This window comes from Methylopila sp. Yamaguchi (assembly GCF_002897035.1).
Lineage (GTDB): Bacteria > Pseudomonadota > Alphaproteobacteria > Rhizobiales > Methylopilaceae > Methylopila.
In genome coordinates this window covers 113,465-196,454 of record NZ_BAUX01000009.1, presented here as the reverse complement: position 1 = coordinate 196,454, position 82,990 = coordinate 113,465, and the positions used below count along the sequence as shown (strand labels likewise).

Below are 82,990 nucleotides of genomic sequence, written 5' to 3'. Positions count from 1 at the left end.
CCGCTACTCGGCGGCGACCGCGTCCGGCGCGTCGAGGTACTCCCGCCACATCGGCGATCCGCCCCCGAGGGTTGCGATGAACGCGGCGTGGGCGGCGAGATCGTCGGCCGTCAGACGCGACGGCAGCGGCGTGGGACGGGGAGCGACGGCGCGGCCGCCGCGGAGGTTGCGATCGGTGAGGTGCGAAAGGCCGAGCGTCGCCTGACGACCGCCCAGCAACTCGAGATAGACCTCCGCGAGGATCTCGCTGTCGAGCAGCGCGCCGTGCTTGGTGCGGCGGGAGTTGTCGATGCCATAGCGCTGGCAAAGCGCGTCGAGCGACGCGGAGCCGCCGGGATTGCGCCGACGCGCGAGCTGAAGCGTGTCGACGATGCGGTGCTGGGCGAGCTCCGGCTGCCCGATCTTCCGGAGCTCCATGTTCAGGAAGCCGACGTCGAAGGCCGCGTTGTGGATCACCAGCGCGTCGTCGCCGATGAAATCCAAAAACTCCTGGGCCACCGCGGCGAAGACGGGCTTCGTGCTCAGGAACTCCGCCGACAGCCCGTGAACGCGGAACGCCTCCTCCGGCATGTCGCGCTCGGGGTTAACATAAAGATGACAATGTGCGCCCGTCGGGATGCGGTTGAGCAACTCGACGCACCCGATCTCGACGATCCGATCGCCTTTCAGGGGATCGAGGCCGGTGGTCTCGGTGTCGAGGACGATCTCACGCATCGGTCCGCGCTCCGTCGCGCGCCCGGAGACGGGCGAGCAGCGCCCGCACCTGCGCGCGCGCCGGCTCGATCCCCTGCGCGGTGTCGATCACCACGTCGGCGCGGGCGCGCTTGTCGGCGTCGGGAATCTGGCGGGCGAGCACGGCGCGAAAGGTCTCCTCGGTCATTCCGGGCCGCTGCATCACCCGACGGCGCTGCTCCTCGGAGCCAGCGCTGACGACGACGACGCAATCGACGGCGCCCTCTCGGCCGCTCTCGAACAGAAGCGGGATGTCGAGCACGACGACGTCGGCGCCCTCGGCGCGGCGGGCGGTGAGAAAAGCGGCCTCGGCCTCACGCACGAGAGGATGGACGATCGCCTCCAGCTTCGCCAGAGCGGCGGGGTCGCCGATCACCCTCGTCCCCAGCTCCTTCCGGTCCACCGCGCCGTCGTGCGTGACGCCGGGGAACGCCGCCTCCACCAGCGGGGCTCCCCGGCCGGCGTAGAGCCCGTGCACCACGGCGTCGGCGTCGTGCACGGGAACGCCCTCCTCCGCGAACAGCTTCGCGGTGGTGGACTTGCCCATGCCGATGGAGCCGGTGAGGCCGATGACGATCATCGCGGATGCTCGACGCTGTCAGTCACGGCCCAGGATATCGTCGATCACGAGAGCGCGCAGTTCCGGCGTCACGTCGGGGCGGACGCCGAACCAGCGCTCGAAGCCGGGGACCGCCTGGTGCAGCAGCATCCCCAGGCCGTCGACCGTGCGATGTCCCTGAGCCTTGGCCGCGGCGAGGAATGGCGTCTCCAGCGGCACGTAGACGAGATCGGTCACCACCGCCTCGTCCCGCATCTCGCCGAGATGAACGTCGAGCGCGCCTTTCCCCGCCATGCCGAGCGACGTCGCATTGACGACCACGTCGGCAAGGGCCAGCCAGCGCCAGAGCTCGTCGTAGCCGCAGGCGACGCCCGGCCGACCGGCGAGCGCGGCGACCGCCTCGGCCCGCTCCACCGTGCGGTTCACGACGGCGACCCGCTCGAAGCCGCGCCCGGCCAGAGCATGCACCACAGCCCGGGACGCGCCTCCGGCGCCCAGCACGAGCGCGACCTTGCGGCCGCCCTCCCAGCCCGGCGCGCGATCGTCGAGATTGGCGAGGAAGCCGAAGCCGTCGGTGTTAGCGCCATGAAGCCGACCGTCCGCAAGCCACAGCGTGTTGGCGGCTCCAAGCGCGGCCGCGCTCGGCTCCGCATGGTCGAGCAGCGCGTAGGCGGCCTCCTTGTGAGGAGCCGTCACGTTGCCGCCCACGAAGCCGTTCTCCGCGAAGGCGCGGACGAAGGCGTCGAAGCCCTCCGGCGGGACTTCGGCGTGCTCGTACGAGCCCAGAAGACCGTAGGTCTTCAGCCAGTGGCCATGGATCATGGGCGAGCGTGACTGACGGACGGGCCATCCGAGCACGCAGGCGCGCGGGGCAGCGCTCACGCGGCGATCGCTTTCGCGCGGCGCAGAGCCCCGAGCAGCGGCAGAAGCGGCAGCCCGAGGATGGTGAAGAAGTCGCCGTCCACCGCCTCAAACAGATGCGCGCCGACGCCTTCGAACTGGTAGCCGCCGACGCTGAGGCGCGCGCCCTCCCCGGCCGCGTCGAGGTAGGATTCGATGAAGGCGTCGGAGAGCGCCCGCATGGTGAGATGCGCCTCGGCGACGTCGGTCCAGAGCGCGACGCCGTCAAGCGCGAGTGCGACGCCCGACGAGAGCGTGTGCCTGCGCCCCGACAGCCGCCGGAGCTGGAGGCGCCCCGCATCCCGGTCGGCGGGCTTGGTGAAGCGCTCGCCGTCGAGCGCAAGCGTCTGGTCGGCTCCGACCACGAGGCGCCCCGGCAGTCGCAGCGACACGTCGACCGCCTTCGCCGCCGCGAGCGCGCCCGCCACGTTCGCCGGCGTCGCGCCGTCGCCCGTCAGGCCGGCCTCGACCTCGCGCTCTTCGATCTCCGCCGGCAGCGCCTCCACTGGCAGGCCCGCATCCGTGAGGACCTTGGCCCGGATCGCGCTCTTCGAGGCGAGAGCCAAGGGGGCGGACGGGAGCCAGAGCGGGTGGGTCATGCGGACATCCCGGGAGTGAGGTCGGTCTGGACGACGAAGAGAGTCACGGAACAGCCGAGGGTTCGGCTCGCGCCCAGAGGGGAGCCATAAGCTTTACGTCGTCGCGATCACGGCGGCCAAGCGCTTGGCCCGGTGCTCGTTCAGCATGGCGATCACGCCCGCGGCCGTCTCTTCGATCGAGCGGCGCGTCACGTCGATCGTCGGCCAGCCGTGGCGGGCGCAAAACCGACGCGAGGCCGTGATCTCCGCAGCCACCGAGTCCGGATCCACATAGGCGCCGTCCTGCAGGCGGCCGGGCATGGCGCCTTCGAGGCCGAGCACGCGATTGTGCCGGATCGCGACGATGCGCTCCGGCGACGCCACCAGGCCGACGATCAAGGGGCCTTTCAGCTTCTCGAGCCCGTGGGGCGGGGGAAGGTCGGGGATGAGCGGAATGTTGGCGGTCTTCACCCCGCGGTTCGCCAGATAGATGGATGTCGGCGTCTTGGAGGTGCGGCTGACCCCCAGCAACACCACGTCGGCCGCGGCAAGATCGTCGGCGTACTGCCCGTCGTCGTGGGCCATGGTGTAGTTGAGGGCGTCGATGCGCTTGAAGTAGTCCGCATTCAGGACGTGCTGGGCGCCCGGCTGCTTGTTCTGCTCAGTCCCGAGGTAGGAGCGCAGCAGGGTGAACACCGGCTCCAGCACCGACAGGCAGGGACAACCGAGGTCGCGGCAGCGGCTCTCAAGCTTCCCGATCAGCTCCTCGTCCACCAGCGTGTAGAGCACGATGCCGGGCTCGTCGGCGATCTCATCGAGCACCCGTTCGAGCTGCCGGGCCGACCGCACGAGCGGATAGACGTGCTCGATCGATGACGCCGCGGCGTACTGCGAGGCGGCGGCGCGGGCGACCGCGACAAGCGTCTCGCCGGTGGCGTCGGAGACCAGGTGGACGTGGAAGGAATGGCGGTCCGGCGACATGAAAAGCTGAGAGCCTCTAGCGGTGGAACCGCAACCGGATGGCGGCGTTTAACGAGGTTGAGTCGGGCGGCGGGCACGGGACGACCTGTCGACGGCCCAGTGGACGACTGTGGACGAAATCGCCTTCCCCGGCCCTTGCGTCCGACACTGTCGCCGAGGCCCCGAAAATCATCAACACTGGCGCGCGACGGGACAACGATCGGCGGGTTCGTCTCCGAAAAGGTGAAGAACCCGTTAACGCCTTGAGACTCATGGTTTCGCCACAGGTCTTAAAAAATGGTTAACGCCGGCCAAGGTGTGGACGCCTTGTGGAGGGCGAGGAACGGCTGTAATCCGCCCCCCTAGAAAAAGAAACAGAAGTCTCAATTCCAGATTCTAAGAGAGGGCCCTCGCCTTTGGTAAGTCCTGCGAACAACCTCGCGATTTCGATCCCTGAGGCGAGCGGCTCGCGCTTCCTGAAGGCGCTCTCCGGAGAGACGCAGACGGTCCCTCCGGTCTGGCTGATGCGCCAAGCGGGGCGCTACCTGCCCGAGTACCGCGCGCTGCGAGCCCAGGCCGGCGGCTTCCTCGACCTGTGCTACACGCCGGATCTTGCGACCGAGGTGACGCTGCAGCCGATCCGACGTTTTGATCTCGACGCCGCCATCCTGTTCTCCGACATCCTCGTCGTGCCGCATGCGCTCGGCCAGGATGTGCGGTTCGTCGAAGGCGAAGGTCCGCGGCTCGATCCGCTGGCGAGCCGGGCGGAGTTTGCGACGCTGAAACCCGAGATCGATCTCGGGACGCTTGCGCCGGTCTACGAGACCGTGGCGCGCGTGCGCGCCGCGCTCGATCCGTCCAAGGCGCTGATCGGGTTCTGCGGGGCGCCCTACACTGTGGCGACCTACATGGTCGGCGGCCGCGGCGGCGAGGAGCAGGCGCCGGCCCGCAAGCTCGCCTACCGCGATCCCCCGACCTTTCAGGCGTTGATCGACCTGCTGGTCGAGGCCTCGGCCGCGCATCTCCTGGCGCAGCTCGAGGCCGGCGCGGACGCCGTGCAGATCTTCGACAGCTGGAGCGGCGACTTGCCGCCGGCCGAGTTCATGACTTGGTCCGCGGCGCCGATCGCGGCGATCTGCGCCCGCGTGCGCGCGAAGCGGCCGGGCGCTAAGATCCTCGCGTTCCCACGCGGCGCCGGCGCGAAGCTGAAGGCCTTCGCGGAAGCGGTGCCCGCCGACGCGATCGGACTCGCCACCGCCGAAGATCGCCGCGCCGCCCGCGAGGCCGTGCCTGCGCACGTGGCGCTGCAGGGTAACGTCGATCCGATCGCGCTGACGGCCGGCGGCTCCGCGCTGGACGCGGCCGTCGACGGCGTGCTGGCCGATCTCGGCGATCGGCCGCTGATTGTGAACCTCGGGCATGGCGTCCGCCAGGAGACGCCGCCAGAGCACGTCGCCCAAATGGTCGCGAGGGTGCGGCGGAGATCCTAGCGCGGCTCCTTGTCCCAGCCTCGAGCCGGGACCCATACTCGCGGCGGCGTCGGCGCCTGACATAGCCGCCCGCGAGGAGCGCTCGACCCCTCACGTTCGGCGGTTATGGGTCCCGGCTCAAAGCCGGGACAGGGGCGATCCTAGCCAAGACCTTGAAGGACAAGCCGATGGATCTCTATGCGTGGATCAAGGCGCTGCATGTGGTCGCCATCATTTCGTGGATGGCGGCGCTGCTCTACCTGCCGCGGCTGTTCGTCTACCATGCCGCCGCGACCGTCGGCTCCGAGACGTCCGAGACCTTCAAAGTCATGGAGCGGCGGCTGCTGAACGCGATCGCCAAGCCCGCCATGACCGTCGCCTGGATCGCGGGCCTGATCCTCGTATGGCAGGGCGGCTGGGGCGCGTCGGGCTGGCTCCACGCCAAGCTCTTGTTTGTGGTCGCGCTGTCGGGCTTCACCGGCGTTCTCGGCCGCTGGACGAAGGATTTCGCGGCGGACCGGAACACTCGGTCGCAGCGCTTCTACCGGATCGCCAACGAAGCGCCGACGGTGCTGATGCTCGTGATTGTCGCGCTCGTGATCGTAAAGCCGTTCTAGAGGCGGCCGATCGTCAAAAAACCGAGCCGCGGAGACTTGCAGGGCCTCGCGCGAATAAGCTATGAAGGACCATTCCCTTCGTAGCGCCCTCGCGTTCGGCCTGGACACGGCTGAATCGACACTGGCACGCGGATCGCCCGATCCGCTTTGCGACGTAAGGCGCCTTCAACAGGACCAAGCCGCGGTCGCGCGCCTGTCCTGAGCGCCAGCCTCATCACCTCCCTTCGCCCGGTCGCTTCCCGCACAGTTCCCCAAGCGGACTCCATCTCCCCAAAGGCTCACGATGCCCGAAGTCAGGCTTTCCGATCTCAAGGCCAAGTCGCCGACCGAAATTCTCGTCCAGGCGGAGGAGCTCGAGGTCGAGAACGCCAGCACGCTGCGCAAGCAAGAGCTGCTGTTCGCCATCCTGAAGCAGCTAGCGGCGCGCGAGACCGACATCATCGGCGTCGGCGTGGTTGAGGTGCTGCAGGACGGCTTCGGCTTCCTGCGCTCGCCGGACGCCAACTACCTGCCCGGCCCGGACGACATCTACATCTCGCCCTCCCAGATCCGCCGCTTCTCGCTTCGCACCGGCGACACGGTCGAGGGGCAGATCCGGTCGCCGAAGGAGGGCGAACGCTATTTCGCGCTGCTCAAGGTCAACACGATCAACTTCGACGATCCGGAGAAGGTCCGGCACAAGGTCCATTTCGACAATCTGACGCCGCTCTACCCCGACGAGCGCCTCCGGATGGAGATCGAAAACCCGACCAAGAAGGACATGTCGACCCGCGTGATCGACATCGTCGCGCCGCTCGGCAAGGGCCAGCGCGCGCTGATCGTGGCCCCGCCGCGCACCGGCAAGACGGTCATGATGCAGAACATCGCGACCGCGATCGCCGCGAACCATCCCGAGTGCTACCTCATCGTGCTGCTGATCGACGAGCGGCCGGAAGAGGTCACCGACATGCAGCGCTCGGTGAAGGGCGAGGTCATCTCTTCCACCTTCGACGAGCCGGCCCAGCGCCACGTGCAGGTCGCGGAGATGGTGATCGAGAAGGCCAAGCGCCTCGTCGAGCATGGCCGCGACGTCGTGATCCTGCTGGATTCGATCACCCGCCTCGGTCGGGCCTACAACACCGTGGTGCCTTCGTCCGGCAAGGTGCTGACCGGCGGCGTGGACGCCAACGCGCTGCAGCGCCCGAAGCGCTTCTTCGGCGCGGCGCGCAACATCGAGGAAGGCGGCTCGCTGACCATCATCGCGTCCGCCCTGATCGACACGGGCAGCCGCATGGACGAGGTGATCTTCGAAGAGTTCAAGGGCACCGGCAACTCCGAGATCATCCTGGACCGCAAGGTCTCGGACAAGCGCACCTTCCCGGCGATGGACATCACCCGCTCCGGCACCCGCAAGGAAGAGCTCATCGTTCCGGCCGACACCCTCAAGAAGATGTATGTGCTCCGCCGCATCCTGAACCCGATGGGCACCGTCGACGCGATGGAGTTCCTGCTGGACAAGCTGCGCTCGACCAAGACGAACGCGGACTTCTTCGACTCGATGAACACCTGAGCGACGGCGCCTTGCGGCCGTCGTTCCGGACGGCCGCAAGGCAGAGCCGGGATGACGAGCATCGTTCCCGCGGCCCTTGTCCGGAGCCGGGAGCCATGCTCCAGATGCTGCCCATGGCGGCGACGCGTTCCTTCGATCTGCTTATCGCGGCGGTTCTCACCGTCGGCTTGCTGCTGTTCCCCCGAGGCGCCGCCCGGGCCGAGCTCAGCTTTCCCCCTTTCACAAATTACGTCGTCGATCAGGCGGGGGTGATCCCTGCGACCGACGAGAGCGCGCTCGTCGCGAAGCTGAAGAGTTTTCAGGAGCGCACCGGCCGCCAGCTTGCGGTCGCCACGGTGCCCTCGCTGCAGGGAACCTCGGTCGAGGACTTCGGCAACCGTCTGTTCCGCGCCTGGAAGCTCGGCGACGCGACCCGCAACGACGGCGCGCTGCTTCTGGTTGCGCCGACCGAGCGCAAGGTGCGCATCGAGGTCGGCTACGGGCTGGAAGGCGAGCTGACCGACGCTGTGTCCCGGCTGATCATCGAGAACGCCATCCTGCCGCGGTTCCGCGCGGGCGACATTCCCGGCGGGATCGCGCGCGGCGCCGACGACGTCATGGCCGTGTTTTCGGGACAGGCGGACGAGTACAAGGCGCGGGCAGCCGCCCAACAGGACGACGAGCCGCCGGTGATCGTGCTGATCGTCATGGGGCTGTTCCTGCTGCTGTTCCTCTACAGCTTCGTCCGGGGCCTCCGCTCCAGCGGCGTGTCGCGCCGGAGGTCGAGCCCCTGGATCATCGGCGGCCCCGGCTTCGGAGGTGGCGGCGGAGGTTGGTCGGGCGGCGGAGGCGGCTTTTCGGGCGGTGGCGGCGGGTCCTCCGGTGGCGGCGGGGCCTCGGGCGGATGGTGACGGCTGCGGACTGCCCGAGCTTGACCGCCGACGATCGCGCCCGCATCGCGGCGGCCGTCGCGGCGGCCGAGGCTAGAACCTCGGCGGAGATCGTCGTGGTGGTGGAGACCGACCCCTGCGAAGAGGGCGACGCCACCGTGGCGCTTGTCGCGGCGGGCTTCATCGCGATCGCCGCCGGCGGGCTGCTGTCCTGGACGGGGCTTCGGCTCGAAGGGGTGGTGATCGCGCAGGCCGCCCTGTTCGCGGGGTTGGCGGCGCTCGCCGCCTCATCGCGGGTGCGGCGGGCGCTCGGCGTGGGCCGGCTGCCGTCGCACGCCGCCCATCAGGCGGCCCTGCGCGCATTTGAGGACCTCGGTCTCGCGCGGACCAAGGAGCGGACGGGCGTAATGATCCACGTCGCGGTCGCGGACCGTCGCGTCGAGATCGTGGCGGACGAGGGCGTCCACGCGGCGATCGCGCCGGAGACCTGGGCGGAGGAGGTGGAGATGGTCGTCTCCGCCGCCCGGGCGGGCCGCCTGGTTGACGGGCTCGTGCAGGCGGTGGAGACCTGCGGCGCTGCCCTGGCGCAAGCCTTGCCGCCGGAGCCCGGCCTCGGGAACGAGCTCCCCAACGCTCCGATCGTGCGCTGACGCCTCAGACGATCCCGAGCACCCAGAGCCAGCCCGAGACCGTGACGACCGACAGCGCGGTCGAGACCGCGATGGCGGCGGACGACGTCGTTTCGCCGGTCTTGTAGCGGGCCGCGACGAGGTAGGCGTTGATGCCGCTCGGCATGGCGGCGAACAGCACGGCCACGCCGCCCCACACGGGCGGCACCGGCAGCACGTAGAACGCGAGGACCCACACCAGGAGGGGATGCACGATCAGCTTGAGCGCGGTGATGGTCAGCACCGGGACGCGGTCGCTCAGGATCCCGTAGCGCTTCAGCGCGAGGCCCATGGAGACGAGCGCGCAGGGGCTCGCGGTCGCCGCGAGCTGGTCGACGATCGATTGCGCAGCCCCGGTCGGTACCACGCCAGCGTTCTTCGCGGCGACGCCGACGGCCAGCGCGAGGATGATCGGATGCGTGACGATGGTCTTCGCCAGCCGCCACGCGACCTCGAGCGGGCGGCCCGCCGCGCCGGAGGATTCGATCAGCAGGGCCGCGACCGACATCATGATCGGAAGGTGGATCGCCAGCAGCAGGAACAGCGGCACGGCCCCCGCGTCGCCATAGGCCTGCAGGATCAGCGGCACGCCGACGAGCACCGTGTTCGACTGGCCGCAGGCGAAGCCGTGGATCGCGGCCTCGCGGCGGTCGCGCTTGAACACCCGGATCGCCAGCCACATGCCCACGGTCCAGACGACGGCGACGCCGCCGAAATAGGCCACCCAATAGCCCCAAGGGTTGGCGTCGGCGTCCGCGCCGGTCGCAAGCGTCCGGAAAATCAACGCCGGCACTGCGATCAGAAAAACGTAGTCCGACAGACCGTCGCCCGCGCGGTCCCCGAGAAGCTTCAGCTTGCCCGCGAAAAAGCCGAGTCCGATCAAGCCGAAGGTCGGCAGGACGATGGCGATGAGGTTGGACATGGCGGCTCAGGATGGGGGACGCGGAAGGTGGGGATAGCGCGCCGGAAGCGCAGGTTTCCGCAATCGGTTTAGCCCATCTTTAAGCTCGAGGGCGCCACGGTCCAGCGAAGACCCGCCCTCGGACAGACGCACACCGGAGCCGCCCGCCGCATGATCGCGACCGCGAGCCACGTCGACGACCAGGCGCCCAGCGCCGACCGCCGCATCGCCGTGGCCGCCCACGAGATCCGCACGCCGCTCGGCGGCATCCTGGCCCTCGCGGACCTGCTGCTGGCCGAGGATCTGTCGGAGGCGGCTCGCGGCCACGCCGCGGCTTTGAAGACGGCGGCGGAGCATCTGTTCGGGGTGGCCAGCACGCTGTTGGGCGCGAGCGCGCCGCAGCCTCGGCGGGAGCTCGACTTCGCGGTGTTTCTCGCCCGCGTCGCGCCGGCGCTCGGCGCCCGCGCGGCCCTGAAGGGCCTCGCCTTCGCGGCGACGCTCGACCCGCGCCTGCCCGAGAGCGCCCTCGCCGACGAAGGCGCGCTGAGGCAGATCGTCGAAAACCTCGCCGACAACGCGCTGCGTGTGACGGAAAGCGGACGCATCGAGCTCGCGCTGGAATGGGCGGCGGGCGACGAGGCCTCAGTGACTCTCCGCATCGTCGTGCGCGACACGGGCCCCGGCCTAGGCCAGCGCCCGGATCGGCTGTTCGAACCCTTCGTCCAGGGCGAAGGGGCGCCGGGCGGCGCGGGCCTCGGTCTGTCTCTGGTGGCGACGCTGGCGCGCGACATGGGCGGCGGGGCTGCAGCGGCGAACCGGGCCGAGGGCGGCGCCGAGGTAAGCGCCACCGCTCGCCTCGATCGCCCGGCTCCGGCGCCGAGGCCGACCGGCGGGCTCCAGCGCGTGCTTGTGGCTGAGGACAACGCGGTGAACCAGCGCGTGCTGGGCACTCTGCTCGAGCATTTCGGCCTCGTCTTCGACATCGCGCCGGATGGGGAGGCCGCGGTCGCGGCGGTGGCGACCGGCCGCTACGATCTCGTGCTGATGGACGCGACCATGCCGAAGATGGACGGGCTCGACGCCACGCGCGCGATCCGCGCCCTGCCTTCGCCGCTCGGCGAGGTTCGCATCGTCGGCGTCACCGCCCGCGCCTTCGCGGAGGAGATCGCGGCGTTTCGGGCGGCGGGGGTGGACGAGGTCGTCACCAAGCCGATCTCGGTCGGGGATCTCTGGAGCGCCATCGGAGCCCGGGCGGAGCAGGCGGCGCGCTGAGGGCGAGGCGGGTCGCGCTTCCGGCTTCAGGGCGATCTTCGATCCACAGGGAAGCGCGGGGATCCCTCCTCGCGCCGAAGGCGTGGGAAGGGTGGCCTCGGCGGAGCCGAGGTCGGGTGGGGACCTGGGCGTCAAGCGCCACATCAAGGGCTGAGACTCATCCGGGGCCCACCCAACCCGGCCGGGCTTCGCCCGTCCACCCTGCCCTCTATCGAGAGAGGGACGCCCGCGCTCTATCCTCAAGCCGTCCTGAAGCCTCAAGCCATCCTCAAGCCGCCCGACGGTCGTCGCTGGATTAACCTGATGTCCCTACTCCGCCGCGTCCCGGCGCAGCGGGTTCGGGAGGGCTTCGGGCTCCGCCATGGGTCCAAGCTCCATCTGCTCGATGCGGGCGCCGCGGCGGCCGATCTTCTCGGCCGAGATCGTGATCTGGTCGAGATCGGCGGTCGCCTGGCCGAAATGGCTCTTCAGCTTCTCGACCCGCTCGCCGATGCGGCGCACGTCCTCCATCAGCCGGCCGACCTCGGCCTGCAGCACATGCGCCTGCTCGCGCATCGCGGCGTCGCGGGTGAGGCCCTGCACCACCTGCACCGCGAGCATCAGCAAAGAGGGCGAGACGATCAGCACCCGCGCCCGGTAGGCGCGCGCGGTCACGTCCTCGAACCGCTCGGCGAGTTCGGCGTGGATCTGCTCGGAAGGCACGAACAGCAGCGCCACGTCCTGGGTCTCGCCGGCGAGCAGGTACTTGTCGCCGACGTCCGAAATGTGCCGCCCGACGTCGGCGCGCACCCGGGCCTCGGCCGCCTTCACGGCCTCGGGGGTCGCCGCCGCGCGCAGCCGCTCGAAGCCCTCCAGCGGGAACTTGGCGTCCACCGCGAGGCCGCGCGGGTCCCCGGGCAGGCGGATCAGCGCGTCGGGGCGCACGCCGGTGGAGAGCCGCGCCTGGAACGCGTAGGCCGTGGGCGGCAGCGCGTCCTTCAGGATCGCCTCCATGCGGCCTTGGCCGAAGGCGCCGCGCGCGGGCTTGTTCGACAGGATGGCCTTCAGGTCCGTCACCTGCCCCGCGAGCGCCCCGATCTGGGCGCCTGCGGCGTCGATCACCGCGAGCCGGGCCTCGAGCCGCGACAGCTGCTCGGCGGTGGCCTGCCCGCTCGCGGCCAGCCCGTCGCCGACGCGGGCCCCGACCGCGTCGAGCCGCTCCGCCACGCCGCGCGCCAGATCCGCCTGTCGTGCGCCGAGCGCGGACGCAAAGGCTTGCAGCCGGCCGCTCGCTTCGGACTGCTGCCGCTCCAACCCGGCAAGGCGGGCTTCCGCCTCCCGGGCCCGCCAAGCGGCCTCGGCGCTCGCTTCGCGCTGGACGGAGGCTGAACGGAACAGCGCGACGATGACGATGAGCAGCGCGCCCAGCAGAGCCGCGCCGAGCCCCGCCAGCGTTTCGCCAAGGCTGAGGGCGTGACCGCCGACCACAAGGAGAGTTTCGGACATCGGGACCGTCGCCTCGAACGCGCAAGATACGACACAGTAAAGCGAACAAATAAAGAACATGTTGACGCCCCCGCGGCAAGGGCTTATCGCCGGAGCATCCTCTGGGTCCTTAAGAGCTGTTGAAACTGCGCCATGGCCGCCTCGCCTCTCGTCTATCTGCCCGATTCCAAGCTCCGCCTCGTCAGCGCGCCGGTCGAACGCGTCGACGACGAGGTCAAGGCCCTGGTCGCGACCATGTACGAGACGATGTACGACGCCGCCGGCATCGGGCTCGCCGCCATCCAGATCGGCGTCGCGAAGCGCGTGGTGACGATCGACCTCGCCGGCAAGGACGAGGCCCCGCAGCCGTTGACGCTGATCAACCCCGAGATCGTCAAGGCCTCGGACGAGCGGCAAGTCTATGACGAGGGCTGCCTTTCGATCCCCGACTACTACGAGGAGGTCGAGCGGCCCGCGCGGGTGACCGTGCGCTACCTCGACGAGACCGGCGCCCAGAAGGAGATCGAGGCCGACGGCCTGCTCGCGGTCTGCATCCAGCACGAGATCGACCATCTCAACGGCGTGCTGTTCATCGACCACATCTCGCGGCTGAAGCGGGATCGGGTGGTGAAGAAGTTCGAGAAGGCGCGCGCTGTGGGCGAACTGCCGTCGTTCCCCCGCCGCGACAAGCGCGATCGCGCCGCGCCGGAGACGGTCGAGGCCTGAGCGGCCTCGTCCGCGCCCCATCCATGACGCTTCGCCTCGTCTTCATGGGCACTCCGGACTTCGCGGCGCCCGTGCTTTCCGAGCTCGTCGGTCAGGGCCATGAGGTCGCCGCGGTCTACACCCGCGCGCCGAAGCCGGCGGGCCGGGGCATGGAGCTGACCAAGAGTCCCGTGCACCGCCTGGCGGACAGTTTTGGGCTACCCGTCGAGACTCCCCGCAGCTTCCGCGACGAAGAGACGATCGCGCGCTTTGCGGAGCACGGCGCGGACCTCGCCGTCGTCGTAGCCTACGGGCTGATCCTGCCGAGGGCCGCGCTCGAGGCTCCCGAACTCGGCTGCCTCAACTGCCATGCCTCGCTGCTGCCACGCTGGCGCGGCGCCGCCCCGATCCAGCGCGCGATCATGGCCGGCGACGCCGAGACCGGCGTGATGGCCATGCGGATGGAGGAGGGCCTCGACACCGGGCCGGTCGGCATGGCGGAGCGGCTCGCGATCGGCGCTGACGAGACCGCGGGCGAGCTGCACGACCTGCTGTCGCGCCTCGGGGCGGACCTCATGGGCCGCGCGGTCGCCGCGATGGGCCGGGGCGGGCTCCAGTTCCGTGCGCAGGCCGCGGAGGGCGTGACCTACGCCGCCAAGATTGAAAAGGCCGAGTCGCGGATCGACTGGGCGAGGCCCGCGCAGGTGGTCCACGATCACATCCGAGGACTGTCGCCGTTTCCCGGCGCCTGGTTCGAGATCGCGGCCGCGCGCGGCCCCGAACGGGTCAAGGCGCTGCGCTCCACCCGCGTTGACGGCGCCGGCGCGCCTGGCGAACTGCTGGACGACCGGCTGACGGTCGGCTGCGGCGACGGCGCGGTCCGTCTGCTGACGCTGCAGCGGGCCGGCAAGGGTCCGGTAGACGCCTCCGCTTTCCTCAACGGCGCGCGGCTCACGCCGGGCGAGCGCCTGCTCTGACATGCCGCGCTTCCGGCTTTTGATCGAGTACGACGGCGCGCCTTTCGCCGGTTGGCAGCGGCAGGCCAACGGCGCCTCCGTGCAGGGCGCGCTCGAGGACGCCTTCCGGGCCTTCGCGAGCGAGGCCGTGGTGGTGAAGGGAGCCGGGCGCACCGACGCCGGCGTGCACGCCAGCGGCCAGGTCGCCCATGTGGACCTCGCCCGCGACTGGCGGACCGACACGGTGCGCGACGCGGTCAACGCCCATCTCCGCCCGCTGCCCGTCGCCGTGCTTGAGGCGGAGCGGGTGTCCGACGCCTTCGACGCGCGGTTCTCCGCCGTCCGCCGGCACTACGTCTACCGGGTCGTCGACCGCCGGCCGCCGCTGGCGCTGGACGCCGGCCGGGCCTGGCGCGTGCCGAAGCCGCTCGACGCGGGGGCGATGGACCAGGCCGCCAAGCGCTTGCTCGGCCGGCACGATTTCACCACCTTCCGCTCCGCGCACTGCCAGGCGACCAGCCCCTTGCGCACGCTCGACCGGCTCGACGTGGCGCGCGAGGGACAGGCGGTGCTGATCCGCACCGACGCGCGCTCCTTCCTGCACAATCAGGTGCGCTCCATGGCGGGCTCGCTGGTGGAGGTCGGGATCGGCCGCTGGAGCGCGGACGATCTCGCGGAGGCGCTCGCGCGCGCCGACCGCGCGGCCTGCGGCCCGGTGGCGCCGGCGGAAGGGCTCACGCTGACGCAGGTCGACTACCCCGAGACGGCGCGCTAGACCTGCCCGACGTGTCCGCTTCCAAGGAGCCGCCGATGTTCGTCGCCATGAACCGCTTCAAGGTGTTCGCCGCCGAGGCTGAGGCCTTCGAGACCGTCTGGCGCGAGCGCGACCGTCATCTGGCCGAGGTCCCCGGTTTCGTCGAGTTCAGCCTGCTGAAGGGCCCGGCGGACGAAGAGACCGTCCTCTACGCCTCGCATACGATCTGGAGCTCCCGCGCCGCCTTTGAGGCCTGGACGAAGTCGGAGGCGTTCCGCGCCGCCCACCGCAACGCCGGCCAGAACAAGCCGATGTACGCCGGTCACCCGCAGTTCGAGGGCTTCGAGGCCGTCCTGCTGGAGAAGGCGCCGGCCGCAGCCGCCTGAGGGCTAAGAAAACCCGCCATGCGGCGCCGGAGGCCGTGACGTCCGACGCCGCATGGGCTAACGCTGCGCTCCGACCGCGGCCCGCGGAATGGCCGCGCCGTTGGAGACAGCCATGACCGAGATCGCCCCCGCCCTCTCCTCCCGCGACGCCGTGGGCCGCCGCGTGGCGCGCATGATGCTCGAGGTGGGCGCGATCCACATTCGCCCGGAAGAGCCGTTCATCTTCACCTCGGGCTGGGCGAGCCCGGTCTACACCGACTGCCGCAAGCTGATTTCCTACCCGCGCCTGCGCGCCCAGCTGATGGACGACGCCGCGGCGACGATCTTGCGCGAGGTCGGCTACGAGAGCCTCGACGCGGTGGCGGGCGGCGAGACGGCGGGCATCCCCTTCGCGGCCTGGATCGCGGAGCGGCTGATGCTGCCGATGCTCTATGTGCGCAAGAAGCCGAAGGGCTTCGGCCGCAACGCCCGGATCGAGGGCGCGGTCACGGAAGGCCACCGCACCATCCTGATCGAGGACCTGACCACCGACGGCGGCTCAAAGGTCGCCTTCTGCGAGGCGCTGCGCGAGGCGGGGCAGGTGGTGGAGCACGCCTTCGTGCTGTTCCACTACGGCATCTTCCCGCAGAGCCGCGAGACCATGGACCGCATCGGCGTCAAGCTGCACGAGCTCGCGACGTTCTGGGACGTGCTGGCGGTGGCGAAGGAGGACGGAAAGCTCGACGCCGGCAAACTCGCGGACGTCGAGGCCTTCCTCAACGCGCCCGCGGCGTGGTCCGCCGCCCACGGCGGCAAGGCGAGCTTCGGGGACTGACCCCGAGCGCGCGTCTGTCGACGTCCTCCGTCATCCCCGGACAAGCCGGGGCATGACGGAGCGCTTCTGAGGCGAGTCGCTGCGGAGTCTACCGCCCCGTCGCGAAATAGCCCTGCAGGCGATTGCGCAGCTTGCCCGCGATCTGAACGGCAGCCCGGTTCTGGGCGTCGCGCTCGGCGCGGATGTCGGCGAAGCGCTGCAGCGTGTAGGAGTAGGACGCCGAGGCGAACTCCTGGCCCGAGATCACCGGATCGATCTGGCCCGCAGGCTTCAGCGCGTAGTCGACGCTCAGCGAGACCGTGCGGGTCTCGGGCTGGCCGGTGAACGGGTCCACGATTGGGGACTGCGCCCGGTTCGCGATCGAGATGTCGAGCCGGTAGGCGGTCGCCTCCGCGGCCTCGCCGCCGCGCAGCTGGAAGATGAGCTCGTTGCGGAGCGTGTTGCCGATGCGGCCCTCGATCGGGCGCACGTCGATGCGGCGCAGGTTCGTGAGCACCGGGGCCTCGCCCTTGGCGGAGGGCCCGGTCGCATAGCTCTGCTCGCTGTAGAGCGGGCGGAAGCAGCCCGCCAGCGTCAGCGACAGGCCCGCCGCAAGGCCGACGCGGATGACGGCGCGGCGCGCGGGCCGGAACTCGATGTCAGACGACGACATTCACGATCCTCTGCGGCACGACGATGATCTTCCGGATCGGCTTGTCGCCAATCGCCTTCTGAACGACGTCCAACTCGCGCACGAGCGCTTCGATTGCCTTGGCGTCGGCGTCGCGGGCGACCGTGATCTCGTCCCGCTTCTTGCCGTTCACCTGCACCGGCAGGGTCACGACGTCGGAGGCGAGCAGCGCAGGGTCCGCCTTCGGCCAGGGCGTCTCGGCGACGAGAGTGGCATGTCCGAGCGCCGACCACGACTCCTCAGCGAGATGCGGCATGAAGGGCGCGACGATCTGCACAAGGATTTCGGCCGCCTCGCGCAGCGCGAAGGCCATGTCGTCCGCAGGCGCCGACTCCGCCTGCAGCGCTTGTCCCAGCGCGTTGGCGAGCTCGTAGGAGGCCGCGACGCAGCGGTTGAAGCGCAGGCGCTCGATGTCGTCCTCGACCCGGGCCAGGGCGCCGTGGGCTGCGCGGCGCAGGCTTTCCGCGGCCGGGCCGACGCTCGCCGGCGCAGCGGCGCCGGCCGGCGCGCCCTTTACGGCCGCGTCGTTCACCAGCCGCCACACGCGCTGCACGAAGCGGCTCGCGCCCTCGACCCCGGACTCGGTCCAGATCACGTCGCGCTCGGGGGGGCTGTCGGACAGCATGAACCAGCGGGCGGTGTCCGCGCCGTAGGTTCCGAGGATGTCGTTGGGGTCGACGACGTTCTTCTTCGACTTCGACATCTTCTCGATCGATCCGATTTCGATCGGAGCGCCGTCGTCGAGCCGGGTGGCGCGGCGTGCGCCGCCTTCCTCCGCGATCCGGATGTCGGCCGGCGCGACCCATTGGCCGGCCGCGTCCTTGTAGGTCTCGTGGACCACCATGCCTTGCGTGAACAGGCCTGCGAAGGGCTCGTCGAGGCCCACATGACCCGTGGCCTTCATCGCGCGGGTGAAGAACCGCGAGTACAGCAGGTGCAGGATCGCGTGCTCCACGCCGCCGATGTACTGGTCGACCGGCAGCCAGCGGTCGGCCGTCGCCTTCACAGTAGGCGAGGCGGCGCGGGGGGACGTGAAGCGGGCGTAGTACCAGGACGAGTCCACGAAGGTGTCCATGGTGTCGGTCTCGCGCCGCGCCGGACCGTCGCACTGCGGGCAGGCCACGTTGCGCCAGGCGTCGTGCCGGTCCAGCGGGTTGCCCGGCTGGTCGAAGGTCACGTCGTCGGGCAGGCGCACCGGCAGCTGGTCGTCCGGCACCGGCACGACGCCGCAGGCCTCGCAATGGATCACCGGAATCGGGCAGCCCCAGTAGCGCTGGCGGGAGATCCCCCAGTCGCGCAGACGCCAATTGACCTTGCGGGCGGCGACCGGACGGCCGTCCAGCTCTTCCGTCTCCAGCCGCCGCGCGACCTCCTGAAACGCGTCGGCCGGGCGCAGGCCGTCGAGGAAGCGGGAATTGATCATCACGCCGTCGCCGTCATAGGCGACGTCGTCGATCGTGACCGAGGCAGGGTCCGCGCCTTCCGGCGCGACGACCGGCGTCACCGGCAGTCCGTAGGCGCGCGCGAAGTCGAGGTCCCGCTGGTCGTGCGCCGGGCAGCCGAAGATCGCGCCCGTGCCGTAGTCCATCAGCACGAAGTTCGCGACGTAAACCGGCAGCTCCCACGATGGGTCGAACGGGTGCTTCGCCTTGAGGCCCGTGTCGAAGCCCTTCTTCTCGGCGGTCTCGAGCGCCGCGACGCTGGTGCCCGCGCGGCGGCAGTCGTCGAGGAAGGCGGACAGCGCCGGGTTTCCCTCGGCCATTGCCTTGGCGATGGGGTGGTCCGCCGAGAGCGCTAGGAAGCTCGCGCCGAACAGCGTGTCGGGCCGCGTCGTGTAGACCTCGACCTCGCCGGCCGGCGCGTTGGCGCCGGGCGCGTCCGCGAGCGGCCAGCGCACCAGCAGCCCTTCCGAGCGGCCGATCCAGTTCTTCTGCATGGTCCGGACCTTCTCCGGCCAGCGCGTCAGCCCGTCGAGCGCCGACAGCAGGTCCTCGGAGAAGTCGGTGATCTTCAGGAACCACTGGGTCAGCTCGCGCTGCTCCACCAGCGCGCCCGAGCGCCAGCCGCGGCCGTCGATCACCTGCTCGTTGGCGAGCACGGTGTTGTCCACCGGGTCCCAGTTCACCTTGGACTGGCGGCGGTAGGCGAGGCCGGCCTTCAGGAAGTCCCGGAACAGCTTCTGCTGCTGCGCGTAGTATTCGGGATCGCAGGTCGCGATCTCGCGGCTCCAGTCCAGCGAGAGGCCGATCGCCTTCAGCTGGTCGCGCATGGTGGCGATGTTGTCGTAGGTCCAGGCCTTGGGATGGACCTTCTTCTCGATGGCGGCGTTCTCGGCGGGCAGGCCGAAGGCGTCCCAGCCCATCGGGTGCATCACCGCGAAACCCTTGGCGCGCTTGTAGCGCGCGACGACGTCGCCCATCGCGTAGTTGCGCACATGGCCCATGTGGATGCGCCCCGACGGATAGGGGAACATCTCCAGCACGTAGTAGTTGGGGCGCGCATCCCCGGCGTCGGTCTCGAACAGCTTGCGCTCGTTCCAGCTCTTCTGCCAGCGGGGCTCGGCCTCTCGCGCGTTGTAGCGCTCGGTCGTCATCGGATGGGTACGCCAGACTTCAGGTCAAAGGGGATGCGGCGCGCGGCGCCGAAGCGCGCGGACATTCGCCCGAACGCCGACAAGGGTCAACCGAAGCAGAGGCTTGGTGGGAGAGCGACGTCCCCCGAACGGCCGCGTGGACACGGACCGTGGTTTTCCCGGCCATGAGCGGGACGCGATGAGGCCGCTTTATCCGCTATCGGGCGCGGCGGCCGTCGCGCCCTCCGGTCGTCGACTGAGGTCCGTCCCCCCGCTCGGCGCCGGGGCACGAACCTCGGCGAACAGGCCTTAGTTCGGCGCGCCGGTCGCCTGCTGGGCGAGCGCCTCTTCGGCGCGGGCGCGGTAGAGCGCCGCGAAATCGACGGGGTCGATCATCAGCGGCGGGAAGCCGCCGTTGCGCACCGCTTCGGCGACGATCTGGCGCGCGAAGGGGAACAGCAGGCGCGGGCACTCGATCATGACGACCGGGTGGAGCTGCTCTTCCGGAATGTTCACGACGCGGAACACGCCGCCGTAGGACAGGTCGACGCGGAACAGCAGCGAGTCGCCGTCCTTGGCCTGGCCCTCGATCGCCAGCTCGACCTCGAAGTCCGTCTCGCCGACCTTGCGGGCGTTGACGTTGACCTTGATCTCGATGTTCGGCGAGGTCTGGCGCGGGGCGAGCGAGCGCGGCGCGTTGGGGTTTTCGAACGAGAGGTCCTTCGCGTACTGGGCGAGGACGTTGATCGCGGGCGCGGCGGACTCGGAAGCGCCGTGGGTGTTTGCCATTTTATCGACTTTCGGCGTCGGAGGACGGATCGGCCGCGCGCGCGACGAAGCCGCGATCGGCGGCCCGCGGGTTACCACGCCGCCGCGCGCGCCCGCAAGCCGACCTTGGCGAAGCTCAGGCGAGGACCGTCAGCGCTCGGGACGGCGCGCCGGCTCGACCTCGCGCCACTCGGCCTGATCGAGGTCGAGCATCTCCTTCCGGGCCGGACGCGCGGTCTGGGGGCGGACCGTCGCCGGGGCGACCTCGGCCCAGCCGAGAAAGCGCCGGATGCGCGTCCGAACCTCCGGCACGAGCGCCAGAACGCCGATCACGTCGGTGATGAAGCCCGGGATCGCGAACAGAAGACCCGCGAGGCCACGCAGGCCCTTGGAGCCGTCCATCGCGAAGGACACCAGCCCGCCGCGGCGGCGCGCCTCCGTCTTGGCCTCGGACACCAGCGAGCCGAGCATGGCGATGCCGATGGCCGAGATCGCCACCTGCAGCAAGATGGCCTTGCCGACGCCGATGGCCGCCGCGACGAGCGCGAAGGCGACGATCTCGAGGATCGGCAGGGCCAGGAAGAGAGTGAGCAGCCGTGGCATGACGTGTCCGTGAAGGTCCTTGCGCCGAGAAGCCGGCGCGCCTCATGTGGGAACGACACGCCGTTCCGCCAAGTTCCGCAAGGGGTACGGCGCATGGCCCCGCCGGTCACGACGCCGGGAGCCGGCCCGCGACGACGGGTAACGGCGCCGCGACTGGATCGACGGGGCCGAACGGCACATATACATCGGAGCGTGCGCGGCCCTGTGCGGCGTGGGGCGCGCTCCGGCCACACGATTGCGAGACCCGATGAGCGACGGCTTCGACATCTACACGATCATCATCCTCGTGCTGGCCGTGTTCATCTTCATCCGGCTGCGGTCGGTGCTGGGCACGCGCACGGGCAACGAGCGGCGTCCGAACGACGCGTTCCGTACGCCGCCCGCCGGGCCGGAGCCGACGCCAGCGAACGACAAAGTCGTTCCCCTGCCGACGCGCGCCTCCGACGGCGCGCGCCCGGATCACGGCCCGCTGGACGACGAACCTGCCGGCGAGCGCTGGAAAGGGATCGCCGCGCCCGGCACGCCGGTCGCGCTCGGCCTCGACGAGATCGCCGCGGCCGAGAACGGCTTCGACGCCCGCGGCTTCATCGGCGGCGCCCGCGCGGCCTATGAGATGATCGTCGGCGCCTTCGCCGCCGGCGACCGCAAGACGCTGAAGCCCCTCCTCGCGAAAGAGGTGTTCGAAGGCTTCAGCGCTGCGATCGCCGAACGCGAAAGCCGGGGCGAGACGGTGGAGTCGCGGTTCGTCGCGATTGAAAAAGCCGAGATCACGGAGGTCGAGATCGTGGGCAAGTCCGCGCAGCTGACGGTGCGCTTCGTCTCGCAGATCATCACCGCCACCCGCGACAAGAACGGCGTCGTGATCGACGGCAGCCCGACCGAGATCGCGGACCTCGTCGACGTCTGGACCTTCGCGCGCGAGCTTAACGCCCGCGACCCGAACTGGCGCCTGATCTCGACCGAAGCGGTCTGACGCCGAAGGACCCTGACGATGGCTGCGCGCGCCGCGGCGGCGCTCGCCGCAGGCCTTCTCGGAGCGACCCTTCTTTCTGGCGCGGGCCGGGCCGCCGACGCGCCCCTCACGCCTGTCGCCTACGCCGCGCTGGACGGCTGGGCCGCCGACGACCACCTCGCCGCGTTCGACGCCTTTCTTCTCTCGTGCCGCGCGATCATCGATCGTCTGCCGCCGTTGCGCCCGGCGCTGCCGCCGTCGCAGGCGTTGCAGGCCACCTGCCGCGCGGCGCTCGACGCGCCTGTCGAGGACGACGCGGCCGCCCGCCGCTTCTTCGAGGAGCGCTTCACGCCGATGCGGGCGGGGCGCGGGATCCTTACCGGCTATTACGAGCCCGAGGTCGATGGCCGGGCGGCGCCCGACGCGATCTACGACACGCCGCTGCTCGCGCGCCCCGACGACCTGGTCGACCTCGCGGACGGGGCGGCGCGCCCCGAGGGCGTGCCGGACGCGCTGACGGCGGCGCGCAAGACAGCCGAGGGCCACGCGCCCTACCCGACGCGCGCCGAGATCGAGGACGGCGCGCTGGGCGCGCGGGCGAAGCCGCTGGTCTGGCTGACGCGGATCGACGCCTTCTTCGTGCACGTGCAAGGCTCGACCCGCGTCCGCCTGGCCGACGGACGGATCGTCCGCATCGCCTATGATGGCCGCAACGGGCGTCCGTTCACGCCGATCGGGCGCCTGCTGGTCCAGCGCGGCGAGATGGCGAAGGACGTCGCCTCGATGCAGGCCCTGCGGGCCTGGCTCGGCGCGCGTCCTGCGGAGGGACGTGCGATCATGCGCGAGAACGCGTCCTACATCTTCTTCCGCATCGACGAGAGCCTGACGCCCGATGACGGTCCACGGGGGGCGCAGGCCGTCCCGCTCAAGGCTGGGCGAAGCCTTGCGGTGGACCGGACGCGCTGGTCCTACGGCCTGCCCGTCTGGATCGAGGGGCGGTTGCCGAGCACGGTGGGCGGCGCCGCGCTCAAGCGTCTCGTCATAGCGCAGGACACCGGCTCCGCCATTCTGGGACAAGCGCGCGGCGATTATTTCGCCGGCTCAGGAGACGAAGCCGGGAAGGTCGCGGGCGGCATGCGCGAGCAGACGGACTTCGTGGTGCTGCTGCCGAAGGCCGACGCCGCCGCGCTACGGGAAGCAGGATCGCGGCCGTGACCGGTCGCCGCAAACGAACGCTCTCATCGACGGAACGCGAACTCTGGAGCAAGGTCGTCGAAAGCGTGACGCCGCTCGGCCCCCGCAAGCCGGAGGAGCCCCAGGCCGCGCCTCCGCCCGTCGAGCCGCCGCCTCCGGGACCGCCGCCGCCGCCGGGCAAGATGCCGAAGCGCGCGAAGGCGCCGCCGCCGGCTCCCCTTCCCAAGCCCCAGATCCCGGCCCCGCCGCCGCTGGCGCCGCTCGAGCCGAAGCTGCGTCGGCGGATCTCGCGGGGGGTCGTCGCGGTCGACGCCCGCATCGATCTTCACGGCCTCCGGCAGGAGGAGGCCCACCGACGGCTGGGCGCGTTCCTCGCAGCCGCCCAGGCCTCGGGCTTTAAGGTCGTTCTTGTTATCACCGGAAAAGGTCGGCCGGGCCCGGCCGAAGGCGACCTGTTCGGGCCCGAGCGCGGGGTGCTACGTCGGTCCGTGCCGATCTGGCTGTCCTCGCCCGCCGCGCGCGGGCTGGTGGTGGGCTTCGAGACTGCGCAGATCCATCATGGCGGCTCGGGCGCGCTCTATGTGCGCATCCGGCGCGGCGGCGTCTGGCGCTGAAACTTGTCGTCGTGCCGGCTGTGATGCTGTAATTCGACGAAAGTCTCATACGACCAGCGGGGCGGCGATGGACTCCGAGAGATTGCCGAATACGGATCCCGTCATCCGCACGATCGCCATGCCGGCGGACACCAACCCCGCCGGCGACATCTTCGGAGGCTGGCTGATGGCGCAGATGGACCTCGCCGCCGGCAACGTCGCCGCCCGCATCGCGCGCGGACGATGCGCGACGATCGCCGTCGACCAGATGACCTTCCTCAGCCCGGTGCTCGTGGGCGACGAGGTCAGCTTCTACGGGACGGTGGTGAAGCGCGGCCGGACGTCGATCCGCATTCGCATCGAAGCCTGGCGCCGCAAACGCGACGAGGACGAGATGCGCCGCGTGACGGAGGCGACCTTCACCTTCGTGGCGATCGACGAGGACCGCAAGCCGCGACCGCTCCCCGAGTGAGTTGAGGTAAAGGTCTTGACGCTCTGAGCGTGCTTCGAGACGGGCCTTCGGCCCTCCTCAGCATGAGGAGGTCTGCGGCGCGCACCTCATGCTGAGGAGCCTCGACGAAGTCGAGGCGTCTCGAAGCACGCGGGCGGGTTCAGTTCGCTTACGCCGCTTCCTTATGGGCGATTTCGGCGATGCGGACGATGTCGGCCATGATCTTGGTGAGGTCGAAGTTCTTCGGGGTGTAGACCTCGGCCACGCCCATCGCCTTGAGCTGAAGCTCGTCCTCGGGCGGAATGATGCCGCCGACGATCAGCGGCACGTCGTCGAGGCCCACCTTCCGCATGCGCTCGATCACGTCGCGCACCAGGGGCACGTGGGAGCCGGAGAGGATCGACAGCCCGACCACGTGGACGCCCTCTTCGAGCGCGGCGTTGACGATTTCGGACGGCGTCAGTCGGATGCCCTCGTAGACGACCTCGAAGCCGCAGTCGCGGGCGCGGACGGCGATCTGCTCCGCCCCATTCGAGTGCCCATCGAGGCCGGGCTTGCCCACGAGCAGCTTCAGCCGGCGGCCCAGGCGGCCCGAGGCGGCCTCGACCTGGGCGCGCACCTCTTCGATCTCGGCGCCGCCGGCATCCGCGCGCACGGCGCGGCCGACGCCCGTCGGAGCCCGGAACTCGCCGAAGATGTCGCGCAGGGTCTGGCCCCACTCGCCGGTGGTGACGCCCGCTTTCGCGGCGGCGATCGACGGCTCCATGATGTTGCGGTCCTCCTTCGCGGCGGCGGCGACCTCGGCGAGCGCCGCCTCGACGGCCTTGGCGTCGCGCTGCGCGCGCCAGGCCTCGAGGCGCTCGATCGCCTCCTGGCCGACGCTTTCGGGCACCACCTGGATCGAGCCGGCGCCGGTCGACAGCGGCGAAGGCTCCGTCTCCTTCCAGCGGTTCACGCCGACGACCACCTGCTCGCCGCTCTCGATCGCCGCGAGGCGACGGGCGTTCGACTCCACCAGCCGGCCCTTCATGTAGCCCGACTGCACGGCGGCGATCGCCCCGCCCATCTCGTCGATGCGCGCAAGCTCGGCGCGGGCTTCGTCCTTCAGGGCCTCGACCTTGGCGTTCATCACCTCGGAGCCGTTGAAAATGTCGGCGTATTCGAGGATGTCGGTCTCATAGGCCAGGATCTGCTGGGCGCGCAGCGACCACTGCTGGTCCCACGGCCGCGGCAGGCCCAGCGCCTCGTTCCAAGCCGGTAACTGGACGGCGCGGGCGCGGGCGTCCTTCGACAGCGTGACGGCCAGCGTCTGGATCAGGATGCGGTAGACGTTGTTCTCGGGTTGCGGCTCGGTCAGACCGAGCGAGTTGACCTGCACGCCGTAGCGGAAGCGGCGGCTCTTGGCGTCGGTGACGCCGTAGCGGTCGCGGGTGATCTCGTCCCACAGGTCGACGAAGGCGCGCATCTTCGCGATCTCGGTGATGAACTTCATCCCGGCGTTCACGAAGAACGAGATGCGCTGCACGGTCTGGGCGAACACCTCCTCGCTCGGGTTGGTCGCCTTGACCTCGTCGAGCACCGCGATCCCGGTCGCGAGCGCGTAGGCGAGCTCCTGCACCGGCGTCGCGCCGGCTTCCTGCAGGTGGTAGGAGCAGACGTTCATCGGGTTCCACTTCGGCATCGCCGCCGTGGTGAAGGTGATGACGTCGCGGATCAGCCGAAGCGAGGGCGCCGGCGGAAACACGTAGGTCCCGCGCGACAGGTACTCCTTGATGATGTCGTTCTGCGTCGTGCCGTTCAGGGCGGCGCGGTCGGCGCCCTGCTCCTCGGCCTGCGCGACGTAGAGCGCGAGCAGCCAGGCCGCCGTCGCGTTGATCGTCATCGAGGTGTTCATCTGGGCGAGCGGGATGCCGTCGAACAGCGCCCGCATGTCGCCGAGATGGGAGACCGGAACGCCGACCTTGCCGACCTCGCCGCGCGAGAGGATGTGGTCGGGGTCGTAGCCGGTCTGGGTCGGCAGGTCGAAGGCGACGGAGAGGCCGGTCTGGCCCTTGGCGAGGTTGGACTTGTAGAGCCGATTGGACTCTGCGGGCGTGGAATGGCCCGCGTAGGTCCGGATCAGCCAGGGTTTGTCCGCCATGAATATCGCTCCGCCGACCGCTCGCCGCAGACATGCGCCGCGGGGCTCAGGTTTAGCGTCCGCGTGCTGCGCCGCAATGAGGCGTTGGTTGGAGAGGCGGGGACCGCGTCATGTCATCCCGCCGGAACGGAGAGCCTGGATTGTCGCGGGGTCTCGATGAGACGGCCGGCGATCCCGGATCGGCGCGCGGCGCCGTCCGGGATGACTGCCCTGAACGCCGTCAGACTTACGCCCTCCGGAACAGTCCGATGATCAGCAGCAGCACGATCGCGCCGATGGTCGAGCCGATGATCGCGCCCAGCACGCCGCCGCCGGTGGAGACGCCGAGCTGGCCGAGGAGCCAGGTGCCGATGACGGCGCCGATGATGCCGACGATGATGTTGCCGATGATGCCGAAGCCGTAGCCACGGACGATCTGGCCGGCGAGCCAGCCCGCGATCGCGCCGATCAACAGCACGGCGAGAATTCCAAATCCTGCGAACGGTTCCATAGCGTCTACGTCCTTCGACTTAGAAGGCGGGACCGTTCCCGCCGATTGCGTCTTTAGACATGGAGCGCAGTCGGCGAACGACCATATCGCATCGCAACATGAGGCCAACGTCGCATTGCGCGCTTTCGACCCGACGTCATATTGCCGCTCGGACCCGGATACTGACGAAAGCTTTCGCCATGGCCGCAACGACCGAGCGTAAAGATCTCTACGAGTTGGGCGAGATGCCTCCGCTCGGCCATGTGCCGGCGAACATGCACGCCTGGGTCGTCCGTAAGGAGCGGCACGGGCCGCCCGAGAGCGCGATGCAGCTCGAGGTGGTGCCCACCTGGGACATCGGCGACGACGAGGTGCTCGTCTACGTCATGGCCGCGGGCGTGAACTACAATCAGGTCTGGGCCTCGCTGGGCGAGCCGATCTCGCCGATCGACGTGCACAAGAACCCGATCCACATCGGCGGCTCCGACGCCTCCGGCATTGTGTGGGCCGTCGGCCGCAAGGTGAAGCGCTGGCAGGTCGGCGACGAGGTCATCGTCCACTGCAACAGGGACGACGGCGACGACGAGGAGTGCAACGGCGGCGATCCGATGTTCTCGCCCTCGCAGCGCATCTGGGGCTACGAGACGCCGGACGGCTCGTTCGCGCAGTTCTGCCGCGTTCAGTCGCGTCAGCTGATGCAGCGGCCGAAGCATCTGACCTGGGAGGAGGCGTCCTGCTACACGCTGACGCTCGCCACCGCCTACCGCATGCTGTTCGGCCATCCTCCGCACGCGCTGAAGCCCTCGGACAATGTCCTGGTGTGGGGCGCCTCGGGCGGCCTCGGCGTGTTCGCGGTCCAGCTGATCGCGGCGTCGGGCGGCAACGCGATCGGCGTGATCTCGGACGAGTCGAAGCGCGACTACGTCATGAGCCTCGGCGCGAAGGGCGTGATCAACCGCAAGGACTTCGATTGCTGGGGCCAGATGCCCAAGGTCAACAGCCCCGAATACAATACGTGGGTGAAGTCGGCCCGTGCGTTCGGCAAGGCGATCTGGGAGATCACCGGCAAGGGCGTCGACGTCGACATGGTGTTCGAGCACCCTGGCGAGGCGACCTTCCCCGTCTCCTGCCTCGTGGTGAAGCGCGGCGGCATGGTGGTGTTCTGCGCCGGCACGTCCGGCTTCAACATCACCTTCGACGCCCGTTACGTCTGGATGCGGCAGAAGCGCATCCAGGGCTCGCACTTCGCCCACCTGAAGCAAGCGTCGGCCGCGAACAAGTTCGTCATCGACCGTCGCGTCGACCCCTGCATGTCGGAGGTGTTCACCTTCGCCGACATCCCGAAGGCCCACACCAAGATGTGGAAGAACCAGCATGCGCCCGGCAACATGGCCGTGCTGGTCAATGCGCCTCGCGCCGGCCTGCGCACGGTCGAGGACGTGGCCGAGGCGGACGCGATCCCGGCTGTCTCCGCCGACGCTGCGGCCGCCGCATGAGCGCTTGATCGGCGGTCCGATCAAAGGCAGTCGAAGAGCGCCGGGGGTCACCCGGCGCTCTTGTCATGTTCCGACCCCCGCTCATAGAAGGAAAGCGGCCGCCATGCAGCAGTACGTCCGGGCCAAGCTCCACGGCATTCGCGTGACGGGCGCGGACCTGAACTATCACGGCTCCATCACCATCGACGCCGAGCTGTGCCGCGAGGCGGGGCTGGAGCCGCTCGAGTTCGTCGAGATCTGGAACAAGATGTCCGGCGCGCGGATCTCGACCTATGTGCTCTACGGCGTTCCTGGCTCGCGGTGCTGCATCCTGAACGGCGCGGCCGCGCGTACCTGCCAGGTGGGCGATGAAGTCATCGTCGCCTCGTCCGAGTGGGGCTCGGCCGACGACGTGATGGCCCGCCGGCCGAAAGTGCTGACCTTCAAGTCCGGCAACCAGATCGACGAGCGCATCGTGTATCGCGTCTTTCGGAACCCGGCGGGCGAGCTCGACATGGCGATCGAGACCGACGCGGGCGCGCCGCTGGACGTGCGCGACTTGGTAGGGTGAGCGGCGCGTCGGCGCGCGACCCTCACCCCAGCCGCGTCATCTCCACGATCGTCCGCCTGAGAGCCGCTAGCTCCGTAACCGGCAGCGAGCAGCGCTGGCCAGCGCAGACGAAGGCGGCGGCGCCGTCGACACGGCCCACTCGAGCGGGGTGATCGGCCGGCAAAGCCTCGAGCGTCGCCACCCGGCGGACGACGCGTTCCCAGGCCGGCGCCGAAAGCGCCTCAACGTGAAGCGCGTCCGCCGCCGCGCCGCCTCCGACGACGACGACCGAGGCCAGCCGCATCCGGCCGTCGAGCACGTTCAACAGTCCGCCATGGCCGATGACGTTCGAGGCCATCAGACCCATCAAAGCGGCGAGTTCGCCATCGAGCCGCGTCAGCCGCCGATCGTCCGCGTCGAAGGCGGCGAGCCTGAGCTCCGCAGCGAGGATCAATGCGGTGCCGCTCGGAAGCGCCTCGTCGGTCAGCGCCTCGGGGCGCACCACCAGCCGGTGGGCATCGTCGGCGTCCAGGGCGAAGCCGGGACCGTGCGGATTGCGGTGGTGCGCGTCCGCCGCCCCGAGCCAGCTCGCCGCATGGTCACGGTAGGCCTGCTCGCCTGTCGCGCCAGCGAGCGCGAGAGCGGCGAGCGCCATCGCGCCGTAGTCCGTGGCGAATCCCGGATAAATCAGCCGGCCGCCGCGGAAGGCATGGCCCAGGCGATCGCCTCTCGTCATCTCGCGGGCGATGAAGGCGAAGGCCCGCTCAGCCAGCGCCAGGGCGTCGGGTCGGCCGAGCAGAGCGGCCGTGTCGGCCAGCGCCGCGATCATGAGCCCGTTCCAATCCGCGAGAACCTTGTCGTCGCGACCGGGCCGGACCCGCGCGTCTCGCGCCGCGCGCAACCGCGCGCTGACTTCAGTCAGCCGGGTCTCATCGATCGCGGCCCGCTCGTCGAGACGGTTCGGGATCGAAACCCCCTCCCAGTTTCCGCCGTCCGCAATATCGAACGCGTCGGCCGCAAAGGCCGCCTCGTCCGGGCCAAGGATGCCTTCGAGTTCCGAGCGCCGCCAGACGTAGAACCGCCCCTCGACGCCCTCTGTGTCGGCGTCGAGGCTCGCGGCGAAGGCGCCTTCTTCCGTGATCATCTCGTGCGCCAACCAGTCGATGATCCCATGCGCCGCGGCGGTGAGCCGCTCGTCCCCGGTCTCCCGCCCAACACTCGCAAGAAGGGGCAGCAGCTGGGCGTTGTCGTAAAGCATCTTCTCGAAGTGCGGTGCGAGCCAGCGGGCGTCGGTCGAATAGCGCGCGAAACCGCCCCCGAGATGATCGTGGATCCCGCCCTTCGTCATCTGCCGCAACGTCAGCTCGGCGGGCGCCGCCAAAGCGGCGTCGCCCGTGCGACGGGCGCTGCGGAGCAGGCCTTCGAGCACTCCAGTCTGGGGAAACTTCGGCGCGCCGTGGAAACCCCCGTTAACGGGATCGTAGATCCGCACTACGCGCTGGGCGACCTCGTCGAGTTGCGCCGGGCCGAAATCGCCCGCAGGGGCCGCCGCCGGCTTCAGCTTCGCCGCGATGCCGGCGACGTTCTGCGACACCCGGTCCGGGTCCTCGCGGTAGACCGTCGCAATCGTCCGCACGACGTCGGGAAAGCCGGGCCGGCCATAGGCCGCCTGTTTGGGGAAGTAGGTGCCGCCCCAGAACGGGTCGCCATCCGGCGTCAGGAACATGGTCAGCGGCCAACCGCCCTGCTGACCAAGCGCGTGCAGGGCGGACATGTAGATCTGATCCACGTCCGGCCGCTCCTCGCGGTCGACCTTGATCGCGACCACATGCTCGTTCATCACCGCGGCCACCGCTTCGTCCTCGAAGCTCTCGTGCGCCATCACGTGGCACCAATGGCAGGCGGCGTAGCCGATCGACAGCAGCACCGGCCGGTTGGACCGCTTTGCTTCCGCGAACGCCTCGGGGCCCCACTCCCACCAGTGGACGGGATTGTCCGCGTGCTGGAGAAGATAGGGGCTCGCTGAGGCGGAGAGGCGATTTGTCATCAGGTTTCCAGGCGTCGGGAAGGCGCTCGTCGAGTCATCAACCTAGGGCTCTTGCCGAGCGCGACACCATCGCGGCTGTCTCCACCGCGCCGGGACGCGCGGCGATCGCCGTGCTCCGGATGTCCGGACCTGCGGCGGGGCTTGCGCTGGACCGCATCGCGGGCGGGCGGCCGGCGCCGCGCGTCGCCGCGTTCCGGGCCTTGCGCCATCCCGGAACCGGCGAGCTGCTCGATCGCGGGCTGGCGCTGTGGTTTCCCGGCCCCGCCAGCGCCACCGGCGAGGACGCCGCGGAGCTGCACCTGCACGGCGGCCGCGCGGTGGTCGCGGCCGTGCTGGAGGCGACGCTGGCGGTGGACGGCGTACGTATTGCGGAGCCGGGCGAGTTCACGCGCCGCGCGTTTCTCGCCGGCAAGCTCGACCTCGCCGAGACCGAGGGTCTCGCGGACCTGATCGACGCTGAGACCCAGGGCCAGCGCCGGCAGGCCATCCGCCAGAGCGAGGGCGCGCTTTCCGCGATCGTCGACGGCTGGCGCGACCGGCTGATTGCGGCCATGGCGCTGGTGGAGGCCGGTATCGATTTCTCGGACGAGGACGACGTGCCGGCGGCTGCGCGCGTGCAGGCACGGGGCGAGATCGCGGCCCTTGCGCACGACCTCGACGCCGCGCTGGCCGACACCCGCGCCGAACGGCTGCGCGAGGGCTTCAGGATCGCCATCGTCGGCGCGCCCAACGCCGGCAAGTCATCGTTGCTCAACGCGCTCGCGCGGCGCGAGGCCGCGATCGTGACCGACATTCCCGGTACGACGCGGGACGTTGTCGAGGTCCATCTCGATCTCGACGGATACCCCGTAATCCTCGCCGACACCGCCGGTCTGCGCGCCACGGACGACCTGGTGGAGCGGGAGGGCGTGCGCCGCGCGACCGCGCGGGCCGCGGACGCGGAGCTCGTTCTGTGGATGCGGGAGTCCGCCTCCCCCGACGAGATGCTCGCCCCATCGACAGGGGGCGCGCTGTGGACGATCGCCAGTAAGGCCGACCTGACGTCCGCCGCGCCTGAATGGGCGGATTGGTCGATCTCGACCCACACCGGCGCCGGCCTCGACGATCTGGTCGCGGCCTTAGGCGCCGCCGCGCGGGACGGTCTTGGCGGCGACCACGTGGGGCTCACCCGCGCACGCCATCGCGACGCCATCCAGGCGGCGGGGGTCGAGATGCGCGTGGCGCTCGATCATTGGGAGACGCTGCCCGACGAGTTTCTTGCGGAGCGCCTGCGCCGCGCGGCGACGGAGCTTGGGCGTGTCGCAGGCCGGGTCGGCGTCGAGGACGTGCTCGACCGCCTGTTCGCGAGCTTCTGCATCGGCAAATAAGCCTTGGGCGTGGGCCAATGTTTCACGTGAAACATTGGCCGTCGTTGCCGCCGCGGCCCCGGGGGGCTATGGGTCAGGCTTATCAGTCTCAAGCTCAGGATTGCGGGACATGCGGACGTCCTTCGACGTCATCGTGGTAGGCGGCGGTCATGCGGGCTGCGAAGCGGCGGCGGCGTCCGCGCGCACGGGCGCGGCGACCGCGCTGGTGACCCATCGCGCCGATACGATCGGCGCCATGTCGTGCAACCCGGCCATCGGCGGCCTCGGCAAGGGCCATCTCGTCCGCGAGATCGACGCGCTCGACGGGTTGATGGGCCTCGTGGCCGACGCCGGCGGCATCCAGTTCCGGGTGCTGAACCGGCGCAAGGGACCCGCCGTCCGCGGCCCGCGCGCGCAGGCTGACCGCAAGCTCTACGCCGCCGCCATGCAGGCCGCGCTCACGGCGCAGCCGAACCTCACTCTCTTCGAGGCCGAAGTCGACGACCTGATTATCGAGAATGGTCGCGTCGCGGGCGTCGTTACGGGCGACGGCCGGCGGATCGCCGCCGGCGCGGTGGTGCTGACGACGGGCACTTTTCTCCGTGGCTTGATCCACATAGGCGAACGCACGATCCCCGCAGGCCGCGTCGGCGAGGCGCCGGCGCTTGGGCTGTCGAAGCGGCTCGCCGCAGCCGGGCTCGCGCTGGGCCGGCTGAAGACGGGCACCCCTCCCCGGCTGGATGGCCGGACCATCGATTTCGCGGCGCTCGAGGAGCAGCCGGGCGACGCCCCGCCCGAGCCGTTCTCTACGCTGACGGCGGCGATCACCACGCCGCAGACCGTCTGCCACATCACCCGCACCACGGCCGAGACCCACGCGATCATCCGGGCCAACATCGCGCGCTCGCCGATGTACTCCGGCCAGATCGAGAGCCGCGGCCCGCGCTATTGCCCCTCGATCGAGGACAAGGTGGTGCGCTTCGGCGATCGCGAGAGCCACCAGATCTTCCTGGAGCCCGAGGGGCTCGACGATCCGACGGTTTACCCCAACGGCATTTCCACCTCGCTGCCCGAGGACGTACAGCTGGCGCTGGTGCGTTCGATCCCGGGGCTGGAGCGCGTCGAGATCCTGCGGCCGGGCTATGCGATCGAGTACGACCATGTCGATCCGCGCGAGCTCGATCCGACGCTGGAGGCGAAGCGGCTTCCGGGCCTCTATCTCGCGGGTCAGATCAACGGCACGACGGGCTACGAGGAAGCGGCGGCCCAAGGGCTGCTCGCAGGGCTCAACGCGGCGCGGGTCGTCGGGGGATCGGCTGGCGCGACCTTCGACAGGTCCGAGGCCTATCTCGGGGTGATGGTCGACGACCTCGTCACCCGCGGCGTGACCGAGCCCTACCGGATGTTCACCTCGCGCGCTGAGTACCGCCTGAGCCTGCGGGCTGACAACGCCGACCTGCGGCTGACCCGGCGCGGCGAGGCGCTGGGCTGCGTGAGCCCCGCGCGCTCCCGCGCGTTCGCCGCGAAGGCGGACGCCCTCGCAGCCGCGGAGGCGCTAGCCCGCGGGCTCACCGTCACCCCGACGGAGGCCGCCCGTCATGGCGTGCATGTAAACCACGACGGCCGCCGCCGCTCCGCCTTCGAGCTGCTGTCGCTTCCCGATGTCGGACGGGAGGAGCTGGTTCGGCTCTGGCCGGAGATAGCGGGCGTGGACGTTGCGACCTTCGCCCAGCTTGAGATCGAGGCGTCCTACGCCGTCTACCTCGACCGGCAGGAGGTCGACATCCGGCGCTTCCGCGCCGAGGAGCAAGCGGCCATACCGGTCGATATCGACTATGCCGCTCTCCCCGGCCTGTCGGCGGAGCTGCGCGACAAGCTCCTGGCGGTCGCTCCCAGAACGCTGGGCCAGGCGGGACGCATCGAGGGCATGACGCCGGCGGCCCTGACGTTGATCGCGGCGCGCGCCCGCCGGGCGGCATGACGGCGCAGTTGCAGAGACTTTCCCCGCCCGCCGCGGACGCTTTCCGACCGGAGTCTCTCCATGCCCCCCGTTGACGCCCACATTCGCGCCGCGGACCGGGCGAAGGCCCAAACGCTTGTCGATGTTTCACGTGAAACATGGGCTCGGCTGGGGCAGCTCGTTTCGATGCTCGACCGGTGGCAGGGCACGATGAACCTGGTCGCGCCCACCACCCTCGCGGAGGCGTGGACGCGGCATGTGGCGGACAGCGCGCAGCTCGTCGCGCTAGCGCCAAAGGACGCCAGACTATGGGTCGATCTCGGCTCCGGCGCAGGGTTTCCCGGCCTCGTTGCGGCCGCCCTTCTGGCGGGTAAGGCTCATGTCCATCTCGTCGAAAGCAATCTGAAGAAGGCGGCGTTCCTGCGCGAAACGGCGCGCGCCATGGGCGTCTCTGTCACGGTTCATGCGGTTCGGGCGGAGGCGGTGCTCGGGTCCGTGGTCTCACGGGCCGATGTCGTCAGCGCCCGGGCGCTGGCCCCGCTGAGCGACCTTCTCACGCTGGCGGCGCCGCTGTTGAAAAGCGGCGCGATCGGACTGTTTCCCAAGGGAGAGAAGGCGGAGCTTGAATTGACCCAGGCCTCGGAATCCTGGAAAGTTAAGGCATCGTTTCACCCGAGCCGAACCGACCCCGCCGCGCGCATCGTGCGCGTCGAGGGTCTTCAGGAGCTCCGGTCGAACGCCTAGAGCCACGCGCGTTCGACGCCGGAGCCGCCAGATGTTGTCCTCGCATTTCCCTGCCGGCGCGCCTCGCGTGCTGACGCTCGCCAATCAGAAGGGCGGGGTCGGCAAGACGACGACGGCGATCAACCTCGGCACCGCGCTCGCCGCCATCGGCGAAAGCGTTCTGATCGTCGATCTCGATCCGCAGGGCAACGCCTCCACCGGGCTCGGGATCGATCACCGCGCACGGCGGCTGTCGACCTATGACGTGCTCGTCGGCGAAGCGACGCTGGCGGAAACCATCCACGAGACCGCCGTCCCGCGGCTGCACCTGGCGCCCTCCACGATGGACCTGCTGGGCGTCGAGTTGGAGATCGCTTCCGAGCGCGACCGCGCCTTCCGGCTGCGCGACGCGGTGCGTGCGCTGCACGACGGCGCGACGGCGGACCGGCGCTACACCTATGTGCTGGTCGACTGCCCGCCCTCGCTGAACCTGCTCACGATCAACGCCATGACCGCGGCCAACGCGATCGTGGTGCCGCTGCAGTGCGAGTTCTTCGCGCTCGAGGGCCTCAGCCAGCTGCTGAAGACCGTGGAGCAGGTGCGCGGCTCACTGAACCCGAACCTGTCGATCCACGGCGTGGTGCTGACCATGTTCGACCCGCGCAACAACCTCTCCGGCCAGGTGGTGGCGGACGTGCGCCAGTTCATGGGCGACAAGGTCTACGAGACGATGATCCCGCGGAACGTACGCGTCTCCGAGGCGCCGTCCCACGGCAAGCCGGTGCTGCTGTACGACCTGAAGTGCAATGGCTCGCAGGCCTATCTGCGCCTCGCCTCCGAGGTGATCCAGCGCGAACGCACGCTGCGCGCGGCCTGACGGGACCTTTGAAAGGATGAGCATGGCGGACGAGCCCTCCCGGTCGCGCTTGGGGCGCGGCCTCGCGGCGCTGATCGGCGACGTCGCCGACGAAGGCGCGGTGGTCGAGCGGTCCCGCGGCCAGCGCCGCGCGCCCATCGCGCATCTCAGGCCGAACCCCGCGAACCCGCGCCGTCATTTCAACGAGGCCGAACTCGACGATCTCGCGGCTTCGGTGCGCGAGAAAGGCGTGCTGCAGCCGATCCTCGTGCGGCGCGCTGCGGGCGGAACGGAGCAGTTCGAGATCATCGCGGGCGAACGGCGCTGGCGCGCGGCGCAGCGGGCCGGCGTTCATGATGCGCCCATCGTCATCCTCGACGTCACCGAACGCGAGGCGCTTGAGATCGCGATCGTCGAGAACGTCCAGCGCGCGGACCTCAACGCGATCGACGAGGCCGTCGGCTACGAGCAGCTGATGACGCAGTTCTCCTACCGGCAGGAGGATCTCGCTCGCGTTATCGGCAAGAGCCGAAGCCACATCGCGAACACGCTGCGGCTGACGAAGCTGCCCGACAGCGTGAAGGCCCATGTGCTGAACGGCGCGCTCACCGCCGGCCACGCCCGCGCCCTGCTCGCGCTCGACGACCCCTCTTCCGCCGCAGAAAAGGCCGTGGCGAAAGGCTTGTCGGTGCGCGAGGTCGAGGCTATGGCCCGCGCGCCAGAGACCAAGTCGGTCGACGGCGCCCGCCGTGCAAAGCCTGAGAAGGACGCCGACGTGCGCGCGCTTGAGGAGGCTCTCTCCGAGGCGCTGGGCCTCGCGGTGACGCTGAAGCCGAAAGGCCAGGGCGGCGAGCTCGTCATCCGCTACGCCGACCTCGAGCAGCTCGACATGGTGGCTGCGCGGCTGAAGGGGTGAAAACGGGCGGCGCCCACGCCGTCAGTGTCCGGCTTGACCGCACCATCCACACCTCGCGTCCGGCTGGATGGTTGCGGTCGGTCTTCCGGTCAGCCCAGAGGACGACGGATCGTTGGGCCCTAGGATGAACCCCCGGAGGGGCTAAAAATCGGACGCAGGCCCCCGCAGCCTAATAGAAGCCCGCTGGCGGCCGGCGCGCTCCGGACGTCCAATCACTCCGGCCGCATCCGAAAACGCCGCCAGTGACTCTCCTATTAGGTCGAGCATGCCGCAATCTTTTGCAACCCAAGCGCGAAATGATGCTCAGCGGGCGCGGCGAGCCGCTTCGATCGCGATGGCGAGCAGCGCGCGTTCGGCGACCGCCTCCCCAACGCCGCCCGCCTTGCGCCCGGTCGCGACCGCTTCGGCGAGCTTCGCCACGATTTCGGTAAGCCGTACCCCGCTCCAGGCGCCGAGCGCGCGCTCGACAGAATCCTTGCGGCGGAAGTGGAAGAGGAAGCCGTTCGCCTCCATCACGGCGCGCGCGCTGCGGCCGACGTCGACGTCGCCGCGAAGGCGATGCAGCGTGATGGCGTGGCGCAGCGCCGCGCCGACGACGACGGACGCCGGCGTTCCGCTGGAACGCAAGGATCGGAGGGCTGCGGCCGCCTCCCCGGCTTTGCCGGCAAACGCCGCATCGACCGCGACGTCCATGCCGACGTCGCCGGCGTCGGCGATCACGGCCGTGACGTCGTCGACGTCGATGCGGCCGCGGCCATGGGCGTAGAGGCAGAGCTTCTGCACCTCGCCGCGGGCGGCGAGCCGGTCCGGCCCGAGCGACGCGCTCAGCAGCGCCCGGGCGTCCGGCGTGATCGAAAGGCCGGACAGGCGGGTCTCCTCGTCGATCAGGCGATCGCGCGCGCCGGCCTCGTCGGGGTAGCAGGGCAACGCGGCAGCGCGGGGGCTCTTCTCGCACAGCGTCCGCAAGGGGGCGTTCTTCTTGAGGTCGCCCGCCTCGATGACGGTGAGCGACTCCGGCGCCGGCCCGCCGAGCAAAGCCTCAACCGCGGTCACGATCGCCCTCCCCCCGACCTTCACGCGGATCGCGCGCTGGCCGCCGAACAGCGCGATCGTGCGCGCCTCGTCCGCAAGCCGGCCCGGATCGGACGCGAGCTCGTCGCCGTCGAGGCGGACCAAGCCGAACGGGTCATCGGAGCCTTCGAGCACGCGAGCGGCCAGACGCTCGGCACGCTCGGCCACAAGCCCGGAATCGGGGCCGTAGATGAGCACGGCGAACACGTCCGCAGGAGGCTTTGCGAGGAAGGCGTCGACGCCCGAGGCTTTTATGGCGACCATCCCGGAGTTGTCGCGGGACGCGCGTGCCGGGTCAACGTCGATCGGGCGGACGCGGGCCTTCTTGTCCGGCTCAAGTCCGGACAAGAGCCGCGCTTAGTACGGCACGGTCCGCGCGGGCGCGCTCCCGGTCGTCAGCGGCTCGGTCTCCGCCGTCTGGGCCGGCGCCATCTCCGGCTCGCGGAAGTCCACGACCACGCCGGGCGCGACCAGGTGCGCCAGTTCGTCGGCGTCCCAGTTGGTCAGGCGCACGCAGCCGTGGCTGTTGGTTTTGTCGATGCGCGAGGGCTCGGGCGTGCCGTGCAGGCCGTAGGTGGGCTTGTCCAAGCCGATCCAGACCGCGCCGACGGGCGCGTTCGGCCCGGGCGGCAAACGCAGAGCCTTGGTGTTGTTGCCCTGCTGGAAGTTGACCTTGGGCCGATACCAGTACTCGGGATTGATCGCGATCGCCTTCACGGCATGGATGCCGGTTGGCGACGGCAGATCGGCGCTGCCGATGGTGGCGGGATAGGCCACGACGATCTTGCCGGAGGCGTCGAAGCCGAAAAGCTGCTTGCGGCCTTTGTCGGCGACGATGCTCGCGACCTTCACGGTCTGCTTGCGGCCGGGGTTCGCCACCATGATCTCCGTGCCAGCCGCGAAGAAGTCGACGTCGGGGTTTAGCCGGCGAAGAAAGTTCTCGTCCATGTGGAAACGCTCAGCGAGCATCTCGACCGGGTCGCGATAGAACGAGCCCGGCAGAAGGGCCTGCTCGGCGTAGTCGTCCGGCATCACCGGCACGAAGGGCCCGGCGATGTCCTTGTCGGTGATGACGTAGGGGACCAGCACGGGTTCGGCCGAGGTCGCCTCGAGCTTCGCCCAGAGCTCGGCGTCCATCACCCCGTCGATGGGATGGCCGACCATCATCTCAAAGGCCGCGATCGCCTTGGCGACGTTGCCGCCGTTGATGCCGTCGATGACGCCCGGGGAGGCGTGCGCGCGGTCGAGCAGCACTTGCAGCTTGATCATCCGCGGATCGGAGTGCTGGCCCCTCGGGTAGGGATCGCTGGTGAACACGGCGTCGTTCGCCAGCGCGATCAGGAGATCGACGGGGTAGCCGTCGATCGGCGTCGCGGCGGAGCGGGGAGCGGCCGGGCGGGACGCACGAGGCGCTGGCGGGACCGTGGGAGCGGACGGCTCCGCGACGGGAGCATGAGCCGTAAGCGGCGGCTCGGACGCAGAGTTTTGCGCGATCATGCCGGCGATCGCATCGCGCTCCGTCGCCTGCGCGGCGGTCGCCGCGAGCGCGAGGGCGAGAACGGTCGCCGCCTTGAGCGAGGTGTGAGCCACGGGGCCCTCTCTTCGTAAGTCGCCGGACATGCCGACGCCTCGTCACGATCCTCGGTTAGGGTAAACAAACCGTCGCCTTTTATGGCCGGAGCATAACGATCATGCGATCGAAGCGACGTAACTAAACCTTCTGTTAGGCATAAGGGAGCGGCTGACAGATCTGTATCCCGAAGAACGAATCAAGACGCGCCGGTAAATCGCGATTCGTTCACCGAGAACGAATCGGCGACTTCAGAGATCTTCCTGATTCGTTCGACCCTGTGCGGGAGCACTGTGCTGATGGAAAGGTTTGATTAACCATAAAAGCCAAAACCGGGGGCGAGGCCGCTTGGCCTTCAGTCTCGGGCGATCGTCTGCGGCGACACTGCGGAGTGGAACAGTCCGCGCCGAGGGCGCGGGGGCCGTCGACGAAGGGGGCCGCGTCATGGATTGGATCGGCAACGCCGTCGGCCGGCGGCTGGTGAGCTATCTCACTGAGGAGATCCGGGATCGGCCCGAGATCGCCTACGATCCGGCCCGCCTGCGCGAGACGCTGGAGGTCGGCGACGTGATCCTGATCGCCGGCCGCAGCCGCGTCGCAGGCGTGATCCGCCGCATGACCTCCTCGGTGTGGTCGCACGCCGTGCTCTACGTCGGCGACATGCTCGACGTCTACGCGCCGGACGGCGAGCGTCACACTCTGGTGGAGATGGAGCTCGGGATCGGGTGCGCCTCGGCGCCGCTGTCGAAATACGCGACGGAGCATATCCGCATCTGCCGCCCTTTCGATCTCGACCTATGTGAACGCGAGCAGGTCGCGCGGTTCTGCATCCTGCGGCTCGGCTACGAGTATGACGTCAAGAACGTGCTCGACCTGCTGCGCTACTGCACGCCGATCCCGCTGGTGTCGGCGCGCCTGCGCCGGCGGATGCTCTCGCTGGGTTCGGGCCTGCCGACGCGCGCGATCTGTTCGTCCCTGATCGCCCGCGCCTTCGAGCGGGTGCGCTACCCCATCCTGCCGCGGGTTGAGACCATCGCCGACCACGGGGAACGGCGTGAGATCCTGCACATCCGCCATGACTCGCTCTACATGCCGCGCGACTTCGACATCTCGCCCTACTTCGAGATCGTGAAGCCGGCTCTGGTCCGCGGCTTCGACTACCGCAAGGTGGAGTGGGCCGAACGGCGCGTCCGCGCGCGGGACGCCCGCTCGCAGCCGGCGGAGTGAGGCGTCAGCCTTCCCACACCTCACCGGGACGCAACGCCCGGAAGCGCTCCGCGGGAATGCTCCGCTCCGCGAGCGCCACAGCCAAGGCCTCGGCGGGGGCTTCGATCGCCTCGGAGGTCAGCTGGAACGTCCCCCAGTGGCAGCCGACGGCGTTTTCGGCGCCGACGAGGCCCATAATCTCGACCGCTTCTGCCGCGTCGGCGTGCTGGTCCTTCATGAACCACCGCGGCTCATAGGCGCCGATCGGCAGGATCGCGAGCTTGAACGGCCCATGGGCGGCGCGAATCGCCGAGAAGATGTTGCGCGGCCCGAGCGCGGTGTCGCCCGCGGCGTAGAGCTTGCCGGCTCCGCCCGCATCGATCGCGAAGCCGCACCACAGGGCCTTGCGTCGGTCGAACACGCCTCGCGCCGACCAGTGGTAGGCCGGCACGAGGTTGACGACCACCGTCTCTGAGAGCGGGACCCGGGCGCCCCAGTCGTAGGCCTCGCGGCGGATCGCCGGGTCATGCCCCTTGAGGATCGCGTCGTTGCCGAGAGGCACGATCACCCGCGGCCGGTCGCGCGCGGCGAGCCGCGAGAGCGTGTCGAGGTCGAGATGGTCATAATGGTTGTGGGTGATCAGCACCGCGTCGATCTTGGGCAGCGCGTCGAAGGCGATCCCCGGTGGGTTCACCCGCTTCGGCCCGGCGAAGGAGACCGGCGAGCACCGCTCCGACCAGACCGGATCGATCAGGATGTTCAACCCCTGCGTCTGGATCAGGTGCGAGGCGTGTCCGACGAGGGTGACGCGGAGCCGGTCGCCGTCGACCTTGGCCGGCGGTCGCTCATCGAACGGGCTCGGGAAGCTCTCAGGCCATTTCGCCTTGTCCGCGAACCAGACGCCGCGCAGCGCCTCGCCGAACGACTTCGACCACTGGTGATCGGGGTTGAAGAAGCGGACGCCGTCGAAATGGTCGGTCGGCGCGCCCGCGTAGTAGGGGTTCTTGTCCCGCACGGACGCCAGCCAGGACCAGCCGCCGGCCGCGGCGCTCGCCGCAAGCAGAGCGCCGAGCCTGATCACGCCGCGGCGCGTCACGGACGGGCCGCCTCGGCGAGCGCGCGTTTTGAACGCGTCACGGCGAGCTCCAGCGCCTGAAGGAAGTTGGAACGGTCCCGCGCAGCGAAGGGGCGGGGGCCGCCGGTGATCTGGCCGATCTCGCGGAGGTGGCTCATCAACTCGCGGGTCGCGAGCGCCGAGCCGATCGAGCTCTCGGTGAAGGGCTTCCCGGTCGTGCCGATCGCGGCTGCGCCCTTGGCGAGGCAGCGGGCGGCGAGCGGAATGTCCGCCGTCACCACAATGTCGTGCGCGACGCAGTGCTCCGCGATCCAATCGTCGGCGACGTCCGGGCCTTCGGGAACGACCTGGAGCCGGACGAAAGCCTCCCGCGGCGTGACCATGAAGCGGTTCGCGACCACGGTGACGTCCAGCCCGTGCCGGGCGGCGACCTTATAGATTTCGTCTTTGACCGGGCAGGCGTCGGCGTCGATGAAAATGGCGGGACGCGGGTGGCTCTCTGGCGACGTCATCGCCGTTGAGGTACCACGGCGCGAGCCCGCGCGGGAGAGCCGCGCCTTCTCCCTCGCGCAAGGCTGAACCGCTCCCGTGCATCCCCTCGCCGGCCGGACCGTGCTGCAGATCCTGCCCGCGCTGGAGGCCGGCGGCGTCGAGCGCACGGCCGTCGACGTCGCGCGGGCCCTCGTCGCCGTCGGCGCCCGAGCGGTGGTCGCGAGCGAAGGCGGCCGGGGGGTCGCGGCGCTCGAGGCGGACGGCGCGCGCCACGTGGTCTTTCCCGCGGCCAGCAAGAACCCGCTGACGATGGCGGCGAACGTCGGACGACTCGCGCGGCTCGTACGCGCCGAGGGGGCCGACATCCTCCACGCCCGTTCCCGCGCCCCGGCCTGGAGCGCGCTCGGCGCGGCGCGGCTGGCCGGCGTTCCCTTCGTCACGACCGCGGCCGGCATCCACTCCGGAAAATCCGCCCCGAAGCGGTTCTACAATTCGGTGATGGCGCGCGGCGACCTGGTGATTGCGAACTCCGGCTTCACCGCGTCGCACATTGCCCGCCAGCATGGCGCGCCGAGGGGGCGGCTGGTGGTCATCCCGCGCGGCGTCGATCTCGCAGCCTTCGACCCGGCGGCGGTCGACCCCGCCCGCGTCGCCGCCCTACGCGCCGCCTGGGCGGTCCCCGAAGCGGCGAAAGTGGTTCTGCTCGCCGCCCGGCTCACGTCGTGGAAGGGGCAGTCGGTTCTGCTCGACGCCGCAGCAAGGCTCGGACGCGCGGACGTCGTGCTTGTTCTCGCCGGCGATGCGCAAGGGCGTGAGCGGTACCGCGATGGGCTTATCGCGCAGGCTGAGGCGCTCGGCCTCGCCGACCGCCTGCGTCTGCCCGGCCACGTCGCGGACGTGCCCGCTGCGCTCCTTGCGGCGGACGTCGCGGCCGTCCCTTCGACTGAGCCCGAGGCCTTCGGACGCGGCGCGACGGAGGCGCAGGCGATGGGCGTCCCGGTGGTCGCGTCCGCGCATGGCGCCGTGGCGGAGACTGTGCTCGCACCGCCGGCGGTTGCGGCCGACGCCCGCACGGGATGGCTGGTGGCGCCGGGAGACCCCGACGCGCTGGCTGCAGGTCTTACGGCGGCGCTCGGGCTCGCTCCGGACGATCGCGCGGCCCTCGCCTCCCGCGCCCGGGCGCACGTGGCGGCGCTTTATGGGCTTGAGGCGATGACGCGCGCGACGCTCGAGGCCTACGTTCGGCTGCTCCACGACGCCGGGCGTTGACTTCCCGGCCCTTTGTCACGATCTTTGGCCAGCCGTCGGCGACGCTCGCCGCTTTGGCGCGCGCCTCGTGTCAGAACACGGGGCTTTCCGCGTTGGAGCAGATGACGGCGCACCGCAATGTTTAGAGGAGATTGCAGCCATTCGTCGTCCCATGAGGCCAGTCGCGCCGGTTCAAAAAGACGGACCCCGCGTCAACAAGGAGATCCGCGTCCTCGAGGTTCAGCTCATCGACGCGAGCGGGCAGAATCTCGGCCCTACGAAGATCAATGACGCGCTCCAGGCCGCGGAGGACGCGGGGCTCGATCTCGTCGAGATCGCGCCGAACTCTGTTCCGCCTGTCTGCAAGCTGCTCGACTACGGCAAGTACAAGTACCAGTCGCAGAAGAAGGCCGCCGAGGCTCGCAAGAATCAGAAGATTGTCGAAGTCAAAGAGATCAAGATGCGCCCGAACATCGATGATCATGACTACGACGTGAAGATGAAGGCGATGCGCCGGTTCTTCGAGGAAGGCGACAAGGTCAAGGTGACGCTGCGGTTCCGCGGCCGTGAAATGGCGCATCAGGACCTCGGCCTGAAGCTGCTGGTCAAGGTGCGCGAGGAGGTTTCGCCGATCGCCAAGGTCGAGAGCGACCCTTCGCTCGAAGGCCGACAGATGACCATGGTGCTCGCGCCGCGCTGATCCCGCGCGGCGCCCCACCCGCGCCCAAGTCTTTCTGTGTCAGACGTTCAGCAAAGATGAACGGGCGCCGCTTCATGTGAACGGTGGTTGCGGAGCCGTGTCATCGGCTATAGTGCTTCGATCGGTCGCGGCAGAGGTCGCGGCGATGTGAGCAAGTCTGGAATGTCGATGCAGATGACAGCCGAAGCCGCGAGCGGAGCGGACGCTCGCGTGGGAGCTGCGTCCGAGATGACGCTGCTCATCGTGGATGACGACAAGTCCTTCGTGCAGCGGCTTGGCCGCGCCATGGAAGCCCGCGGCTACGCCGTCACGGTGGCGGAGAGCGTGCGCGAAGGTCTTGACGCCGTCGAACGCGCGCCCCCGGCTTTCGCGGTGGTCGACATGCGGCTCGGCGACGGGTCCGGCCTCGACGTCATCTCGGCGCTGAAGTCGCGACGGGCGGACGCGCGCGGCGTGGTGCTCACCGGCTACGGCAACATCGCGACGGCGGTCACCGCCGTGAAGATGGGCGCGGTCGACTATCTCGCGAAGCCCGCCGACGCCGACGAGATCCACAGCGCCCTGAGCGCCGGCGACCATAAGCCGGAACCGCCCGAGAACCCGATGTCGGCGGACCGGGTGCGTTGGGAGCACATCCAGCGGGTCTACGAGCTCTGCGGCCGGAACGTCTCCGAGACCGCGCGTCGCCTCAACATGCACCGCCGCACGCTCCAGCGGATCCTGGCCAAGCGCGCCCCGCGCTGAGGCGCGGCGGAACTAAATACGGCGTTTCGACACACCCCGTCATGGTCCGGCTTGACCGGACCATCCATATCGGACGGCGCGTTCGGGGCGGGCGATGGTCCTCCGGTCAAGCCGGAGGACGACGACGGGACTGCTTGCGCCTGACAAGCAGCCCTAGGCGCGCCCTTAGAGAATGAACTGGCTCAAGTCCGCGTTCTTCGCGAGGTCGCCGACGTACTTGCGCACGTAGTCGCCGTCGACGGTCACCGTCTCGCCGGTGCGGTCGGCGGCGGTGAAGCTGATCTCGTCAAGCACCCGCTCCATCACCGTCTGCAGCCGTCGCGCGCCGATGTTCTCGACGCTGGAGTTGACCTCGACGGCGATGTCCGCCAGCGCGTCGACGCCGTCCGCGGTGATGTCCAAGGTCACGTTCTCGGTCGCAAGCAGCGCCACGTACTGCTTCACGAGGCTAGCCTCGGTGTCGGTGAGGATGCGCACGAAGTCCTCGCGATCGAGCGCCGACAGCTCCACGCGGATCGGGAGGCGCCCCTGCAGCTCCGGCAGCAAATCCGAGGGCTTCGCCACATGGAACGCGCCCGAGGCGATGAACAGGATGTGGTCGGTCTTCACCGGCCCGTGCTTGGTGGCGACGGTGGTCCCCTCGATCAGCGGCAGCAGATCGCGCTGCACGCCTTCGCGCGAGACGTCCCCGGCGCGGCCCTCGCGGGCGCAGATCTTGTCGATCTCATCCAGGAACACGATGCCCGCGTTCTCGACCGCCTTGATGGCCTCGGCGACAAGCTGCTCCTGGTCGAGCAGCTTGTCGGACTCTTCGGCGATCAGCGCCTCGTGGCTGTCCTTCACCAGCACGCGGCGAGTCTTCTTCTGGCCGGGCATGCCCTTCCCGAAGAGGTCGCCGAGCGAGATCATGCCGACCTGGCCCGGCATGCCCGGTATCTCCATCATGGGAGCGCCCGACGAGGCCACCTCGATCTCGATCTCCTTCTCGTCCATCTCGCCGTCGCGCAGCTTCTTGCGGAAGCTTTCGCGCGTCGCGGGGCTTGCGGTGGCGCCGACCAGCGCGGTCACCACCCGCTCCTCCGCCGCCATGTGGGCCTTGGCGGCGACGTCCTTGCGCTTGGTCTCGCGCGTCAGCCCGATCGCGACCTCGACGAGGTCGCGGATGATCTGCTCCACGTCGCGGCCGACATAGCCGACCTCGGTGAACTTGGTGGCCTCGACCTTCAAAAACGGCGCGTTGGCGAGCCGCGCCAACCGGCGCGAGATCTCGGTCTTTCCGACGCCAGTGGGCCCGATCATCAGGATGTTCTTCGGCTGCACCTCCTCGCGCAGATGGCCGGTGAGCTGCAGGCGGCGCCAACGGTTCCGAAGCGCGATCGCGACCGCGCGCTTGGCGTCGCGCTGACCGACGATGTGCCGGTCGAGCTCGGAAACGATTTCGCGGGGGGAAAGGTCGGTCATGACTGGCCTTGGAAACCTGGACGAACGGGAGGGAGGACCGCGCGGGCGCGGGCCGGCAGGGCGGCGAGGACGAGCCGGCGCGCCGGTCGCCAGCCCGCCCCGAGCGTGACGACGAAGCCGCCAAGAAGCACGAGGGTGAGCGCGAAGATCGCGCCGGGGTCGATGTCGGTCTGCGCGACGAGAACGCCGATGGCCGCGCCGAAATAGATCAGCCCGGACATCAGCAGCGCGCGCCGGTCGATCGCGAGCGCGACGAGAGCGAGGGCGAGCATGATGGCGACGACGAGCCCGGCCTCGGGACCGGTCGGGGCGCTCGGCTCCGCAACGGCGAAGGAGAGAAGCGCGTGCACGATCATCGGCGCGGCGAGGAGGTGCAGCCAGAAGGCGTGGTCCGCGGCCAGGGTCGTCCGGCTTGGGTCCTTCAGGTCGTAGCGCATGGCGACGGCGAACACCGCGAGTCCCAGTCCGAGCAGCAGGCCGTCCCAGTGAGCTTCCACGGAGCCAGGCGCGACGGTCTCGAGCGCAGCGAGCCCGAGGCCGATCACGCCGCCGGCGATCAACAGGCTCGAGAACGGCAAGCGGAAGCGCAGCCGGAACGCCACGGCGGCCGCGAGCCCCACGCCTGCCACGGCGAAGAACGTCGCGCCGCCCGGCGCGTCGGCGAAGGCGCCCAGGGCGAAGGCGGCGGCGGTCACGGCGTAGGTGACGAAGCCGAGCGCGAGCACGATGCTCGGAAGCACCAGCCTCTGCCGGCGGGCGAAGATCTCGGCGAGCGCCCAGATCCCGCCCGCGCCCAGCGCGAATGCGGCGGCGTGCGCGCTTTCCGGAACTACGGCCATCACCGCCAGACGGAAGCCGATCAGCACGGCCGCCAGTCCAAAGCTCATGAACACGTCGTGGAAGCCGCGGACGAAGCGCACGTCCTCGCGATCCGCCGCGTCGAGCGGGGAGGGAGCCTCCTCGTCGCGCGTCAGGAACGCGCGCAACCTGTCGGCGGCCCCCCGGTCGATGACGCCCGCCGCGACCGCCGCGGCGAGATCGTCAGCCGACGGTCTCAAGACTCTCAACCGTGACGTTGCCGTTGGTGTAGACGCAGATGTCGGCCGCGATCTTCATCGCCTTGCGCACGATCGCCTCGGCGTCCGCGTCGGTGTCGGCGAGCGCCCTGGCGGCGGCGAGCGCGTAGTTGCCGCCGGAGCCGATCGCGGCGATCCCGTCCTCGGGCTCGAGCACGTCGCCGGTGCCGGTGATGACGAGGGCCACGTTCTTGTCGGCCACCAGCATCATCGCCTCGAGCCGACGGAGGTAGCGGTCGAGCCGCCAGTCCTTCGCAAGCTCGACCGCCGCGCGCAGAAGCTGGCCGGGGTGTTGCTCGAGCTTGGCCTCGAGGCGTTCGAACAGCGTGAAGGCGTCGGCGGTCGCGCCCGCGAAGCCGGCGATGACCTGCCCCTTGGCGATGCGCCGGACCTTCTTGGCGGTCGCCTTCATCACCGTCTGTCCGAGGCTGACCTGCCCGTCGCCCCCGATGACGACGCGGCCGCCCTTGCGGACGAGCACGATTGTCGTCCCGTGAAGAATGATCTCGGACATGGAGGCTCCCGCAGGGACTGTTGTGGGAGCTCAGGTAGGCATTCCCGGCGGCGGCGAAAAGGGCGTCGCCGCCGACGCTTGCGCCGGCGTCAGGCGCCTCGGCTGGTCTCGAACAGGAACCAGGCGCGCTTCTCGGCCTCGTCGATCCAGTTCTCGATCAGGCTCGCGGTCGCGACGTCCTCATGTTCGTCCGCGAGGTCGTGCGCTTCCCGCAGCCGCTTGACGTGGTCGCGGTTGTCGTCGCGCAGCTCTGCCAGCATGTCCTGCGGCGTCACGAAGTCGGCGTCGTTGTCCTTGACGCGCTGCAGGCGCGAGATGTGGCCGATCGAGCGCAACGTCGTGCCGCCGATCTTCCGCACGCGCTCGGCGATGTCGTCGGTCGTCGCCAGGATCTCGGCGGCCTGTTCGTCGAGCAGCAGGTGGTAGTCGCGGAAGTGCGGCCCGCTCATGTGCCAGTGGAAGTTCTTGGTCTTCAGGTAGAGCGCGTAAGTGTCCGCAAGGATGGCGTTCAGAGCGCCCTCCAGATCGCGGATCGCGTTCGATCCCAGGTCGGTCGGAGTCGCGAGCGCCGCCTTCTTGCGCGCCCGGACCTCCTCGGTCGGTTTCTTGGCCATGGCAGTCACCTCGGTATGAAACCGGACGAAGCGCCGGCGAGGGTTCAAGTAGAGAGCAAGTCGACGCCGTCGATATGCGCCCGCGGGCGCCGCAGATGCGCTATGCCGACTTGTGGGAGGCGTGCGTTGGCCTTGGACGCGCCGCCGTGCTATCGACCCCGCGTTCCCACGACAGATCCGCGACTGCGTTCGCGGGCGTTCAAGAGGCTTTCATGCGCCGCGCCGAGGTGACCCGGACGACCGCCGAAACCGACATCGCGCTCTCCGTCGATCTCGACGGCTCGGGCGTGTCGACGATTTCCACCGGCGTCGGCTTCCTGGACCACATGCTGGAGCTGCTGTCGCGCCACGCCATGATCGACATGGAGATCAAGGCCAAGGGCGACGTGCACGTCGACTTCCACCACGTCACGGAAGACGTCGGCATCGCGCTGGGGCAGGCCGTGCGCAAGGCGCTCGGCGACATGAAGGGCCTCACCCGCTACGCCGACGTCCACATGCCGATGGACGAGACCCTCACCCGCGTCGCGATCGATGTCTCGGGGCGGCCGTTCCTCGTCTGGCGCACCGCGTTTCCGACCCAGAAGGTCGGCGCGTTCGACACCGAGCTGGTGCGGGAGTTCTTCCAGGCGTTCGCGACCCACGCGGCGGTGACGCTGCACGTCGAGACGCTTTATGGCGCGAACTCCCACCACATCGCGGAGTCCTGCTTCAAGGGGCTCGCGCGCGTTCTGAAGACGGCGTTCGCGCTCGATCCGCGCGCCGGCGACCGGCTGCCCTCCACCAAGGGCCGCATCGGCGACTGACGTCTTTCAAAGGCTGACCCACGTTGCAGACCTGGCTGATCTACGAACCTCCCGGCGGCGCCGCGCGCACGCTCGACGACGCCGAACGCTTCGTCGTGCTGCGCGAAGGTTTTCACAAGCTCGCCTTCCTCGCGCCGGCAATCTGGCTGCTCTATCGGCGCTGCTGGATGGCTTTCGCGCTCTACATCGCCGCCGAGGTCGCGCTGGCGGTGGTCGCGCGGGGGCTCGAGCTTCGCGGCGGCTCGGCGCTCGTCTTCGCGCTGCTGCCGAACCTCGCGGTCGGCTTCGAGGCCTCGTGGCTGCGCGCCCGCGCTCTCGAGCGTCGCGGCTACGCCTACGTCGCCAGCGTCTTCGCCCGCGGCCGCGAGGAGGCGGAGGCGCACTTCTTCACCGACTGGCTCGCTGACCAGACGCGCGAGACCGCGCGGCCGCAGCCGTCCGGCACGCCCTACCGTCCGGCGCAGCCGGCGTTCAGCTTCTTTCCCCAGCCCGGGGCGGCGCGGTGACGATCGCGGTCGTCGACTACGGCGCCGGCAACCTCCGCTCGGTCGAGAAGGCCCTGACCCGCGCCGGCGGCGAGGGCGTGATCGTCACAAGCGACCCCGCGAAGGTCGCCTCCGCCGACCGCGTGGTCCTGCCCGGCGACGGGGCGTTCCCTGACTGCCGGACGGCGCTCGGCCAGGCCTCCGGCCTCGGCGAGGCGCTGGATGAGGTCGTGACGCGGCGCGGACGACCCTTTCTGGGTATCTGCATCGGCATGCAACTGCTCGCCACCACGGGCGAGGAGTACGAGGAGACGCCGGGGCTCGACTGGATTCCCGGCCGGGTTCGCCGGATCGAGCCTGGCGACGCGCGGCTGAAGGTGCCGCACATGGGCTGGAACACGCTCAACCCGCACCGCGACCACGCGCTGCTTGACGGGCTGGCGCTCGGGCAGGGCGGCTTGCACGCCTATTTCCTGCACGCCTACCACCTCACGCCGAACGATTCCGACGACGTCGTCGCCTCCGCGACCTACGGCGGCGAGGTCACGGCGCTGGTGGCGCGCGGCAACGTCGCGGGCGTCCAATTCCATCCCGAGAAGAGCCAGACCCTTGGCCTCGCTTTGCTCGCGAACTTCGTCAGGTGGCGTCCGTGATCCTTTACCCCGCGATCGACCTCAAGGGCGGCTCGGTCGTCCGGCTGCGCCAGGGGGATATGGACCAAGCGACGGTCTACGGGCGCGATCCCGGCGCGCAGGCCAAGGCCTTCGTCGCCGAGGGCTTCGAGTGGATCCACGTGGTCGATCTCGACGGAGCCTTCGCAGGCGCCAGCGTCAACGCCGCAGCCGTCGACTCGATTCTCGATCAGGCGCAGGTCCCCGTGCAGCTCGGCGGCGGCATCCGCGACATGAAGGCGGTCGACGCCTGGCTGAAGCGCGGGGTCGCCCGCGTCATCATCGGGACCGCGGCGGTGCGCGACCCGGAGTTCGTGAAGGCCGCCGCCAGGGCCCATCCCGGCAAGGTCGCAGTGGGGGTCGACGCTCGCGACGGGCGCGTGGCGGTGCAGGGCTGGGCCGAGCTGTCGGACATCACCGCGCTCGATCTCGCACGCCGGTTCGAGGACGCCGGCGTCGCCGCGATCATCTACACCGACATCGCCCGCGACGGTCTGCTCGGAGGCCTCAACCTGGAGTCGACCCGCGATCTCGCGGAGGCCGTGACGATCCCGGTGATCGCCTCGGGCGGTCTCGCCGACATCGAGGACGTCCGCCGCCTTCTCGCGCCGGAAAACGGCGCCATCGCGGGCGCGATCACAGGCCGCGCGCTCTACGACGGCCGGCTGAACGGACGCGAGGCGCTGGCCTTCGTGCGTGCGGCGAAGACCGCGGCAGTCTAATACCTGCACGACGTGAGGCGCGGCGTTAAAGATCAAGCATAGCCGGCGCCTCTGTAGTAGAAAGCTCATCGCGCTCCCCCGGCGCGATGGAATATGATCACATGACTACGGCCGCCGAGCGCGACGCGCGCTTCATGCGCAGCGTCCTCGCCGCCTCGGACGACTGCATCAAGATTATCGATCTTGAAGGACGTCTCGTCTTCATGAGCGAGGGCGGCCAGCGGGTGATGGAGATCGACGACTTCAACGCGCTGGCCGGCTGCAACTGGCCGGACCTTTGGACCGGCGCCGGAAATCTTCACGCCAAGGCCGCGATCGCGGCGGCGGCCGACGGCCGGAGCTACCGCTTCCAGGACATCGCCAACACCGGCAAGGGCAATCCTCGCCATTGGGACGTGCAGGTGAGCCCGATCATCGGCCCAGACGGCCGCCCGGAGTCGATCCTGTCGGTCTCGCGGGACATCACCGCGCTCAAAGCTAGCGAAGAGCGGCACAAGCTGCTGGCCGCCGAACTCAATCACCGCATCAAGAACCTGCTGACGCTGGTGCAGGCGATCGTGGGCCAGACCCTGCGGGCCGGCGGCGACGTCGCGCAGGCGTTCCACGCGCAGATCTCGGAGCGGCTGGTCGCGCTGGCCAAGGCCCAGGACAGCCTAATGAAGACGACGTCCGCCGAGGCGGACCTCGACGCTTTGGTGCGCAGCGTGCTCAAGCCCCACGGGCTCGGGGAGCGCGTACGGGTCGACGGGCCGCCCGTGCGGCTCGCCGATAGGGCGGCGATGGCCTTCGCTCTCGCGGTGCACGAGCTCGCGACGAACGCGGTCAAGTACGGCGCGCTGTCCGCGGACGGCGGTCGCGTCGACCTCAGCTGGCGGTTCGCAGACGGCCTGCTCCATTTTGAATGGCGCGAGGTGGGCGGACCGGAGGTTTCGCCCCCGACGCGGCGCGGCTTCGGATCGCATCTCATCGAGCGGGCGCTGTCGGGCTATCTCAGCGGCGAGACCAAGATCGCCTATCGCGCTGAGGGGGTCGTCGTGACGCTTGCCGCGCCGATCGCGGCGCTGCTCGCCGGCAACTGAAATCCCGCTTGGCCCGACGTGCGCCTTTGATCTTGCGGGCGTGCTTGCCTATAGGAGCGGTGCCGAGCTTTGTGTCGCATCCTTGTCGCTTGGGCGGCGCGACGCAGGCGGCCCCTGACAGAGACGAAAAAAGACGACGGCACGCATGCTGAAGATCCGCGTCATTCCCTGCCTCGACGTCAAGGACGGCCGCGTGGTCAAGGGCGTCCAGTTCGTCGACCTGCGCGACGCCGGCGATCCGGTTGAGGCCGCGATCGCCTACGACGCCGCAGGCGCCGACGAGCTCTGCTTCCTTGACATCACCGCGAGCCACGAAGAGCGGGCGATCCTGCTCGACGTCGTCGCCCGCACGGCGGAAAACTGCTTCATGCCGGTGACCGTCGGCGGCGGCGTGCGCTCGGTGGCGGACGTGCGCGCGCTGATGCTGGCCGGCGCCGACAAGGTCTCGATCATGTCCGCCGCGGTGAACGACCGCTCGGTGGTGGCGCGGGCGGCGGAGAAGTTCGGCGCGCAGGCGATCGTGGTCGCGGTCGACGCCAAGAAGGTTTCGCAGCCGGGCGAAGCCGACCGCTGGGAGGTCTTCACCCATGGCGGCCGTCGTCCGACCGGTCTCGACGCCGTGGCCTATGCGGCCGAGGTCGCGAGCCTGGGCGCGGGCGAGATCCTGCTGACCTCCATGGACCAGGATGGCGCCAAGCACGGCTACGATCTCGCGCTGGTGCGCGCGGTGGTGGACGCGGTCCCGGTGCCGGTGGTGGCCTCCGGCGGCGTCGGCACGCCGGAGCACATGGTCGAGGGAGTCACCAAAGGCGGCGCCAGCGCCGTGCTCGCCGCCTCGATTTTCCACTTCGGCGAGTACACGATCGGCGAGACCAAGGCCGCCATGGCCGCCGCCGGACTTCCGGTCCGGCTTGATCCGGCGGCGTGAGGGATCCGATGACCGGCTTCACCCTGGGCGATCTCGCCCGCATCGTCGCCCAGCGCGCCGACGCCTCCACGGCCGAGACGTCCTACACGCGCTCGCTGGTGGAGGCCGGCCCCGCCCGCTGCGCCAAGAAGCTGGGGGAGGAGGGCGTCGAGGCGGCGCTCGCCACCGCCTCGGGAACGAAGGTCGAACTCGTGGCCGAGGCCGCGGACGTGCTTTACCACCTGTTGGTGGCTCTTCGGGTACGAGAGGTCGACCTCGCAGAGGTGATGGCCGAGCTCGAGCGCCGCACCCTGCAGTCGGGCCACGCGGAAAAGGCCTCCCGGGAGCGCTGATGGACGACCGGCCGCGGATCCGAAATCCCTCGCCCTACGCCACCTTCACCCGGCAAGACTGGGCGAAGCTCCGCGCCGACACTCCGCTGACCCTCGACGCCGCCGACCTCGAGCGCCTGAGCTCGCTCAACGATCCGATCGACGTAAACGAGGTTGAGCAGATCTACCTGCCGATCTCGCGCCTGCTCGCCTTCTACGTCACGGCCCGCCAGCAGCTCTTCCGCGCGACCCAGCGCTTCCTCGGCCACGGCGAGACACGGGTGCCCTACGTGATCGCGGTGGCGGGGTCGGTCGCCGTGGGCAAATCGACGACCGCCCGCGTGCTGCGCGCGCTGCTCGCCCGCTGGCCCGCGACGCCGAAGGTCGATCTCGTCACCACCGACGGCTTCCTGCTGCCCAATGCGGTGCTTCAGCGCGAAGGCCTGATGAACCGCAAAGGCTTTCCGGAAAGCTACGACGTCCAGGCGCTGATCCGCTTCATCTCCGACATCAAGGCCGGCAAGCGCGAGGTCACCGCCCCGGTCTACAGCCATCTGGTCTACGACGTGGTGCGCGGCGAGCAACTGGTCGTCGACCGGCCGGACATCGTCATCCTCGAAGGGCTGAACGTCCTTCAGACCGGCGACAAGCCCCAGAACGGCCGCGTCACGCCCTTCGTGTCGGATTTCATCGACTTCGGAATCTTCCTCGACGCCGACGAGCCGCTGCTCCACCGTTGGTACGTGGAGCGTTTCATGCGCCTGCGGGAGACCGCGTTCCGCGATCCGCAGTCTTACTTCCGCAAGTACGCGCAAGTGTCGAAGACCGAGGCGATGGAGCAGGCGGAAAAGCTCTGGGCCGACATCAACCTGCCGAACCTGCGCGAGAACATCCGCCCCACCCGGCCGCGCGCCGATCTGATCCTGAAGAAGGGCCGCAGCCATCGGATCGACGAGGTCCGGCTACGGAAAATCTGATCGCGCCGGACCGCATCCTCACGCGAGCGCAGCTCGACGCCGCGCTGGACCGGCTGTGCGCGCTCGACCCGCGGCTGGCCGCCGTCCGCGCGGTCTGCGATCCGCCGCCGCTCCGGACGCTGACGCCCGATCTCGCGGGGCTGGTGTGGATCGTCAACTCTCAGCTCATCTCGGTCGCGGCCGCAAAGGCGATCCATGGACGACTGGAGGCCGCGCTTGGGCGGCTCGACCTCGCGACGCTCTCCGCCGCGCCGGACGATGTCTTTCGCGCCGCAGGCCTCTCGCGCCCGAAGCTGAGGACCGTGCGGGCGCTTTGCTATGCGGTCGAAAGCGGCCTCGACCTCGAGGCCTTGAAGCAGATGGAGGAGGAGGACGCCCGCACGACGTTGCTGCGCGTGTCCGGCGTGGGCCCTTGGACGGCGGACGTCTTTCTCCTGTTCGCCCACGGTCGTCCCGACGCTTTTCCCGGCGGCGACACCGCCGTTCAGGCGGCGCTGAAGGAGGCGTTCGACCTGCCCGCGCGGCCGGACCGGCTGGCGGCCGAGGCGCTGGCCGAGCGCTGGCGGCCGCTGCGGGGAGTGGCGGCGCAACTGCTCTGGGCCTATTACCTCAGGGCGCGCGGCGGCCGCGATGGCGCGCCGGCCCCGCACAGACCCGAGACGACCGAGGAGCTTCGATGACAGCGATCGACGGACCCCGCCTCGCCCCCGCTTCCGGACATGCAAAAGCGCTCGTCGTCTTCCTGCACGGCTACGGCGCGGACGGAAACGATCTCATCGCCATCGGCCGGGAGTGGCGCAAGCTGCTGCCGGACGCGGCCTTCGTCGCGCCGCACGCGCCCTCGCTTCTGCCGGGCTCGCCCATGGGCCGGCAGTGGTTCCCGCTGACCTTCCGCGACCCGGACGAACGTCGCCGCGGCGTGATCGCCGCCCGTCCCGACCTCGACGCCTTCCTCGACGCCGAACTCGCCCGCGCGGGCGTCGCGCCCGAAAGGCTGGCGCTGGTCGGTTTCAGTCAGGGCACGATGATGGCGCTGCACGTCGGCCTGCGCCGCAGAGTCCCGCCGGCGGCGATCCTTGGTTACTCCGGCATGCTGGTCTCGCCGGAGGTCCTCAAGGACGAGGCGACCGGCAAGCCCCCGATCCTGCTGATCCACGGCGACCGCGACGAGGTCATCCCGATCGACGCCCTGTTCGCCGCGACGGACGGCCTCGGGGCGGCGGAGATTCCCTGCGAGTGGCACCTTTCGCCCGGCCTCGGCCACGGCATTGACGGCGAAGGCCTGCGTCAGGGCGCAGCCTTTCTGGCGAGCGCGTTCGCTCCTCGAAAAACATTCGCTCGTATGGCTTCACAAGGCTGACACACGACATGTAGAGTATCGCCCAGCGTCGGCCGGCGCGCCGGCGCTCATGCAAGGAGTGCTCGGTGACGGTCGCCGTTTCACCTGACGCGTGCCCGGCCTTGGTGTTGAACGCGGACTACCGTCCGCTCAGCTACTACCCGTTGTCGCTGTGGTCCTGGCAGGACGCCATCAAGGCGATCTTCCTGGACCGTGTGAACGTCATCTCCCATTACGACCGCGAAGTGCACAGCCCCAGCTTCGAGATGAAGCTGCCCTCGGTGGTGTGCCTGAAGACCTACGTCAAACCGGCGCGCAACCCCGCGTTCACCCGGTTCAACGTGTTCCTTCGCGACCGGTTCGCATGCCAGTACTGCGGCACGCGCGAGGACCTCACCTTCGACCACGTGATCCCGCGCTCCCGAGGCGGCCAGACCACCTGGGAGAACGTCTGCGCGGCCTGCTCGCCCTGCAACCTGCGGAAAGGCGGCCAGATGCCGGCGGACTGCGGGATGTACCCGGCGCAGACCCCGTTCCAGCCCTCAGTGCACGATCTGCACCAAAACGGCCGCGCCTTTCCGCCGAACTACCTGCACGACAGCTGGCTCGACTATCTCTACTGGGACAGCGAGCTCGAGCCGTAGCGTCGAGCGGCCGGCGGCGGCTTGAGCTGTGCTGGGGCGGTCACGCAAAAGCCTGTGATGGCGAGCCTTCTCAGAGCAAAGCGAGAAGGAGCGAAGCGCCTGGTTTTCCAGCCGCGTCGCTAACTGTGGCCGATAGGCGACATCCCGCTGTCGCCCTGTTTTCGCTCGATTTTCCCCTGATGGCGGCCATGCCCTGCCTGGACACCGACGACGTCGCGCGCCGCGCCGGCGCCGGTCCTTGTGGGGTAGAGTCAAATGACGTCGAACATCAACCGCCGGTCGTTTTGCGGGGTCCTGCTTGGCGCAGGCGCGCTCGCAGGCTGCGGATCGATCAGCACGCCGGGGCGGGACGTTGGGGGCGGGCATGATCCGGCGGACATCGCGCGGTACGGCGCGCGGCCGGACGAACTCTATCCGCTGCCCGCCACCGACATATCGCGGGTGAACCGGAAATGGCTACGGCAGGCGGTCGCCTATGACGGCTACGAGACGCCGGGGACGATCGTGATCGACACCCAGGCGCGGTTCCTCTACCTCGTGCAGGAAGGCGGGGCGGCGCTGCGCTACGGCATAGGCGTAGGCAAGGAGGGGCTCGCCTTCGAGGGCTCAGCGCGCGTCGGCCGCAAAGCGAAGTGGCCACGCTGGACGCCGACGCCCGATATGATCGCCCGCGAGCCCGAGCGCTACGGCCCCTACGCCGGCGGCATGGCGCCGGGCTTGGACAACCCGCTCGGTCCGCGCGCGCTGTACCTCTTCCAGGGGAACCGCGACACGCTGTTCCGCATCCACGGAACGACCGAGCCGCTCTCCATCGGCCGCGCCGTGTCGAGCGGCTGCATTCGCCTGTTCAGCCAAGACATCATCGACCTTTACGACCGCGTGCCGACCGACACGCCGGTGGTCGTGATCCAGGACGGTGAGATCGATCGGCGGCCGGCGCCGGAGATCGCGGCGGCGCCCTATCCGGCGGCCGAGGGCGGCGACTATGACCGCTGGGAGGCCGAACCGGCGCGGTGGTGAGGCGCGCCGCGGCCCAGCCGCCGTGTCGCGAGAGCCGCGACCGCGGCGAGGCCGAGGGCGATGAGCGCGTTGTAGCCGGCGAGCGAGAGACCGAGGAAGCGCCACGCGGCCCGGTCGCAGGGGACGATTCGCGTCGTCTTCATCTGGGCGAGCAGGCCGCCAGCCGATGTCGGCGCGGCGTTCGCGCCGGCGCAACTGGTCGGACCCGGCCAGAATCCCCATTCGACGCCGGCGTGGTAGGCGCCGAGAACGGCCCCGCCGAGAAACAGCAGGGCGAGGGCTACGAACAGGAGCTTCGACGCGGCATGGCCGCGGAGCGCGAGCAGGCCCGCGAGCAGCGCCAGCGGCGCGCCGAGGTAATAGGGCCAGCGCTCCCACAGGCACAGCATGCAGGGCACGTAGCCGAAGCCATGCTCGAACACGAGCGCGCCGCCGACCGTCGCCGCCGCTACGACCGCGATCGCGACGCCGGCGGCCGCGGGAGAGCGGAGAGGGGAGGCCGCCATAGCCGTTACACCACGTACTTCACAAGCACGAAGCCACCCACGACGAAGAACAGCAGCAGGAACGCGGAGAGCGCCAGCTTCCGCTCGATGAACTCCCGCACCGGCTCGCCATAGCGCTTGAGGATCCAGGCGACCGCCAGGAACCGCAGCGTGCGCGAGATGACGGTGAGCAGCATGAAGAGGAAGAAATTGTAGCCTGCAAACCCCGAGGTGATGGTCACCAGCTTGTAGGGGATCGGCGTCAGGCCCTTCAGCAGGATGATCCACAGCCCGTATTGGGCGTAGGTCTCCCGGAAGGCGTCCATCTTGTCGCCGTAGCCATAGAGATGGATGATCCAGAGTCCGACGCTGTCGTAGAGCAGCGACCCGATGGCGTAGCCAAGCGCGCCGCCGAGCGTCGAGCCGATACCTGTCAGCAGCGCGAGCCGGTAGGCGTCCTGAGGGCGCGCGATCGTCATCGGCACCAGCAGGATGTCCGGGGGCAGCGGGAAGAACGACGCCTCGGCGAAAGAGACCCAGAACAGCGCGAGCTTCGCCCGCGGACCGGCGGACAGTGTGAGCATCCAGTCGTAGAGGCGTCTCAGCATGGGGGGCCTTTGGCGACGGTGCGTCGGTGGGTGCATTTCCCGTAGAAGCTGTCGGCGACGGCCGCAAGAGCGGAAGAGCCCTATTGGCGCAACGGGATGAATTGACAGCGTGACGCGCTGTCGACATCGTGGCGCCGCTTCGGCGAGGCCCTCGTGCGGGTGTGGCGGAACGGTAGACGCGACGGACTCAAAATCCGTTTCTGGCGACAGAGTGTCGGTTCGAGTCCGACCACCCGCACCACGGTCTCCATCGGCCAATCTGATGTCCGGCCCTCTCCTCTGGCGGCGTCCCTCTTTCGAGATTGCGCCGCAGCCGCGGGGAGGATCACGGAAAGCCGCCTCAGCGAGCCGTTCCTTCGCAACCTGCTCCCGCCGTCGCAGGGCTCCGCTCGGCGCTCGCCCTCACACTTCCCAAGGTTGGGGATGCGCGGCCACCGCCGCCGCGGTGGCGGCGTCGACGTCGGCCGAAGGCGGAGGCGCTGCGACCGTCGGCAGAGGCTTGGGCGCGGGCGCCGGCTCGCGCGGCGGGGCGATGAAGCCGCCGCCGTGGACGCCATCGTACATGCGCGTGATCTTGCTGAGGTCGGAGACCACGAAGAACACCTCGTTCGCGAAGGCGAGGCAGGGCGTCGGCTGGCGGCGCTCGAGCAGCGGAATGAAGGCGCGCGCTGCGTCCTTGTGCAGGAGGAAGAAATCGAAGTCGGGAAGCTCCTCGTCCTGGCTGAACACCTGCTGCGCCCGCGTCCAGGAGGAGGTGAACTCCTTGTGCGACGTCACGATGCGCGCGTTCTTAAGCGAGAGCGCGTAGAGCGCGATCTCGAACCACGGACGATCGCCCGCGAGCCCGGCGAAGGGCTCCATGGCCGCGACCGGGAAACGGAAACGCTGGTCGCGCATCGCCGTGGCGAACTCGGTCCAGCCCGCGCGATCGGGCTCGCCCGGGCGCACCTCCAGGATGTCGCCGGCGTTGTGAACGTCGAACTCTCCCGCCGACGCGGGGAGGTTGAATCGGCGCCGGATGAACTGCCGCCAGAACGCCACGCGCGAGGACCGGCCTTCGAGCGTCGCGGTGAAGGCGGGCCCGAAGGTCGCCTTGCCGAAGCGCGTGCTGGCGCCGCCGTCGGCGAGGTCGATCAGCGAGTTCTCAAACTCCGAGGTCCCGACGAAATCAGCGATAGAGGCGCCGTTGTCGAAGAGGTGCTTGAACAGCTTGAGGCGGCCTTCATCCGGGGGCTGCCGGTCGAGCATCAGGGCGACGCAGTAGGCGCGCTCGGCGCTCGGCAACGAGTCGATCTCGGAGGAGTAGAACACGGTGCGCGCCAGGGCGTCGTCGATGAGGTGCGCGCCGTGGCCCGGCGTGCGCATCTGGTGCCCGGCGAGGGCCTCCGCCGTGATGCGCAGCCGCTCGCCGACCGTCGCGTTGGGATCGATCGCGCCGATGGTCTGCAGGGCGTTCTGGTCGGCGACGCCGCCCGCCCGGCTGAGATAGTCCCGCCAGCGCGAGGGCGGGATCATCGCGAGACGGCTGAGCGTCGGCGGCGTCCACGCGGTGAGGGCGCTGTTCGCGGCGCGCAGGGCGGCGGTGCCGTCGACCGGGCGCGGATCGTCGCTCGGCCGCTCCCAGACGGGGTTCGCCTTCGGGTCGAACCTGGGATCAAACTCTTCGAGCAGTTCGGGATCCGAGATGCTCTTTGAGGTGTCGAGGTAACTCTCCCAGACGGCCTTAGGGGCCACGGCGCTGAACCGCCGATTGACGGCGTTCAAGATGCCCGCCGCCGTCATCTCGGGCTCGTCGATGCTGAAAAAACGTACGGCGTCCTTGAGAGCGGGCGTGCTCATGAGGTTCTGGTAGTAGTAGACGTAGCGCTGCTTGCCGTCCTTCTTCCGATCAAAGTGGTAGACGGCGTCGTTCAGCAGGCGCTCGTAGACCCTCTCCATGGTATTGTCGCGGCTGAAGCGCACCACGTCGGCGATCTTCGACTTGTAGAGATCACGGTCGACCATCATCCGCGCAAGCAGCTCGCTGCGGGAGTCGTCCACGAACACCGCGACTTCGCTGAGATCCATGAAACAAGTGACGCTATTCACGATCAGCGGCACGCCGGAGTTCAGCAGGAAGCGGGTGGAGCCGCTGGTCGCGTAGTGGTTGAAGTCCTCCTGGAAGCTGCCGACGAAGCTGGCCGTCTCGATCGTCCGGAGGAGGTCTTCCTCCGAGAGGAAGTCGAAGCCGATGGTGCCGGTGACATGCGCCTCGTCGAGGAACCGGAGCAGCCGCTTGGGATCGACCTTGGACCGGCTCGCGAAATTGGCCTTGAGCTCCAGGTTGTGGGCGCCGGCGAGTTCGATGATCCGCCGCGGCATCTTGTTGGGCGACAGCAGGCCGAAGGTGCCGACCGACTTCGTCGCAAGCTGGCGCTCCGCGAAGGCGTCGATATCCATCTCGCCCTTCAGCATCCGGTCGAGGTTGGAGCCGGGCATGCGATAGACGCCGTGCTCCAGAAACTCGACGCCGCCCTGGGCCGCGCCCAGGCGGTTCAGGTGGAACACCGGGAAGCGGCTGGTGAACAGCTGCTTGTTCGCGAAGCTCAGCACGTGGTCGCGCGCGACCACGGTGTGCATGATGAAGGCCGCGGCGCGGATGCGGCCGCGCGTCGACAGCTCGGTCAGCGTCGCGAGGATGTTGCTGGTCGAGTCGCCCGAGGACAGCTCGCTCAGCATGTCGTAGATGCCGTACTCATGCTGCACGAGCACGAGGGTCGGCTCGGTCTGGCCCGCAGCCTCGCCGGCGCTCAGCAGCGCCTCGAGCTGTCCGCACGAGCGGACGATGCGGTTGTTGACGCCGAGGAGCGACAAGGTGTCCGCGACATACTGCGTGTACCGCGCGATGCCGCACCGTTCGCCGAACGAACCGCAAAGCTGAATGACGTTCATCGTGCCACCGTACCAAGACTTCGATCAGGATTGCAGGATCTCGTGGATCCGCCCCGCTGCGGCGTCCACGAGAGCGGCGTTGTTCATAAAGCTCTTTGAATACGTTCCGGAGACGGCGTAGCGGCGCACAAGGCGCCCGATTTCCGCCGGCGTAAAGTCGTCGAGACGGTCAATCGGAAAATGGAAGTCGTCGAGGCCTTCCTCGATCAGCTGCAGGCATGTCTTGTCGTCCGAGCGGCCGCGCCGCACCGCGTCCACGCTGAACACCGGCACGTCCGACGCCATGGCGAAGACGATCGGGTGATAGCGGCCAAGAGAAAAGGCAACTCTTGCGTGCGCAATCAGGTGTTTCACGTAGGCCGGGCGATAGAACAGCCCGCCGAACATCTGGCCGGGGACCTTCAGCCGCTTTGTCAGCCGCTGGTCGCTGACGTCGAAGGGCAGAAGCACGACCTCGAGGCCCTCCGCTTCTGCGAAGGCGGCGATGCTCTGCAGGCAGCGAAGCGTGTGCGGATTGCGCTGGTGGGCGTCGGCCCGGATCGTGACCACGACGTAGTCACGGCCGGGCGTCGGGCCCGGCTCCGCTTTAAGCGCGAACGCCCAGTCAGGAACATAGGCGGCCTGCACGCCAAGCCGCGCGGCGGTCTCCACCGAGAGGCGGTGTCGGACGCTGAAGAAATGCGCCGACCCTAGCAAAGCGCGGGTCACGTCGTTGAACGCGTCCCGCGCCGGCGACACGTACTCTTCGGTGACGTGGACACCGGTGTGGATGATCTTCTTTCCCTTGCGCCAGGCGAACATGTACTGGTCCCAACCGAAACCCAATCCAAGCCCTCCGCCCCCAAGCAGGAAGCCCGCCACGTCGCGCCTCGTCACGACGCCGCGGTCGAGGCTCCACACGACTTTGACGTCGGCGTAGGCGCCGATCTTTTTCTTCTTCAGGTTTGCGGCGACGCGGCCGGCGTCGTTGACCGAAACGATGAATCGGTAAGCCGGTGAAAAGTACTGCAGCAGCGTTGCCAGGAGCGCCTCATCGCCGCAGTTGCCGTTGCCATAGTAACCCCGAACAACCAATGATCGCGCGCGTGCCATCGACGCGAGCTCCTTCGACGCAGCCATTGTTGTTTTTTTGATTGTCCCCGGCGAACGGTGGCATGCCTACGCCGAAGGTTCAAGACGAACGGTCCCTTCTCAGAAAAACGCCTGCAGCCCGGTTTGAGCGCGTCCCAGAATGAGAGCGTGGACGTCGTGGGCTCCCTCGTAGGTGTTCACCGCCTCGAGGTTCTGGGAGACGCGCATGACGTGGTACTCGTCCGACACGCCGTTGCCGCCGTGGATGTCGCGCGCCAGCCGGGCGATCTCGAGCGCTTTGCCGCAGGCGTTGCGCTTGATCAGCGAGATCGCCTCCGGCGCCAGCCGGCCTTCGTCGAACAGGCGGCCCGCGCGGAGCGCGATCTGGAGACCGAGCGCGATCTCGGTCTGCATGTCGGCGAGTTTCTTTTGCACGAGCTGGGTTTGGGCGAGCGGGCGGCCGAACTGCACGCGGTCGATCGCGTATTGCCGCGCGGCGCGCCAGCAGAACTCCGCCGCGCCGATCGCGCCCCAGGCGATACCATAGCGGGCGCGGTTGAGGCAGCCGAACGGACCTTTGAGGCCGGAAACGTTGGGCAGCAGGGCATCGTCCTCGACCTCGACGGCGTCCATGACGATCTCGCCGGTGACGGAGGCGCGAAGCGAGAGCTTGCCTTCGATCTTCGGCGCGGACAGGCCCTTGACGCCCTTCTCGAGCAGGAACCCGCGGATCGCGCCGTCATGCGCGTCGGATTTGGCCCAGACCACGAAGAGGTCGGCGACCGGCGCGTTGGTGATCCAGGTCTTCGCGCCGGAGAGCCGGTAGCCGCCGTCGATGCGCGTCGCGCGCGTCCGCATCCCGGCGGGGTCGGAGCCCGCGTCCGGCTCGGTGAGCCCGAAGCAGCCGATGGCCTCGCCGCGGGCGAGCCGTGGGAGGAAGCGCCGGCGCTGCTCCTCCGAACCGTAGGCCCAGATCGGATGCATCACGAGCGACGACTGGACGCTCATCGCCGAGCGGTAGCCGGAGTCCACCCGCTCGATCTCGCGCGCCGCGAGCCCATAGGCGACATAGCCGAGGCCCGCGCCGCCGTAGGCCTCCGGGAGGGTCGGGCCCAGGAGCCCGAGCGCGCCCATCTCCGTCATGATCGCGCGATCGAAGGTCTCGGTGCGGTAGGCGTCGCGAACCCGCGGAAACAGCCGCTCCTGCGCGTAATCCCGCGCGGTGTCCCGCACGAGCCTCTCCTCCTCGGACAGCTGGGACTCGAGGTCGAACGGATCGGACCAGTCGAAGGCGGCGCTTGAGGGCGTGTGAACGTCGCGGGCGGGGGCGTCGGTCAAGGGACTGTCTCCGGCGATCTTGGTCGCGCCCATCCATAGGCAGACCGTGCGGCGTCAGAAAGGCCTGTCCTTCTTCGTTCGGCTCGTCTAGCTCGGAACGGCGCCCGCGCGCTGGATCCGGAACGCCGCATGACCGCCGATCGCAGCCTTATCGCCCTCGACTGGGGGACCTCCTCGCTTCGCGCGGCGCTTATGGCGCCGGACGGAACGATCGAGGATCGGCTGTCGTCGCCGGACGGGATCATGTTCGCGAACGGCCGCAGCTTCGACAGCATCTTCGAGGCGCTGATCTCGCCCTGGCTCGCGCGCCGGCCAGCGGCCCGCGTGCTTGCGTCGGGCATGATCGGCAGCCGGCAGGGTTGGGTCGAGGCGCCCTACGCCGCCTGCCCGGCGGGCTTCGACGATCTCGCCCGGGCGATGGCCTGGACGACCACGGCGCGCGGTGTCCGCGTCGGTTTCGCGCCCGGCGTCCGGGCCGAGCATGCGCATGGGACGGCGGACGTCATGCGCGGCGAGGAGGTCCAGATCTTCGGCGCGATCGCCTCCTCCGACATCTCGGACGCCGTGTTCGTGCTGCCCGGCACACACAGCAAATGGGCGCGCGTGGTCGGCGGCCGGATCGTCGGCTTCCACACCTTCATGACGGGCGAACTCTACGGCGTGCTGCGCCGCCATTCGATCCTCGGCCGGCTGATGCCCGAGGAGGGCGATGAGACCCGGCTCGACGCCGACGCCTTTGCGCAGGGCTGCGCCGCCGCGCGGCGCTCGGGCGCGCCGCTGCACGAGCTGTTCGCGGTTCGCACCCACGGCCTGTTCGACCGGCTCGCGGCCGAGGCCCTGCCGAGCTACATGTCGGGTCTGCTGATCGGCGAGGAAGCGTGCGAGGCGCTCGCGCTGATGGGCGCCCCCTCCGGTTCCGCGCGGCTCGTGGGCCGGGGGGATCTCGCAAAGCGGTACGCCCTGGCGCTCGGCCTGTTCGGGATCGAGACCGCCTCCGCGGGCGAGGACCTAGCCTTCCAGGGGTTGCACGCCCTTGCCGGGGCTCTTGCGCGCATGGAGGACCAGGGATGGGAGGACGAGTGATGAGCTTCCACGACCGCCTGACGGCGTTTCCGCTGATCGCGATCTTGCGCGGAGTCCGGCCGGACGAGGTCGAGAGCGTCGCCGAGGCGCTGGTCGAGGCCGGCTTCGGAATCCTCGAGATCCCGATGAACTCGCCGGATCCGCTCGACAGCGTGGCGCGGCTGGCGCGGCGCTTCCCGGACGTGATGATCGGCGCCGGCACCGTGCTCGATCCCGCCGACGTCGACCGCGTCCGCGACGCCGGCGGCGAACTGATCCTGATGCCGCACAGCGACCCCGCCGTGGTCCGTCGGGCGGCCTCGCTCGGTCTCGCCTGCGTGCCCGGGGTGGCGACGCCGACGGAAGGCTTCGCGGCGCTCGCGAACGGCGCGACGGCGCTCAAGCTGTTTCCGGCGGAGATGATCCCGCCGGCCGTGGTCAAGGCCTGGCGCGCGGTGTTGCCCCCGGCCGCGACCCTCCTTCCCGTGGGCGGCGTCACGCCCCAGAGCCTCGCGGGCTATTGGGCCGCCGGCGCGCGCGGGTTCGGCCTCGGCTCCGCGCTCTATGCGGCTGGCCTGTCCGCCGACCGCGTGGCCGACAACGCCGCGTCCTTCCGCGCGGCGGTGGCCGCGCTCGGCTGAACGCTTAGGCCGACAGCCGCTGCGCGTCGCGGGCCGCGAGCGCGTCGGCCACGGCGGAACGGATCTGCGCCAGCGAGAACGGCTTCGTGACGACGTCGTGGATGAGGGCCTCGAGCCCGGTCGCCCGTTCGCGCTGGTCGGCGTAGCCGGTCATCAAAAGGATCATGGTGTCGGGGTGGTCGCGGGCGGCCGCGAGCGCGAGCGCGATGCCGTCCATCATCGGCATCCGAATGTCGGTCAGCAGCAGGTCGAAGCTTTCGGGCGCGGCGCTGAGCTTCTCCAGCGCGTCGGCGCCGTCAAAGGCCTGCGCCACCTGGTGGCCGTCCATCTCGAGCGCGCGCTGAACGAAGCCGCGCACGGCCTCTTCGTCGTCGGTCAGCAGAATGCGGGCCATGACGGGGTCTCCTCAGGTCGGGCCGTCGTCGGCGTCGACCTCGACGACGCCGACGAAGGGGAGCTCGCGGTAGGCGTGGGCAACGTCCATGCCGTAGCCCACCACGAAATGGTCGGGACATTTGAAGCCGACGAAATCGGCGTCGATCACCACCGCGCGCTTGTGCGGCTTTTCGAGCAGCACGCAGGTGAGCACCCGCCGCGCGCCGCGGGCCGCCATCAGGTCCTTGGCGTAGGCGAGGGTGCGGCCCGATTCCAGGATGTCGTCGACCAGCAGCACGTCGCGGCCGGCGACCTCGCTCTCGACGTCGTGGACGATCGTCACCGCCCCGGAGGACACCGTGGCCTCGCGGTAGCTCGACAACGAGATGAACTCGACCTCGGGCGCGAGGCCCGCCGCATGCAGGGCGCGGATCAGATCCGCGGCGAAAACGAAGCTGCCCTTAAGCACGGCGATCACGAGCAGCCGCTCCGTGCCCGCCGCGGCGATGGCGGCGGCGAGCTCCGCGTTGCGCTCGGCGATCGTAGAAGCGTCGAACAGGACGTTCAGGCGACGGGTCATGTCGTTCCTTTCGAGAGGCGCCCGGACGTTTAGCGCGGGTGCGTCGCGAGGTCTTGCCGAGCGAGGAAGCGCACGACGATCCGCCGCCCCTCGGCAGGCGGAGAGGCCAGGCGCGCCTTGAACTGGGTGGTTTCGCCGACGCCGATCTTCGTGCGGCCGGCGACGGTCGTCCAGGAGTAGACCTCGCGTCCATCGTCGGCGACGACGGCGAGCCGCAGGCGCGGAACGTCGCGCGGCGCCTGAGCGACGTTCGCGATCGCGCCCGTCACGAGCAGCATGGGAGCGCCTTCCTCCATCTCCTCGACCGAGCGCACGTCGGAAATCTCAAGGCCGCGCACGTTCACCGGCATGCCGATGCCGGCGTAGAGCGAGGCCAAGGACGGCGCCGCCTCGACCAGGTCCGCGCGCATCAGGATCGCCACGAACACGGCTGCCACGCCCAAGGTTGCGACGGCGACGGCGGGGCGCTCGGCGACGGCGCTGGCGAGCGCCCGGCTCCGCGGCGGCGCGCCGGGGCGAGCGGCGCGCAGCTGCCGGGCGCCTCTGCGGCGTCGGCCGGCGAGGGCGTTCGGCTCGGGCTCGGCCGGCGCCTCGCCGATCACGTCGAGGGGGTCGACCTCGTCGAAGCCGGCGATCGGCGGGAGGTCCGGCGACGTCTCGCGCTCAAACTCGTCCGTCGCCGGCGCCCATTCCGCCTCGTCCGCCTGCCGCGGTTCGACGCTTCGCTGGTCGTCCCGCGCTGCGAGCATTTCGCCCGGCCGCGGAAGGCCTTCGGTCTCGACGGGGGGCTTGGCGTTCAGCGGCGCGTCGGCGTACCACTCCGTCCGACAGCGGGCGCAACGCACCTTGCGGCCGGCGCCCAGCGCTTGCGGAGCGAGCCGATAGGAAGCTGAGCAGGCGGGGCAGACGATCAGCATCGCGGGTCCAGACGCCCAGGCCGCCCGCGGCCGCGCACCGGGCGCGGCGTCGAGGCGCCGGGTTCACCACGACCTCGCCACTTTATCGTTAATGGATCGTTAAAACGTGCGGCGCGACAACGCAGTCCGGCTACGAACCGCGCCCCGAAGCACCAGGATCTCTCGCCTATGCTGCGTTTCGAAAACGTCGGTCTGCGCTACGGGCCCGGGCCCGAGGTGTTGCGCGACCTGACGTTCGAGATCGAATCCAATTCGTTCCAGTTCCTGACCGGGCCGTCGGGCGCGGGCAAGACCTCGCTGCTGCGCCTTCTCTTCCTGGCGCTGAAGCCGACGCGCGGGCTCGTCAACATCTTCGGCCGCGACATGGCCACGCTCCCGAAGAAGGACCTGCCGGGCCTGCGCCGTCGGATCGGCGTCGTGTTCCAGGACTTCCGGCTGCTGGACCACATGACGACCTATGAGAACGTCGCGCTTCCGCTCAGGGTGGCGGGCCGCGACGAGAGTTCGTATCGTGCGGAGGTCGTCGAGCTGCTCGGTTGGGTCGGGCTCGGAGAGCGTCTTGACGCCTTGCCGCCGGTTCTCTCCGGCGGCGAAAAACAGCGTGCGGCCATCGCCCGCGCGCTGGTCGCGCGGCCCGAGCTGCTGCTGGCCGACGAGCCCACCGGCAACGTCGACCCGCAGCTGGCGCGCCGTATCCTCCGGCTCTTCGTCGAGCTTCACAAATCCGGAACCTCGGTCGTGATCGCCACCCACGACATCGCCCTCATGGATCTCTACGACGCGCGCCGCCTCGTGCTCCACGACGGCCGACTGCACATCTACGAATGAGCGCCAACGCCGCCGCCGCGCCGGAGCCCCAGGGTCGTCCGACTTCGAAGACCGCCCCGGGGCCGAAGGCGAAGACCGCCAGCGCGCCCAGGGCGCGCCGGCAGGGGCCGATCGTTCCGGCCTCCTCCGTCTCGGGCCACACCCTCGTGATGGTCATCGCGATCATGACCTACCTCGCGGCCCTGACCGCGGGCGCGGTCGATCTCGTGCGCGCCACCGCGGCGGGGTGGGAGCGGGACATCGTTCGCGAGACGACCGTGCAGATCCGCCCCTCCGACGGCCGCGACATGAACGCGGCGGTGGCGCGCGTCGCCGAGATCGCCCGCGCCGCGCCCGGCGTCGTAGAGGTGCGGCCCTACAGCGAGGCGGAAACCGCGCGGCTGCTGGAGCCCTGGCTCGGCGCCGGCCTGTCGTTCTCGGATCTGCCCATCCCGCGGCTCGTGGTGCTGCGTCTGTCGGACGACGGGCGCTTCGATCCCGCCGCGCTGAAGGCGGCGCTCGAACGGGAGGCGCCGGGCGCCTCGCTCGACGACCACCGGCGCTTCCTCGACCGCCTTGTCGCCATGGCGCGCACGCTGGTCGCGCTCGGCCTCGGCGTGCTCGCGCTGGTGCTGGCCGCGACGGTGCTGTCGGTCGTCTTCGCGACGCGAGGAGCGATGGCCGGGAATCGCGACATCGTCCAGGTGCTGCACTTCGTCGGCGCCAAGGACGGCTACATCGCCGGCCAGTTCCAGCGCCGCTTTCTAAAGCTCGGCCTGAAGGGAGGGCTTGCGGGCGGCCTGGCAGCGATAGGGACCTTCCTGCTCGCCGAGATGACGGCCGAGCAGGGCGTCGGCAGCGCCGCCGTCGACCAGATGGACGCCTTGTTCGGCCGGTTTCAGGTCGGGCCGACGGCCTACGCGGGCGTCGTGGCCATCGTCGTGCTGATCTCGGTCCTCACTGCGGTGACCTCGCGCGTCACCGTCTTCCGGACGCTGCGCGCCCTGGATTGACGGGGCGGCTTGCAGGGGCGCGCGCCGAGGCGCACTTTGGACGATGAGGACGGCGTGAGCAGCATGGACGGGCAGGCGCAGGTGCGAACCAGCGGAGCGGCGACGCCGCCGGGCGGCGCGTTCTGGCGCGCGGCCCGGCTTTTGCTCGTCCTCGTCCTGGCGGCGGGCGCGCTCGGCGGGGCCGGGTTCGCGGTTTTCCTCACGCGCGTCCCGCGGGCCGAGCCGCCGGTTTCGGTCCACGGCGACGGCATCGTGGCGCTCACTGGCGGCGCCGAGCGCCTGGCGGACGCGCTGCGCCTGCTGTCGACCGGCAGCGGCCGGCGTCTCCTGATCTCCGGCGTCCATCCTTCGACCACCGAGCAGGAGCTCGCCCGTGCGCAGCCCGACTACGCCCAGTTCGCACGCTGCTGCGTCGATCTCGGCCGCCGCGCTCTCAACACTGCGGGCAACGCCATCGAGACCCGGCGGTGGGCCGAGCGCCACGGGTTTCGCTCGCTCGTCGTCGTCACCTCGGGCTATCACATGCCACGCACGATGATGGAGCTTGCGCGGCAGATGCCGAACATCGAACTGATCCCCTACGCCGTCGTCACTGAGCGCCTGCGCGAAGAACCGTGGTGGGGCGACTGGGCGACGACGAAGCTGCTGGCCGGCGAATATGTGAAATACGTCGCCGCTCTCGTGCGCGTCCGTCTCGCCCCGCGTCTGGCCGAGACCGAGACCGCCGCTAAGGCGCGCCCCTCGCCGGCGGCCTGCTGCTCCTGACCGCCGCGACAACCTGCCCGTGACCGAGACTCGTCTCCCGCGCCGCGCCGGCGCCCCCGTGTTCTGGCGCTCCATCGGCTTCAGCGTCGCGTTTGCGGTGCAGACCTTCGCGATCGCGGCCGCGACCCTGCCGGTCGTGCTGTTCCTGCCGCGACGCCACGCCCTCGCTGTCGCGAAGTTCTGGTGCCGGCGCAGCGTCGCGCTCACGCGCGGGATCCTCGGCATCGAGGTCGAGATTCGCGGCCGCCAGCACATCCCGACCGGAGCGGCCATCATCGCGGCGAAGCACCAATCGGAGCTCGAGACCTTCGCCATGGTGCCGGCGATCCGCGATCCCCTGTTCGTGCTGAAGCGCGAACTGACCTGGATTCCGTTCTTCGGCTGGTTCCTGATGCGGCTGCGCATGATCGCGATCAACCGGTCCTCGGGCTCCGACGCGCTGGCGCAGATCCTGGCGCAGGCGAAGATCGTCGCCGCGGAAGAGCGCCAGATCATCATCTTTCCCGAAGGCACCCGTCGACCAATCGGCGCCCCGCCGCGCTACAAGCACGGGGTGTCCCATCTCTATCGCCGGCTCGACCTTCCCGTGACGCCGGTCGCGATGGACACCGGCGCGTTCTGGCCGCGCGGCACGTGGCGGAGACGCCCCGGCCGGACGGTCATCGAGTTTTTGGAGCCGATCCCGCCCGGCCTCGAGCGCGCGACCTTCGAACGCGTCCTGCAGGAGCGCATCGAAGAGAGAAGCGCGGCGCTAGCGGCGGAATCGCTTGGCGAGGGGACGACGTTTCCTGTGGATTGCGGGGGCGATCCGTCTCGCGCATAAATCGTCAATTGACGAGTCTGTGGGGCTCCACTGCGAAACCCTTACCATGGTAGGGTTTGGGCGGAGGATGACATGACTGATTCGGCCGAACGAGTGGCGGACGTCATCGAGCAAATCGCAGCGGCCATGTCCGTGGAGGCGACCGGCGCCGCCGACCAGGGGCTTGCCCGCGTTGCGCAGGAAGGCGCGTTCGACGACCGCTACCGCGTATGGCGTGGCCGGTCCGGCGCGCGTTATCTCGTCACCGTGATGCCGCTCGGCGAGGCCATCCGCATTGAGAACGGCGTCGTGCTCGTGGTTGCGGTCGATGCGGACGGGTCCCGCCGGGTGGTCTGGGCCGGCGAGAGCGGAGCGGGGCTTCCGGGCCTCCGTCTCGAGCCTGGCCTGCGCCTCGAGGCGCATGTGCATCTGATCGCGCTCAGCGCGGAGAAGCGGAAGGCCGCGATCGACGACCTGGCGGACGGGGCGCAGTCCTACTCGTCGGTGCTGAGCGTGAGCGCGGAGGCGAGCCACGCGAGCGTCGGGTCCGTCACGCCGAGCCGCTCCAGCTCCCGAACGGTGTTCAGGACGTAATCGGGGTTGGGTCCCGCGGCGCCGACGCTGCAGCGGACGCGCGCCAGGGTCTCTTCCGGAGGCAGCAGTCCCACGTACTGGGGATGCTCCTGGTCCACGACATAGGCGAGCGCTTGCACGGTCCGGTCTCCGTCGAGACGCGTGGGCAGCAGCGTTTCACGGTACACGTGGGTCACCAGCTCGCGCTCGCGCAGATAGGCGAGGGTGCCTGGCACATGCGCGGCGTCGACCCGGAACGCGATCCCCTGGCACGAGCCGCCTTCGTCGAGGCCGAGCACGAGGCCCGGCCGCTCGGGAGTTCCGCGGTGGCGATGGGAGGCGATGCAGAGCGCGCGGTGATAGCCGTCGACAGTCGCCGGCGATTGCTCGACGAACGCGAAGCCCGGCCGCCACATAAGGGAGCCGTAGGCGAACACCCACAGGTCGACGTCGGTCGGAATCATTCCGTCTCGGTCGAGGACCGGCCCTAGCGATTGACAGGGGAGGCGGCGTTCGTTTCGGGTACCAGCCCAGCGCCGTCGCGGCAAGACGACGGCGCGTCGCGTCTGCCCGCGCAGAGAATGAGATCCGCTCATGACGCCGCCGATGTCGCCGCCGCCGACCCGCTTCCCCGAGGCGCCGCCGCCCGCTCGCGGCCTGTCGCGCTGGGGCGTGTTCCTGCCCGTGGGCCTTCTGGTCGCGCTGGCGGCGGGCTGGTCCGTGTTCTGGTTCGTGGCGGCCGGGAAGGCTACCGAAGCCGCTGACGCCTGGATCGCGCGTGAAGCCAAGCGCGGGCGAACCTACTCCTGCGCCGAGCGTGGCGCCTCCGGGTTTCCGTTCCGGATCGAGCTCTCCTGCAACGGCGCCACGGCGAGCCTGCCGGCGGACGGCGGACCCATCGTCGCGACCGCGCCGCGCTTCGTCGCGGTCGCGCAGATCTACGATCCGCGCCGGCTGATCGGCGACGTTCGCGGACCGATCGAGGTGACGGACGCAGGCGGCCGCAAGGCGACCCTGTCGTTTGCGACCGCGCAGGCGAGCGTCGCGGTCTCGTCCGACCGCCGATTCGACCGCACCTCGATCGCGCTGACGGCGCCGCGGCTGGTGGCGGGCGCCGACGAGATCGGCGCCGCGAAGCACCTGGAGCTCCATCTGCGCCGCGCCCCGGACGGCTCGGACGGCGTCTACGACATCGCCGCGCGCGTCGAACAGGCCACCTCGCCGGCCCTGGCTCTGGTGCCGGTCGGCGCCGGGCCGGTGTCGGGGGAACTGCAGATTGAGGCGCACGGTGTGGGCGATCTCGCGCCCCAGCCGCTCTCCGAGCGGTTGCGAGCCTTCGCCGAGGCCGGCGGCCGCGTCCATGTCGCGCTGGCGCGCGTCACCCGCGGCGACGTGGCGGCCGAGGCCAAGGGCGATCTCGCGCTCAACGTCGAGGGCCGGCCGGAGGGGAAGCTCACCCTCACCGCCCGAGGGGTCGACCAACTCGTGCAGACCCTTCTCGGAGCTGGCGAGGAGAGCGACGGGAAGAAGGACCTGCTGTCGGCGCTGCTCGGCGCGGGCGCCAAGATGTTGGGATCGCCGGCGACGCTCGACGACCGGCCCGCCACCGCCTACCCCGTCCGGATCGCGAACGGGCGGCTCTCCGTCGGTCCCGTGAAGCTCTGGCGGTCGCCGCCCCTGTTCTGATCTGGCGCGGCGCGGGCCGCCGCGGTAGGGTCCCGCCGCCCGAGGCGGAGCGTTCCGCCTCCCGAGGACGCCATGGACCGACCTGACCCAACGCACGACGAAGACACGCATTTCGGCTTTTCCGAAGTGCGCACGGCCGAGAAGCAGGGGCTGGTCGACAAGGTCTTCCACAAGGTCGCCTCGCGCTACGACCTGATGAACGACCTGATGTCCGGCGGACTGCACCGCGCCTGGAAAGCGGCGATGGTCACGGCGATCGCCCTTCCGAAGGCGGCGCGGCCGTTCAAGATGCTGGACGTGGCCGGGGGCACAGGCGACATCGCCTTCCGCGCGCTGAAACAGAGCGGCGCCGGCGTCGACGTGACGGTGCTCGACATCAACGGCGCCATGCTCGCGGTCGGCAAGGAGCGCGCGGCCGCCCGGCGGCTCAGCCGGCGGGTGGAGTTCGTGCAGGGCAACGCCGAGGAGCTGCCGTTCCCGGACCGGTCGTTCGACGCGGTCACGATCGCCTTCGGCATCCGCAACGTGCCGCGCATCCCCAAGGCGCTGAAGGAGATGCGGCGCGTGCTCAAGCCGGGAGGGCGGGCGCTGGTGCTGGAGTTCTCGACCGTCGACGTGCCCGGTCTCGACAAGGTCTACGACGCGTTCTCGTTCCGGGTGATCCCCCAGCTCGGCAAGCTCGTGGCCGGCGACGCCGAGCCCTACCAGTATCTGGTCGAGTCGATCCGCCGCTTTCCCGACGCGGCGACCTTCGCCGAGATGATGCGCGAGGCGGGCTTCGAGCAGGTGACCGCGACGCCCATGACCGGCGGCGTCGCCGCGCTGCACCTGGGCTTCCGAATTTGAGCGGACGGTCGATCCCGCGCGCCCCCGCCGACGGCGGACCTACGTCGGCGGCGTCATGTCCGTCCTGAGCGTCGCGCCGAACCTGCTGCGTCTGGCGCGCGGAGGCTTCGTCATGGCGCGGGAGGGCGCGCTCCGGCTCGCGGATCCGATCGACCTGCCGCCGCACATCCGTACGCTGATCCGGCTTGGCCGCCTGATCGAGCGGCGCGGCGCAACCGACGGCGCCGACGGGCTCGCCCGCGCGCTGCAGCGCCTCGGACCGTCCTACGTCAAGCTGGGCCAATTCCTCGCGACCCGGCCCGACGTGGTGGGCCTGCGGACGGCGCGCGACCTCGAGAGGCTGCAGGACCGCGTCGACCCTTTCCCCCAGGATCAGGCCGAGGCCGCGATCGAGGAGGCGCTGGCGGCGCCGCTGACGGCCCGCTTCGTCGCGCTCGGACCGGCGGTGGCGGCGGCCTCTATCGCCCAGGTGCATCGGGCGACCGTCCGTGACGCCTTCGGCGAGCGCGTGGTCGCGGTCAAGGTGCTGCGCCCCGGCGTCGCCCATCGGATCGGGCGAGATCTCGAGGCCTTCCTCGCCATCGCGCGCATGATCGAGCGTTGGGTCCCGAAGGCCCGGCGCTTGAAGCCCGTCGTGGTTGTGGAGACCCTCGCGCGCTCGGTCGCGATCGAGATGGACCTGCGGCTCGAAGCGGCCGCTCTTTCGGAGATTGCGGAGAACACCGCCGCCGATCCCGGTTTCCGCGTGCCCGAGGTGGATTGGGAGCGCACCGCGCGCGGGGTGCTCACCATGGAGTGGATCGAGGCGATTAAGCTCTCAGACCGCGAGGGCCTGATCGCCGCCGGGCTCGACCTGCCGGCTCTCGGCCAGCTGGTGATGCAGACCTTCCTGCGGCACGCCATGCGGGACGGCTTCTTCCACGCCGACATGCACCCGGGGAATCTGTTCGTGGACGCGGGCGGAGGCCTGATCGCGGTGGATTTCGGCCTGACCGGCCGGCTCGGCAAGAAGGAGCGGCGTTTCCTCGCCGAGATCCTCCACGGGTTCATCACTCGCGACTACAAGCGCATCGCCGAGGTGCATTTCGAGGCGGGCTATGTTCCGGCCGACCAGTCGGTGGAGGAGTTCGCCCGCGCGCTCCGCGCCATCGGCGAGCCGATCCATTCCCGCACCGCAGACCAGATCTCGATGGCCAAGCTCCTCACGCTGCTGTTCGAGGTGACGGAGCTGTTCCAGATGCAGACGCGGCCCGAGCTGCTGATGCTGCAGAAGACAATGGTCGTGGTGGAGGGCGTCGCGCGGTCGCTCGACCCGAAGCTCGACATGTGGGCGACCGCCGCCCCCGTCGTCCGGGAATGGCTGGAGCGCAACCTGGGGCCGGTGGGGATCGCCGAGACGGCGGCCGAAGAGCTCCGCCAGCTCCTGCGTGGCCTCGGCGCGGTTCCGGAGCTTCTGCTGCGGATCGAACGCACCTCGATCGAGTTCGAGGAGGTCGTGCGCGGCGGCCTGAGCTATTCGGAGGAAAGCATCCAGGCGATCGTCGGCGGCGTGCGCCGGGCGGCGCTGTGGAGCAATCTGGCCTTGATCGGGATCGCGGTCGGGCTGCTGGTATACGTCTTCCGCTAAGCGAAGCTTGGACACGGCGCCTCGATCGGCGTCCATTGGTCCCCTCGTCCTCAACGTATGGCGTCAGCGCATGAGCTCCTCCCGCATCCTGCTCGTCATCGGCGGCGGCATCGCCGCCTACAAGACGCTTGATCTGATCCGTCGTCTGAAGGAGCGCGGCTTCTCAATCCGTGCGATCCTGACCGAGGCGGCGGGCGAGTTCGTGACGCCCTTGTCGGTCGGGACGCTGACCGCCGAGCCTGTGTTCCGGGAGCTGTTCGACCTGACGCAGGAGCACGACGTCGGCCATATCCGGCTCGCTCGCGACGCCGATCTGGTGGTGGTGGCCCCGGCGACGGCCGACCTGCTCGCCAAGATGGCGAATGGCCTGGCCAACGACCTCGCCTCGACCGCGCTATTGGCCGCCACCTCGCCGGTGCTCGCGGCGCCCGCCATGAACCCGACGATGTGGGCGCATCCCGCCACGCGCCGGAACGTGGCCTGGCTCGAGGCGCAGGGCGTCGCTTTCGTCGGGCCCGAGGAGGGCCTGATGGCCGAGCGCGGCGAAAGCGGGCTCGGGCGCATGAGCGAGCCGCTTGCGATCGTGGCGGCGGTCGAAGCGCGGCTGCGACCAGCCGCCGGCGCGCTGGCCGGCCGGCGCGTGCTGGTGACGTCGGGCCCGACCCATGAGCCGATCGATCCCGTGCGCGTGATCGCCAACCGCTCGTCCGGCCGCCAGGGCCACGCCATCGCCGCCGCCGCCGCGCGGGCGGGCGCCGAGGTCATCCTGGTGTCCGGCCCCGTGGCCCTTCCCGATCCCGCCGGGGTGACGACCGTCCATGTGGAGAGCGCGCGGGAGATGCTCGCCGCCGTCGAGGCCGCGCCGCCGGTCGACGTCGCGGTGTTCGCCGCCGCCGTGGCCGACTGGCGGGTGGCGGAAGACGCGGTGCAGAAGATCAAGAAGGGCGCCGGCGGTCCGCCGACCCTGACGTTGGTCGAGAATCCCGACATCCTGGCGACCGTCGCCCGCCGGACCGAGGGGCGGCCGGAGCTGGTGGTGGGTTTCGCGGCGGAGACCGAGAACGTGCTCGACAACGCGCGCGCCAAGCTCGCCCGCAAGGGCTGCGACCTGATCGTGGCGAACGACGTCTCGGCCGGGGGCGGAGGCGTCATGGGCGGCGCGCGCAACACCGTCCATCTCGTCGGGAGCGGCGGCGTCGAATCCTGGGAGACGATGACCAAGGACGCCGTCGCGGAGGCGCTTGTGACGCGCTTTGCGGCCGCCCTCAGGCCGCGGCCATGACCGAACTCCGCATCCTGCGCCTGCCTCACGGCGAAGACTCTCCGACCCCGGCCTACGAGACCTCGGCGGCCGCTGGCCTCGATCTGCCGGCGGCCGTGCCGGCGGACGCCCCGATCGTGATCGCGCCCGGCGCGCGCGCTCTTGTCCCGACCGGGCTGGTGCTCCAATTCCCCCCGGGGTTCGAAGCCCAGGTCAGGCCGCGTTCGGGCCTCGCGCTTCGTCACGGCGTGACGGTGCTGAACGCGCCCGGGACGATCGACGCGGACTATCGCGGCGAGCTGAAGGTTCTTCTCGTGAATCACGGGGACGAACCCTTCGCGGTGACGCGGGGAGCGCGGATCGCCCAGCTGGTGCTGGCTCCGGTCACGCGCGCCACGGTCGTCGAAGCGGAGGCGGTCGATCCCAGCGGGCGCGGGGAGGGCGGCTTCGGCTCCACGGGACGGTGAGGTCGGAAGGAGAGGTCATGAATTTGCTGCCGCGCCGCAGCCTGCTGGCCGTGGCGGCGGTCGTGGACATCGCCTACCACGCGCGTCCCACGCCGATCGCCGCCAAGACCCTGGCCGCTCGTCATGGCCTACCCCCGCGGCATCTCGAGACGCTGCTGCAGGTTCTCGTGCGCACCGGCATTCTCAAGGGCGTCCGCGGTCCGCGGGGCGGCTACGAACTTGCGCGCGAGCGCCGTCGCATTTCGATCGCGGACATCGTCCGCGCCGCCATGGGCGAGGAGGAGGACGTCGACGCGCTCGCCGCGCGCGAGGTCCGCGAAGGCGGCTCCATGCTGGTGGCGCAGGTGGTTAAGCCGATGATCCGCTCCGCCTCCGAGAGCTTTCTCGAACGGCTCGACGAGATCAACGTCGAGGATCTGTGCCAGGAGGCCGAACGCCGCCACGTGTTCGGCGACAGCCGGCAGACCTATGATTTCACGATATAGAAACGCATAATATCGATTTTATCGACAATGTTCTGTGGGTTTGTTAGGCTCACGCTCAGAAGATGGCCCGCGCCTGTTGGCGAAGGGCCCGAGAAACAGGTCTCCTAGGAGAGGTCCCATGAGCCAGCCCGCGTTCAAGACCGAAGCGGCCCCGGAGCGCGTCCCGGGCCGCGGCCGCATCTACGACAGCATTACGGACACGATCGGGGACACCCCGCTCGTGCGGCTGGACCGTCTCGCCAAGCACAAGGGCGTGAAGGCCAACCTGCTGGCGAAGCTCGAGTTCTTCAACCCGATCGCAAGCGTGAAGGACCGCATCGGCGTCGCCATGATCGACGCGCTCGAGCGCGACGGCGTGCTGAAGCCCGACAGCGTGCTCGTGGAGCCCACCTCCGGCAACACCGGCATCGCGCTCGCCTTCACGGCGGCGGCGCGCGGCTACCGCCTCATCCTCGTGATGCCCGAGACCATGTCGATCGAGCGCCGCAAGATGCTGGCGCTGCTCGGCGCCGAGCTGGTGCTGACCGAGGGCCCGAAGGGCATGAAGGGCGCCGTCGCGCGCGCTCAGGAACTGGTGCAGGAGATCCCGAACGCGATCATCCCGCAGCAGTTCGAGAATCCGGCGAACCCGGACATCCACCGCCGCACGACGGCGGAGGAAATCTGGAACGACACCAACGGCGGCGTCGACTATCTGGTGTCCGGTGTGGGCACCGGCGGCACCATCACCGGCGTCGGCTCCGCGCTGAAGCCGCGCAAGAGCACGCTGAAGATCGTGGCGGTGGAGCCCGAGGACTCGCCCGTGCTCTCCGGCGGCCAGCCCGGCCCCCACAAGATCCAGGGCATCGGCGCGGGCTTCGTGCCCGGCGTGCTGGACCGTTCAGTCATCGACGAGGTCGTGACCGTCGGCAACCAGACCTCGTTCGAGACGGCGCGCCTCGTCGCCCGCCTTGAAGGCGTTCCGGTGGGAATCTCCTCGGGCGCAGCCATCGCCGCCGCGCTCGAGATCGGCGCGCGGCCGGAAGCGGCCGGCAAGAACATCGTGATCATCATCCCGAGCTTCGCCGAGCGCTATCTCTCGACTGCGCTGTTCGAGGGCCTCTGAGAGCGGCGGCTCCCGCGTCCCGACGACGTTGGGATGGTCATGCCGACATTGGTCCGGCATGACCATCTGACATGACTCCGGTCTTCCGCTTCGCCCCGTCGCCGACGGGGCTTCTCCATCTCGGCCACGCCGCCTCGGCCGCCGCTGTCTGGCGCGCGGCGAAGGCCGCGGGCGGGCGCTTGCTGCTCCGGATCGAGGACATCGATCCGGTCCGGTCGAAACCGGAGTTCGCCGCCGCGATCGAAGACGACCTGGCGTGGCTGGGGTTCAGTTGGGACGGCCCCGTCGTTCGCCAGTCCGAACGCCTCGATCTCTACGCCGCGGCCCTGGCGAAGCTGGACACGCGAGGCCTCCTTTACTCTTGCCGATTGTCGCGGACCGACATCGCCGCGGCCGCGGCCCCCGACGCCGCGCGCGATCCGGACGGGGCGGTGCGTCTGCCGCTCGCAGGAGCGCGCCCGTCGGATCCCGACGGACCTGTCGCCCGCCGCCTACACATGGCGAAGGCGCTCGCGACCCTCGACGGCGAGCCTCTGACCTGGTGGGAGGAAGGCGTCGGCGCGATCGAAGCCCAGCCCGAGCGATGGGGCGACGTCGTGCTCGCGCGCAAGGAGACGCCGACGAGCTACCATCTGGCGGTGGTCGTCGACGACGCGGCGCAGGGCGTCACCCACGTCGTGCGCGGGCGCGATCTCTATGAGGCGACCGCGGTCCACCGCCTCCTCCAGCGGCTGCTCGATCTTCCGGAGCCCGCCTACCGCCACCACCCGCTCCTGATGGCGCCCGACGGCGCGAAGCTGTCCAAGAGCCGCGGCTCGCCCTCGCTCCGCTCCCTGCGAGAGGAAGGTTGGTCGCGTGAGGACGTCCTGCGCGCGGCCGGAGCGCTCTGAAGCCGGCCTCGTCGCGGAAGCGTTATCGACCCGTCGCGCTTTGCGGCCTAGGTTCAACGCGACGGCCGGCCGTCGAGGCCTCCGCCGCGCATGCGAGGAGACGATCATGCTGCAGGGCGACGCCATCCGCACCAGGCTCATCGGCGACGCCGCGGAGCGGGCGAGACAGGCGGACGGCCCTCCGGCGGCCTTCGTCGAGGCCCTGTTCTCGCGCACCGCGCTGGACGATCTCGAAGCCCTCGAGCCGGGCGCGATCGCGACCCTCGCCGCTGATGCGTGGCGGCATCTGGCGCGCCGGGCGCCGGGGAAAGCCGACATCCGGCTGACCGACCCGGAACTTGGCGGGCGCGCCGAGACGACCGTCATCGAGATCGTCAACGACGACATGCCCTTCCTGCTCGACAGCCTGCTTGCCGAGCTCGGCGAGCGCGGCATGACGGCGGGCCTGGTGGCTCATCCCATCATTGCCGTGGAGCGGGACCCGGAGGGGCGGCTCCTCCGCTTCCTCGGCGACGCCAACCGCGCGGAGGTGGGGGACACGCCGCGCGAGAGCCTGATCCACCTGCATGTCGACCGGATCGACGACGAGGCCGCCCGCGCCGATCTCGTCGCGGCGCTTGAGGACGTGCTGGCAGAAGTTCGCAAGACGACCGAGGACCATGAAGCGATGCGCGCGCTCGTGCAGGCGCAGGTCGCGGCCTTCAAGGAGACGCCGCCGCCGCTGGACGTCGCCGAGATCGCCGAGGCGATCCAGTTCCTGCAATGGCTCGACGGCGACGAGTTCATTTTCCTCGGCGCCCGCGAGTACGCGCTGAAAGGGGAGGGCGATGACGAGCGGCTGGAGCAGCTGTCCGAGACGGGCCTGGGCGCGCTGCGCGATCCCGCCGCCCGCGTGCTCCGCCGCGGCGGCCAGCTGGTCAACCTGACGCCCGAGATCCGCGCCTTTCTGCACGAGCCGAAGCCGCTGATCGTCACCAAAGCCAGCGTGCACGCCAAGGTCTTCCGGCGGCGGCACATGGACTACGTCGGCGTGAAGCGGTTCGACGGCGACGGCCGGCTCGTCGGCGAACTGCGCATCGTTGGCCTGTTCACCGCTTCGGCCTACACCCGCCCGGCCAGAAGCCTGCCGCTGGTCCGCCGAAAGATCGATCAGGTCATCCGACGCGCCGGCTTCGATCCGGACAGCCACTCCGGCAAGGCGCTGGCGACCGTTCTGGAGACCCACCCGCGCGACGAGCTGTTCCAGGTCGACGCCGACGCGCTGTTCGACACCGCGATGGAGGTCCTTGCGCTCTACGAACGCCCGCGCGTGAAAGTCCTCCTCCGGCTCGATCGGTTCGAGCGTTTCGCCTCCGCCCTCGTCTACGTCCCCCGCGAGCGCTACGACTCCGCGGTGCGCGCCCGCATCGGGCAGAGGTTGGCGCAACGGCTCGGCGGCCGCGTCAGCGCCTACTATCCGGCCTTCCCCGAAGGGCCGCTCGCCCGGGTGCAGTTCGTCATCGGCCTCGACGGGCCTGCGCCTGAGGTCGACCCAGCGGCGCTCGACGAGGAGATCGCGGGGCAGGCCGCGACCTGGGGCGATCTGTTGCGGGCTGAGCTTTCGACGAGCCGCGCCGGCGCCGAGGCTCGCCGTCTGGCGCAGCGCTACGGCCAGGCGTTCGGGCGCGCCTACGAATCGCGCACCTCGCCGGCGGAGGCGGTGGTCGACCTCGGCCACATCGAGCGGCTGTCGGCCGAAGCCAGCTTCGCGATCGACTTTTTCCGCCGTCTCGGCGAGCCGGAGATCCGTCTGAAAGTGTTTTCGCGGGGGGCGCCGATTCCCTTGTCACGCCGGGTCCCCATGCTCGAGAACATGGGATTCCGGGTGATCGAGGAACGCAGCTACCGCGCGGAGCCGGCCGGCCTCGGCGCCGAGGCCCATGTCTTCATCCACGACATGGCGCTCGAGCGCGCCAGCGGGGCCGTGCTCGAGCTGACGCCTGCGCTCGACGCCCAGCTCGAGGCGCTGCTGATCGCGGTGCTGAACGGCGACGCCGAGAGCGACGGGTACAACGCGCTGGCGCTCGAAGCCGGCCTCGGCTGGCGTGACATCGCGCTCTTGCGCGCGTTCTCGCGCTACCTCCGGCAGGCGCGGGTTCCCTACGATCAGGACTACATGTGGACCACCCTGACGAAGCACGCGGGCGTCGCCGCGATGATCGTCGAGCTGTTCCACGTCCGCTTCAGTCCCGACGCGCCCGACGACCGCGCTGAGCGCGAGGCGGCGATCGTCGCCCGCGTCGAGGAGGCGCTCGCCGCCGTCGACAGCCTCGACGAAGACCGCATCCTGCGCCGGTTCCAGAACGTCGTGCTGGCCTGCCAGCGCGCCAACTTCTTTCAGGAAGACGCGGCGGGAGGGCCTAAGCGCACTTTCGCCTTCAAACTGGAGAGCGCCAAGGTCGAGGGCCTCCCTGCTCCCCGGCCGCTTTACGAAATCTCGGTCTATTCGCCCCGTGTGGAGGGCGTGCACCTGCGCTTCGGGAGGGTCGCGCGCGGAGGCCTGCGCTGGTCCGACCGGCCGCAGGACTTCCGCACCGAGGTGCTGGGCCTCGTAAAGGCGCAGCAGGTGAAGAACGCGGTCATCGTGCCGGTGGGCGCCAAGGGCGGCTTCGTGCCGAAGCAACTCCCCGCGGGTCCCCGCGACGCCTGGTTCGCGGAAGGGACCGAGGCCTACAAGATCTTCATCAACGCGTTGCTGGACGTCACCGACGACTTGAAGGGCGACGATCTGGTTCCGCCCGAGGCGGTCGTCCGCCACGACGGCGACGACCCCTACCTCGTGGTGGCCGCGGACAAGGGCACTGCGACCTTCTCCGACACCGCGAACGGCATCGCCGAGGCCCGCGGCTTCTGGCTCGGCGACGCCTTCGCCTCCGGCGGCTCGGTCGGCTACGACCACAAGGCCATGGGCATCACCGCACGGGGCGCGTGGGAGGCGGTGAAGCGGCATTTCCGCGAGATGGACGTCGACATCCAGACCACGCCCTTCACGGTGGTGGGCGTCGGCGACATGTCGGGCGACGTCTTCGGCAACGGCATGCTGCTTTCGCCGGCGATCAAGCTCCTCGCGGCCTTCGACCATCGCGACATCTTCCTCGATCCGGATCCCGACCCCGCCGTCTCGTTCGAGGAGCGCAAGCGGCTGTTCGCACTGCCGCGCTCCAGCTGGAAGGACTATGACGCCGCCAAGATCTCGGACGGAGGCGGCGTTTTCTCCCGCAGCCTGAAGACGGTTCCGCTGTCGGAGCCCGTGCGCGCCGCGCTCGGTCTCGAGAAGACGAGCGCCACGCCGCAGGAAGTGATGAGCGCGATCCTGAAGGCGCCCGCGGACCTGCTCTGGTTCGGCGGCATAGGCACCTACGTGCGGGCGACGAGCGAGACCGACGAGCAGGCCGGCGACCGCGCCAACGACGCGATCCGTATCG

Annotated in this window: 85 protein-coding genes and 1 tRNA gene (1 of these 86 only partly in view); 55 read left to right on the top strand and 31 right to left on the bottom strand. The window is 69.8% G+C overall.

The features are described 5' to 3' along the window. Positions 1-3 precede the first annotated feature (3 nt). The 5 genes from dnaQ to METY_RS12580 all read right to left on the bottom strand — a co-directional run bounded on the left by dnaQ (position 4) and on the right by METY_RS12580 (position 3,750). Entirely contained in the window at positions 4-714 is a 711-nt protein-coding gene (gene dnaQ, locus METY_RS12600) for a DNA polymerase III subunit epsilon (protein ID WP_103121732.1), read from the bottom strand. Continuing rightward, positions 707-1,312, bottom strand: a complete 606-nt coding sequence (coaE, locus tag METY_RS12595; RefSeq protein WP_103121731.1) for a dephospho-CoA kinase — start codon at positions 1,310-1,312, stop codon at positions 707-709. The genes dnaQ and coaE overlap by 8 nt, the downstream gene beginning before the upstream one ends. Positions 1,313-1,330: 18 nt before the next feature. Next, complete coding sequence (locus METY_RS12590; RefSeq protein WP_103121730.1) at positions 1,331-2,173, bottom strand: shikimate dehydrogenase; 843 nt, start codon at positions 2,171-2,173, stop codon at positions 1,331-1,333. Continuing rightward, entirely contained in the window at positions 2,170-2,790 is a 621-nt protein-coding gene (locus METY_RS12585) for a Maf family protein (protein ID WP_103121729.1), read from the bottom strand. Before METY_RS12585 ends, METY_RS12590 begins: the two co-directional genes overlap by 4 nt. A 93-nt stretch (positions 2,791-2,883) precedes the next feature. Then, the gene (locus METY_RS12580; RefSeq protein ID WP_103121728.1) at positions 2,884-3,750 is read right to left on the bottom strand and encodes a pyruvate, water dikinase regulatory protein; all 867 of its coding nucleotides are present in this window, start codon (positions 3,748-3,750) and stop codon (positions 2,884-2,886) included. Positions 3,751-4,178: 428 nt separating this feature from the next. Here METY_RS12580 and hemE point away from each other — a divergent pair, with 428 nt between their 5' ends. From hemE to METY_RS12555, 5 genes are all read left to right on the top strand, one after another. Continuing rightward, a complete protein-coding gene (gene hemE / locus METY_RS12575; protein ID WP_200819670.1) occupies positions 4,179-5,219 on the top strand; it encodes a uroporphyrinogen decarboxylase in 1,041 nt (346 codons plus the stop codon). A 167-nt stretch (positions 5,220-5,386) separates the two neighbouring features. Next, positions 5,387-5,815: a protoporphyrinogen oxidase HemJ gene (gene hemJ / locus METY_RS12570; protein WP_103121727.1), complete on the top strand. Its 429-nt coding sequence runs from the start codon at positions 5,387-5,389 to the stop codon at positions 5,813-5,815. 283 nt (positions 5,816-6,098) lie between these two features. After that, a complete protein-coding gene (gene rho / locus METY_RS12565) occupies positions 6,099-7,364 on the top strand; it encodes a transcription termination factor Rho (RefSeq protein ID WP_103121726.1) in 1,266 nt (421 codons plus the stop codon). 95 nt (positions 7,365-7,459) lie between these two features. Then, positions 7,460-8,254: a TPM domain-containing protein gene (locus METY_RS12560; RefSeq protein ID WP_244593635.1), complete on the top strand. Its 795-nt coding sequence runs from the start codon at positions 7,460-7,462 to the stop codon at positions 8,252-8,254. A gap of 20 nt (positions 8,255-8,274) precedes the next feature. Further along, on the top strand, positions 8,275-8,883 hold the full coding sequence (locus METY_RS12555) for a TPM domain-containing protein (protein WP_103121747.1): 609 nt from the start codon (positions 8,275-8,277) through the stop codon (positions 8,881-8,883). Positions 8,884-8,887: 4 nt separating this feature from the next. On the opposite strand, the gene METY_RS12550 is transcribed toward METY_RS12555, so the two are convergent. Then, a complete protein-coding gene (locus tag METY_RS12550; protein WP_103121725.1) occupies positions 8,888-9,823 on the bottom strand; it encodes an AEC family transporter in 936 nt (311 codons plus the stop codon). 150 nt (positions 9,824-9,973) lie between these two features. Here METY_RS12550 and METY_RS12545 point away from each other — a divergent pair, with 150 nt between their 5' ends. Further along, positions 9,974-11,074, top strand: coding sequence for a response regulator (locus METY_RS12545; RefSeq protein ID WP_103121724.1), 1,101 nt, complete (start codon positions 9,974-9,976; stop codon positions 11,072-11,074). 309 nt (positions 11,075-11,383) lie between these two features. Here the strand turns inward: METY_RS12545 and METY_RS12540 are convergent, their stop codons facing one another. Further along, the gene (locus METY_RS12540; RefSeq protein ID WP_103121723.1) at positions 11,384-12,559 is read right to left on the bottom strand and encodes a DNA recombination protein RmuC; all 1,176 of its coding nucleotides are present in this window, start codon (positions 12,557-12,559) and stop codon (positions 11,384-11,386) included. A gap of 132 nt (positions 12,560-12,691) precedes the next feature. Between METY_RS12540 and def the strand changes: the two genes are divergently transcribed. The 5 genes from def (at position 12,692) to METY_RS12515 (ending at position 16,153) form a co-directional block, all read left to right on the top strand. Beyond that, on the top strand, positions 12,692-13,264 hold the full coding sequence (gene def / locus METY_RS12535; protein WP_103121722.1) for a peptide deformylase: 573 nt from the start codon (positions 12,692-12,694) through the stop codon (positions 13,262-13,264). A gap of 23 nt (positions 13,265-13,287) precedes the next feature. Continuing rightward, complete coding sequence (gene fmt, locus METY_RS12530; protein ID WP_103121721.1) at positions 13,288-14,220, top strand: methionyl-tRNA formyltransferase; 933 nt, start codon at positions 13,288-13,290, stop codon at positions 14,218-14,220. Position 14,221: 1 nt separating this feature from the next. After that, positions 14,222-14,974, top strand: a complete 753-nt coding sequence (gene truA, locus METY_RS12525) for a tRNA pseudouridine(38-40) synthase TruA (RefSeq protein WP_103121720.1) — start codon at positions 14,222-14,224, stop codon at positions 14,972-14,974. A 35-nt stretch (positions 14,975-15,009) separates the two neighbouring features. After that, on the top strand, positions 15,010-15,339 hold the full coding sequence (locus METY_RS12520) for an antibiotic biosynthesis monooxygenase family protein (RefSeq protein WP_020187261.1): 330 nt from the start codon (positions 15,010-15,012) through the stop codon (positions 15,337-15,339). Between the two features lie 112 nt (positions 15,340-15,451). Next, on the top strand, positions 15,452-16,153 hold the full coding sequence (locus METY_RS12515; protein ID WP_020187262.1) for an orotate phosphoribosyltransferase: 702 nt from the start codon (positions 15,452-15,454) through the stop codon (positions 16,151-16,153). Positions 16,154-16,241: 88 nt separating this feature from the next. Here the strand turns inward: METY_RS12515 and lptE are convergent, their stop codons facing one another. The 4 genes from lptE to METY_RS12495 form a co-directional block, all read right to left on the bottom strand. Next, positions 16,242-16,805, bottom strand: coding sequence for an LPS assembly lipoprotein LptE (gene lptE, locus METY_RS12510; RefSeq protein ID WP_103121719.1), 564 nt, complete (start codon positions 16,803-16,805; stop codon positions 16,242-16,244). Further along, the gene (leuS, locus tag METY_RS12505) at positions 16,792-19,416 is read right to left on the bottom strand and encodes a leucine--tRNA ligase (RefSeq protein WP_103121718.1); all 2,625 of its coding nucleotides are present in this window, start codon (positions 19,414-19,416) and stop codon (positions 16,792-16,794) included. The genes lptE and leuS overlap by 14 nt, the downstream gene beginning before the upstream one ends. 288 nt (positions 19,417-19,704) lie before the next feature. Then, on the bottom strand, positions 19,705-20,184 hold the full coding sequence (gene secB, locus METY_RS12500) for a protein-export chaperone SecB (protein WP_103121717.1): 480 nt from the start codon (positions 20,182-20,184) through the stop codon (positions 19,705-19,707). A 129-nt stretch (positions 20,185-20,313) separates the two neighbouring features. Continuing rightward, positions 20,314-20,766, bottom strand: a complete 453-nt coding sequence (locus tag METY_RS12495) for an FxsA family protein (protein ID WP_103121716.1) — start codon at positions 20,764-20,766, stop codon at positions 20,314-20,316. Positions 20,767-21,013: 247 nt separating this feature from the next. Between METY_RS12495 and METY_RS12490 the strand changes: the two genes are divergently transcribed. The 4 genes from METY_RS12490 to METY_RS12475 all read left to right on the top strand — a co-directional run bounded on the left by METY_RS12490 (position 21,014) and on the right by METY_RS12475 (position 23,977). Next, positions 21,014-21,739 carry a Tim44/TimA family putative adaptor protein gene (locus METY_RS12490; RefSeq protein WP_103121715.1) on the top strand — a complete coding sequence of 242 codons (726 nt, stop codon included), beginning with the start codon at positions 21,014-21,016 and terminating at the stop codon, positions 21,737-21,739. Positions 21,740-21,757: 18 nt separating this feature from the next. Next, on the top strand, positions 21,758-22,933 hold the full coding sequence (gene mltA / locus METY_RS12485) for a murein transglycosylase A (RefSeq protein WP_244593634.1): 1,176 nt from the start codon (positions 21,758-21,760) through the stop codon (positions 22,931-22,933). Next, positions 22,930-23,526, top strand: coding sequence for a Smr/MutS family protein (locus METY_RS12480; protein ID WP_103121713.1), 597 nt, complete (start codon positions 22,930-22,932; stop codon positions 23,524-23,526). Before mltA ends, METY_RS12480 begins: the two co-directional genes overlap by 4 nt. 67 nt (positions 23,527-23,593) lie before the next feature. After that, the gene (locus METY_RS12475) at positions 23,594-23,977 is read left to right on the top strand and encodes an acyl-CoA thioesterase (RefSeq protein WP_103121712.1); all 384 of its coding nucleotides are present in this window, start codon (positions 23,594-23,596) and stop codon (positions 23,975-23,977) included. A gap of 148 nt (positions 23,978-24,125) precedes the next feature. On the opposite strand, the gene METY_RS12470 is transcribed toward METY_RS12475, so the two are convergent. Together METY_RS12470 and METY_RS12465 are read right to left on the bottom strand one after the other, a co-directional pair. Then, positions 24,126-26,096 carry a protein meaA gene (locus METY_RS12470; protein ID WP_103121711.1) on the bottom strand — a complete coding sequence of 657 codons (1,971 nt, stop codon included), beginning with the start codon at positions 26,094-26,096 and terminating at the stop codon, positions 24,126-24,128. Positions 26,097-26,322: 226 nt separating this feature from the next. Next, complete coding sequence (locus tag METY_RS12465; RefSeq protein ID WP_020187273.1) at positions 26,323-26,586, bottom strand: GlsB/YeaQ/YmgE family stress response membrane protein; 264 nt, start codon at positions 26,584-26,586, stop codon at positions 26,323-26,325. A 179-nt stretch (positions 26,587-26,765) separates the two neighbouring features. Here METY_RS12465 and ccrA point away from each other — a divergent pair, with 179 nt between their 5' ends. Beyond that, complete coding sequence (gene ccrA / locus METY_RS12460; RefSeq protein ID WP_103121710.1) at positions 26,766-28,061, top strand: crotonyl-CoA carboxylase/reductase; 1,296 nt, start codon at positions 26,766-26,768, stop codon at positions 28,059-28,061. A 103-nt stretch (positions 28,062-28,164) separates the two neighbouring features. Beyond that, complete coding sequence (gene panD / locus METY_RS12455) at positions 28,165-28,611, top strand: aspartate 1-decarboxylase (RefSeq protein WP_103121709.1); 447 nt, start codon at positions 28,165-28,167, stop codon at positions 28,609-28,611. 22 nt (positions 28,612-28,633) lie between these two features. Here the strand turns inward: panD and METY_RS12450 are convergent, their stop codons facing one another. Further along, positions 28,634-30,637, bottom strand: coding sequence for a thioredoxin domain-containing protein (locus METY_RS12450; RefSeq protein WP_103121708.1), 2,004 nt, complete (start codon positions 30,635-30,637; stop codon positions 28,634-28,636). A 68-nt stretch (positions 30,638-30,705) separates the two neighbouring features. Between METY_RS12450 and mnmE the strand changes: the two genes are divergently transcribed. The 5 genes from mnmE (at position 30,706) to METY_RS12425 (ending at position 36,438) form a co-directional block, all read left to right on the top strand. Continuing rightward, positions 30,706-32,004 (top strand): tRNA uridine-5-carboxymethylaminomethyl(34) synthesis GTPase MnmE, encoded by a 1,299-nt coding sequence (mnmE, locus tag METY_RS12445; protein WP_255400923.1) that lies wholly within the window; start codon positions 30,706-30,708, stop codon positions 32,002-32,004. Between the two features lie 109 nt (positions 32,005-32,113). Continuing rightward, entirely contained in the window at positions 32,114-33,964 is a 1,851-nt protein-coding gene (mnmG, locus tag METY_RS12440; RefSeq protein WP_103121706.1) for a tRNA uridine-5-carboxymethylaminomethyl(34) synthesis enzyme MnmG, read from the top strand. Positions 33,965-34,024: 60 nt separating this feature from the next. Next, positions 34,025-34,687, top strand: a complete 663-nt coding sequence (gene rsmG / locus METY_RS12435) for a 16S rRNA (guanine(527)-N(7))-methyltransferase RsmG (RefSeq protein WP_255400918.1) — start codon at positions 34,025-34,027, stop codon at positions 34,685-34,687. 31 nt (positions 34,688-34,718) lie between these two features. Beyond that, a complete protein-coding gene (locus tag METY_RS12430) occupies positions 34,719-35,543 on the top strand; it encodes a ParA family protein (RefSeq protein ID WP_103121705.1) in 825 nt (274 codons plus the stop codon). 22 nt (positions 35,544-35,565) lie between these two features. Further along, positions 35,566-36,438 carry a ParB/RepB/Spo0J family partition protein gene (locus tag METY_RS12425; RefSeq protein ID WP_103121704.1) on the top strand — a complete coding sequence of 291 codons (873 nt, stop codon included), beginning with the start codon at positions 35,566-35,568 and terminating at the stop codon, positions 36,436-36,438. A 303-nt stretch (positions 36,439-36,741) separates the two neighbouring features. On the opposite strand, the gene holA is transcribed toward METY_RS12425, so the two are convergent. Continuing rightward, positions 36,742-37,773: a DNA polymerase III subunit delta gene (holA, locus tag METY_RS12420; protein WP_103121745.1), complete on the bottom strand. Its 1,032-nt coding sequence runs from the start codon at positions 37,771-37,773 to the stop codon at positions 36,742-36,744. 93 nt (positions 37,774-37,866) lie between these two features. Then, positions 37,867-39,099, bottom strand: a complete 1,233-nt coding sequence (locus METY_RS12415) for a L,D-transpeptidase family protein (protein ID WP_244593633.1) — start codon at positions 39,097-39,099, stop codon at positions 37,867-37,869. Positions 39,100-39,523: 424 nt separating this feature from the next. On the opposite strand from METY_RS12415, the gene METY_RS12410 reads away from it, so the two are divergent. Continuing rightward, on the top strand, positions 39,524-40,306 hold the full coding sequence (locus tag METY_RS12410; protein ID WP_103121702.1) for a lipo-like protein: 783 nt from the start codon (positions 39,524-39,526) through the stop codon (positions 40,304-40,306). A gap of 4 nt (positions 40,307-40,310) precedes the next feature. Here METY_RS12410 and METY_RS12405 read toward each other — a convergent pair whose 3' ends face one another. Both METY_RS12405 and METY_RS12400 read right to left on the bottom strand, forming a co-directional pair. Beyond that, entirely contained in the window at positions 40,311-41,381 is a 1,071-nt protein-coding gene (locus METY_RS12405) for an MBL fold metallo-hydrolase (protein WP_103121701.1), read from the bottom strand. Beyond that, the gene (locus tag METY_RS12400; protein ID WP_103121700.1) at positions 41,378-41,872 is read right to left on the bottom strand and encodes a YaiI/YqxD family protein; all 495 of its coding nucleotides are present in this window, start codon (positions 41,870-41,872) and stop codon (positions 41,378-41,380) included. The genes METY_RS12405 and METY_RS12400 overlap by 4 nt, the downstream gene beginning before the upstream one ends. A 76-nt stretch (positions 41,873-41,948) precedes the next feature. Between METY_RS12400 and METY_RS12395 the strand changes: the two genes are divergently transcribed. From METY_RS12395 to METY_RS12385, 3 genes are all read left to right on the top strand, one after another. Beyond that, positions 41,949-43,121 (top strand): glycosyltransferase family 4 protein, encoded by a 1,173-nt coding sequence (locus METY_RS12395; protein ID WP_103121699.1) that lies wholly within the window; start codon positions 41,949-41,951, stop codon positions 43,119-43,121. Positions 43,122-43,260: 139 nt separating this feature from the next. Further along, entirely contained in the window at positions 43,261-43,800 is a 540-nt protein-coding gene (gene infC, locus METY_RS12390; protein ID WP_200819668.1) for a translation initiation factor IF-3, read from the top strand. A 174-nt stretch (positions 43,801-43,974) separates the two neighbouring features. After that, positions 43,975-44,544: an ActR/PrrA/RegA family redox response regulator transcription factor gene (locus METY_RS12385; protein WP_146035717.1), complete on the top strand. Its 570-nt coding sequence runs from the start codon at positions 43,975-43,977 to the stop codon at positions 44,542-44,544. 165 nt (positions 44,545-44,709) lie between these two features. On the opposite strand, the gene hslU is transcribed toward METY_RS12385, so the two are convergent. The 4 genes from hslU to METY_RS12365 all read right to left on the bottom strand — a co-directional run bounded on the left by hslU (position 44,710) and on the right by METY_RS12365 (position 48,209). Beyond that, positions 44,710-46,005: an ATP-dependent protease ATPase subunit HslU gene (gene hslU / locus METY_RS12380; RefSeq protein ID WP_103121697.1), complete on the bottom strand. Its 1,296-nt coding sequence runs from the start codon at positions 46,003-46,005 to the stop codon at positions 44,710-44,712. Continuing rightward, entirely contained in the window at positions 46,002-47,063 is a 1,062-nt protein-coding gene (locus METY_RS12375) for a hypothetical protein (protein WP_103121696.1), read from the bottom strand. The genes hslU and METY_RS12375 overlap by 4 nt, the downstream gene beginning before the upstream one ends. Beyond that, positions 47,047-47,595 carry an ATP-dependent protease subunit HslV gene (gene hslV, locus METY_RS12370; RefSeq protein ID WP_103121695.1) on the bottom strand — a complete coding sequence of 183 codons (549 nt, stop codon included), beginning with the start codon at positions 47,593-47,595 and terminating at the stop codon, positions 47,047-47,049. The genes METY_RS12375 and hslV overlap by 17 nt, the downstream gene beginning before the upstream one ends. 89 nt (positions 47,596-47,684) lie before the next feature. After that, positions 47,685-48,209 (bottom strand): Dps family protein, encoded by a 525-nt coding sequence (locus tag METY_RS12365; RefSeq protein ID WP_103121694.1) that lies wholly within the window; start codon positions 48,207-48,209, stop codon positions 47,685-47,687. A 212-nt stretch (positions 48,210-48,421) separates the two neighbouring features. On the opposite strand from METY_RS12365, the gene hisB reads away from it, so the two are divergent. The 12 genes from hisB (at position 48,422) to METY_RS12305 (ending at position 57,191) form a co-directional block, all read left to right on the top strand. Then, the gene (hisB, locus tag METY_RS12360) at positions 48,422-49,015 is read left to right on the top strand and encodes an imidazoleglycerol-phosphate dehydratase HisB (RefSeq protein WP_103121693.1); all 594 of its coding nucleotides are present in this window, start codon (positions 48,422-48,424) and stop codon (positions 49,013-49,015) included. Positions 49,016-49,038: 23 nt separating this feature from the next. Then, on the top strand, positions 49,039-49,521 hold the full coding sequence (locus METY_RS12355; protein WP_103121692.1) for a DUF2628 domain-containing protein: 483 nt from the start codon (positions 49,039-49,041) through the stop codon (positions 49,519-49,521). Further along, positions 49,518-50,153, top strand: coding sequence for an imidazole glycerol phosphate synthase subunit HisH (hisH, locus tag METY_RS12350; protein WP_103121691.1), 636 nt, complete (start codon positions 49,518-49,520; stop codon positions 50,151-50,153). The genes METY_RS12355 and hisH overlap by 4 nt, the downstream gene beginning before the upstream one ends. Then, a complete protein-coding gene (gene hisA / locus METY_RS12345) occupies positions 50,150-50,893 on the top strand; it encodes a 1-(5-phosphoribosyl)-5-[(5-phosphoribosylamino)methylideneamino]imidazole-4-carboxamide isomerase (protein ID WP_103121744.1) in 744 nt (247 codons plus the stop codon). Before hisH ends, hisA begins: the two co-directional genes overlap by 4 nt. 101 nt (positions 50,894-50,994) lie before the next feature. Beyond that, entirely contained in the window at positions 50,995-51,972 is a 978-nt protein-coding gene (locus tag METY_RS12340) for a sensor histidine kinase (protein WP_160147354.1), read from the top strand. Between the two features lie 145 nt (positions 51,973-52,117). After that, positions 52,118-52,900, top strand: coding sequence for an imidazole glycerol phosphate synthase subunit HisF (hisF, locus tag METY_RS12335; RefSeq protein WP_103121689.1), 783 nt, complete (start codon positions 52,118-52,120; stop codon positions 52,898-52,900). Positions 52,901-52,908: 8 nt separating this feature from the next. Further along, a complete protein-coding gene (locus tag METY_RS12330) occupies positions 52,909-53,232 on the top strand; it encodes a phosphoribosyl-ATP diphosphatase (protein WP_103121688.1) in 324 nt (107 codons plus the stop codon). Then, entirely contained in the window at positions 53,232-54,188 is a 957-nt protein-coding gene (gene coaA, locus METY_RS12325) for a type I pantothenate kinase (RefSeq protein ID WP_103121687.1), read from the top strand. Before METY_RS12330 ends, coaA begins: the two co-directional genes overlap by 1 nt. A gap of 143 nt (positions 54,189-54,331) precedes the next feature. Beyond that, positions 54,332-54,868: a DNA-3-methyladenine glycosylase family protein gene (locus METY_RS12320; RefSeq protein WP_244593632.1), complete on the top strand. Its 537-nt coding sequence runs from the start codon at positions 54,332-54,334 to the stop codon at positions 54,866-54,868. Further along, complete coding sequence (locus METY_RS12315; RefSeq protein ID WP_103121686.1) at positions 54,865-55,548, top strand: alpha/beta hydrolase; 684 nt, start codon at positions 54,865-54,867, stop codon at positions 55,546-55,548. The genes METY_RS12320 and METY_RS12315 overlap by 4 nt, the downstream gene beginning before the upstream one ends. A gap of 65 nt (positions 55,549-55,613) precedes the next feature. Further along, on the top strand, positions 55,614-56,171 hold the full coding sequence (locus METY_RS12310; protein ID WP_103121685.1) for an HNH endonuclease: 558 nt from the start codon (positions 55,614-55,616) through the stop codon (positions 56,169-56,171). 255 nt (positions 56,172-56,426) lie between these two features. After that, entirely contained in the window at positions 56,427-57,191 is a 765-nt protein-coding gene (locus tag METY_RS12305; RefSeq protein WP_103121684.1) for a L,D-transpeptidase, read from the top strand. On the opposite strand, the gene METY_RS12300 is transcribed toward METY_RS12305, so the two are convergent. Together METY_RS12300 and METY_RS12295 are read right to left on the bottom strand one after the other, a co-directional pair. Continuing rightward, positions 57,155-57,697 carry a disulfide bond formation protein B gene (locus METY_RS12300; protein ID WP_103121683.1) on the bottom strand — a complete coding sequence of 181 codons (543 nt, stop codon included), beginning with the start codon at positions 57,695-57,697 and terminating at the stop codon, positions 57,155-57,157. The two genes, METY_RS12305 and METY_RS12300, sit on opposite strands and share 37 nt — an antisense overlap. A 5-nt stretch (positions 57,698-57,702) precedes the next feature. After that, positions 57,703-58,284 (bottom strand): YqaA family protein, encoded by a 582-nt coding sequence (locus METY_RS12295; protein WP_103121682.1) that lies wholly within the window; start codon positions 58,282-58,284, stop codon positions 57,703-57,705. Between the two features lie 155 nt (positions 58,285-58,439). Here METY_RS12295 and METY_RS12290 point away from each other — a divergent pair. After that, positions 58,440-58,525: transfer RNA gene (locus METY_RS12290), tRNA-Leu, on the top strand. Positions 58,526-58,686: 161 nt separating this feature from the next. On the opposite strand, the gene METY_RS12285 is transcribed toward METY_RS12290, so the two are convergent. The 3 genes from METY_RS12285 to METY_RS12275 all read right to left on the bottom strand — a co-directional run bounded on the left by METY_RS12285 (position 58,687) and on the right by METY_RS12275 (position 63,657). Next, on the bottom strand, positions 58,687-61,215 hold the full coding sequence (locus METY_RS12285; RefSeq protein WP_103121681.1) for a hypothetical protein: 2,529 nt from the start codon (positions 61,213-61,215) through the stop codon (positions 58,687-58,689). Between the two features lie 24 nt (positions 61,216-61,239). Further along, positions 61,240-62,307, bottom strand: a complete 1,068-nt coding sequence (locus tag METY_RS12280) for a polysaccharide pyruvyl transferase family protein (protein ID WP_244593631.1) — start codon at positions 62,305-62,307, stop codon at positions 61,240-61,242. Positions 62,308-62,406: 99 nt separating this feature from the next. Next, positions 62,407-63,657: an acyl-CoA dehydrogenase gene (locus METY_RS12275; protein WP_444849086.1), complete on the bottom strand. Its 1,251-nt coding sequence runs from the start codon at positions 63,655-63,657 to the stop codon at positions 62,407-62,409. 96 nt (positions 63,658-63,753) lie between these two features. On the opposite strand from METY_RS12275, the gene METY_RS12270 reads away from it, so the two are divergent. Continuing rightward, positions 63,754-64,707: a 2-dehydro-3-deoxygalactonokinase gene (locus tag METY_RS12270; protein ID WP_103121679.1), complete on the top strand. Its 954-nt coding sequence runs from the start codon at positions 63,754-63,756 to the stop codon at positions 64,705-64,707. Beyond that, positions 64,707-65,327, top strand: coding sequence for a 2-dehydro-3-deoxy-6-phosphogalactonate aldolase (locus METY_RS12265; protein WP_103121678.1), 621 nt, complete (start codon positions 64,707-64,709; stop codon positions 65,325-65,327). The genes METY_RS12270 and METY_RS12265 overlap by 1 nt, the downstream gene beginning before the upstream one ends. Before the next feature lie 4 nt (positions 65,328-65,331). Here the strand turns inward: METY_RS12265 and METY_RS12260 are convergent, their stop codons facing one another. The 3 genes from METY_RS12260 to METY_RS12250 are packed head-to-tail and all read right to left on the bottom strand — an operon-like array spanning position 65,332 to position 67,199. Next, positions 65,332-65,721 (bottom strand): response regulator, encoded by a 390-nt coding sequence (locus tag METY_RS12260; RefSeq protein WP_103121677.1) that lies wholly within the window; start codon positions 65,719-65,721, stop codon positions 65,332-65,334. Between the two features lie 12 nt (positions 65,722-65,733). Further along, positions 65,734-66,282, bottom strand: coding sequence for a hypoxanthine phosphoribosyltransferase (hpt, locus tag METY_RS12255; protein ID WP_103121676.1), 549 nt, complete (start codon positions 66,280-66,282; stop codon positions 65,734-65,736). Between the two features lie 29 nt (positions 66,283-66,311). Then, on the bottom strand, positions 66,312-67,199 hold the full coding sequence (locus METY_RS12250) for an MJ0042-type zinc finger domain-containing protein (protein ID WP_103121675.1): 888 nt from the start codon (positions 67,197-67,199) through the stop codon (positions 66,312-66,314). A 168-nt stretch (positions 67,200-67,367) separates the two neighbouring features. Between METY_RS12250 and ftsE the strand changes: the two genes are divergently transcribed. The 5 genes from ftsE to METY_RS20875 all read left to right on the top strand — a co-directional run bounded on the left by ftsE (position 67,368) and on the right by METY_RS20875 (position 71,180). Beyond that, positions 67,368-68,027 (top strand): cell division ATP-binding protein FtsE, encoded by a 660-nt coding sequence (ftsE, locus tag METY_RS12245; protein WP_020187318.1) that lies wholly within the window; start codon positions 67,368-67,370, stop codon positions 68,025-68,027. Next, complete coding sequence (locus METY_RS12240; RefSeq protein WP_103121674.1) at positions 68,024-69,019, top strand: cell division protein FtsX; 996 nt, start codon at positions 68,024-68,026, stop codon at positions 69,017-69,019. Before ftsE ends, METY_RS12240 begins: the two co-directional genes overlap by 4 nt. Before the next feature lie 63 nt (positions 69,020-69,082). After that, positions 69,083-69,784 carry a YdcF family protein gene (locus METY_RS12235; RefSeq protein WP_244593636.1) on the top strand — a complete coding sequence of 234 codons (702 nt, stop codon included), beginning with the start codon at positions 69,083-69,085 and terminating at the stop codon, positions 69,782-69,784. A 19-nt stretch (positions 69,785-69,803) separates the two neighbouring features. Further along, positions 69,804-70,607 carry a lysophospholipid acyltransferase family protein gene (locus METY_RS12230; protein ID WP_103121672.1) on the top strand — a complete coding sequence of 268 codons (804 nt, stop codon included), beginning with the start codon at positions 69,804-69,806 and terminating at the stop codon, positions 70,605-70,607. A gap of 72 nt (positions 70,608-70,679) precedes the next feature. Beyond that, positions 70,680-71,180 (top strand): hypothetical protein, encoded by a 501-nt coding sequence (locus METY_RS20875; protein ID WP_146035716.1) that lies wholly within the window; start codon positions 70,680-70,682, stop codon positions 71,178-71,180. Here the strand turns inward: METY_RS20875 and METY_RS12225 are convergent. Then, complete coding sequence (locus METY_RS12225; RefSeq protein ID WP_103121671.1) at positions 71,081-71,623, bottom strand: gamma-glutamylcyclotransferase; 543 nt, start codon at positions 71,621-71,623, stop codon at positions 71,081-71,083. The two genes, METY_RS20875 and METY_RS12225, sit on opposite strands and share 100 nt — an antisense overlap. A gap of 130 nt (positions 71,624-71,753) precedes the next feature. Here METY_RS12225 and METY_RS12220 point away from each other — a divergent pair, with 130 nt between their 5' ends. The 9 genes from METY_RS12220 to METY_RS12180 form a co-directional block, all read left to right on the top strand. Beyond that, positions 71,754-72,845, top strand: coding sequence for a DUF2125 domain-containing protein (locus METY_RS12220; protein WP_103121670.1), 1,092 nt, complete (start codon positions 71,754-71,756; stop codon positions 72,843-72,845). A gap of 72 nt (positions 72,846-72,917) precedes the next feature. Continuing rightward, positions 72,918-73,691 (top strand): bifunctional demethylmenaquinone methyltransferase/2-methoxy-6-polyprenyl-1,4-benzoquinol methylase UbiE, encoded by a 774-nt coding sequence (gene ubiE / locus METY_RS12215; RefSeq protein WP_103121669.1) that lies wholly within the window; start codon positions 72,918-72,920, stop codon positions 73,689-73,691. A gap of 55 nt (positions 73,692-73,746) precedes the next feature. Beyond that, positions 73,747-75,318 carry a 2-polyprenylphenol 6-hydroxylase gene (gene ubiB, locus METY_RS12210; protein WP_103121668.1) on the top strand — a complete coding sequence of 524 codons (1,572 nt, stop codon included), beginning with the start codon at positions 73,747-73,749 and terminating at the stop codon, positions 75,316-75,318. Positions 75,319-75,388: 70 nt separating this feature from the next. Beyond that, positions 75,389-76,600: a bifunctional phosphopantothenoylcysteine decarboxylase/phosphopantothenate--cysteine ligase CoaBC gene (gene coaBC / locus METY_RS12205; RefSeq protein ID WP_103121667.1), complete on the top strand. Its 1,212-nt coding sequence runs from the start codon at positions 75,389-75,391 to the stop codon at positions 76,598-76,600. After that, on the top strand, positions 76,597-77,046 hold the full coding sequence (gene dut / locus METY_RS12200) for a dUTP diphosphatase (protein WP_103121666.1): 450 nt from the start codon (positions 76,597-76,599) through the stop codon (positions 77,044-77,046). The genes coaBC and dut overlap by 4 nt, the downstream gene beginning before the upstream one ends. A gap of 17 nt (positions 77,047-77,063) precedes the next feature. Beyond that, positions 77,064-77,531 (top strand): RrF2 family transcriptional regulator, encoded by a 468-nt coding sequence (locus tag METY_RS12195; protein ID WP_103121665.1) that lies wholly within the window; start codon positions 77,064-77,066, stop codon positions 77,529-77,531. Between the two features lie 118 nt (positions 77,532-77,649). Then, a complete protein-coding gene (gene cysK, locus METY_RS12190; RefSeq protein ID WP_103121664.1) occupies positions 77,650-78,636 on the top strand; it encodes a cysteine synthase A in 987 nt (328 codons plus the stop codon). 71 nt (positions 78,637-78,707) lie between these two features. Further along, positions 78,708-79,526 (top strand): tRNA glutamyl-Q(34) synthetase GluQRS, encoded by an 819-nt coding sequence (gene gluQRS / locus METY_RS12185; protein WP_103121663.1) that lies wholly within the window; start codon positions 78,708-78,710, stop codon positions 79,524-79,526. A gap of 106 nt (positions 79,527-79,632) precedes the next feature. Beyond that, on the top strand, positions 79,633-82,990 hold the 5' portion of the coding sequence (locus tag METY_RS12180; protein WP_103121662.1) for an NAD-glutamate dehydrogenase. Its footprint extends 1,457 nt past the window's final position; only the first 3,358 of its 4,815 coding nucleotides appear in the window; it begins with the start codon at positions 79,633-79,635; its stop codon lies beyond the right edge, outside the window.

Excerpts from the sequence above, each read along its gene's own strand:
- METY_RS12385 (WP_146035717.1), top strand. The coding sequence starts at position 43,975 with ATGACAGCCGAAGCCGCGAGCGGAGCGGACGCTCGCGTGGGAGCTGCG.
- METY_RS12515 (WP_020187262.1), top strand. The coding sequence starts at position 15,452 with ATGACCGAGATCGCCCCCGCCCTCTCCTCCCGCGACGCCGTGGGCCGC.
- hemJ (WP_103121727.1), top strand. The coding sequence starts at position 5,387 with ATGGATCTCTATGCGTGGATCAAGGCGCTGCATGTGGTCGCCATCATT.
- hisB (WP_103121693.1), top strand. The coding sequence starts at position 48,422 with ATGCGCCGCGCCGAGGTGACCCGGACGACCGCCGAAACCGACATCGCG.
- coaE (WP_103121731.1), bottom strand. The coding sequence starts at position 1,312 with ATGATCGTCATCGGCCTCACCGGCTCCATCGGCATGGGCAAGTCCACC.
- ubiB (WP_103121668.1), top strand. The coding sequence starts at position 73,747 with ATGTCCGTCCTGAGCGTCGCGCCGAACCTGCTGCGTCTGGCGCGCGGA.
- METY_RS12330 (WP_103121688.1), top strand. The coding sequence starts at position 52,909 with ATGACCGGCTTCACCCTGGGCGATCTCGCCCGCATCGTCGCCCAGCGC.
- panD (WP_103121709.1), top strand. The coding sequence starts at position 28,165 with ATGCAGCAGTACGTCCGGGCCAAGCTCCACGGCATTCGCGTGACGGGC.
- coaBC (WP_103121667.1), top strand. The coding sequence starts at position 75,389 with ATGAGCTCCTCCCGCATCCTGCTCGTCATCGGCGGCGGCATCGCCGCC.
- hslU (WP_103121697.1), bottom strand. The coding sequence starts at position 46,005 with ATGACCGACCTTTCCCCCCGCGAAATCGTTTCCGAGCTCGACCGGCAC.
- coaA (WP_103121687.1), top strand. The coding sequence starts at position 53,232 with ATGGACGACCGGCCGCGGATCCGAAATCCCTCGCCCTACGCCACCTTC.
- ftsE (WP_020187318.1), top strand. The coding sequence starts at position 67,368 with ATGCTGCGTTTCGAAAACGTCGGTCTGCGCTACGGGCCCGGGCCCGAG.
- rsmG (WP_255400918.1), top strand. The coding sequence starts at position 34,025 with ATGCCCCCCGTTGACGCCCACATTCGCGCCGCGGACCGGGCGAAGGCC.
- METY_RS12225 (WP_103121671.1), bottom strand. The coding sequence starts at position 71,623 with ATGATTCCGACCGACGTCGACCTGTGGGTGTTCGCCTACGGCTCCCTT.
- fmt (WP_103121721.1), top strand. The coding sequence starts at position 13,288 with ATGACGCTTCGCCTCGTCTTCATGGGCACTCCGGACTTCGCGGCGCCC.
- METY_RS12250 (WP_103121675.1), bottom strand. The coding sequence starts at position 67,199 with ATGCTGATCGTCTGCCCCGCCTGCTCAGCTTCCTATCGGCTCGCTCCG.
- METY_RS12280 (WP_244593631.1), bottom strand. The coding sequence starts at position 62,307 with ATGGCACGCGCGCGATCATTGGTTGTTCGGGGTTACTATGGCAACGGC.
- holA (WP_103121745.1), bottom strand. The coding sequence starts at position 37,773 with ATGGTCGCCATAAAAGCCTCGGGCGTCGACGCCTTCCTCGCAAAGCCT.
- leuS (WP_103121718.1), bottom strand. The coding sequence starts at position 19,416 with ATGACGACCGAGCGCTACAACGCGCGAGAGGCCGAGCCCCGCTGGCAG.
- lptE (WP_103121719.1), bottom strand. The coding sequence starts at position 16,805 with ATGTCGTCGTCTGACATCGAGTTCCGGCCCGCGCGCCGCGCCGTCATC.
- hisF (WP_103121689.1), top strand. The coding sequence starts at position 52,118 with ATGCTGAAGATCCGCGTCATTCCCTGCCTCGACGTCAAGGACGGCCGC.
- METY_RS12425 (WP_103121704.1), top strand. The coding sequence starts at position 35,566 with ATGGCGGACGAGCCCTCCCGGTCGCGCTTGGGGCGCGGCCTCGCGGCG.
- cysK (WP_103121664.1), top strand. The coding sequence starts at position 77,650 with ATGAGCCAGCCCGCGTTCAAGACCGAAGCGGCCCCGGAGCGCGTCCCG.
- secB (WP_103121717.1), bottom strand. The coding sequence starts at position 20,184 with ATGGCAAACACCCACGGCGCTTCCGAGTCCGCCGCGCCCGCGATCAAC.
- def (WP_103121722.1), top strand. The coding sequence starts at position 12,692 with ATGGCCGCCTCGCCTCTCGTCTATCTGCCCGATTCCAAGCTCCGCCTC.
- METY_RS12340 (WP_160147354.1), top strand. The coding sequence starts at position 50,995 with ATGACTACGGCCGCCGAGCGCGACGCGCGCTTCATGCGCAGCGTCCTC.
- METY_RS12260 (WP_103121677.1), bottom strand. The coding sequence starts at position 65,721 with ATGGCCCGCATTCTGCTGACCGACGACGAAGAGGCCGTGCGCGGCTTC.
- dut (WP_103121666.1), top strand. The coding sequence starts at position 76,597 with ATGACCGAACTCCGCATCCTGCGCCTGCCTCACGGCGAAGACTCTCCG.
- METY_RS12365 (WP_103121694.1), bottom strand. The coding sequence starts at position 48,209 with ATGGCCAAGAAACCGACCGAGGAGGTCCGGGCGCGCAAGAAGGCGGCG.
- METY_RS12235 (WP_244593636.1), top strand. The coding sequence starts at position 69,083 with ATGGACGGGCAGGCGCAGGTGCGAACCAGCGGAGCGGCGACGCCGCCG.
- METY_RS12550 (WP_103121725.1), bottom strand. The coding sequence starts at position 9,823 with ATGTCCAACCTCATCGCCATCGTCCTGCCGACCTTCGGCTTGATCGGA.
- mltA (WP_244593634.1), top strand. The coding sequence starts at position 21,758 with ATGGCTGCGCGCGCCGCGGCGGCGCTCGCCGCAGGCCTTCTCGGAGCG.
- METY_RS12540 (WP_103121723.1), bottom strand. The coding sequence starts at position 12,559 with ATGTCCGAAACTCTCCTTGTGGTCGGCGGTCACGCCCTCAGCCTTGGC.
- METY_RS12410 (WP_103121702.1), top strand. The coding sequence starts at position 39,524 with ATGGATTGGATCGGCAACGCCGTCGGCCGGCGGCTGGTGAGCTATCTC.
- dnaQ (WP_103121732.1), bottom strand. The coding sequence starts at position 714 with ATGCGTGAGATCGTCCTCGACACCGAGACCACCGGCCTCGATCCCCTG.
- METY_RS12270 (WP_103121679.1), top strand. The coding sequence starts at position 63,754 with ATGACCGCCGATCGCAGCCTTATCGCCCTCGACTGGGGGACCTCCTCG.
- METY_RS12400 (WP_103121700.1), bottom strand. The coding sequence starts at position 41,872 with ATGACGTCGCCAGAGAGCCACCCGCGTCCCGCCATTTTCATCGACGCC.
- mnmG (WP_103121706.1), top strand. The coding sequence starts at position 32,114 with ATGCGGACGTCCTTCGACGTCATCGTGGTAGGCGGCGGTCATGCGGGC.
- METY_RS12300 (WP_103121683.1), bottom strand. The coding sequence starts at position 57,697 with ATGGCGGCCTCCCCTCTCCGCTCTCCCGCGGCCGCCGGCGTCGCGATC.
- METY_RS12585 (WP_103121729.1), bottom strand. The coding sequence starts at position 2,790 with ATGACCCACCCGCTCTGGCTCCCGTCCGCCCCCTTGGCTCTCGCCTCG.
- METY_RS12220 (WP_103121670.1), top strand. The coding sequence starts at position 71,754 with ATGACGCCGCCGATGTCGCCGCCGCCGACCCGCTTCCCCGAGGCGCCG.
- METY_RS12475 (WP_103121712.1), top strand. The coding sequence starts at position 23,594 with ATGGACTCCGAGAGATTGCCGAATACGGATCCCGTCATCCGCACGATC.
- METY_RS12240 (WP_103121674.1), top strand. The coding sequence starts at position 68,024 with ATGAGCGCCAACGCCGCCGCCGCGCCGGAGCCCCAGGGTCGTCCGACT.
- ccrA (WP_103121710.1), top strand. The coding sequence starts at position 26,766 with ATGGCCGCAACGACCGAGCGTAAAGATCTCTACGAGTTGGGCGAGATG.
- METY_RS20875 (WP_146035716.1), top strand. The coding sequence starts at position 70,680 with ATGACTGATTCGGCCGAACGAGTGGCGGACGTCATCGAGCAAATCGCA.
- hpt (WP_103121676.1), bottom strand. The coding sequence starts at position 66,282 with ATGACCCGTCGCCTGAACGTCCTGTTCGACGCTTCTACGATCGCCGAG.
- METY_RS12265 (WP_103121678.1), top strand. The coding sequence starts at position 64,707 with ATGAGCTTCCACGACCGCCTGACGGCGTTTCCGCTGATCGCGATCTTG.
- rho (WP_103121726.1), top strand. The coding sequence starts at position 6,099 with ATGCCCGAAGTCAGGCTTTCCGATCTCAAGGCCAAGTCGCCGACCGAA.
- METY_RS12560 (WP_244593635.1), top strand. The coding sequence starts at position 7,460 with ATGCTCCAGATGCTGCCCATGGCGGCGACGCGTTCCTTCGATCTGCTT.
- METY_RS12490 (WP_103121715.1), top strand. The coding sequence starts at position 21,014 with ATGAGCGACGGCTTCGACATCTACACGATCATCATCCTCGTGCTGGCC.
- METY_RS12285 (WP_103121681.1), bottom strand. The coding sequence starts at position 61,215 with ATGAACGTCATTCAGCTTTGCGGTTCGTTCGGCGAACGGTGCGGCATC.
- hslV (WP_103121695.1), bottom strand. The coding sequence starts at position 47,595 with ATGTCCGAGATCATTCTTCACGGGACGACAATCGTGCTCGTCCGCAAG.
- METY_RS12295 (WP_103121682.1), bottom strand. The coding sequence starts at position 58,284 with ATGCTGAGACGCCTCTACGACTGGATGCTCACACTGTCCGCCGGTCCG.
- METY_RS12430 (WP_103121705.1), top strand. The coding sequence starts at position 34,719 with ATGTTGTCCTCGCATTTCCCTGCCGGCGCGCCTCGCGTGCTGACGCTC.
- METY_RS12580 (WP_103121728.1), bottom strand. The coding sequence starts at position 3,750 with ATGTCGCCGGACCGCCATTCCTTCCACGTCCACCTGGTCTCCGACGCC.
- truA (WP_103121720.1), top strand. The coding sequence starts at position 14,222 with ATGCCGCGCTTCCGGCTTTTGATCGAGTACGACGGCGCGCCTTTCGCC.
- METY_RS12465 (WP_020187273.1), bottom strand. The coding sequence starts at position 26,586 with ATGGAACCGTTCGCAGGATTTGGAATTCTCGCCGTGCTGTTGATCGGC.
- ubiE (WP_103121669.1), top strand. The coding sequence starts at position 72,918 with ATGGACCGACCTGACCCAACGCACGACGAAGACACGCATTTCGGCTTT.
- gluQRS (WP_103121663.1), top strand. The coding sequence starts at position 78,708 with ATGACTCCGGTCTTCCGCTTCGCCCCGTCGCCGACGGGGCTTCTCCAT.
- METY_RS12315 (WP_103121686.1), top strand. The coding sequence starts at position 54,865 with ATGACAGCGATCGACGGACCCCGCCTCGCCCCCGCTTCCGGACATGCA.
- METY_RS12275 (WP_444849086.1), bottom strand. The coding sequence starts at position 63,657 with ATGGGCGCGACCAAGATCGCCGGAGACAGTCCCTTGACCGACGCCCCC.
- METY_RS12195 (WP_103121665.1), top strand. The coding sequence starts at position 77,064 with ATGAATTTGCTGCCGCGCCGCAGCCTGCTGGCCGTGGCGGCGGTCGTG.
- METY_RS12545 (WP_103121724.1), top strand. The coding sequence starts at position 9,974 with ATGATCGCGACCGCGAGCCACGTCGACGACCAGGCGCCCAGCGCCGAC.
- METY_RS12305 (WP_103121684.1), top strand. The coding sequence starts at position 56,427 with ATGACGTCGAACATCAACCGCCGGTCGTTTTGCGGGGTCCTGCTTGGC.
- METY_RS12470 (WP_103121711.1), bottom strand. The coding sequence starts at position 26,096 with ATGGCGGACAAACCCTGGCTGATCCGGACCTACGCGGGCCATTCCACG.
- METY_RS12495 (WP_103121716.1), bottom strand. The coding sequence starts at position 20,766 with ATGCCACGGCTGCTCACTCTCTTCCTGGCCCTGCCGATCCTCGAGATC.
- METY_RS12520 (WP_020187261.1), top strand. The coding sequence starts at position 15,010 with ATGTTCGTCGCCATGAACCGCTTCAAGGTGTTCGCCGCCGAGGCTGAG.
- METY_RS12450 (WP_103121708.1), bottom strand. The coding sequence starts at position 30,637 with ATGACAAATCGCCTCTCCGCCTCAGCGAGCCCCTATCTTCTCCAGCAC.